At 47.8% G+C, this 90,406-nt stretch carries 68 protein-coding genes and 1 tRNA gene; 57 read left to right on the forward strand and 12 right to left on the reverse strand.

What is annotated here, in order from left to right; all coding sequences use genetic code 11:
- Positions 1-377: 377 nt before the first annotated feature.
- Positions 378-1,958: an ABC transporter substrate-binding protein gene (locus tag BLA28_RS12345; RefSeq protein WP_069158978.1), complete on the forward strand. Its 1,581-nt coding sequence runs from the start codon at positions 378-380 to the stop codon at positions 1,956-1,958.
- A gap of 83 nt (positions 1,959-2,041) precedes the next feature.
- Here the strand turns inward: BLA28_RS12345 and BLA28_RS12350 are convergent, their stop codons facing one another.
- Positions 2,042-3,619, reverse strand: coding sequence for a response regulator transcription factor (locus BLA28_RS12350; protein ID WP_069158979.1), 1,578 nt, complete (start codon positions 3,617-3,619; stop codon positions 2,042-2,044).
- Positions 3,620-3,634: 15 nt separating this feature from the next.
- On the reverse strand, positions 3,635-5,350 hold the full coding sequence (locus tag BLA28_RS12355) for a sensor histidine kinase (protein WP_069158980.1): 1,716 nt from the start codon (positions 5,348-5,350) through the stop codon (positions 3,635-3,637).
- A gap of 255 nt (positions 5,351-5,605) precedes the next feature.
- Here BLA28_RS12355 and BLA28_RS12360 point away from each other — a divergent pair, with 255 nt between their 5' ends.
- The 3 genes from BLA28_RS12360 to BLA28_RS12370 are packed head-to-tail and all read left to right on the forward strand — an operon-like array spanning position 5,606 to position 8,797.
- A complete protein-coding gene (locus tag BLA28_RS12360; RefSeq protein ID WP_330385377.1) occupies positions 5,606-6,571 on the forward strand; it encodes an ABC transporter permease in 966 nt (321 codons plus the stop codon).
- Positions 6,572-6,589: 18 nt separating this feature from the next.
- Positions 6,590-7,489, forward strand: a complete 900-nt coding sequence (locus BLA28_RS12365; RefSeq protein WP_069153826.1) for a carbohydrate ABC transporter permease — start codon at positions 6,590-6,592, stop codon at positions 7,487-7,489.
- A gap of 27 nt (positions 7,490-7,516) precedes the next feature.
- Positions 7,517-8,797 carry a prolyl oligopeptidase family serine peptidase gene (locus BLA28_RS12370; RefSeq protein ID WP_069158981.1) on the forward strand — a complete coding sequence of 427 codons (1,281 nt, stop codon included), beginning with the start codon at positions 7,517-7,519 and terminating at the stop codon, positions 8,795-8,797.
- Positions 8,798-8,991: 194 nt separating this feature from the next.
- Here the strand turns inward: BLA28_RS12370 and BLA28_RS12375 are convergent, their stop codons facing one another.
- Positions 8,992-9,450: a hypothetical protein gene (locus tag BLA28_RS12375; RefSeq protein WP_069158982.1), complete on the reverse strand. Its 459-nt coding sequence runs from the start codon at positions 9,448-9,450 to the stop codon at positions 8,992-8,994.
- 278 nt (positions 9,451-9,728) lie between these two features.
- On the opposite strand from BLA28_RS12375, the gene BLA28_RS33385 reads away from it, so the two are divergent.
- From BLA28_RS33385 to BLA28_RS12435, 13 genes are all read left to right on the forward strand, one after another.
- Positions 9,729-9,923 carry a hypothetical protein gene (locus tag BLA28_RS33385; protein WP_176726840.1) on the forward strand — a complete coding sequence of 65 codons (195 nt, stop codon included), beginning with the start codon at positions 9,729-9,731 and terminating at the stop codon, positions 9,921-9,923.
- Positions 9,924-10,092: 169 nt separating this feature from the next.
- Complete coding sequence (locus BLA28_RS12380) at positions 10,093-11,376, forward strand: alpha/beta hydrolase family protein (RefSeq protein ID WP_069158983.1); 1,284 nt, start codon at positions 10,093-10,095, stop codon at positions 11,374-11,376.
- A gap of 71 nt (positions 11,377-11,447) precedes the next feature.
- Entirely contained in the window at positions 11,448-11,906 is a 459-nt protein-coding gene (locus BLA28_RS12385) for a LytTR family DNA-binding domain-containing protein (protein WP_069158984.1), read from the forward strand.
- Complete coding sequence (locus BLA28_RS12390; protein WP_009250766.1) at positions 11,899-12,333, forward strand: hypothetical protein; 435 nt, start codon at positions 11,899-11,901, stop codon at positions 12,331-12,333. Before BLA28_RS12385 ends, BLA28_RS12390 begins: the two co-directional genes overlap by 8 nt.
- A 191-nt stretch (positions 12,334-12,524) precedes the next feature.
- Entirely contained in the window at positions 12,525-14,138 is a 1,614-nt protein-coding gene (locus BLA28_RS12395; protein ID WP_069158985.1) for a response regulator, read from the forward strand.
- Positions 14,139-14,140: 2 nt separating this feature from the next.
- Positions 14,141-15,943, forward strand: coding sequence for a cache domain-containing sensor histidine kinase (locus BLA28_RS12400; RefSeq protein ID WP_069158986.1), 1,803 nt, complete (start codon positions 14,141-14,143; stop codon positions 15,941-15,943).
- On the forward strand, positions 15,933-16,949 hold the full coding sequence (locus tag BLA28_RS12405) for a substrate-binding domain-containing protein (protein WP_081330190.1): 1,017 nt from the start codon (positions 15,933-15,935) through the stop codon (positions 16,947-16,949). Before BLA28_RS12400 ends, BLA28_RS12405 begins: the two co-directional genes overlap by 11 nt.
- A 267-nt stretch (positions 16,950-17,216) precedes the next feature.
- Positions 17,217-18,710, forward strand: a complete 1,494-nt coding sequence (locus BLA28_RS12410; RefSeq protein WP_069159151.1) for a sugar ABC transporter ATP-binding protein — start codon at positions 17,217-17,219, stop codon at positions 18,708-18,710.
- A 15-nt stretch (positions 18,711-18,725) separates the two neighbouring features.
- Positions 18,726-19,745 (forward strand): ABC transporter permease, encoded by a 1,020-nt coding sequence (locus tag BLA28_RS12415; RefSeq protein ID WP_069158987.1) that lies wholly within the window; start codon positions 18,726-18,728, stop codon positions 19,743-19,745.
- 114 nt (positions 19,746-19,859) lie between these two features.
- Positions 19,860-21,020: a substrate-binding domain-containing protein gene (locus tag BLA28_RS12420; RefSeq protein ID WP_069158988.1), complete on the forward strand. Its 1,161-nt coding sequence runs from the start codon at positions 19,860-19,862 to the stop codon at positions 21,018-21,020.
- Positions 21,021-21,264: 244 nt separating this feature from the next.
- Positions 21,265-22,557, forward strand: a complete 1,293-nt coding sequence (locus BLA28_RS12425) for an adenylosuccinate synthase (RefSeq protein ID WP_069153837.1) — start codon at positions 21,265-21,267, stop codon at positions 22,555-22,557.
- 94 nt (positions 22,558-22,651) lie between these two features.
- On the forward strand, positions 22,652-23,551 hold the full coding sequence (locus tag BLA28_RS12430; RefSeq protein ID WP_044967278.1) for a LysR family transcriptional regulator: 900 nt from the start codon (positions 22,652-22,654) through the stop codon (positions 23,549-23,551).
- A 2-nt stretch (positions 23,552-23,553) separates the two neighbouring features.
- On the forward strand, positions 23,554-24,159 hold the full coding sequence (locus BLA28_RS12435; protein ID WP_069158989.1) for an HAD family hydrolase: 606 nt from the start codon (positions 23,554-23,556) through the stop codon (positions 24,157-24,159).
- Positions 24,160-24,326: 167 nt separating this feature from the next.
- On the opposite strand, the gene BLA28_RS12440 is transcribed toward BLA28_RS12435, so the two are convergent.
- The 5 genes from BLA28_RS12440 to BLA28_RS12460 form a co-directional block, all read right to left on the reverse strand.
- A complete protein-coding gene (locus BLA28_RS12440; protein ID WP_069159152.1) occupies positions 24,327-24,560 on the reverse strand; it encodes a hypothetical protein in 234 nt (77 codons plus the stop codon).
- Between the two features lie 10 nt (positions 24,561-24,570).
- Positions 24,571-25,860, reverse strand: a complete 1,290-nt coding sequence (locus tag BLA28_RS12445; protein WP_044967280.1) for an MFS transporter — start codon at positions 25,858-25,860, stop codon at positions 24,571-24,573.
- Between the two features lie 372 nt (positions 25,861-26,232).
- On the reverse strand, positions 26,233-27,009 hold the full coding sequence (locus BLA28_RS12450; RefSeq protein WP_069158990.1) for an alpha/beta fold hydrolase: 777 nt from the start codon (positions 27,007-27,009) through the stop codon (positions 26,233-26,235).
- Positions 27,010-27,011: 2 nt separating this feature from the next.
- Entirely contained in the window at positions 27,012-27,614 is a 603-nt protein-coding gene (locus tag BLA28_RS12455; protein WP_069158991.1) for a TetR/AcrR family transcriptional regulator, read from the reverse strand.
- 200 nt (positions 27,615-27,814) lie between these two features.
- Positions 27,815-28,282, reverse strand: coding sequence for an NUDIX hydrolase (locus tag BLA28_RS12460; RefSeq protein ID WP_242880649.1), 468 nt, complete (start codon positions 28,280-28,282; stop codon positions 27,815-27,817).
- A 484-nt stretch (positions 28,283-28,766) separates the two neighbouring features.
- On the opposite strand from BLA28_RS12460, the gene BLA28_RS12470 reads away from it, so the two are divergent.
- The 7 genes from BLA28_RS12470 to BLA28_RS12500 all read left to right on the forward strand — a co-directional run bounded on the left by BLA28_RS12470 (position 28,767) and on the right by BLA28_RS12500 (position 40,244).
- Positions 28,767-29,273, forward strand: a complete 507-nt coding sequence (locus BLA28_RS12470; protein ID WP_071699247.1) for an SEC-C metal-binding domain-containing protein — start codon at positions 28,767-28,769, stop codon at positions 29,271-29,273.
- A gap of 12 nt (positions 29,274-29,285) precedes the next feature.
- On the forward strand, positions 29,286-29,750 hold the full coding sequence (locus BLA28_RS12475; protein WP_207647407.1) for a C-GCAxxG-C-C family protein: 465 nt from the start codon (positions 29,286-29,288) through the stop codon (positions 29,748-29,750).
- A 238-nt stretch (positions 29,751-29,988) separates the two neighbouring features.
- Positions 29,989-31,275: a S8 family serine peptidase gene (locus tag BLA28_RS12480; protein ID WP_069158994.1), complete on the forward strand. Its 1,287-nt coding sequence runs from the start codon at positions 29,989-29,991 to the stop codon at positions 31,273-31,275.
- A 326-nt stretch (positions 31,276-31,601) separates the two neighbouring features.
- Entirely contained in the window at positions 31,602-32,963 is a 1,362-nt protein-coding gene (locus BLA28_RS12485; protein WP_069158995.1) for a GH1 family beta-glucosidase, read from the forward strand.
- Positions 32,960-36,007: a glycosyl hydrolase family 2 protein gene (locus BLA28_RS12490; protein ID WP_069158996.1), complete on the forward strand. Its 3,048-nt coding sequence runs from the start codon at positions 32,960-32,962 to the stop codon at positions 36,005-36,007. The genes BLA28_RS12485 and BLA28_RS12490 overlap by 4 nt, the downstream gene beginning before the upstream one ends.
- A complete protein-coding gene (locus BLA28_RS12495; protein WP_081330191.1) occupies positions 36,000-37,697 on the forward strand; it encodes an alpha-L-rhamnosidase-related protein in 1,698 nt (565 codons plus the stop codon). The genes BLA28_RS12490 and BLA28_RS12495 overlap by 8 nt, the downstream gene beginning before the upstream one ends.
- Before the next feature lie 57 nt (positions 37,698-37,754).
- A complete protein-coding gene (locus BLA28_RS12500; RefSeq protein WP_069158997.1) occupies positions 37,755-40,244 on the forward strand; it encodes an alpha-L-rhamnosidase-related protein in 2,490 nt (829 codons plus the stop codon).
- 71 nt (positions 40,245-40,315) lie between these two features.
- On the opposite strand, the gene BLA28_RS12505 is transcribed toward BLA28_RS12500, so the two are convergent.
- Positions 40,316-42,517, reverse strand: a complete 2,202-nt coding sequence (locus tag BLA28_RS12505; protein ID WP_069158998.1) for a helix-turn-helix domain-containing protein — start codon at positions 42,515-42,517, stop codon at positions 40,316-40,318.
- A 341-nt stretch (positions 42,518-42,858) separates the two neighbouring features.
- On the opposite strand from BLA28_RS12505, the gene BLA28_RS12510 reads away from it, so the two are divergent.
- The 5 genes from BLA28_RS12510 (at position 42,859) to BLA28_RS12530 (ending at position 50,707) form a co-directional block, all read left to right on the forward strand.
- The gene (locus tag BLA28_RS12510) at positions 42,859-44,490 is read left to right on the forward strand and encodes a type 2 periplasmic-binding domain-containing protein (protein WP_044966616.1); all 1,632 of its coding nucleotides are present in this window, start codon (positions 42,859-42,861) and stop codon (positions 44,488-44,490) included.
- A 94-nt stretch (positions 44,491-44,584) separates the two neighbouring features.
- Positions 44,585-45,565 carry an ABC transporter permease gene (locus BLA28_RS12515; RefSeq protein WP_081330194.1) on the forward strand — a complete coding sequence of 327 codons (981 nt, stop codon included), beginning with the start codon at positions 44,585-44,587 and terminating at the stop codon, positions 45,563-45,565.
- Between the two features lie 12 nt (positions 45,566-45,577).
- A complete protein-coding gene (locus BLA28_RS12520) occupies positions 45,578-46,489 on the forward strand; it encodes a carbohydrate ABC transporter permease (RefSeq protein ID WP_069159000.1) in 912 nt (303 codons plus the stop codon).
- 351 nt (positions 46,490-46,840) lie between these two features.
- Entirely contained in the window at positions 46,841-49,234 is a 2,394-nt protein-coding gene (locus tag BLA28_RS12525; RefSeq protein WP_069159001.1) for a GH36-type glycosyl hydrolase domain-containing protein, read from the forward strand.
- Positions 49,235-49,291: 57 nt separating this feature from the next.
- Positions 49,292-50,707: a phosphoglucomutase/phosphomannomutase family protein gene (locus BLA28_RS12530; protein WP_069159002.1), complete on the forward strand. Its 1,416-nt coding sequence runs from the start codon at positions 49,292-49,294 to the stop codon at positions 50,705-50,707.
- A gap of 49 nt (positions 50,708-50,756) precedes the next feature.
- Here the strand turns inward: BLA28_RS12530 and BLA28_RS12535 are convergent, their stop codons facing one another.
- Both BLA28_RS12535 and BLA28_RS12540 read right to left on the reverse strand, forming a co-directional pair.
- A complete protein-coding gene (locus BLA28_RS12535) occupies positions 50,757-51,692 on the reverse strand; it encodes an Abi family protein (RefSeq protein WP_069159003.1) in 936 nt (311 codons plus the stop codon).
- Between the two features lie 287 nt (positions 51,693-51,979).
- Positions 51,980-52,885 (reverse strand): LysR family transcriptional regulator, encoded by a 906-nt coding sequence (locus BLA28_RS12540; protein WP_044966609.1) that lies wholly within the window; start codon positions 52,883-52,885, stop codon positions 51,980-51,982.
- A gap of 415 nt (positions 52,886-53,300) precedes the next feature.
- Between BLA28_RS12540 and nifJ the strand changes: the two genes are divergently transcribed.
- The 7 genes from nifJ (at position 53,301) to BLA28_RS12575 (ending at position 64,923) form a co-directional block, all read left to right on the forward strand.
- Positions 53,301-56,834: a pyruvate:ferredoxin (flavodoxin) oxidoreductase gene (gene nifJ, locus BLA28_RS12545; protein ID WP_069159004.1), complete on the forward strand. Its 3,534-nt coding sequence runs from the start codon at positions 53,301-53,303 to the stop codon at positions 56,832-56,834.
- A gap of 191 nt (positions 56,835-57,025) precedes the next feature.
- On the forward strand, positions 57,026-58,477 hold the full coding sequence (locus BLA28_RS12550; protein WP_044966624.1) for a 4Fe-4S dicluster domain-containing protein: 1,452 nt from the start codon (positions 57,026-57,028) through the stop codon (positions 58,475-58,477).
- A 194-nt stretch (positions 58,478-58,671) separates the two neighbouring features.
- Entirely contained in the window at positions 58,672-60,426 is a 1,755-nt protein-coding gene (locus tag BLA28_RS12555; RefSeq protein WP_069159005.1) for a sensor histidine kinase, read from the forward strand.
- A 127-nt stretch (positions 60,427-60,553) separates the two neighbouring features.
- Entirely contained in the window at positions 60,554-61,945 is a 1,392-nt protein-coding gene (locus BLA28_RS12560) for an ABC transporter substrate-binding protein (RefSeq protein WP_044966603.1), read from the forward strand.
- 182 nt (positions 61,946-62,127) lie between these two features.
- Entirely contained in the window at positions 62,128-63,021 is an 894-nt protein-coding gene (locus tag BLA28_RS12565) for a carbohydrate ABC transporter permease (RefSeq protein ID WP_009250721.1), read from the forward strand.
- 16 nt (positions 63,022-63,037) lie between these two features.
- Positions 63,038-63,895: a carbohydrate ABC transporter permease gene (locus tag BLA28_RS12570; RefSeq protein WP_009250720.1), complete on the forward strand. Its 858-nt coding sequence runs from the start codon at positions 63,038-63,040 to the stop codon at positions 63,893-63,895.
- A 179-nt stretch (positions 63,896-64,074) separates the two neighbouring features.
- Complete coding sequence (locus tag BLA28_RS12575; protein WP_069159156.1) at positions 64,075-64,923, forward strand: response regulator transcription factor; 849 nt, start codon at positions 64,075-64,077, stop codon at positions 64,921-64,923.
- A 135-nt stretch (positions 64,924-65,058) separates the two neighbouring features.
- Here the strand turns inward: BLA28_RS12575 and ftsH are convergent, their stop codons facing one another.
- Positions 65,059-66,897 carry an ATP-dependent zinc metalloprotease FtsH gene (ftsH, locus tag BLA28_RS12580; RefSeq protein WP_069159006.1) on the reverse strand — a complete coding sequence of 613 codons (1,839 nt, stop codon included), beginning with the start codon at positions 66,895-66,897 and terminating at the stop codon, positions 65,059-65,061.
- A gap of 516 nt (positions 66,898-67,413) precedes the next feature.
- Here ftsH and BLA28_RS12585 point away from each other — a divergent pair.
- The 21 genes from BLA28_RS12585 to BLA28_RS12690 all read left to right on the forward strand — a co-directional run bounded on the left by BLA28_RS12585 (position 67,414) and on the right by BLA28_RS12690 (position 90,024).
- A complete protein-coding gene (locus BLA28_RS12585; protein WP_069159007.1) occupies positions 67,414-67,953 on the forward strand; it encodes a helix-turn-helix domain-containing protein in 540 nt (179 codons plus the stop codon).
- A 51-nt stretch (positions 67,954-68,004) separates the two neighbouring features.
- On the forward strand, positions 68,005-68,913 hold the full coding sequence (locus BLA28_RS12590) for a hypothetical protein (RefSeq protein WP_069159008.1): 909 nt from the start codon (positions 68,005-68,007) through the stop codon (positions 68,911-68,913).
- A gap of 135 nt (positions 68,914-69,048) precedes the next feature.
- Positions 69,049-69,792 (forward strand): hypothetical protein, encoded by a 744-nt coding sequence (locus BLA28_RS12595; protein WP_069159009.1) that lies wholly within the window; start codon positions 69,049-69,051, stop codon positions 69,790-69,792.
- Between the two features lie 198 nt (positions 69,793-69,990).
- On the forward strand, positions 69,991-70,260 hold the full coding sequence (locus BLA28_RS12600; RefSeq protein WP_044966591.1) for a hypothetical protein: 270 nt from the start codon (positions 69,991-69,993) through the stop codon (positions 70,258-70,260).
- On the forward strand, positions 70,257-72,227 hold the full coding sequence (gene thrS / locus BLA28_RS12605) for a threonine--tRNA ligase (protein ID WP_016359871.1): 1,971 nt from the start codon (positions 70,257-70,259) through the stop codon (positions 72,225-72,227). Before BLA28_RS12600 ends, thrS begins: the two co-directional genes overlap by 4 nt.
- A gap of 39 nt (positions 72,228-72,266) precedes the next feature.
- Positions 72,267-73,838, forward strand: a complete 1,572-nt coding sequence (locus tag BLA28_RS12610) for a glycosyltransferase family 39 protein (protein ID WP_069159010.1) — start codon at positions 72,267-72,269, stop codon at positions 73,836-73,838.
- Between the two features lie 88 nt (positions 73,839-73,926).
- Positions 73,927-74,238 (forward strand): DUF1540 domain-containing protein, encoded by a 312-nt coding sequence (locus BLA28_RS12615; protein WP_009250709.1) that lies wholly within the window; start codon positions 73,927-73,929, stop codon positions 74,236-74,238.
- A gap of 274 nt (positions 74,239-74,512) precedes the next feature.
- The gene (locus BLA28_RS12620) at positions 74,513-75,850 is read left to right on the forward strand and encodes a substrate-binding domain-containing protein (RefSeq protein ID WP_069159011.1); all 1,338 of its coding nucleotides are present in this window, start codon (positions 74,513-74,515) and stop codon (positions 75,848-75,850) included.
- 102 nt (positions 75,851-75,952) lie between these two features.
- Positions 75,953-77,461, forward strand: coding sequence for a sugar ABC transporter ATP-binding protein (locus tag BLA28_RS12625; RefSeq protein ID WP_009250707.1), 1,509 nt, complete (start codon positions 75,953-75,955; stop codon positions 77,459-77,461).
- 16 nt (positions 77,462-77,477) lie between these two features.
- Positions 77,478-79,133, forward strand: a complete 1,656-nt coding sequence (locus BLA28_RS12630) for a galactose/methyl galactoside ABC transporter permease MglC (RefSeq protein ID WP_069159012.1) — start codon at positions 77,478-77,480, stop codon at positions 79,131-79,133.
- Entirely contained in the window at positions 79,117-79,533 is a 417-nt protein-coding gene (locus BLA28_RS12635) for a hypothetical protein (protein WP_143131498.1), read from the forward strand. The genes BLA28_RS12630 and BLA28_RS12635 overlap by 17 nt, the downstream gene beginning before the upstream one ends.
- Before the next feature lie 141 nt (positions 79,534-79,674).
- Entirely contained in the window at positions 79,675-81,285 is a 1,611-nt protein-coding gene (locus BLA28_RS12640; protein WP_069159014.1) for a response regulator, read from the forward strand.
- Entirely contained in the window at positions 81,275-83,119 is a 1,845-nt protein-coding gene (locus BLA28_RS12645; protein ID WP_069159157.1) for a cache domain-containing sensor histidine kinase, read from the forward strand. Before BLA28_RS12640 ends, BLA28_RS12645 begins: the two co-directional genes overlap by 11 nt.
- Positions 83,120-83,188: 69 nt before the next feature.
- Entirely contained in the window at positions 83,189-84,157 is a 969-nt protein-coding gene (locus BLA28_RS12650) for a sugar ABC transporter substrate-binding protein (protein WP_069159015.1), read from the forward strand.
- A gap of 27 nt (positions 84,158-84,184) precedes the next feature.
- Positions 84,185-85,222 (forward strand): galactose ABC transporter substrate-binding protein, encoded by a 1,038-nt coding sequence (locus tag BLA28_RS12655; protein ID WP_044971029.1) that lies wholly within the window; start codon positions 84,185-84,187, stop codon positions 85,220-85,222.
- A 437-nt stretch (positions 85,223-85,659) separates the two neighbouring features.
- Positions 85,660-86,166, forward strand: coding sequence for a translation initiation factor IF-3 (gene infC, locus BLA28_RS12660; RefSeq protein ID WP_044971031.1), 507 nt, complete (start codon positions 85,660-85,662; stop codon positions 86,164-86,166).
- 52 nt (positions 86,167-86,218) lie between these two features.
- Positions 86,219-86,416: a 50S ribosomal protein L35 gene (gene rpmI / locus BLA28_RS12665; RefSeq protein ID WP_009250699.1), complete on the forward strand. Its 198-nt coding sequence runs from the start codon at positions 86,219-86,221 to the stop codon at positions 86,414-86,416.
- A 23-nt stretch (positions 86,417-86,439) separates the two neighbouring features.
- Positions 86,440-86,796 carry a 50S ribosomal protein L20 gene (gene rplT / locus BLA28_RS12670; RefSeq protein WP_009250698.1) on the forward strand — a complete coding sequence of 119 codons (357 nt, stop codon included), beginning with the start codon at positions 86,440-86,442 and terminating at the stop codon, positions 86,794-86,796.
- 1,097 nt (positions 86,797-87,893) lie between these two features.
- Positions 87,894-88,199 carry a CD3324 family protein gene (locus BLA28_RS12680; protein WP_290127016.1) on the forward strand — a complete coding sequence of 102 codons (306 nt, stop codon included), beginning with the start codon at positions 87,894-87,896 and terminating at the stop codon, positions 88,197-88,199.
- A 203-nt stretch (positions 88,200-88,402) separates the two neighbouring features.
- A complete protein-coding gene (rsgA, locus tag BLA28_RS12685; protein ID WP_069159017.1) occupies positions 88,403-89,755 on the forward strand; it encodes a ribosome small subunit-dependent GTPase A in 1,353 nt (450 codons plus the stop codon).
- 197 nt (positions 89,756-89,952) lie between these two features.
- Positions 89,953-90,024: transfer RNA gene (locus tag BLA28_RS12690), tRNA-Asn, on the forward strand.
- The last annotated feature ends 382 nt before the right edge of the window (positions 90,025-90,406 follow it).

Genomic DNA, 90,406 nt, shown 5'->3' on the forward strand with positions numbered 1-90,406 from the left:
AGGGGAACGACTTTAGTCGTTTTTGCTTATCGCTCGGATAATCACGCAGCGGTACTAAGGCTGCAAAATACGCAGCCTAAGGACCGGCGAGCTTATAACGCCCCTTACAGGAATCCCTGCATGGCCTGGGCCAGGAGGAAGGACAAACGGCAAGCAGACGGGCAGCGGGCGCAGACGCAGGCGCGAAGGTTGTGTAAATGATACTTTAATTATAAAAATGATGCCGCCATGAAAACAGAACAAAACTGTTTCCTTTTGACAGTATTGTGTCAATTGACAGCAGAATCGTTCTTTTTTCAAAGGAATGCTTCCCATAAAATGAATGTAACATCAGAAGAACGATTTCACAGTGCAATTAAGAAAGAGAGGAAAATGATATGAAAAAGAAAGTGTTAGCATTCATGCTCGCAGCCATGATGACAGCCGGCCTTACTGCCTGCGGCGGCAATGGCGGCAGCAGTTTGGCCGGTACAGACAGTCCTTCTGCAGCATCCGGGCAATCTGAAGCGGCGGATTCAGGCAGTTCAGAAGCTGCGGATGCGGCGGCGGGGGATCTTTATTTTGAAGAACTGCAGCATTTGATTGTGGCCTTTCCTACATGGACAGGCGCGCCTGCGGATACGGAGATGGTCACGGAAAAAGTGAATGAGATTTTAAGAGAGAAATATAATATTGAGGTGGAATTCCAGATCAGTGATTCCGGCTCCTATAAGCAGAATATGACGCTTGCGCTTTCCAGCGGGGAACAGATTGATGTCCTGAGTACATTGTTTTCAAGCTATTCCAATATGGTAAACCAGGGTTATCTGATGGATCTGGAAGAGGATGAGCTGCTTCAGACCTATGGCCAGGGGATCATCGATGTACTCGGCCAGGAATATATTGATGCCTGCCGGGTCGGCGGAGTTCTCTATGGCCTCACCAATACCCGTGATTATGCGGCAGGCCGCGGCTGTATTGCGGTAGGTACCGAATATCTGGATGCGGTTGGCTATGAAGCCCCTGCAGATGCCGGCGAAATCATTAAAATTACGGAAGATGAGCTGAATGATATTTTTGCAAAGCTGCATGCCCAGTATCCTAATCTTGAGGTATACCGCCCTGCGGCAAATGACCTGGTTCAGCAGACCATGATCGATCAGATTGGCGGAAATAACTTTGGTGTCCTTCTGGGAACAAGTGATGAGCTTAAGATTATAAATCTGTTTGAGTCCGATGAATATATGAATTTCTGTAAGAGAGTATATAACTGGAATCAGCTTGGCTATATAAGCAAGGATGCCGCGGCGGATACCACAAATGTGGGCACTCTGGTAAAGGAAAATGTTCTGATGGCATATGGCACCGGTGGCAAACCGGGCAGCAAGGTTCAGGAATCCACCGGTGACGGGCGGGATATGACTATCTTCCAGACCAGGGAGGATTATATTTCTTCCTCTTCCATATCAAGCTATCCCTGGGTTATGCCCATAACTACGGCAAATCCCAAAGCCTCTATGATTCTGTTGAATGAACTGTATACCAATCCCCAGCTGGCGGACCTTATTATTTACGGAATTGAAGGGGTACATTATGAAATCACGGAAGATGGTTTCCTGGATGCCAACGCTGGCTCAAGCCCGGATACCTACTCTACATTGAACTGGCTGTATCCCAATCAGTTCGCCAGTACGGTCCTGGTAGGAAATACTGCGGATCTGTGGGAACGGACGGAAACCTTTAATAATGAAGCCATTAAATCCCCTGCCCTGGGCTTTGCCTTTGACAGCACGAAAATCGCAACAGAACTGACCTCGGTTACAAACGTATATGAAGAATATCAGAAAAGCCTGGAGTACGGCTTCGTGGATCCGGAGGTAGGAATTCCCGAAATGCTGGAAAAAATGAACAATGCGGGCCTTCAGAAGATCATTGATGAAAAACAGGCGCAGCTTGATGCCTGGGCTGCTGCCAGATAGGACGGAACAAAACCCAAAAAGAGGACTGATGAAGCAGAAAAAGCTTCACCGGTCCTCTTTTTTCGAATTATCATGCAGAACCCCTATCCCCGGAACTCCCTCGGCGTTACCCCTGTAAAACGCCTGAACTGCCTGGAAAAGTAAGATATATTCTGAAAACCGCATCTGGTGGCAATCTCGCTGACACTTTTATCTGTCCCCGCCAGCATCCGTTTGGCTTCTTCAATCCGTTCATAAATAATATAATTGGTCAGTGAAAAGCCAGTCTCACGTTTAAATAAATGAGAGAGATAATCCGGTGTAAGATATACCATGGCCGCCAGTGATTCCCTTGTCAAATCCTGCTCCAGATGTGAATGGATATAATTTTTTATCGTAGTGACAGCAGCATCCTGATTCGATGCATTTGTGATATATTCTTCATATTGTTCCAGCACTCCGCTGACCCATTCCCGCAGGTTCTGTACGGACGAGCAGGCCTTCTCAACGGAAAACTGAGAGATCTGTTTTTGAAACATTGGGAGAGCATCTGCGTTGGAAATCTCCATGCAGCTGAACAGCGTCTGCAGAAAGCTGTAATAAAAATTGGAGAGGGTATCCCGGGTTATGCTGTGGGAGTGCTGCAGCGAATTCAGGAACATATCCGTTTCAGACAGAAGATTCCCGATTTTACGGGACAGCAGCAGGTCGCTCCAGCGTTTTGTGGTAAAGTCCACATCGGATCCTGCGGTCTCCGCATTCGTGTATTGTGCAAGGTCAAATACATAATTTTCCCGGGATACATTTTTTATAGCCGCATCCTGCAGTCCTTTCAGGGTTTCCTGAAAATCTGAAATCCTGCAGCCCGAAGCGGCGATATAAAAGTTGAATGTATTGGGGAAGCGGGGGACAAAGTCTGTCAGCGCCTGCCCGCACCGGGACAGCAGCGCTTCTCTGCTGCGTCCCGCTTCGGGCAGCGGCAGGAAATAAAATTGTCTGCTTTGGCGCACAGCCACAGGGATTTCCTCTCTGTTATAAAAATATTCCCGTACGATATTTTTCAGGAGAAATTCATGCAGGTCTTTTTCCACGGGGAGTTTGTCCATGCCGTTACACTGGATTAAAAGAACAAGATAAGAAAGATCGGCCGCGGCAGGATTCAGATTCCGCAAATTCAGTTCGCTGATGATATCCTCTTTCCTGTTGGAAACAGCTCCTTCGGATAGATCCAGCCAGAACAGCTCCCACAGATAAAGCTCACTTTCCTTCCAGTAATTTGCCTGCTGTGTCTCCAGCTTTGCATTCGCCTGCTGACGATACTGGTTCACCGCTTTTGAAACCGCGCTGAGAAGATCCTCTTCCGCCACCGGCTTTAACAGATAATCAATGCTGGTCAGCCTCATTGCCTTTGAAATATATTCAAACTTGGCATAAGCGGTCAAAAAAATGCAGATGGTATCCAATCCCTGCTGACGGATATGATCCAAAAGCTCCAGTCCGCTTCCTCCCGGCATTTCGATGTCCAGTATCATGATGGCAACACTGTGACCTGCAAGATATTCCAATGCCTGAGTCATATTATAGGCACAGAATATTTCGTCAAAAAGCGGCCCTTTCTGCGCTATCTTTTTCTTGGTGCCTTCCGCGCTGTAATATTCATCATCCACAATCAGTAAATTCATTTTTCCTCCCCTTTTCTACAGGCCCTGCTTTGCCGTATCTTCATACGGCTGATATGGGAACTCAATATCTATCTGCGCTCCTTCACCGGGACGATTGCTGAATACAAACCGGGCGTCAGGAAAAATATGACGCATTCTGAAAATCACATTTGTTATTCCGATATGCGAGGTATCACCGGCCGATGGATAAGAGGGATCCGTTATCCTGGCAAGCATTTTCGGAGAAAATCCCTTTCCGTTATCCCAGATACAGATATGCAGCCGGATTTCGTCATTTGTTTCATACGAGGTGATATCTATATGCATTTCCAGGACTTTTCCCATCACCACTTCGTATTTGATCGTATTTTCAATGAAATTTAAAATGAGCAGCGGCACAATAACCGCCTGACGGAATGCATCAGGGCAGTTTGAATAAAGAGCCAGACAGCCCGGATAACGGATTCCTGACATCTCCACATAGTTTTTTACCAAATCCAGATCTTCATGCAGAGGTACGGTTTGACCGGAAGACAGGGTATAACGCAGATGCCTGCTGAGATCCATAAGCATGGAACGTGACAGATCCAGATGCTCCGGCTCCGAAAGCTGATAAGCCGTATTCAGGCAGTTGATCATGAAATGCGGTGTGATCTGCTGCTTTAAATACTGATTTTCAAGCTCCTGATACTGGAGCTTATCTTCGTAGACATCGATTTTCAGATTTTTTATTTCTGTAACCATTTCATTAAAGGTGGTTGACATCTGGCGGTATTCCTTGAGCTGCCCCGCCGTGGAAATATGGTTTTCCAGGTTGCCGCCCGATACATCCTCCAGGGCGTTCGTCAGATTTGTGACAGGCCGGATGATCTGTCTTTTTACAAAAAAGACAAGGGATAGGCAGATGCTGAGAAACAGTGCCGTCGTAATAAACGCATCACGGTTTAAGGAGGCGTTCAGAGCCTGAACTTCAGAGTAGGGTATCATTCTTGTCAGATAAAGTTCGCCGTTAGAAAGAGGCTGCTGTACAATCAGCATTTTCTGACCGTCAATATTTTTAATCCCGTAGGTATCGGTAAGAATTTCAAAATTCAATTCCACGGATTCCGTTCCCGGGCCGTACAAACGATTTTCAGGGGTGGTGAGATACAGGGCCACCTCATCGGAATCCGTGTTTGTGAGAGAACCCAGCAGGGAACTGACGCCGACCAGCGCACCGAGGCGGGCCCCTCCTATATTAATAAAACGGACAAGATAACAGGAGCCGTTTATCTCTGTGATTTCCCAGTCCCGGAAAATATCATCCCCGGAAATCACATTCCGAAGTGTGCTCTGCATAGCCACACTGATATTTGCGATCTGGTTGGAGAACAGAAAGGTATCGTTGGCAGGAAGATAAAACAGAAATCCATCTGCCGTATACACCGACAGCGCGCCATTGAAATTTTTATTCAGATGATAAAGAGAACTGTACCAGGAGGTGGAACCGAAGTCCTTGTAAATCAGGTTTGTATAATCCGCATTATCAATCGCAACGGTATAAAGATATGTTTCTATCCGGTCCAGCTCGGAATCGATCTGCTTTTGATACAGAACCACAGTGTCCTGTGTGTTATAGTACACATGGTTCAGCAGGAGGGAGGTGGCTTTATAATTATGGAAGACGATGAGCGCAAGAAAAAACAGAAGAACTACAAACAACAGAAAAAGCGTATAGGTGTTTACAGATAACTGCTGCAGTTTCTTTTTCATCGGAACCTCCCCTTGTGCAGCTCTGTTGCAACAGAGTACTTTATCAGTGTAGTCATTCCTATTTTAATTGTCAAGAAATGCGGATTACAATGTCCGGATAATACCAATACAAGTCAGGATTGTTGTTTTTTGTGCCGCTGCAGGCAGGCTATAATCAGGATACAGTGAGCGGCAATGTGTTTTGCTGCCGCCATATTGCAGCAAAATGACAGGATATTTGGCAGACTGCCTTATGGTAACGAAAGGAGCGTATCGATGACGATGTCTAAAGCGCAGAAAATGAAAGCGGTCAGGACAGACCGCAGAACCAAAATGACATGGCGGAGATTCCGCCGCTATATCCCCATTTACCTTATCATGCTTCCGGGGCTTGTTTATCTGTTCATTAATAACTATATGCCTCTGCCGGGACTGATTGTAGCGTTCAAACAGTATAATGCAAGAAAGGGTATCTATAAAAGTGACTGGATTGGATTCAAAAATTTTGAATACCTGTTCACGACAAACGACGCCTGGGTGATCACGAGAAATACGATCTGCTATAATCTGGCCTTCATCGTGATCAATACGATTCTTGCAATCTTTGTCGCAATCCTCTTAAGCGAAATGTGGGGCAGGGCAAAAAAAGCCTACCAGAGCCTGATTTTACTTCCTTACCTCGTTTCCTCCGTTATCGTGGGGTACCTGGTATTCGCGTTCCTTTCTGTGGAAAATGGCTTTGTGAACAACGCGATCCTGCCTTTGTTCGGGAAAGAAGGGATCAACTGGTATTCCGAACCCAAATACTGGCCGTTCATCCTTGTTTTTGTCAGCGCATGGAAAGCGATCGGTTATAACTGCATCATTTATCTTTCAACTCTGATGGGTTTTGATCGTTCCTATTATGAATCGGCCCAGATTGACGGGGCGACGAAAATGCAGCAGATCCGATACATAACACTCCCAATGCTTAAGCCTACCATAATCATGCTGACGCTGATGGCGATTGGACGTATTTTCTACTCTGACTTCGGGCTGTTCTATCAGGTTCCCATGAATCAGGGAGCGCTGTATTCCACAACACAGACCATTGATACATACGTCTACCGCGGGCTTCTGCAGCTTGGCAATATTTCCATGTCGGCCGCAGCCGGTGTATATCAGTCCATCGTCGGATTCATCCTGATTCTGGCTGCAAATTTGGTCGTGCGCAGGATTGATAATGAAAGCGCACTCTGGTAAAAAGGAAGGTAATGGATTATGAAAACAAGAGAAGATAAAATATTTAACGCGGTTGGTCATGCTGTCATGCTTGTACTGTCGGCAGCGGCAGTCATCCCTATTATTCTGATGGTCATATCATCCCTGACCTCCAATGGGGCGCTTCTGCGCGACGGGTACTCTTTTTTCCCGAAAGAATGGAGCGTCTATGCTTATAAATGGGTGTTCGCCTCCAATGGCGGTATGGTGCTGAAGGCATACGGAATTTCCTTCCTGATCACAACGGCAGGAACCGCCTGCAGCCTTCTTCTGACCATCGGCCTCGCCTATGGCCTTGCTAAAAAAAGCCTGCCGGGCAGGAAGATATTCACGTTCCTTGTTGTGTTCACTATGCTTTTTAACGGCGGCCTTGTACCGACCTACATTAACTATACCAACGTCTTCCATATTAAGGATACCATTTTTGCTCTGCTGGTTCCGTCCTTATTGATGAACGCATTTAATGTCCTGCTGATGAAAAGTTATTTTGTCAGCAGTGTGCCGGATGAAATTCTCGAAGCGGCTTATATTGATGGGGCGAGTGAATTCCAGACCATGAGAAAAATCGCAGTTCCCTTGTCAAAGCCGATCATCGCCACGATAGGAATGTTCGCCGGAATCGCCTACTGGAATGACTGGAACAACGGCTATATCTATCTGGTAAAAAGGACCGATCTCTACAGCATTCAGAACCTCTTAAACCGTCTGATGCAGAATATCAATGCTCTGACACAGAATGCGAGCCAGGTGGGGAATGTGAATCAGGGACTGTCGGAAATTCCTTCCGTATCCGTACGTATGGCAATGGCAACGCTGGGCATTCTGCCGATTGTGGTCATCTATCCGTTTATTCAGAAAAACTTTGTAAAGGGTATCACTTTGGGCGGTGTAAAAGGATAAAAATATAAAGGATGAAGGAGAAAAGAGATGGGAAGACAGTATAAAACAATAACCGAGGTATTTGATTTTGGCCCACATATCAGTAAAGTGATATTGCATGTGGGAAGAAGCCTGAAAGGCGCGAAGCTTACTGAAAATCAGTTCAGGGTTTCCGTTAAGCGCACCGCCATGTCGGGAGAAGATTTTGCCTGGCCTGTATTTATGGGGGAAAAGCCCTATGATTCCATGAAAGGAACCCGGAGAATCACAGATCTGTATGTATCGGACGCAGAAGGCTGCTGTGTTGAAGACGGAGAGTACATTACACTTTGTATGTACTGCGATCCCAGAGAGGGTCTTGGATCCATCATCCGTTTTGACGGAAATTTTAATGTAACCGTAAATACGGCTTATAAAATAGTCCAGCTCGCACCCATAGAAACCGGAGCGGATACACTGGAAGGCCTTGTATTCGACGAAAACGGCGGGAACCGCTTTATTTACGGAGAACTTCTGCAGACGGCAGTACATGAAGATCCCGAAGTCCCTCTGGCCTACTGCTATTACCGTCCCGAAGAAGCGGACGCTCATAAGGTTCCGCTGTTAATATGGCTGCACGGCGCTGGGGAAGGCGGGAAAGAGCCATTAATCGCGGCGACTGGAAATAAGGTCGTAAACCTGATTTCGCCCGAAATCCAGAAGCTGTTCGGCGGCGCTTATCTTCTGGCGCCCCAGGCGCCTACCATGTGGATGGATGATGGAAGCGGCGAATATACAAAGGATGGTTCCTCTATGTATGTGGAACCCCTGGAGCGTCTGATTGCAGACTTCGTCAAAGAACATGAGGATATCGATACAAAACGGATTTACCTGGGCGGAGATTCCAACGGTGGCTTCATGACCATGAAAATGTTGATCCGCAATCCCGGCAGATATGCGGCCGCCTTCCCGGTGTGCGAAGCTCTGGATGACAGCGCTATAACGGATAAGGACATAGCGAATATCGCACAAAAGCCTGTCTGGTTTACCCACTCAAAGGATGATCCGGTGGTTATTCCGGACAAGTGTGTGGTTCCTACCTATAAAAGGCTGATCGCTGCCGGAGGGAAAAATATCCATTTCACTTTCTGGGATCATATCACTGACCAGACCGGCCAGTATTTTAATGAGGACGGTACACCCTATACATATATAGGGCACTGGGCCTGGATTCCTATGCTGAATAATCAGTGTACGCTTGATTTCGATGGGCAGCCGGTAATTTGCGGCGGGAAACAGGCTGCTGTCATTGACTGGATTGCGCAGCAGAGACTGGAAGAACAGATGTAGATAATAAAACTGATATCGCTGACAGGACCTTTGCAGGTAGTTATAATTTCATTAGTAATTACGAAAATCCCAGAGTACATTTTAAAAGTAAGGTACTCTGGGATCTTATTTTTGGTTAATGACAGCCGGTAAATCAGAATGACAGCAATGAAAAAAAATTTGCTTTTAGTACTTAAGTATACGAATTTAAACTTTTATGCCGTATGTTTTTGCGCATCGTTTATGTGATTTTCCAAGAATCCATGTACACGTACGATTTCATCAAGAATCATATGGTCATCAGCGTGAAGGCATTGTAAATCAACCTTAATATCAGTCACATTCTGTTGAAGAACAGTAACATCCTGCCTCAATTCAGAAACATCCTGTTGAAGAACAGTAACATCCTGTCTCAATTCAGAAACATCCTGTTTAAGAACAGTAACATCCTGCTTCAATTCAGAAACATCCTGTTGAAGAACAGTAACATCCTGCCTCAATTCAGAAACATCCTGTTGAAGAACAGTAACATCCTGCCTCAATTCAGAAACATCCTGTTTAAGACCGGTCATGTCTTGCCTCAGTTCAGCAACATCCTGTTTAAGGCCATTGACATCCTGATCAATACCTGTTATTTTTTCTATAATTAAGTCAAGCTTTTCGTTTTGTGTCATAGGTTCAGTCCTTCCTTTTTATAATTGAATACAAATTTAATAGTAAGCCAGAAGTTTCGCTATTCACATTTAATTCACAAAGAAGTTAAAAAATCAAATCCATCACTAATAAGTATGGTATCATAATAAATGAAGAAAGTCTATCTCATTTTCATAAGATCTATATTCTGAATATTGTGTATTAGGAAAATAATCTTATTGCCTGCGAACAGGATTTTCATATCCTGTCTGAGCCGGAGGATCTGTTTCATCTGGCGCGGACAGAAGATATTGAAAAGTTGGATGTAACCATAGATGCAGAACGATTAATGCTGGTGGCTACGGATGGGCCTACCGGTTACATGCGTCCGGTAATCGACAGCATGGATGATGATATGTTTGCTCTTTACATGCGTTATCATTTCGCAGTCTGTGAACGCGGTGATCTGATAGGCACGAGTCATCATACCCTGGATATCCTGAAAAAAAGATAACAGACAATGCATTTCACCGCCCTTTTCTGCATTCTGCCCTGCTTCTTATTGAGAAAAAAATGCTCCCGTTCTATACTTGCAGCAGGTCAAAATCCTGCGGGCATTTATATAAGCTGAACCCAAATAATCTTGGAAAGTCTTCGCAGGAAATACCGGACAGGAGGCGTCTATGGTTATCTATTGGTTTATCGGTGCTTTTTTCCTTGCAGAAGCAATAAAAGAAGGGATTTTTGTATACAGTAAAAGGAGACTTCCGGGTTTTCAGCTGCTCTTCGGCCTCGGAGAACTGCTGCTGTTTCTCCTGTTTTCCATAATAGGAGTATGGGGCTGGAGGAATTCCTGTATTTTTCCGGCGGCATTTCTTTTGTGGAACCTGGCAGGGGCATGGTATGCCTTAGTCAGGAAAAGGAGGAAGAAGGCAGGGATCGGAAGAGCGGTGCTCCGCCTGCTGGTATTGGCGTTCTGTCTGCTTCCGGTGGTTTTATTCCCGCCCATGAAGCCGGTTCCTGCGTCCGGAAGCTATGCCTGTGAGACGGCAAGCTATGTCTGGACGGATGAAACCAGAGAGGAGAGCTTCCAGAATGACGGATCTTTCAGGCAGGTAGCGGTACAGTTCTGGTATCCGGCAACGGAGAAGGAGGAGAAGTTTCCGCTGGTAGTGTTTTCACATGGGGCCTTTGGCTATCGGATGAGCAATTACTCCACCTATATGGAGCTGGCAAGTAACGGCTATGTGGTATGCAGTGTGGAGCATCCCTATCATGCCATATTTTCAGAACTGGAAGACGGACAGATAATAATGGCGGATAAAAATTTTATAAACGATGTATTCCGGGTAAACGAAGAAGGAATGCCAGAAGAGGAAGTCTTTGCACTCAACAGGCCCTGGATAAACCTTCGGACGGAAGATATGAATTTTGTGCTGGACCGGATAGAAGAGGAATGCGGGCGGGAAACGGCGGATTTGCCTTTCCGGTTGGCAGACACACAGCGGACAGGGCTGATGGGGCATTCCCTCGGCGGTGCGGCAGCGGTTACCGTAGGGCGGGAAACGCCCGGTATAAAGGCGGTTATTGATCTGGACGGAACCATGCTGGGAGAAGAACTGGATTATACAGACGGAAAATATCTGATGAATACCGAGCCTTATCCGGTTCCCCTGCTTTGCATTGATACCACAGGACACTATGAGGAAGGCCTGAAGTATGGAGATCAATATGTGAATCATGTGATACTTGCTGAAGCGGAGGAGGCAAAAGAAATCCATTTTGATGATGCGGAGCATATGAATTTTACGGATCTGCCGCTCTTTTCCCCGCCTCTTGCCGGGCTTCTGGGAACAGGAAAGCGTGATGCAAGGGAATGCATCATGACGATGAACCGGGTGGTTTTGGAATATTTTGATTATTACCTGAAGGAAAAGGGGGAGCTTTCCCTTCAGGAGGTTTACTGATTATTGATATATAAAAAAGAACGGAACTGCTTAAACAGTGCGGTGCGCCGGGAAGGGGCTGACAGGGATATATGCGGGTAACGGTGGAAACGATTGACCGGCAGCAGGAAGAACAGGTGCTGATACGCTGCCATGAGGTAACGGATACGGTTCGGGAGATCCGGCATTTTATTCTGTCCAGGCAGGAAAGCCTGGAGGGGTATGAAGCCGGAAAACAGTTTCAGATCCCTCTTCCGGAGATTTATTATGCCGAGGCTGTGGATAACCGTCTTTTTATTTATACGAAAGAGAAGGTTTATGAAGTGAAAATGAAGCTGTATGCTTTCGAGGAAGCATATGGAAGCAAGCAGTTTTTCCGATGCTCCCGGACGACGGTTGTCAATCTGATGCGGATAGATTATCTGAGGCCGGCCCTGAATGGCCGTCTTTGCGCCAGGCTGCAGAACGGAGAGGATATTATCATATCCAGAAAATATGTAAACAGCCTGCGTGAGATATTAAAACGCAGAGAAGGGAGCGGGAATGAGTAAAAGAGAGTTTATCGAACACCTGGTAATCAGTTTTTTTGTTGTGGTCACCTGTGTGAACCTGGTTATGGCATTCCTGGGAATGCGATATGAGCCGGAAATCAGATTCGGCTACCAGGCTTTTCTGCTTCCTGTTATCTATGGTGGTCTGGGAATTCTGCCATCGGCGGTGACCTACAGCAGGAAGGAGCTTTCCGTCAGACAGATGCTTGTCCGGAAGCTGCTGCAGCTGCTTCTGCTGGAAGGAATTATGGTCAGCATCGTATTTTTCATCGGAAAAACGGATTGGGAGGTACTGCTGCCTTTTATGTTTCTGATAGTGATTATCAGTCTGGCGGCGGAGGGAGTCTTGTGGTTTGTTGCCGACAAAAAGGCGAAGGACATGAACGAGGAGTTAAAGCATTTTCAAAACAGAAAGACGGAAAGCTGAGGGGAGGCCCCCTGCTTTCCGTTTTTCTCATACTGGAACCTTGAATAGCAGCATTGTGGTACCGGGATCCGATTGTGTAAGGAAAGAACCTTTACACAGAGCCTTTTTTTCGGTATGATAAAGAAAATTGGGGGCTGCAGTCCGGGAGGGGCGGACAATGGCGGCGGCTGAATCGGACAAGGGGTATAAAAATGATAAAAGCAATTGTGGTAGATGATGAAATCCTGACGAGGGAGGGAATCAGCGCCAACGTTCCCTGGGAAAAGCTGGGATACGAACTGGCGGCGGCATGTGCGGACGGACGGGAAGCGCAGGCCTATGTGAAGGAGCATGAGGTGGATGTGGTGCTGACGGATATCTGCATGCCCTATATGGACGGCCTGCAGTTAAGTGAATTTTTGTACCGCGAATATCCTCAGATTAAAATCATTATTTTCAGCGGCTATGATGAATTTGAGTATGCGAAGCAGGCCCTGAAATATCAGGTTACCGAATATCTTTTAAAGCCGGTGACGGCCTTTGAGCTTTCGGAGGTCCTTCTGCAGGTAGGGGAAAAAATCAGCGAACAGAAGAAAAAGGACGAGCGGATCGGAAAAATGAGCACGACCTATCACCGGAACCATCTGCTTGTCCGTTCCAATGCATTGATGAGCCTGGTTATGGGGGATAAAACGAGAGAGGAAAACGACCGTGAGCTGGAGGATGTGGGAATTACCCTTTGGGGCAGCGCCTTTCGGGTAACGGTGGTGGAAATAGATGATTACCGTGATGCCAACAGCCTGGATGACAAGCAGAAGCAGGAGCGTTCACTCATGGCTTTTGTCGTTTATAATGTAGCCCAGGAAATCGTGGAAAAACAGCATGCGGGTGAGGTATTCCAGGGAAAGGATTATCGTACGGTGCTGCTTCTTGAAACGAACCGGCCGGCGGAGCTGGGGCAGCGGCTTCATGAAATTGCAGGAGAAATCAACAGACGTCTCCTGGAAATCATGAATATGAAAACCACAATAGGGATCGGCGGCTGTGTAAAGGAACGGGGAGAGCTGTTCCGGTCTTATGAAGAGGCGATGACAGCCCTGCAGTACCGCTATACCTATGGAGAAGAATCCGTGCTGATCCTGGAGGAAATCAGTGGTACGCCGGAACGCTCCGAGGCGGAGGCCATCATGGAAAGAATCCTTGACTGTGTAAAACGCGGCGACAGGGATGGGATCAAGCAGTGTGTTGACAAGATGAAAGAGGATATCCGCAGGGCGGCATGGAACCGGGAAAGAGTCAATCTTCAGCTTCAGCAGCAGCTGGACGAAACGGTGGAGCTGCTTCGAACCTTTCAGCTGGAGGAACAGGATATCCTGTGGGAAAAGGAGAGGACTCTTGAAAAAATCATAGGAGCCGCGGGCCTGGAGCAGGCGCTTGGAGTTATGGAAGAGTATTTCCTGAAGGTGTCCGGAATGCTGGATACGGGAAGGAATGACGGCGGGAAAAAATACGCCCTCCTTGCCATGGAATACATAGAAAAGCATTACGGAGAAAATGATCTGGGCCTGAGTACGGTATGCTCTTATCTGAATATCAGCACAAGCCGTTTCAGCACCATTTTTAAAAATATCACTGGAGAGACCTTTATGGAGGTGCTCACCGGTATCCGGATGCAGAAGGCAAGGGAGCTTTTGGAAAACACTTCTTTGAAAAACTATGAAATCGCTGAAAAGGTAGGATTTTCCGATCCTCATTATTTCAGCGCAGCTTTTAAAAAAGCCATAGGGAAATCACCTACGGAATATGCAAGGGAAAAGAGGAAGTAAGAATGAAGGAAGAAAAGGAAAAGCCGGGAAGGCAGGGGATTCTGCCCTTTTCCAGTATCCGCACCACCATGCTGGCGGTGTTTTCCACTTTGATCGTGGCAACGCTCACTTTTTTCTATATCATTTCCCTGAATTATACGGAACGGACGATTCTGAACAATTCCATAGACTATACCACCCGGCTCATCGGACAGGTTAACAGGGATATTGATTCTTATATTGATTATATGGAAAATATATCCTCCCTGGTGGCCCACAGCAGTGATGTGCAGACCTATCTGATGGAAGGAAGGAATTCCGGGGATCCCAATCTGTACCGCCGGATCGTTACCCAGTTTTCCACCGTGCTGGAGACCAGAACGGATATTTCCAATATTGCCGTGCTTTCAGGGGACGGAAAAAGCATAATTAATGACGGAAACGACGTGCTGAATGAAAATATCCCACTCTACAGTGTGGACTGGTACCGTGAAGCAGAAGAGGAGGGCAGCACCTGCCTTACCTCATCCCATGTGCAGAATGTCATCAGGGATAATTACAAATGGGTGATCACCATGAGCAGGGGGCTGGAAAACCCCGATACAGGGGAAATCATGGGAGTTTTTTTCATTGATCTGAATTATAAGGCGCTGAAGGATCTGTGTGAAAGAAACAATATCGGCTCGGATTATATTTATATCATCGATCCCACCGGAAAAATCATTTACCATCCCAAACAGAAGCTCATCTACAGCTCCCTGAAAACAGAACTGGTCGATGAAGTGCTGGAATGTGAAGACAGCTTTTTCCTCACAGACGATGAGAAAAACAGAAGGCTGTACACGATTTCCGTATCGGATAAAACCGGCTGGAGCGTGGTCGGAGTTACCGATATGGCGGAGCTGATGCGGGGGCGCTCGGAGGCCCAGAGGCTGTACATTGTCATAACAGCGGCCTTTCTTGTGGTGACAATCCTGCTGTGTGTGATTTTCTCTTCGGCAATCACACGTCCGCTGGAACGGCTGAAGGATTCCATGAAAGAAGCGGAAAAAGGAAAGTTTGAAGGAATCCGGGTAAAGGAAGAAGGAAATAACGAAATTGCGAGCCTGGGAAAAACCTTTAATATCATGATTGTCCGTATCCGGCAGCTTATGGAGCAGAATACTTACGAGCAGGAACAGAAACGCCTGAGTGAGCTGAAGGCCCTGCAGTCCCAGATCAATCCGCATTTTCTGTACAATACCCTGGATTCCATTATCTGGATGGCGGAGGGCGGGAAAACAAAAGAGGTGGTGCTCATGACCTCTTCCCTGGCCAGGTTGCTTCGGCAGAGCATCAGCAACGAGGATGAGCTGGTGTCCATAAAAAGGGAGGTTGACTATGCCAGGAGCTACCTGACCATACAGAAGATGCGGTATCAGGATAAAATGGAATTTGAAATCCATGTGGAAGAAGAAATCCTGGAGCAGCAGATCATCAAGCTGGTGCTTCAGCCTGTGGTGGAAAATGCCATATACCATGGAATCAAATATAAGGACGGAAAGGGGCTCATCAAGATCACCGGCGTGCACCGCAGCGGCTGCATTAACCTCACCGTATATGATAACGGTAAAGGGATGGAACCGGAGGTTCTGGAGCATATTTTCGATCCTAAAACCGGGCACAAATCCAAATCCGGAATAGGCATCAGCAATGTGCAGATGCGTCTGCAGCTGTATTACGGAAAGGAATACGGGATTTCTTATAAAAGCATTCCCGGCGAGGGTACGGCTGCCACGATAAGGATCCCGTTTGCCGGAGGGGAGGCGGAAACTATTGAAAAATAACACAGGCCATGTCCTGAAAAATATGATAATGTCCAATAAAAAGAGAATCCTTTCTGCCGCCCTGCTCCTTATTGCCGCCGCGTTCCTGCTTTCCTACGCTTTCGGAAGAGAGGACAGGGAAAAGAAACAGCTGTCCATTATTTTTATATCCAAGACAATCGACGACAGTGATTTCTGGACACAGCTAATCGACGGCGCCCGTATGGCGGCAGAGGAATACGAAGTGAAGTTCTCCGTCTGCGCGCCGGAGACGGAGGATGACTATGTACGGCAGAATGAACTGATAGAACAGGCCATTCTTGAGAAGCCGGATGCTATTGTCCTCACACCCTCCAGCTTTACCGAAACCACCCCTATGGCGGAAAAAATCGTGGAAAACGGAATCCGCCTCTTCCTTCTGGATTCCGAAATTGACACAAAGGTAGCGGAATGTATGATATCCACCGACAACATAAAGGCCGGAAGGCTGCAGGGAGAATTCGTCAAGGAAATCCTCAGGCCGGACTCCCGTATCGCGGTGGTAGCCCATGTAAAGAATTCCTCCACTGCCATGGAACGGGAGCAGGGGCTGCGGGAAGGACTGGGCAGTGACACGGAAAAAATAGCGGACGTGGTTTTCTGCGATTCCAACTATGATAAAGCCTATCAGCTGATGCTGCAGATCCTTGTGGAACACCCCGATGTGGACGTTGTGGTAGGCCTCAACGAATACTCCGCCGTAGGCGCTGCCCGCGCTATTGTGGACAAAGGGCTGGCAGGAAAAATCAGCTTTGTAGGCTTTGACAGCTCCCTGGAAGAAATAAAAATGCTGGAAGGCGGTATTTTCCGTGGGATGGTAATCCAGAACCCTTTCAAGATGGGATACCTCGGCGTAGAAACTGCCGTAAAAGCCCTGAACGGAGAAAAGGTTCCCGATCAGATCGATTCCGGTTCCGTCCTTATCACGAGAGAAAATATGTATCTGGATGAAAACCAGGAAATGCTTTTTCCTTTTAAAGGAGAGTAACCGATAACCCACCCTTCGTCCGTCTCTTTTCCTTTCCTCCGAAGGTTATGTCGTGCTTCGTCAACACGACAAGAATCAACAAAGAAAAACTATATTTTTGTGGTATTTGCAGAACAAAAAGGGTAAAAATTTACAAAACAGTAAATTTTTACCCTTTTTTTATAAAAAATCACATGTAGTTTTATTTAAGGTGTCACTATAATGAAAACATCAGCAAGAGAGAAAAAGGCAGTTTAATCTGAAAGAGAAGGGATGGAAGGTGAAAAAGTGGGGGAAGTAATTCTGACGATGAAGGATATCGATAAATCCTTTCCCGGAGTCCATGCTCTGAAAAAGGTAAACCTGGAAGTACGCCGGGGCGAGATTCATGCGCTGATGGGTGAGAACGGAGCCGGTAAATCCACGCTTATGAAGATTCTGACCGGCATTTATTTCAAAGACAGCGGCCAGATTATATATGAAGGAAAAGAAGTGGCGTTTACCAATCCCAGGGAGGCTCAGGACGCGGGAATCGCGATTGTGCATCAGGAACTGAACATGATGCAGCAGCTGACTGTGGCGCAGAACATATTCATCGGACGGGAGTATATGAAAGGCAAAATCATAGACGACGGAAGGATGAATGAGGAAGCAGGGAAGCTGTTTGAAAAGCTGAACATTGAAATCGACCCCTCCCAGGTTATGGGGGATTTGACTGTAGGCAAACAGCAGATGTGCGAAATTGCCAAGGCCATTTCCAGGGACGTTAAGGTATTGGTGTTTGATGAGCCGACAGCGGCGCTGACGGATTCGGAAATCAGTGAGCTGTTTAAAATCATAAGGGATCTGCGGGCCAGGAACATCGGTATTATCTATATTTCCCACCGCATGGATGAAATTAAAATCATCACCGACAGGGTAACTGTCATGCGTGACGGCGAGTATGTGGGAACCTTAGTCAGCAAAGACTGTACCAAGGATGACATCATCAACATGATGGTAGGCCGTACGATTTATGAGGATCCGAAAACCGAAAGCAGTGTGCCGGCGGATGCACCGGTGGTGCTGAAGGTAGAGCATCTGCAGGCGGGAAAGATGGTGCAGGATATCAGCTTTGAACTGAGAAAGGGTGAAATCCTCGGCTTTTCCGGTCTGATGGGCGCAGGGCGGACGGAAACGGCAAGGGCCATTTTCGGAGCAGACAGAAAAGAAAGCGGAGATATATACGTGAACGGCAGAAAGGTGGAAATACACAGCCCGCAGGATGCGGTCAAAGCCGGAATCGGGTATCTTTCCGAGGACAGGAAGCGTTACGGCGTGGTACTGGATAAAACAATTGCGGAGAACACCACTATGGCGTCTCTTGAAAAATTTGTAAAAGGAATCTTCATCAACAGAAAGAGTGAAGAGGCAACGGCCCAGGATTATGTGGAGCGTCTGAATACCAAAACACCTACGGTGAATACGCCGACACTCAGCTTGTCCGGAGGAAACCAACAGAAGGTGGTCATTGCCAAATGGCTGGTGCGTGACTGCGATATTCTTATTTTTGATGAGCCCACCAGAGGAATTGACGTAGGGGCTAAGAGTGAAATTTATCATTTGATGAACGAACTGGCCGCTTCCGGAAAATCCATTATCATGATATCCTCCGAACTGCCGGAAATCCTGCGTATGAGCGACAGGATCATGGTTATGTGCGAGGGGAAAAAGACAGCGGAGATTCCGATTGAAGAAGCGTCGCAGGAAGTGATTATGCAGGCTGCTACGGTCGGTATGTAAAGGGGGAGGAAACAAATGGCTAAAATAACAAATACGGAGGGGGCCGTAAAGAAAAACCCTCTTGCAAAATTTGCAAAGTCCGTGGGAACCCAGAGGCTGATAGCCCTGCTGGCCCTGATTATTATTTATCTGGTGTTTGGGTTTATCAATCCGGCATTCCGTTCCTATGCCACACTGGTAAACATTTTTGACGCATCCTACTACATAGGACTGATGGCTATCGGCGTTACCTTTGCCATCACTTCCGATGGTATTGACCTTTCCATCGGCACCGTACTCACCTGTTCCGCATTGATTTCCGGACAGCTGATTACCAAATACCATCTGCCGGTGGCCCTCGGCCTTCTGGTATGTATCCTCATCGGCAGCCTGTTCGGCCTGGTGAACGGCCTGATGGTATCTTACATGCACCTGCCGCCCTTTATCGCAACATTGGGTTCCATGATGCTTTCCAAGGGCCTGGGTTCCATTTTTACCAAGGCGCAGAGCGTTACCTGGCCGCAGTCCAGCCAGGCGGAAGGCTGGTTCCGCAACATTTTCAAAATCAATCAGAACGGAGTGCTGATACCTACCGGATTTATCCTTTTAATCATCGTGGCTGTTATCGCTTCCATCGTGCTGAATAAGACACGGCCCGGACGTTATATCGTGGCTCTGGGCAGCAACAGTGAAGCGACAAGGCTTTCCGGCGTCAACATTGCCAAATGGCGTACTCTGGCCTATATTATCAGCGGCACGCTGGCCGGTCTGGCCGGTCTGGCCTATGCATCCATCTACTCCACCATCCTGCCCGGGGGCGGGGGCGGTTTCGAACTGGATGCCATCGCAGGCGTAGTAATCGGCGGAACCTCCATGAGCGGCGGCTACGGAACGATTTCCGGTACCCTGATTGGTGTGTTTATCATGTCCGTACTCAAAACCGGCCTTCCTTTTGTAGGGCTGCAGAGCAACTGGCAGCAGGCGGTTACCGGTGTCGTACTGGTATTCGCGGTATTTATGGATGTCATGAACAGGCAGAAAAAGAAAAAAGCCTGACAGTTCCTGTTTATAATGCCTTTTATTCCAAATAAAAAGAAGAATGAAGGCTTGTAATTACAAAACCGGCGGAAAAGCTGCCGGGGGTATAACAAATTTTAAGGAGGGTTTTACATGAAAAAGAAATTACTCAGTATCGTATTAGGTGCAGCCATGGTGGCGAGTATGCTCGCCGGCTGCGGAAACAGTGCCGGTACATCGGCTCCGGCAGAATCAGCGGCTCCGGCACCGGCAGAGTCCAAGGAGGAAGCTCCTGCCGCATCTGCGGATGCAGCAGAAACAACCGCGGACACAGCGGAGGCTTCCGCAGAAATAACAGGAAAGATTTATCTGGTATCCAAGGGCTTCCAGCATCAGTTCTGGCAGGCAGTTCTCCAGGGCGCTAACGAAGCCGCTGAAAAATACGGTGTGGAAATTGATTTCCAGGGACCGGATACCGAATCTGATATCGCACAGCAGGTACAGATGCTGAACAATGCTTTCAATAACAATCCGCCTGCAATCGGCCTGGCAGCCCTGGATACCGAAGCCTGTCTGGATACCATTAAGGAAATCCAGAAAGCCGGCATTCCGATTATCGGTTTTGACTCCGGTGTACCCGGCGCTCCTGAAGGAGCTATTGCAGCCAATGCGGCAACCGACAACTATGCGGCAGGCGAGCTTGCAGCAGACGAAACCTACAAACTGATTAAAGATAAAGTAGCTTCCGCAACCGGTACTGTCAGAATCGGCGTTATGAACCAGGAAGCCAACTCCGAATCCATCGTACAGCGTGGCTCAGGCTTCGTTGACAAGATGAAAACCCTTCTGGAAGCTGACGGCAAGACCGTTTCCGTAGAAGGACATGACAAATGGGCGAACAAGGTTGACGGCGCAGACGTTATTATCGACGTTGCAGTTCCCGCTTCCGTAAGTGCCGACCTGTCCTCCGTAGATGCACAGAATCTGCTGAACAAACCGGATACCATCTGCATTTATGGTTCCAACCAGTTCTCAGGAGAAGGCCTCATCAACGGCGATGCCAATATCGGCAAGCTGGGCAAAGACATAATCGGTGTAGCATTTGACTCCGGCGTTCTTATCAAAACCGCTGTAAGAGACGGCAAGCTGGCTGGCGCTGTTACCCAGGATCCTCTTCAGATTGGCTACAAGACCGTTGAACTGTGTGTGAAAGCCATCAAAGGCGAGCCCGTAAGTGATGTTGACACAGGCTGCCAGTGGTATACCGCAGAAAACATGGACGATCCCAAGATTGCTCCCAACCTTTATGATTAATGAATTAACATAAGCTTAACTTATTCCGAACATAATAAATATTGATTTTACTTATGGTATATAATAATATATAATCATTAAGTAAAAGACGTAGAAAGCGGGTTTTTTACAATGGGTTTGTAAAAGCCCGCTTTTTATTGACAAAAACAGAAAACAGGCCCAAAGGCGGTTTTCCTGTGTGTGCGCCCGGCGGACGATATTATCCATCGCCTGCGGGAGCGGAATAGTTAGGAGGAATAAAGAAATGGTAAAAGCAGTTGTAGGAGCTAACTGGGGTGACGAAGGAAAAGGCAAGATCACGGATATGCTGGCCAAAGAGGCAGATATCATCATCCGTTTCCAGGGTGGTGCAAATGCGGGGCATACGATTGTGAACGATTATGGAAAATTCGCCCTTCACACACTTCCTTCCGGTGTTTTTTACGGACATACCACAAGCATTATCGGCAACGGCGTCGCATTGAATATTCCGGTGCTTATCAAGGAAATCAGTTCCATTACGGAAAAAAATGTGCCTATGCCTAAAATACTGGTATCAGACAGGGCACAGGTAGTAATGCCTTACCATATTCTGTTTGATCAATATGAAGAGGAGCGCCTGGGAGGCAAATCCTTCGGCTCCACCAAATCGGGCATCGCACCTTTTTATTCTGATAAATATGCAAAGATCGGCTTTCAGGTTTGCGAGCTGTTTGACGAGGACGGGCTGAAAACCAAGCTGGCCAGTGTATGCGAGACAAAAAATGTGCTTCTGGAGCATTTATACCATAAGCCGAAGCTGGATGTGGAAGAGCTGTATGCTACGATGATGGAGTATCGGGAAATGATAGCCCCTTACGTATGCGATACCTCCGCATATCTGGATCAGGCGATCAAGGATGGAAAAAATATCCTGCTGGAAGGCCAGCTGGGAACCCTGAAGGATCCGGATCACGGGATTTACCCCATGGTTACTTCTTCCTCCACACTGGCTGCATACGGCGCTATCGGAGCGGGAATCCCTCCTTATGAAATTAAGCAGGTTATTACAGTCTGCAAGGCATATTCCTCCGCTGTCGGCGCGGGAGCTTTTGTATCGGAAATCTTCGGCGAAGAAGCGGATGAATTAAGACGCCGCGGAGGCGATGGCGGCGAATACGGAGCGACCACAGGACGTCCCCGCCGTATGGGCTGGTTTGACTGTGTGGCCTCCAGATATGGCTGCCGTCTCCAGGGAACCACGGATGTGGCCTTTACCGTGCTGGACGTGCTGGGCTATCTCGATGAGATCCCGGTATGCGTGGGCTACGATGTGGACGGGGAGGTTTCCACGGATTTCCCTGTGACGTGGAAGCTGGAAAAGGCAAAACCGGTTCTGGAAACCCTGCCCGGCTGGAAATGTGATATCCGGGGAATCAAAAACTATGAGGAACTGCCGGAAAACTGCCGGAATTATATAGAATTTGTGGAGAAGCACATCGGCTATCCCATTACCATGGTGAGCAACGGCCCGGGAAGAGATGATATTATTTACAGAAAGAGTACGCTTGAAAAATAATCGGCAGTGTTCAGCCATAAAGATTGAAAGCATCGGGAAACGACAGTCATGAAGCAGTCCTGCCGGCGGCAGGATCAGCCGGAAGGGAGCAGCGGTGGTTCAGAATCTGGAATATTATAAGGTTTTTTATCATGTGGCCCGCTGCGGTTCCCTTACGCTGGCGGCCCAGGAACTTTCCATCAGCCAGCCCGCCGTGAGCCAGTCCGTCAAGCTTCTGGAAACATCGGTGGGGGTCAAGCTTTTTGTACGCAGCGCCAAGGGAGTGAAGCTGACCAAAGAGGGAGAACTGCTCTATTCCTATGTGGCCGGGGGCTATGAGCAGATTGAAATGGGGGAAAAGAAGCTGAAACAGATGATGGATCTGGAGCTGGGAGAAATCCGCATCGGAGCTTCCGATATGACCCTTCGCTTTTATCTCCTCCCTTATCTGGAACGTTTTCATGAGCTCTGCCCGGGCATAAAGGTTATGGTGACCAATGCGCCGACGCCGGAAACCTTGGTATTCCTGAAAAGCGGGAAAATCGATTTCGGCGTGGTGAGCACCCCCTTTTCAGGCGAGGGCGTACACAGCGAGACCGTCCGGGAAATAGAAGATATTTTTGTGGCAGGAAGACAGTTTTTCCAGTATAAAAATAAAACACTGGATTTACATGACCTGGAAAACCTGCCTCTCATCACCCTGGAGAAGAATACCAGCACAAGAAGCTGCATGGATTCTTTTCTGGCCGAAAACGGCGTGCGCATCAATCCGGAATTCGAACTGGCGACCAGCGATATGATCGTACAGTTTGCCCTGCGCAGCCTGGGCATCGGAAATGTAGTGAGGGATTTTGCCGCGGAATATCTGGAAAGCGGCAGACTTTTTGAACTGCGTTTTAACAAAATGATTCCAAGGCGCCATTTCTGCGTGGTGACGGGAAAAGGGAACCTGCTGTCCGCAGCGGCCCGCAGGCTGCTGGAATTAATACAGACGGAAGAGTACAGAAAGGAATAGGAATGATACGGACTATTATTTTTGATATCGGAAATGTCCTCACCGTTTTCGGATGGAAGAATTTCCTTCACAGCTTCGGCTTCCCTCCGGAAATCGAGAAACGCGTGGGGAAGGCAACGGTGGATAACCCATTCTGGCATGAATTTGACAAAGGATTCTTAAGTGATGAAGAAATGCTGGAGGGCTTTATACGCAATGACCCTTCCGTGGAAAAGGAGCTCAGGGAAATCTATGTGAGCCTCCATGGCATAGTGACAAAGGCGGATTATGCGATTCCCTGGATAAAGGCTCTGAAAAAAGCCGGCTATCAGGTTCTGGTGCTGTCCAATTTCTCCGATAAGGTGAGGCGTGAAAACGGCGATGCCCTTGATTTCCTGGAATATGTGGACGGAGGGATCCTTTCCTATAAGGACGGGGTGATAAAGCCGGATCCCGCTATTTACAGCCTTTTGCTGGAACGGTATGGACTGAAGCCGGAAGAATGTGTGTTTCTTGATGATATGCAGCCCAATCTGGACGCGGCAGCCCGGTTCGGCATACATACGATACTTTTCCGGAGCTATGAAGAGGCGCAGGAAGAACTGAAAAAGCTGGGTGTGGAAGTATGAGGCACAGCCTGCAGAAAGCAATTCATAAATACGCTTATGCCGCGGCAGGGATACCGGGGCGTTAAGGCTGCTGAAGGAGATTCTTTCAGGAATATAGGAAAAAGCAATAAAATACAGGAGTAACAAAAACGGAAGCGGAGAAGGGATATTGCCGCTTCCGTTTTTTGTTACTCTTCCGAATCCTGTTCCTTAAACCTGTCCTTCATCTTTCCATACAGCCACATATAAATCCATAAAAGAATAGGAAGCCCCACAGTCGCCACCAGACAGGCCTGGAACAGCCGGTCTGCGCCGGGAAAATTCAGGCAAGCCACAACCAGGGTAACGACATAAAGCAATACCAGCAGCCCTACACATATCAGGGCCGCTATTTGTTTTGGTGTTTTTTTCTTTTTATCCATTTTTATCTCCTCAGTCATCCACATCAAAAGCTTCCAGCTTGCTCTTTTTAGGAATTGGCTTGCTGTCTCCATGCTTTACGAACAGCATGGTAAAGAAGGCTGCGGTTACAAAAAGGGCAGCATAAGGGAATAACGTATGATATCCTACATGTTCCAGCAGAAAACCGGAAAGAATAGGAGTAACGATCTGCGCGGCCATGGAAAAAGTATAATAAAAACCGGTAAATTTGCCGATGTCACTTCCCTTGCTCATTTCCACCACCATAGGATAGGAATTGACATTTATGGCAGCCCACGCCACGCCGACCAGCGCGAACAGCCCATTGATCCACACATGATATTCCTTTACGGTCGCACCCAGTGCAAACATGGACGCCAGCAATACAACGCCCCCCAAAATCGTTTTTTTACGGCCGATACGGGATGCAATAGCTCCCACAGGAATATAAGAACAAATAGCCGCAATCGTAGCCACCAGCAGACAGTTGGCAAAACCGCCGCCCTGAATCCCCCAGTAAATCTGGGCATATTTGGAAAATGCCGTAGTAACCGCATTATAACCCATAAACCAGAAGGAAACGGAAATCAATATAAGTATCAGACTCCTCTTGACCTCAGGAGCCATCGGTGCGCTGACCGTACCTTCCTCCTGAACCGTACCTTCTTCAATGTCCAAAGCAAGATCAATTTTTTCCCTCTCCTCCCGCAAAGGATTTTCCTTGACTTTCCAAAGCAGGATCAGTACAGAGGCGGCCATAACCAATGCCACAACAAGGAAAATAGGGAAATAATCGGGCTTTCCTGTTTTAGGAATCAGCGTAGATATCAAAATCAGAGAGATAACCCCGCCGACGGCCCCCATCAGATTAATGATGGCATTTGCTTTGGAACGAAGCGGTTTTGGCGTAACATCCGGCATAAGCGAAACCGCCGGCGAACGATAACTCCCCATAGCAACCAACGTAACACACAGCGCGGTCACAAACAGCCCAAGAGAAACAATATTATCAGCAAAAGGCAGAAACAGCATTGCAATAACCGCCGCCGCCGTCCCGCACAAAATAAAAGGCGTACGCCTTCCAAGACGGGTATGTACCTTATCGGAAAGACTTCCGAAAAATGGAAGCATAAACAGCGCCAGCACATTATCCATAGCCATAATACCGCCCGAAACAGTATCGCTGATGTGGAAAGTGTTCTTGAGAATCAGCGGAATAATGCTGTCATACAGCTGCCAGAAAGCGCTGATAGACAGAAAAGCCAGACCTACCAGAATAGTCCGTTTTGTGTTGAGCTTCATAAGAATTACCTCACTTTGCAAGTTTGTCTAGTTCTTATCTAATGATATATCATTGACGCTGAAAGGGCAATGATATAATTGCGCCTGCAATTGTAAAATCAATGAAAAATATTACAAATCACATAAACGCAGTACCATCGTAATCAGTGACTGAAAAACGCCGCCGTATCCATTCCCAAAAAGCAAAATCCCGCCTGCAGCACTGCTGCTGCAGACGGGATCCTGAACTAGGGGAGGAATCCTCCCCGTAATGGGAGGATAAGTAATTATTTATCTTGCGTAATCACAAACCGGAAAATAAACCATCCGATTCATGAATCATCAAAGGAGGGGGTTCCGATGATAATAACAGTATGCCCCGCTGAAAGAAGACTATACAGATTTCAATAAAAATTTTTCTATTTCTTTTTCCACCTGTTCCGGATTATCCAGATTAGTACCATGATGTGCATTTTCAATTATCACTAAACTTGAATTTCGGATATGCTCATGAATGTATTGCTGCTGCCGCCGTGTCATGCTGTCATGGTCACCAATAAGAATTAAAGCAGGGCAAGTGATCTTTGACAGTCCGTCCCTGCTCTCCATACTTGTTACAGCCTTCCAAACACGATTAAAAGCATCATGATTGAGACTGCCTACAACCCTGCGGATATACGGTTTGGCTTCGGGGTTAAAATTTCCCATACCCGCAGATATACTCCATGCAATCCAACTCATAGGCATAAGACGTAAGGAAAAGCGGTTAATCGGAAGAACAATTCGTTCATAATTATTAAACCGGTTGGTACATATCGCTCCTATCAGTATAATACTCTCAACTCGCTCCGCCGCAAAAATTGCTGTCTGAATGGCAACGTGCCCTCCCATGGAAAGACCGCAAATGACTGCTTTTGGAATACTCAGAAAATCCATCATCGCAACTACATCCCGCCAAAATATATCGGGTGACACTTTTCCCGGAGGGAGGGATGATTTTCCATGACCACGGGCATCTAAAGCGATTACCCTATAATCTTTAGAAAAATATCTTATCTGTTCATCCCACTGGTGCATATCCCATGCGGCACCATGCAGAAAAATCAATGGATTGCCACAACCTGTTTCTTCAAAATAGAGCTTTGCGCCTGAGTTTTCAAAGTATGGCATAATCAGCCTCCATTCTCCGGGTTATAAATTCCGGTTCTTAACAATTCGATATACTTATCAAATTCAGAATAAATTTTTTCATCAAAGACTAACCCATGACTATTGACTTCACGCACAAAACCCTCTGCAAGCCACGTGACAGCAGCAATAGCAGTGTTGGGAGAAACCCCTTCTTTCAGCTTTGACCAGTCAATATTAACAGCAACCCCCGCATAGCTTTTTTGTAAAAGCTCTTTGTTTTTATCTTTTATCTCAAAGGCTACATCCGGGTGTTGTTCATAATATGCAGAATATAAGAAATTCCATAAATCAGGAAATTGATTGATAAATGCTATCCTTAAACGCGAAATCTGCTTCAACCTGTCAAAAAAGTCCGTATTGCTTGTATCAACCTCCTTTCCCACACTCTCGCTTAAAGCCGCAGTATAAGTATCATAAATATAAAGATAGACCTGCTTTTTGTTTTGATAATAATGATAGAATAACCCTTTTGATATACCCGCTTCTGCTACAATTTCATCAACTGTAGTTTTTTTATACCCATACTTTGCAAATAAAGCAGCGGCGGCATTTACTATCAAAGTATGCTTTTCCGTATCCTGCATAATATCCCTCCCTTATTGACTAAAATCGTCGGTTTCCTGCATTATAACAAAACCGACGATTTTAGTCAATCCATTTGCTGGAAAAGCTAAGGACGCTGCACCGAATAAAACAAAAAGCATTGAAAGTTTTTACCCCTTCCCTTAATCATGCGCCGCGTTTTTGCTTGCTGGCCTCATCCCAAACCCTTATAAATCGCCATTTAACTTTGTATATATCCTAACTTTTTCAAGAAATCAGCATAGCGAATTTTTTGAACTGGTATCATATGGACAGAATTGACAAAAGCAATATATTCATTTTCTGTCAGCCATCTATATGCTGCTGTTTCACCTTCTTGAAGTGACACTGTTGTTTTGCCACAATCCGTAATACAAAGAAATTGATAGTAAATTGTATCATGGGAAATATACCGGCCTATTTCCTCTAATGAAATCGCTGTAATACCCGTTTCTTCAAACAATTCCCGTTTCGCACAAGTAATCTTGTCCTCACCTTTTAACGCAGAACCACCAGCGGTTGCCTCATAATATCCACCGAAATTTGGTTTGCGGAAATCTCTTTGCATGAGCAAATAATCGCCGTCCGTATGGCGAACTAAGATTTCACATACCATATGATATAAACCATTGGGTATTGGTTCTCCGCGAACTAAATCTTTATTTGCCAACGAGCCATCTTCCCAACCTCTCAAAACTAAAATTTACCATTATTTTATTTTACACATTTTACCATCAAGATGTATATTTTTCTTCTCTCCAATAAGCCTGTATAGCCGCCAAGATAGCGAAAGCAACAAGTTTTTTCTCTCACATAGTATTGTATTCCCTTATACCCACCTGTATCTTTTTTACCTCCCGACTCCGACACCCTTCCCCGCAGAAGAATCTCCTTGTGTCCCTCTCCCTGCCTGGGGCGTCCCGGATTTTCTCCGGCAGGGAGAGGGACACAAGGAGATTCTTCTGCCCACCCACCACCACCCACAGTATGCAATGACCCGCTGGACTTTACCGCCATTTTGTTATATACTATTTCTATTCTGAGCGTCAGCAAAGAAAGATGCGGCTAATCCTGCAGCAGCAATGCTTAAGAAAGCAATGCTGAATAAAAGAACCGGTCCTGACCGGTGAAAATACATGGACGAGGTGATAAAAATGGCATTATTGGAACAATGGAGAGCAATGGCTTACTCTGAAACAGCCAACAAAGCAGATCTGCAGAGACTCTGGGCGGTATATTTTGAAAAGGAAAAAGAGATCTACGCCCAGCTTTTAAAGAATCCTGACGAGGTGGTTACAGGTACCGTAAAGGAACTGGCTGAAAAATATGATGTGGATATCATGACCATGACCGGTTTCCTGGATGGAATCGACGACAGCCTTGTGGAATCCAATCCCATTGAAGAAATGGAAGAGGATACCCAGGTTAGCCTTGGATTTGATAAAGCCCTTCTGTATAAAAATATGGTAGCGGCAGGTGCTGACTGGCTGTATGAGCTGGAAGAGTGGAACGATATCTTTGACGAAGATACGAGGAAGGATCTTTATAAGGAACAGAAATCTTCCACAACTATCGTGAAGGATAAAAAAGTATATCCCAATGATCCCTGTCCCTGCGGCAGCGGAAAGAAATACAAGAAATGCTGCGGTAAAGGCAAATAAGGCGGAATGAAGATGAAAAGCAGGATACAGGATGCAGTTAATATGTTTGAATCGGGCTTTAACTGTGCCCAGTCTGTTTTTGTTACCTATGCAGATATCTTCGGAATGGACAGGCAGACGGCATTGAAGCTTGCCGGGCCAATGGGTGCCGGTGTGGGACGGATGCGTGAAGTATGCGGTACTGTATCGGCTATGGCCATGCTTTCCGGCCTGAAAATGGGCAATACGGATCCTGCCGATGAGGAAGCGAAGACCCGTTCCTATGAAATGGTGCGGAAAATGAGCGATGCCTTCCGTGAGAGAAGAGGCAGCATAATCTGCCGTGAGCTTCTGGGAATGTCTGCCGGAATGCAGCGGGAAGAAAGTGCGAAGCCTTCTGCAAGAACGGCGGAATATTATGCATCCAGGCCCTGCAGCCATCTGGTTGCGGAAGCGGCCGGGATTGTGGAAGAAATGCTTCTTGAAATGGAAGAATAAGGTTATATGAAGAAGAACTCCTGTGCGAAAAGGTACAGGAGTTTTTTATTTTTGGAAAAATCAGAGGGTAAAATCAGCAGCAGGAAGAGCTTGACAATTCTATTTTACTGTAATAGAATGAATGAAAGACATTCTACTGCAGTAGAACAAAAAACAACAGGGAAGCTCCTTCCAGCCTTCCTGATTTGTATACGGCTTCAGCCGTATACGTGCGCAAAAAGCACAGATAGGAGCAAAAATGAAACGATACCTGATGATTATTATGCTGGTTATTATGGTGACATTCTGTATTTCCTGCGGAAAAGAGCCGGGAAATACCGCATCGGATAAGGAAGAGTTTACGGACAGCCTGACGGAAACAGGAAGCGGCCTTGCCCGCCAGGTGGGGCCTTCGGAGGAGATTCGGATATACCGGGGAGAGGAATATATTTCTCTGAAGGAAGATATGGCGGATATCCGCTGGTATGACTGCAGAAATATGGACAAAAAGGAGAAGGCGCTTCTGGAGGGTTGTGTTCCCAATATTACCTTTAACGAAGAGACGGTTTTCCCGGAAGAAATGTCGGATACCTTTCCTGCCAAAGAATATCTGGAAGCAGGGAAAAAGCCCGGACTGGGTGTGGAAGCCCTGCATGAACAGGGGATCACGGGAAAGGGCGTATCTATCGCGGTGATCGATCAGGTCCTTTATACCGGACATCCGGAATATGCGTCCAAGCTGGCTCTTTATGAAGAAATGCATGTCACACCGAATCAGACGGGTTCCATGCATGCTGCCGCGCTTGCTTCTCTGTCTGTGGGAGACAGCTGCGGTGTGGCTCCGGATGCGAAGCTGTACTTCTGGGGATTGGATAATGTGTTAAGCTGGAAAGAGGACGGGGAAAATAATCTTGCATGGGAGGAATATGCCCGCGTGATTGACCGGATTATTGAGGTGAACAAGACATTGCCTGAAAACGATAAAATACGGGTGATTGCCATAGCCAGAGGCTATGATTTTACCGGAGATGAGGAAGAGGATAAACGGCTGCAGGTGATGCTTGACGCTGTGGAGAGGGCCAAAAAGGAAGGGATATTTGTGCTTACCACTTCCACGGAACAGAATTACGATTTCTTTTCCGATTATCAGACAGAAGCGCCCTTTGCGGGGCTGGGGAAAATAGATCCCGCTGCTGATCCGGATTCTGTTGATAATTACACGCTGGGTGCCTGGCAGTGGTCCAGCCCGGATATGTTTGCCAATTCCCTTCTGGTTCCCATGGACGGACGTACCACAGCGGATATGTCAGGAGATACATATGTTTATTATGCCGATGGAGGCTGGAGCTGGACTGTGCCTTATGTGGCAGGAGTTTATGCACTTTGCTGCCAGGTCAGGCCGGATATGACCCCGGAGGAGTTTTACCATGCGGCTATGGAGACATCCACGGAAATTACCCGCATGCAGCCGGGAGGCAGTCAAAGCTGCACCTTTCATGTTATCAATCCTCAGGCCCTTATTTCCTGTTTGCAGGAAGAACGCTGACAGAATTTTTGCGATACGCCCCGTTGGAATATCTGACGGGGCTTTTTTGTGCGTAAAAAAGAGAAGTAAGAGGAAGCGCTCGCTCAGGTATACCGGAAAAGAGCGGAACGGAGCGCTTTCCGTCCATATCTGCGTACATCATTCTTAATAAATATAAAAATATTGTGCGCATGGAAACATTATTTCAAAGGGAAGATAAAATCTTGTGAGTTGTTTTCCTTTCCAGGTATTGATACTATTAGAGATAATACGGAAGTATTGCGCCGATACCGCGGCTGGAGGGCGGCGAAGACAGAGAATTTTTGATAAAGGAGGAAAGGATTCCTATGGAAAAGATAAGGTTTCCTAAAGATTTTATATTTGGCACGGCCACCAGTGCCGCCCAGTTGGAGGGTGCGGCCGGGGAGGATGGCAGGGGGCTGTCGATCTGGGATGCCTTTTCCCGGATACCAGGCAGTATAGCGGATGGTTCCACCCCGGAAAACGCCTGTGACATGTATCACAGGTATGAGGAGGATCTGGATTTGGCGAAGCGGATGAATCTGGACAGCTTCCGTTTTTCCTTTTCCTGGTCAAGAATCCTGCCGGAGGGGAAAGGTAAGGTCAGCCAGAAGGGAATTGATTTCTATAAAAGACTCATAGACGGGATGCGGAAAAGGGATTTGATTCCCAACGCCACCATTTACCACTGGGATCTGCCCTATGAGCTGGAACGGCTGGGCGGGTGGCTTAACAGGGATGTGGTGGACTGGTATGGAGAATATGCATCAATATTGTACCGGGAATTCGGGGATACGGTTCCGCTCTGGGCAACCGTCAATGAACCGATTGCAACCTATGTGGGGTATGCACTGGGCGGTTTTGCGCCGGGCTTTAAGCTGGAAAAATACGGAAGGCAGGCAAACCACCATATTCTTCTTGCCCATGGGGAGGGGATCAGACGTTTCCGGCAGGAAAATCTGAAGGACAGCAAGGCCGGCATAGTCGTGGATGTATGGCAGCATTATCCCCTGCGCCCGGAAAATGAAAAAGACTGTGAAATAGCCCGTCTTGAAAATGAAAAGACATTCCGCTCCTACTTAAACCCCATATTCAAGGGCTGCTACCGCCAGGAACTGCTGCGGTATATGGAAGAAAAGGACTGCATGCCTGTCATAAAAGACGGAGATATGGAACGGATACACCAGCCTCTGGACTTTTTCGGGCTGAACTGCTACAACCGAGTGCTGGACTGTGCGGAACCGGAGTCGGTGCCGGATCGGAAGAAAAATGGCGGGAATTTCATGGAAAATGGAATGGAGTTTTACCCGAAAGCCGTTTATGAAGCCGTGAAAATGCTGAAAAAGGATTATCAGCTTACAATTCCTATATACATAACGGAAAACGGCACCTGCAACTGCAATGAAAGGGTGCAGGAAGACGGACGCATCCGGGATGAGCAGCGGATCGAATATATCCGGGGTAACCTGTACTGGATTGCGAAAGCCATCGAGGAGGGTGCGGATATCAGGGGATATTATGTCTGGTCGCTGCTGGATAACTGGGAGTGGTGCGCCGGCTTTGAAAGCCGGTTCGGGCTGGTGCATGTGGATTTTGACACTCAGAAGAGAACGGTAAAGGACAGCGGCAGATGGTATGCCGGGGTTGCCGGTTCCGGAGAACTGGACTGGAAAGAGGGAGGATTATGATGAGAATTGAGGACAGAGAGCAGCTTTTTGAAAACCCTGCGGGCGAATACAGGGGAAGGCCGTTCTGGGCATGGAACGGAAAACTGACGGAGGAGGAGCTGCTGCGTCAGATCGATATTTTCGGGCAGATGGGTTTCAGCGGGTTTTTCATGCATTCCAGAACCGGGCTGGAGACGGAATATCTGGGGGAGGAATGGTTCCGCCTGATAAACCGCTGTGCAGATTATGCGGCGGAGAAAGGAATGGAGGCCTGGCTGTATGATGAGGATCGGTGGCCCTCGGGATCGGCGGGAGGTATGGTGACAAAAACGGAAGAATACCGGGCTTCTTTCCTGGAAATGAGAGAGTATACCGCACAGGAGTGGGCGGAATATCCGGGGACGGAGAAGGATGTCGCTTCCTTTGCCATAGTATTTGAAGAGGGGGATATGCGGAAGGTACGCCCTTTGAAGCTAAAAGAGCTTCCGGAAAAAGGAGAGACTGCGGTTGTTTTTGGAATCATCCGGGCGGAGTGCAGCGATAATTATAACGAATTCACCTATGTGGATACGATGAGCAGACCCGCCGTGGAGCAATATATTCGGCTGACCCATGAACGCTACGCCCGGGAATGCGGGACACGGCTGGGAGAAAGCATTCCCGGCATTTTTACGGATGAGCCCCACAGAGGCCCCCTTTTCTCCGTGTTTTCCGGCGGAAAAGAAACGGCGGTGCCTTATACCCCCACCCTGTTTGCTGAATTTAAGAAGCGTTTCGGATATGACTTAAAGGAAAGACTCCCGGAGCTCTTTTTCCGGTATGCAGGGGAGGAACTGTCGGCAGCGTCCAGAGATTACATCGAATTATGCCAGGAACTGTTTCTTGAAAATTTTGCGCAGCCAATCCAGAACTGGTGCCATGAGAATAAGCTGCTGTTTACCGGCCATGTCCTCCATGAAGACAGCCTGACGGCCCAGACCGTGATGCAGGGCTCCCTGATGCGCTTCTATGAATATATGGATTATCCGGGAGTGGATGTTCTGACCGAGAAAAACGATAACTGGTGGATTGTAAAGCAGATAGCTTCTGTGGCGAGGCAGCTGGATAAAAAATGGGTGCTTTCCGAGCTGTACGGGTGCACCGGCTGGCAGATGGATCTGGAGGATTATAAGCAGGTCGGCGACTGGCAGGCGCTGTTCGGCATCAACCTTCGCTGCCCCCATCTTTCCTGGTATACGATGAAAGGGGAGGCTAAACGGGATTATCCCGCCAGCATCTTTTTCCAGAGCGCATGGTATCCGGAATACCGGAACCTGGAAGATTATTTTTCCAGGATCAATGTGCTTATGGCCGATGCGGATCCGGTCTGCGGCGTCCTGGTGATCAATCCCATAGAGAGTGTATGGGCGCGTTCCCGCAGCGGGGCTTTCCGCGGCCTGGAATCTGTCCGGGAGGGCATCAACCGGCTGGAAGAAAGATATCGGGATACCTTCCGGATCCTGACGGACAATCATATTGATTTTGATTATGGCGAAGAAGATATTCTCGCCCGGCATGGGAGCGTGCGGGACGGCTTGCTCTGTGTGGGAAAATGTGCCTATCACACGGTGCTTGTGGCAGGAATGGAGACGATGCGCACCACCACCTGGGAACTGCTTGAGGAATACCGGAAACAGGGCGGCAGGCTTGTTTTCGCCGGAGAGGCCCCCGGTTATGTGGATGTGCAGCCCACCGAAAAGGTGCGGGAACTGGCCCGGCGTGCACTGCAGATCCCTTTTGAAAAAGAAAAAATCGTGAGCAGCTGTTCTGCACAGCAGATAAAACTGACAGGAAAAAATGCTTCCGGGGTTGCCGTACAGATGAGGAAAACCGGACAGGAAACATTAATCTTTCTGCTGAATATGGATCGGGATCATGCCGCGGGTAAAGTAACGCTGTCTCTGGAAGAAGACGGTTATCCGGAGCTTTGGGATGCAATGAGCGGAAAAATATCTGCCTGTGTCTTCAGGAAGAAGGACGGCAGAATGGAAATCCCCCTTACCTTCGCCGCAGGGGAAGAGAAGCTCCTTGTAATCACCGCTCAATGCCGGCCGTGCCCCAAACCGGAAAAACACAGCTGGGAGAAAATATCCTGCCTTCCGGAGGAATATGAGTATCAGCTGTCGGAAGAAAACATATGTGTGCTGGATATGGTGCGGGTGACGCTGGAGGATGGAAGAGGGCTGCCCTGCCGTGAGGTGCTGAAGGCAGACAGGGAGCTGCGTGATATCCTGGGAATCCCCTGGCGCGGCGGAGAGATGCTGCAGCCCTGGTATGAGGAGAAGAAAAACGGGATACCTGCGGAGCCGTTGTCTGTGATTGCCATGGAATACCGCTTCGAAGCGGAAGCGGTTCCCCGGGAATGCTCTCTCGTCCTGGAGGATTTGGAGCATGTGACGGGCATTTCATTGGGAGAGACGGAGATTCCTTTGAAGGCGGAGGGTAAGTGGCTGGACACCTGTTTTGACAGAATCAGCCTGCCGTCCGGCTGTATCCGTGAGGGCGTCAATAGCCTGAGAATTACGTATGCTTATTATAAAACCTGCGGAATAGAGGCGGTTTACCTTCTGGGGAATTTTGGCGTGAGGCTGGACGGCGGAAAGAAAAAGGCCGTGCTGACCGAACTTCCCAAAAGACTGAAAGCAGGGGATATCACGGCTCAGGGACTTCCTTTTTATTCCGGCCGAATCCGTTATTTCCTGCCGGATTTGGAGAAAGGGCTTTATAAAATCCGGGTCGCAGGAACGAATGCAGCCTGTGTCAGAGTGATCGGCAGGGAAGATGCTTTGATTATGCAGGCGCCCTATGAAGCCGTGAGCGAAGACACGCAGGCCATCGAGCTGGTCTTCGGCAGAAGAAATACCTTCGGGCCGCTCCATCAATGGCCGGCAGTGGATGCCGCTTACGGCCCCGGAAATTTTGTAACAGAAGGCAGGGCCTTCAGGGATTCCTATGTGCTGATTAAGCAGGGACTTCTGAAGGAGCCGGTTATCCGAAAGGAAAGAAAGGAAGCCGCAGATGAATGACAGAACCATTTTCAGGGTTATGGATAAGGAAACAACGGATACGATTCATCCCGATGAAAGGAAAAGCGCATATCTGCTTCCACGCAGGATTGTGTGGAAGCAGGGGAGGATAAGCAATGAAGAGGTGCTCCTGAAGGAAAGGGAATCCCAGATATCTCTGGCGGCATGGGACGACTGTGTAATGGACAGCACGGACGGGCAGGCCTCCCTTCTGCTGGATTTCGGCTATGAGATCCACGGCGGTATCCGCATTCTTGCCTGGAAGGACAGTACGGACAGGGGGGCGAGGGTCCGGATCCGGTTCGGGGAATCCGTAATGGAGGCCATGAGCGAACCCGGAGGGGAAGGCAATGCCACCAACGATCATGCGAGAAGGGACATCCGTACGGAAATCGGGATGATGAGCATGAACCGGATTGGGGAAACGGGCTTCCGTTTCGTGCGAATTGATTTGGAGGAGGAGAATGCCAGCCTTTCCCTCAAGTCAATAGCTGCGGTGCTGGTATATAAGGATGCTCCCTATCTGGGCAGTTTTTCCTGCAGCGATCCGCTTCTGAACCGTATCTGGGACGTGGGAGCCTACACGGTGCATCTGAATATGCAGGAATATATCTGGGATGGAATTAAAAGAGACAGGCTGGTGTGGGTGGGAGATATGCATCCGGAAACACTGACAATCCGAACCGTTTTCGGAGCAGACGCGTCTGTTGCCAGGAGTCTGGAATTTATCAGAAAAGAGACGCCTCTTCCCGGCTGGATGAACGGAATGGCAAGCTATACCATGTGGTATGCCATTATTGTACATGACTGGTTCATGTATACGGGTGATCTGGAATGGCTACGGAGCCAGGAGGAATACCTGGAAGGCATCAGCAGGCAGCTTTCGGAATGCATCGATGAAAAGGGAAAGGATACGGTGACGGAAGGCCGTTTCCTGGACTGGCCGTCCAGTGACAGGCCTGATGTGGTGGACGCCGGTGTACAGGCCATTCACCTGCTTGCGGCGGACAGCCTGCGGAAGCTGTTTATGGCGCTGGGAAAGCAGGGGTCTGCGGAGGAATGTGCGCGGGATATGGAAAGGCTGGCCTGTTTCCCGGCTGATGCGGATGGATCCAAGCAGGCTGCGGCGCTGCTTGTACTCGCAGGGCTTCGGGATGCGGAAGAAATGAACGGAAGTGTTCTTGCAGAAGGAGGCGCGGAAGGGATGTCCACCTTTATGGGTTATTATATCCTGACTGCCCGTGCGATGGCGGGGGATTATGAAGGGTGCCTTGCATGTATCCGCGACTACTGGGGCGGAATGCTGGAACTGGGAGCTACCACCTTCTGGGAGGATTTCGATGTGAAATGGATGGAAGGGGCGGCGCCTATCGACCGGTTCCCGAAGGAAGGGGAAACCGATGTGCACGGAACTTATGGGGATTACTGCTACAAGGGATACCGTCACAGCCTGTGCCATGGCTGGGCGTCCGGCGTCACCCCCTGGCTGACCGAAAATGTCCTGGGCGTCAGGATAATGGAGCCGGGCTGTACCAAGCTTGAAATAAAGCCCCACCTGGGAAATTTATCATGGGCGAAGGGAACCTTCCCCACTCCTTTTGGCGTTGTCCATATTTCCCATAAGAAAAAGAAGGACGGCAGCATAGAGTCCAAAATAAAAGCGCCGGCAGGAGTGACCGTCATTTCCTGAACCAGGATAGGAAACGGCTTGTGATACGTGCGCCCCGGGCGCACAGAGGGAGAGGGAATGGAAAAGAAAATATTTCAGAAGGCAAGGCCGGTCTTTGTGCCGGGAATGGAAGCTAAGCCGGATACTTTGGCGGCATTCCGGTGTGATTTTACGGTGCAGCCTGGCAAGACCTATAAGCTGGCAATTGCCGCACATACTTTTTACAGAGCATATATAAACGGCGTATTCCTGGGGGCGGGCCCGGCACCTGCGCCCTTTGGCATGCTGAAAGCGGACCGATACCGGCTGGAAGGGCTCAAAGAGGGGCTTAACCGGCTGGCTGTGGAGGTGATTGGTTATGTACCCTCGGAAAATAATTATGCGACACATGAGACCTCCTGTCTGATCGCCGAACTCACAGAGGAGAACAAGGTGATCTGCGCAACAGGGGACGCCGGCTTTACCTGCGGCCTCCTGACACAGAAGGACTGTGAAGCGGAGACCCTGTCCTTTGGGCGGAGAGTCCCTCTTGAGGCCTATCATCTGGATGAGGCATATACCGCGTGGAGGACAGGAGCAATTCCCGGGGCAGCCGCCTGCCGGGAGACAGGAGAAGAGAGGATAATCAGGGAAAGAGGCACGGCCATGCCGGATTTCAGCATTCGGGAAGGCTTTCGGATGCTTGGAATTTACAGTCTCCGGGAACGCCCGGAAGAATGGAAAGCACAGAGCTGGTGGGAATCGGATGCCTATATTGCCCGCTGCGGAGGAGAGGGGATGAAGCGGCCCGCGTACGAAGATTCCCTTCTGGAAGATACGGTTTATGAGGGAAGGCTGGAGGAAGAAAAAGGCACGGACGGCAGATGCATCTATAAGCTTTCCGGACACGAAGCTCCCGCGGCTCTGGAATTTGTTATGGAAGAGGCGGAAACGGGATTTATCGGCATTGCCTTTTCATCGGAAGGGCCGGTCACGGTGGATATTCTCTGGAATGATTATCTGGACGGCCGCGGACTGCTTCCGGTAAAAGCGGATAACGTTAACCGCGTGATACGTCTGTATTCGGAGGGCGGAAGCTTTGCCTTTGAAGCGATGGAGCCGCATTTCCTGAAATACATCAAGGTTATATTCCGGGGAGGAAAACGTGTTTCCCTGGATCGGCTTTATGTGCGCACCTATCATTTCCCGGATTCCCCGGCATCCGGTTTTGTCTGTTCCGACAAAGAAATGAACCGCATTTATGAAGGGGCAAGAAGGACTCTGCTGACGAATTCCCTGGCGTTTTTCCTGGATTCCCCGGAGCGGGAGCGGGGAGGCTGGGCCGGTGACAGCTACTGGACGGGCAGGGCGGCAGCCATGCTGCTTTCCGATACGACCCTGGAACGCAGTATGCTAACGGATTTTCTCGCGGCGGATTACTCCGTGATGCAGGAAGGTTCGTTCCCGGCCTGCTGCAGCGGCGGAGCCAGGAAGGATCCGTGCATGATGTATTCCTGGAACCTGTTTCTGCTGCTGGAGCTGACGGATTACTACAGGAGGACCTGCGATGAGGAAATGAAGGAGGCCTACAGAGAACGTGTAAGCCTGTTCCTGGAGGCTTCCCAGGCTTATAAAAACAGCCTCGGGGTACTGGAAAACATCCCCGGCTCCATGTTCATCGACTGGTCCCAGTCCAACGATGCGTCCCATACGGCCCCCATCTGTACGGCGGCGAACGGTCTCTATGCATTTACCCTGCAGCGCCTGGGAGAAATGTATCACAGGGCGGATTATATAGAGGAAGCGGAATGCGTCCGCACTGTGTTCCGTAAGTTTTATGATAAGGTGAAGGGCAGCAGGAACGATTTGTTCACCATGTATCCCCTTTTGCCGGATTCCATGACGGTCACGGAGGATGGATTAACGGGAAACGGCGCATACAGCGAAGCCGCGCAGTATTATTATTTCTGGACGGGGCTTCTGTCCGTAAAGGACGCGCCTGCCCTGTGGAAAATACTGAAGGAGGAATATGGCCCCTGCCCTGAAAAGTACAGAGGAACCGCACATCTGAGAGTAGGAAACTGCGGTGTGTTCTTCGGATATATGATGAGGTTCGAACTGTTGGCCCGCCATGGGGAAACGGCTTTGCTGGAAAAAGAAATGAAGCACCTGTGCGGCTATATGCTGTCACAGGATCCGGGAACCTTCTGGGAGACGCTCAGCGGAACGGACAGCAGAAACCACGGCTTCGGCGCCTATTACGGCGCGATTCTTATGCGGGTATTTCTGGGAATAGAGATTCCGAACAGGGAAAACAAAAGAGTGTGCTTCGCACCTCATCCGGGCAGCCTGCAATGGGCAAAAGGAACCATGGATACCGCGGACGGACGCATCAGCGCGTTATGGAGCCTGGGCGATGAGGGAATCCGTATGGAAATGAGCGCGCCGGAGGGCTATCAGATTGAGGCCGTCATCCCGGAGGAATACGGCTTCGCCCGCTGTATGACGGTCAATGGAGTACAGACGGACATTTCCGGCCCGATCCTGACAGGTAATAAGCTTTCTTTGGAGCTTCGCAGGAAGGAATGACACCAACGTTGTACATGTCCCAGGCTTCCGGCCGCTGCTTTACAATATGCACGAAGCCGGTACCGGCAGAATCAGCCCTTCCCGTTACGGAACTGGGAAGGAGTAATTCCGATTTCCTGCTTGAATTTGCGGCGGAAGCTGGACACATTAATATATCCTACACTTATACTGATCTGATCAATGGGCATGCTTGTATTAAGAAGCATGTCCTTTGCTTTGGCCAGACGCAGTTCCCAGAGATAATCAGAAAAATTCTTATCGAATTTCTTTTTGAAAAGATAACTCATGTAGGCGATACTCACCTCGAATTTATCCGCGAGTACGGAAATGGAAAAATCGGGCGAGGTATAGCATTCCTGCAGAATCTCCATTATCTGGGAAGCATGCACGGCAGAATTGGCATACTCCGCCTCAAAGGTGGCAAGGAGTTCATCCACATTCCGGGAAATTTCTCCTCCCTTTTCCTGATAAGGACAGCTGCGGCATAAATACAGCGTTTCAAAATAGAGATCGCTGTAATTTTTAAATTTAATATTCATCCGGTTCATGGCATTGATGATGATAGTCAGGATATCGATCAAGACACACCGGATAAAGAAGTCGGGAAAAAGAGTTCCGTTTTCAGAGGCGCTGTCGATCTGGGAAAAGAGCTCTTTTTTCAGTTCATGGGCCTGTTTGAAATCTGGCGTTTTCAGGCATAGGGCAAGGGCATCCAGATTTTTATAAGGATAAGCCAGATTGGAAGGGGAGGGTATCAGGGGAGCGATTTCCGTATAGGAGACCACTGCGGCATCCTGCCGGTACTTATCGGCCAGCAGGGCATTTTCATAAAGGTAGGGGATTTCCAGAGGGGAGGAGGCTCCGTTGCTCACGGCCGCCGTACATCCTGTTTCCCGGCAGTAGTCCGACAGGAGAAGGCGGATGACCTCGTCCTTGTTGTCTTCGATACCCGGATAATTTATCATGAATATCCCATGTGCTTTGCCGGCTTCCAGCAGGGCGCAGGAATTTTTATCGGGCAGGGCGTTCTCCAGATATTCCACAACCTCATTGGCATTGAAATTTTTTCTGGGAAGGCTGATTTTAATTACAAAAATCATGTTGTCCGGTTCGTCGCTGAAAAACTGATCAATATCCATGATTCCGTTCATTTTGGAATTGCTGCTGTCGGAAACGATGGAATCCAGAATGGATTTCTGCATGGACAGCCTGTATTTATCCAGTTTTTTCTGCAGCTCCTTCTTTTCGGACAGCGCCGTGGTGAAGGCGGCGTCTATCTGATCCACATAGCTGCGGCCCGGAAGGGGCTTGTCCACCAGCTTGGTGAGCAGCCTGTGAAGGGGCCAGTAGGTGATCCGCATGGAACAAAGGATCAGGATGATCCCGCAGGCGGCCAGCAGGACCAGTATCATATAAGTATTGCGGAAGGCCAGGCTGACCTGATCCAGTATGGCTTTGTTGGAGGACAGCGCCAGCAGGGACAGATCGCTGGGAAGGCCTTTGTATACAAACATGCTGTCGTCGGAGTCAATGGGATAGCAGCCGGGTTCTTTTACCAGGCCGTCCAGATAGGGCCGGATGGTATCCGTATGAATGCCGGAAACTATCCGGTTATCCGAGGTGACAAGGCAAACGGAGGTGATGCCGTTAAAACTGCCTGTTTCCAGGGTTGTCTGAAGATCCTTGGCACTGATGACATAGAAAATAGAGTAGGATTCCACATTGCTGTTGTAAGGCAGATAGAGAAGCAGGCTGGAGGTTTCGTCAGACAGAAAAATGAGCTGGCTTTTATTGGAGTCCGTATACTGCATCATGGGAAAAGGAAGGTAATGGGTGCCGGTATATACATAATAGATACCGTCCTCCTTATAAACATGCTTGCCGGAGGATAGAATACTGTCCGTTTTATTGTCCACATAGACAATGGTATCTATAAAACTGTTGCTTACCGTATATTCATTCATGCGCTGGGCGGCCTGATAGTTATACCAGTTTTCATTTTTATAACGGGAAAGAACAAGATTGATATCATTGGAAAGAAGGGAATGCACCTGATTGACATCCGACAGATCGTCATCGAGCTGGAGCATGACATTTGTCAGACGTTTATCGGTCTGATCCTTCAAATCCTTAAAGTAAATATGATTCAGCTGCAGGCGGACGGCGAGGAAGAAGCCAAGGAAAAGAATGCTCAGAATGATGAAATAGGATAAAAAATATTTAATGAGCGTAGTATTTTTGCTGCTTGAAAAAAGACGGGCCGTGTATTTCATAGGGTCTCCTTTGTATATCAGAAAATATATGATTATCATACAATAAATGGAAATTAGGCGCAATATCGGTGAACACTTATCCTGCCCGGGCGGACGGAACAGTTTTTAAATAATTTTTTTGTTATTTGTATGTTTACAGCGGAAATGCCGGAAATAAGCGGGGTTCAGGCGGCAAAAGAGGAATACAGAATTTATTTGCAAATGGCAGAATCATGTATCTTGATGATATAGATTTGTAGTACCTATAATAGAGCCAGGCTCACAAAGCAATGGAGAGGCGCCTCCGAGTGACAGATGAGTGGGCATACAAAGGTTTTGACAAAAAACAGGAGGTATTACTTATGAACATGAAAAAGCTTACGGCATTATTCTGTGCTTTTGCAATGACGTTTTCGCTGACGGCATGCGGAGGAGCAAAGGAGACATCGGATGCGGCAGCGGTACCGGAAAGCAGCAAGGCGGCTGAGGGAACTGCGGACGGAGGGGCAGACACAGGGGAAAGCCAGGCATCCGGTGATGCCATAACCTTCCCTTTGGCAGAGACAAAGGAATACAGTGTATTTGCCATTTTGAATCAGGAATACGATTTGCAGGATAATATTTCCATGCAGACCGTAACGGAAGCAGCCAACCTGAAATTTAATTTCCAATCTGTTATGGGAGCGGATTTGAAAGAAAAAAGAAACCTGGTTCTTGCTTCCGGGGAATATCCCGATATGTTTTTCAAGGCAGGCTTTGAGGCGAATGATTTGGAGAAATACGGAAAACAGGGACTGTTCCTTCCGTTAGAGGATATGATCAAACAGTATGCGCCCAATCTCAGCGCAAGGCTGGATGAAATGGACGGCTGGGATTATCTCACATCTTCAGACGGACACATTTATTCCCTGCCGGGCATCGAGAGACAGAATGGCGCGATGACAACCTATTGGATCAATAAAAGATGGATGGATAATCTGGGCCTGCAGGAGCCGAAGAGCCTGGATGAGCTGTATGAGGTGCTGAAGGCATTCAAGGAAGAGGACGCGAACGGAAACGGGGATCCGAACGATGAGATACCTCTGACCGCAACCGATGTGGTGAAACCGGATCTGCTGCTTGCCTACTTTGGCATCCCTTATGATTATGGAACCAAAACCGCTGTGATTGACGGGGAACTGACCTATATCCCCACTTCCGAAACCTTTAAGAAATATGTGGAATATGTGGCAAAGCTTTACCAGGAAGGGCTGCTTGACAAGAATGCATTTACCCAGAAGCATGAGCAGCAGGGAGCCATCGGCCAGTCCGGCGATGTGCTGGGAAGCTTCTTTGATGCAGGCGCATTCCTTACGGTCGGAAGAGATAACGATGACGATTACATCGCCCTCACACCCTTTGAAGACGGGCTCTATCCCCTCGGTACCGGTATTGTTCCCGGAACCATGGTTTTGACGGACACCTGTAAGGATCCTGAGGTCCTGATCGCATGGGCGGATCAGTTCTATACGGAGGAAGGCGGTATCCTGACATGGCTCGGTATAGAAGGAAAAACCTGGCAGATGGATGAGGACGGAAACTGGGAATGGATTGTGGGCCAGGGATACGGCGACGATATTGCGACTGTACGTTCCAGCTCTACCATTCAGGGAGCGGCATACCATCCTTCCATCCAGCCTGATTTCTGGTTTGACAAGATGTCTGAAAAGGTTGATCCGGATGAAGTATACCTGAACGGAGAAAGAGCCAAGGTCGCTGCAAAAGGTGCTGTTCCGCTGCCGATGATGCGCTACAGTGACGGCGATGCCAAGACCATATCAACCATTAAGCCCGACATTGACGCATACATAGACCAGTACGTGGCACAGGTTGCTACCGGAGAACTCAATCTGGAGGACAGCTGGGATGAATATGTGGCAACCGTAGGAAACATGGGCGGAGGCCAGCTGGAAGAAATCTATAAAAATACCTATAAGGAAGCTATAGGAAAGTAAAAAGAATTACAGAGAAACGCATAAGGCCGCTGCGGAATGCTGTAGCGGCCTTATCCTTGTCAGGAATAAAATTAAATTCAAAGGGGGAAAACCAATGGCTGCAGGGACCAAGGGAAAAATGGCCAAACAGAAGAAGGCAGGATTTGCAGGAAGACAGACAGAGAGCTTGCCGGCCCGTCTGCTGAAGGACATGAGAAAAAACTGGATTCTCTATGTGATGATTCTGCCGGTGGTCGTTTATTATATTATATTTGCATATGCGCCGATTTACGGCATCCAGCTGGCATTTAAGGATTATATAGTCAAAAAGGGAATCTGGGGAAGCCCGTGGATTGGAATGGAAAATTTCACCCGTTTTTTCAGCAGCTATAATTTCGGACTGCTGCTCAAAAACACAATAGGAATCAGTGTTTACAGTATTCTGGTGGGCTTTCCCATTCCGATTGTTTTCGCGCTGATGCTCAATTATCTGAAGAACAAATATCTGAAAAAAACGGTGCAGATGGTTTCTTATGCGCCTTATTTTATCTCGACCGTAGTTATGTGCGGTATGATCACTATTTTTCTGAATCCGGATACGGGGATTTTCAATACGATCAGAGGCTTTTTCGGAATGGAAAGCGTTGATTTCCTGGGAAAACCGGAGCTGTTTAAATCGATCTATGTATGGACCGGCGTATGGCAGGGGATGGGATGGAGCTCCATTATCTATATATCGGCCCTGTCCGGAGTGGATTACCAGCTGCATGAAGCGGCTATTGTGGACGGAGCCAACAAGCTGCAGCGGATCCTTCATGTAGATCTTCCCTCCATCAAGCCGACCATTGTCATGCTTCTGATCCTTCAGATGGGCTCCCTGATGAGCGTGGGCTTTGAAAAAGTCTTCCTGCTTCAGAATACACTGAATAAACAGGCCGCCTCTGTTATTTCCACCTATGTATATGAAGTCGGCCTGATTAACAGCGATTATGGCTACTCCACGGCAATAGGCCTTTTCAATTCGGTTATCAATATGATACTGATTGTTGCGGCAAACCAGATCTGTAAGAAATTTACAGAAGAAAGTCTGTTTTAGGAGGGGAAAAAAGTGAATAAAGGAAAAACAGAAAAAATAAAGAAATCCTATTCGGACAGGGTTTTTGATATTGTCAATATCATTATTATGCTGGCCCTTCTGGTGATTTTTCTCTGGCCGCTGTGGTTTGTGGTCATAGCCTCCTTCAGTAATCCCAACGAGGTATGGAACGGGAATGTCATCCTGCTTCCCAAAGGCTTTACCCTGTCGGCATATGAGGCCGTTTCACAATATAAGATGATCTGGACCGGTTATAAGAATACGATCATTTACACGGTGGTTGGTACCTTTATCAATCTCATTATGACCATATGTGCGGCTTATCCGCTGTCAAGAAAGGAATTTGTCCCGCGCAACTTCCTGATGTTTATATTCATGCTCACCATGTATTTCAGCGGAGGCCTGATTCCCACCTATCTGGTGGTGAGCAAAATGCATCTTCTGAATACCCCCTGGGCAATGATGATACCGGGAGCTGTTTCCATTTATAATGTCATTATAACGAGGACCTATTTTGTGAACAGCATTCCCTCCAGCCTGCAGGAGGCGGCAGAACTGGACGGAGCCAATACCTTCCAGTTCCTGATGAAAATCGTCCTTCCTCTGTCCAAGCCGATCATAGCGGTCATCGCCCTGTATTATGCCGTAGGCCACTGGAATGATTTCTTTACGGCACTGATTTATCTGAATGACAAGGAACTGATGCCGCTTCAGTCCTTCCTGAGGGATTTGCTGATGTCCAATAAAATGAGCCTGAACAACATGCAGGGACTGGATGCCGCACAGGCGGAGGCGAAGATGCAGCTGTCACAGACCCTGAAATACAGTGCGATTATTGTGTCCACGGTTCCGGTTCTGTGCATATATCCGTTTATCCAGAAATATTTTGTAAAAGGGGTTATGATCGGATCTGTTAAAGGCTGATGGAATCCGTAAGCTCCGCCTGAATATACGGAAGGTAATCTTATATTATAATAGAAGGCTCCCGGCCGACAGGATGATTTCCTGTCCGGATGGGAGCCTGATTTATGTCCTTTTCCGGCTGTAAACGGCATTCCTGTCAATTGTTCATTTATATGAGGTGCCATACAGACCCTCTGGAAAACCCTAAAATAATGCACATAAAAATACAAAAACCAGGCTGGACGAGAACAATTATATACAAAATATCACATATCTGACTATAGCCGGATTGACCGTGAGCCATTATAATAAATTTAATAAGACATTCACTGCGCAATAATACGCGGCATACGCCGCATATGGAGGATTGCTATGCAATATGGACATTTTGATAATGAAAAAAGAGAATATGTGATAGACAGGGTGGATTTGCCCGCCTCTTGGACTAATTACCTGGGGCTGAAGGACATGTGTGCCGTGGTGAACCATACGGCAGGCGGGTATATGTTCTACAAGACGCCGGAGTACCACCGCATCACCCGTTTCCGGGGAAACAGCATTCCCATGGACCGGCCGGGGCATTATGTATACATAAGGGACAATTCCGACGGGGATTACTGGAGCATATCCTGGCAGCCCGTGGGAAAGAGCCTGGAGGAAGCGGCATACCGCTGCCGCCACGGCATGTCTTACACCGTATATGAAAGCGAATATAAAGGCATCAGCGCCAGCCAGAAGCTTTCCATACCGCTTCAGGATCCGGTGGAGCTGTGGGATGTGAAAATTAAAAACGACAGCGACAGGAAGCGGGATTTAAGCGTCTTTTCCTATTGTGAATTTTCCTTCCACCATATCATGACAGACAACCAGAATTTCCAGATGAGCATGTATTGTGCCGGTTCTTCCTATGAGGACGGTATCATTGAGCATGATCTTTTCTACGAAGAGTTTGGTTTCCAGTATTTTACCGGCAATTTTGAGCCTGACGGATTTGACTGCCTGCGGGATAAATTCATAGGGCCTTACCGCACAGAGGATAATCCGCTGTCCGTGGAAAAGGGCCAATGCGGCGGTTCCTTTGAGCTTGGCAACAACCACTGCGGCAGCCTGCAGAAAAATATCACACTGGAGCCGGGAGAAGAGATCCGTCTCGTGTTCATGCTCGGTGAAGGCAGCAGGGAAGCGGGCCGGAGAATGAGGGAAAAATATAATTCTCCGGAGGCTGTGGATCTTTCCTACGAGGAACTCAGGGAATACTGGAACAGCAAATTCAGCAAGCTTCAGATTCATACTCCCAATGAGGGGATGAACACTTTGATTAATACATGGACTCTGTACCAGGCGGAAATCAACGTCATGTTTTCCCGTTTTGCCTCTTTCATAGAAGTGGGGGGCAGGACAGGGCTTGGCTACAGAGATACGGCACAGGATGCCATGACCATACCTCACTCCAATCCCGGAAAATGCAGGCAGAGACTGGAGGAATTATGCAGAGGTCTGGTATCAGAAGGTTATGGACTGCACCTTTTCCAGCCGGAGTGGTTTGTTCCTGACAACGAGGTCAAGCCCTTCAAATCCCCTACAGTCATCCCAACGCCGAATAAGGATGACTATGTGCATGGTCTCGCTGACGCCTGCTCGGACGATGCGCTCTGGCTGGTGTCCTCCCTGGTGGAATACATCAAGGAGACCGGAGAATTTGATTTCGCGGATATGCAGCTTACCTACGCCGACGGCGGGGAAGGCACTGTCTATGAGCATATGAAAAAAATACTGGATTTCAGCGCCAGACAGGTGGGCAGCACCGGGATCTGCAAGGGACTTCGCGCTGACTGGAACGACTGCCTGAATCTGGGCGGCGGCGAAAGCGCCCTCGTTTCCTTCCTGCATTACTGGGCGCTGAGCCGTTTCATCGAACTGGCGGCTTTCCTGGGCAGGGAAGAGGATGTAAAGACCTATACGGAGATGGCGGAGCACGTAAAAGAGGTCTGCGACAGGGAACTGTGGGATGAGGAATGGTTTATCCGCGGCATTACCAAAAACGGCCGGAAAATAGGAACCAGCCGGGATGAGGAAGGCAAGGTACATCTGGAATCCAATGCATGGGCTGTTCTTTCCGGCGCGGCCAGCCCGGAAAAGGGAAGGCTGGCTATGGACAGCGTGGATAAATATCTGTATACCCCTTATGGAATCCAGCTGAATGCGCCCTCCTATACGGTGCCGGATGATGACATCGGATTTGTGACCAGGGTTTATCCGGGACTGAAGGAAAACGGTTCTATTTTCTCCCATCCCAATCCCTGGGCCTGGGCGGCGGAATGCATGCTGGGACGGGGAGACCGGGCGATGAAGTTTTATGATGCCCTCTGCCCGTATTACCAGAACGATAAGATAGAAATCAGGGAGGCGGAGCCTTATTCCTACTGTCAGTTCATTATGGGAAGAGATCACAGCGCCTTCGGACGCGCAAGACATCCGTTTATGACCGGAACCGGCGGCTGGGCCTATTTCTCGGCAACAAGATACATGCTGGGAATGAAGCCGGAATTCGACCATTTTGAAATCGACCCCTGTGTCCCCGGAGACTGGAAAGAATTCCGGATGACCCGTGAGTGGCGCGGAGCCCGGATGGAAATAAGCGTGGAAAACCCGGACGGCGTCATGAAGGGTGTCAGGGAAATCCGGCTGGATGGGGAAAAGGTTGACCGCATACCGGTACTGCCGGAAGGAAGCACCCATCAGGTACAGGTGATCATGGGCCGCTGACAGGCGCCGCAAAACAGGCATGTATACAAATGTGTTCAGGAAAAGGGAGGAAAACCGATGATTAAGTTTGGAACAGGCGGATGGAGAGCAGTGATTGGAGATGATTTCACCAAGGCGAATATACAGCTTCTGGCGAAAGCGCTCTGCAGGAAGATGAAAGACGAAAACGCCGCGGATAAAGGAATTGTAATAGGCTATGACAGGCGTTTCCTGGCAAAGGAAGCCATGCAGTGGGCGGGCCAGGTGTTCGCAGCCGAAGGAGTGACCGCATATCTTGTGAATAAATCAGCGCCCACGCCGCTTGTCATGTTTTATGTGATGAAGCATGAAATGCCCTATGGAATGATGATTACCGCCAGCCATAACCCGGCTATTTATAACGGCATCAAGGTGTTCACTGCAGGCGGCAGGGATGCCAGCGCGCAGCAGACGGATGAAATCGAAGAATATATCGGCCGTATTGAAAATGAAGAAGTGGGGGCGATGGAATACGACAGGGCGCTGGAAACCGGACTGATTCAGGAAATCTATCCGCTGAATGAATACCTGGACAATATCATCGACAATATCGATATGCAGGCTATCCGCAGCAGCAGGCTGAAGATCGCCTTGGATCCCATGTACGGCGTGAGTGAAACCTCTATCAAGACCATCCTTCTCACCGCCAGATGTGAGGTGGACACCATCCATGAGCGCCACGATACCCTGTTCGGCGGGAAGCTTCCTGCGCCTACGGCGGCAACCCTGCGTCCTCTGCAGAATTTCGTTCTGGACGGCAAATGCGACATCGGAATCGCTACGGACGGGGACGCGGACCGGCTGGGAGTCATCGATGATAAGGGCAAATTCCTTCATCCCAACGATATCATGGTCCTGCTGTACTATTACCTTGTGAAATATAAAGGCTGGCACGGCCCTGTTGTCCGCAATATCTGCACCACGCATATGCTGGATAAGGTGGCAGAAAAATTCGGGGAAAAATGTTATGAGGTTCCGGTAGGCTTCAAACATATTTCCGCCAAGATGACGGAAACGGATGCCGTTATCGGCGGCGAATCCTCCGGAGGCCTTACCGTAAGAGGCCATATCCATGGAAAGGACGGCGTATATGCCGCCTGCCTGCTGGTGGAAATGATAGCCGTGACGGGAAAAAAACTGTCCCAGATCTATGCAGATATCGAAGCGGAATGCGGCAGGATCTATATGGAAGAGCGGGATTATAAGTTCAATCAGGAGAAAAAGGATGCCGTGCACAAAATCCTTCTGGAAGACAGACTCCTTCCTGAGCTTCCCTATGAAATTGACCACGTATCCTATCTGGACGGCAGCAAGGTCTACTTTAAGAACGGCGGCTGGGTAGTGGGACGTTTTTCAGGAACGGAGCCGTTGATCCGTATTTTCTGTGAGATGCCGGAGGAAGAGCAGGCGAAGGATGTCTGCAGGACTTATGAAGAATTCCTTGATTTGAAATAGAAAGCGAACGAAAAAACAGGCATTCCCGGTAATGCGGAAGCCTGTATAACTACATTTGATAGTGTGTTATGGATTCCCAGTTGGCCGGAAAGCCCATCATAGCCAGCAGGGAATCCCTTCCGATCCTGCTGCTTTGTTTATGGTAATGTGCAATACTCTTTATCAGGGAACGCTTGAATTCAATAAAACTCTGTCTGGGCAGCAGATAGCGGAAGGCAATCGTTAATCCGAACAAGTCACGTTTACCAAGCAGGTATTGGTTTCCCTTTTTGTCAATATTTAACTTGGCATGCAGGACGGTATCGGGAAAATCAATCCGGGTACGAAAGGAAAAAAGCCGTTCATTATGCGCGCATACATTGCGGAACAGCGTAAGGATTTTCATATACCGTTCCAGTCCCCGTTCATTTACTTTGGGAAATTCTTTACTGATGTCACTTTGAAGATGGAAAGGAAGTAATGTATATAATTTTGAAATCTGTCCATACGTGAGGGTGTTGACTAATACCCACATAGGTACATTATGATATACTTTACGCTGGTGGAGCAGATAAGCATGTTCGGTATTACGGTTGGCCTGATACTCCAATATGGAAATCAGCCGGTTTACCGCATCCATATTTTTGGGGCTGTTATTATAATTGGAGGGATTAAGGTAAGCGGCCTGCGTCTCTCCATGTAAATTACAAAAACTATATGAGATAAGCTGCCGCAGCTTTCTTTCTATCTGACAGAGATATTTAAACACAAGTTCCCGTAATGCCAGGTCAAACTGGTAGAGGGCATAGATATCTTCAAAGGCAGTGTTATCTTCATAGACACGGGTCATAGGATTGATAAACGGAGTCTTGTACCCGCCAATCAGGGAGAAGTAGCCTATATCCCTTAAAATTTCTTTCGCTTTTTCACAGTCTGTGATGCAGAGTTTTTTCCCATTTATCAATTTGTCGAGTTGTTGGTCATATGTAAGAAATGGTTTTGCCATATTTCAAACCGCCTATGTATATTTATGGGGGATACAGGAAGTGCGTCATTGGCTCCCTGCCCTATAAGGTATAAAAAAGGAGGGCCCTCAGGTCCTCCCCCGGTTTCAGTCCTCGCAAGTATCTGAAACCTGATCACTAAAAACATTTTAGCATAGGCAGTAAGAAAAGTCAACGCTTTTACAGATGCTTCTGCATTTGTTTTCAGTGATAGTATATACAATAAGGAAGAAAATAATGCATGCAAGGCGTTTCAAGTCTGGCGTTCCGATGATTGCGCAGGAGTATTTTATTTCGGTACAGCTTCCTTCAGCATTTCCAGAAAAAGTGATTCAGCCCTGCTGGGACGGTAATCCTCCGGATAAATCAGCAGGTCGGTCATTTTTTTTGGAGAGCCCTGGTATTTTTTCTGTACCAGATGATATCCGGATAAAACGGAATCCGGTACCGGGGAGACAAACATAAAGGTACCGGGAACACCTGTGAGAATATCAAACTGGCTGCCCCGTTCATGGATGTGTATACTGTTCTCGTTATGCTCCGTATCGGGCGCCTCATGGAGGTAGGTGGAGAGGGCGGTGTCGTCACATACCACCTCTATCGCCTGGGAGAGCAGATCCGGAGTCAGCACGGAGGCCTTTGCCAGGGGGTGCCGGTCTGACATGATGACTGTCAGTTCGAATTTGCAGATGGTTTCATAAGAAAGCTCCCGCAGCCTCAGCAGGGGGAGAAGAGTCTTCTCATAGCGGTCGGGATAGCGGATGACGGCCAGTGATGCCGTCCGGTCGGATACCTGGCAGATCGCATCCAGCGTTCCCGTTTCATTATAATTGACGGACAGCTGGCGGCCTTTGGCATATTTTTTGAGGAATGCGGTAAAGGCGCAGGTGATATAGCTGGCCCGGGGGACACAGATATGCAGGCTGATATTGTCTTTTTCTTCCCGGCTGCAGTAATTTTCCAGGGCCTGATACTGCTTTACCGCTTTTTTGGCCAGCACAAGGAATTCCCTTCCTTTCTCCGTGGGGATTACGCCGCGGGAGCTGCGCGTGAAAACCGTAAACCCGATTTCCTCTTCCAGCTCCCGGATGTCACGGCTTAAATTGGGCTGGCTGATGAACAGCTGCTTTGCCGCTCCGGTAATGGAACGGCTCCGCTCCACTTCTATAATATAACGCAGGACATTGAGATTCATTTAGGCAGGTCTCCTTTCATTCGTATCCGTGTACTTTATAAAGTACAAAGGGGTTCATGGGCGGCTGCATTTCCGCCATGCCCGCTAAAATCCATATTTGTGATCTTGTATTTCATTTTATACATTGTATACAAAATGTATCCGGTTTCGTACAATCACCGGAAACCTGCTATAAGCATAGCTTTTCCTGAGAAAAAAAGCAATATAATATGTAAAAAAATATATAGTTGCCATATAAAAAATGTATACCCATGCTTGTCTCATAAGATGTATAATATTGAGTATCATTAAGATAAATTTTTAACAGCCCTCAAGGGATTCCTTAAGGGCAAGTGTGTATGCAAGCGGATTAAACGTATGTATATACACTGTAAAAATTGACTATCTATAACAGAGATAAGAAAGGAAGGTTTTTATGGCAAGGAAAATGAAAACCATGGATGGTAACCATGCAGCAGCTCATGCGTCATATGCATTTACAGATGTTGCGGCTATCTATCCTATCACCCCTTCTTCACCCATGGCGGAAGCTACGGATGAGTGGGCAACAGCAGACAGAAAGAATATGTTCGGCCAGATCGTGCACATCACAGAGATGCAGTCTGAAGCAGGTGCGGCAGGTGCCGTTCACGGATCTTTGGCAGCAGGCGCTCTGACAACTACCTACACGGCATCCCAGGGTCTGCTTCTTATGATTCCTAACCTTTACAAAATTGCCGGCGAGCAGCTCCCCGGTGTTTTCAATGTTTCAGCGAGAGCAATCGCATCTCATGCACTGAGCATTTTCGGTGATCATTCCGACGTATATGCATGCCGCCAGACCGGCTGTGCAATGCTTTGCGAAAGCAGCGTACAGGAAGTTATGGACCTGACTGCAGTAGCACATCTTGCAGCTATTAAGGGAAGCATTCCTTTCATTAACTTCTTCGACGGCTTCCGTACATCTCATGAAATCCAGAAGATTGAAACCTGGGATTACGAAGACCTGAAGGATATGGTAGATATGGATGCCGTTGACGCATTCCGTAAGAAAGCGCTGAATCCTAACCATCCCTGTCAGAGAGGTTCCGCTCAGAACCCTGATATCTTCTTCCAGGCAAGAGAAGCAAGCAATCCTTATTATGATGCTCTTCCCGGAATTGTTCAGACATATATGGACAAGGTTAATGAAAAAATCGGAACAGATTATAAGCTGTTCAACTACTATGGCGCAGAAGATGCTGAGCACGTAATCGTTGCTATGGGTTCTGTAAATGATACCATTGAAGAAACCATCGATTACATGATCAAGACAACAGGCGCTAAGGTTGGTGTTGTTAAGGTTCGTCTGTACAGACCTTTCTGTGCGGATGCGCTGATCGATGCTATTCCTGAAACCGTTAAGCAGATTACCGTACTTGACAGAACCAAAGAGCCCGGCGCACAGGGTGAACCCCTTTACCTTGATGTTGTGGCAGCTCTGAAGGATTCCAAGTTTGATGCGGTTCCGGTATTCACAGGACGTTACGGCCTGGGCTCCAAAGATACCACTCCCGCACAGATCGTTGCTGTATATGCTAATTCCGAGAAGAAGAAATTCACTATCGGTATCGAAGATGATGTTACCAACCTGTCCCTGAAGCTGGGCGCTGAGCTGGTTACAACTCCCGAAGGAACCACCAACTGTAAGTTCTGGGGTCTGGGCGCAGACGGTACTGTAGGCGCTAACAAGAACTCCATTAAGATCATTGGTGATAACACCGATATGTATGCACAGGCATACTTTGATTATGACTCCAAGAAGTCCGGCGGCGTTACCATGTCCCATTTACGTTTCGGACATTCCAAGATTAAATCCACTTACCTGATCCGTCAGGCTAACTTCGTTGCATGCCACAATCCTGCTTATGTACGTAAGTACAATATGGTTCAGGAACTGGTTGACGGCGGTACTTTCCTGCTGAACTGCGCATGGAATGCAGAAGAACTGGACAAGCACCTTCCCGGACAGATGAAGAAATTCATCGCTGACCACAATATCAACTTCTACACCATCGACGGTGTTAAGATTGGTATCGAAACCGGCATGGGCCCCACACGTATCAACACCATCCTTCAGTCCGCATTCTTCGAACTGACCGGAATCATTCCTGCTGAGAAGGCAAATGAACTGATGAAGGCAGCTGCAAAGGCTACTTACGGACGTAAGGGCGAAGACGTTGTTATGAAGAACTGGGCTGCTATCGATGCAGGCGCCAAGGGCGTTGTTAAGGTAGAAGTACCTGAAAGCTGGAAGAACTGCGAAGATGAAGGCCTTGATTACGCAGTGGTAAGTGGAGACAGAAAAGATGTAGTTGACTTCGTTAACAATATCCAGACCAAGGTAAGCGCTCAGGAAGGCAATACGCTGCCTGTATCCGCATTCAAGGATTATGCAGACGGCTCCACTCCTTCCGGATCTTCCGCTTATGAGAAGAGAGGTATTGCTGTTAATGTTCCCACATGGGATCCTTCCAAGTGTATCCAGTGTAACTTCTGTTCCTATGTATGTCCTCATGCTGTAATCCGTCCTGCTGTTATGACAGAAGACGAAGCTGCCAAGGCTCCTGAAGGAATGAAGATGCTTGATATGACCGGAATGCCCGGAAAGAAATTCGCTGTTACCGTTTCCGTACTTGACTGTACCGGATGTGGATCCTGTGCGAATGTTTGTCCCGGCATGAGAGGTGAAAAGGCTCTGACCATGAATCCTCTTGAAACACAGCTTTCCGAGGAGAAGATGTTCAATTATGGACAGTCCGTATCCGAGAAGCCTGAAGTTCTTGAGAAATTCAAAGAGACTTCCGTTAAGGGATCTCAGTTCAAGCAGCCTCTGCTTGAGTTCTCCGGAGCTTGTGCAGGATGTGGTGAGACACCTTATGCTAAATTGATTACCCAGCTGTTCGGTGACAGAATGTACATTGCAAATGCAACAGGCTGTTCCTCCATCTGGGGCAACTCTTCACCGAGTACACCTTATACCGTAAACAAAGCAGGCAGAGGACCCGCTTGGGATAACTCCCTGTTTGAAGACAATGCTGAGTTCGGTATGGGTATGCTTCTCGCTCAGAACGCTATCAGAGGCGGACTGAAAGAAAAGGTTGAAGATGTACTTGCCAATACCGCAGACGAAGCTGTTAAGGCTGCATGCCAGGAATACCTGGATACCTATAACAGCGGCGTTACCAACGGACCTGCAACTGATAAACTGGTAGCAGCTCTGGAAGGACAGGATTGCGGAACATGCCAGGATATCGTTAAGAATAAAGATTTCCTGTCCAAGAAGTCCCAGTGGGTATTCGGTGGTGACGGATGGGCATATGATATCGGATTCGGCGGCGTTGACCATATCCTTGCCAGCGGAAAAGATATCAATGTTATGGTATTCAATACCGAAGTATATTCCAATACAGGCGGACAGGCTTCCAAGGCTACACCTACCGGCGCTGTTGCACAGTTCGCAGCAGGCGGTAAAGAAGTGAAGCAGAAAGACCTTGCCGGTATCGCAATGAGCTATGGTTATGTATATGTGGCACAGATTTCCATGGGTGCTGATTACAACCAGACCGTTAAGGCTATCGCAGAAGCAGAAGCTTATCCGGGACCTTCCCTGATCATTGCTTACGCTCCTTGTATCAACCATGGTATCAAGAAGGGGATGAGCAAAGCTCAGACCGAAGAAAAACTGGCTGTAGAGACCGGTTACTGGAATATGTTCCGTTTCAACCCTGCTGCAGAGAAGAAATTCGTTCTTGACAGCAAGGCACCTACCAAGGATTTCCAGGAATTCATCGGCGGTGAAGTAAGATACACCTCCCTGGCTCTGAAGGATGCCGATAAGGCTTCAAGACTTCAGGATCAGGCAGCTGAGAATGCAAAAGAGAGATATGAATATCTGCAGAAGCTGCAGGTTCTGTACGGTGATAACTAATAACTGACCATGTAAGGGAAGTTTGCCGGACAGTATGTCATTACATGGCTGCTGTCCGGCAGCGGTACAAAAGCCGCGGACAAGATTAAAAACATAAGCTGGCTTGGGATTGTCTCAAATCCAGCTTTGTTTTTAGACACACCAGTTAATTTTTTAACAATCAGAAAGAGGATAAACAAAAGAATATGGGTATTGTATCTGATGACGCTACCATCTTAAAAATTAAGCACGAGGTACTCACTGAAGTGGCTAAGCTGGCGTTTGCCGGTGAATTAGACGAGAAAAAAGATAACCTTCCTTATGAAATGATTCCCGGGCCCGAAGCGCGTTTCCGCTGCTGTATTTACAAGGAAAGGGAAATTATCAGACAGAGAGTCAGACTCGCAGAAGGAAAATGTCCTGGTACAAGAGAAAGCAGCAACATTGTGCAGGTTATCAACTCAGCCTGTGAGGAATGTCCTATTTCATCAGGCTACGTTGTAACCGACCTGTGCAGGGGATGCCTGGCAAAATCCTGTAAGCAGTCATGTAATTTCGGCGCCATAACTATCGGAGATAACCGTTCTTTCATCGATCAGGATAAGTGCAAGAGCTGCGGAAAATGTTCCCAGGCCTGTTCCTATTCGGCAATCGTAAAAATACAGAGACCCTGTATGAAGAGCTGCCCTGTAAGCGCGATCACCATGGATGAGCATGGAGTATGCCAGATCGACGAGTCCAAATGTATCCAGTGCGGACAGTGTATCCATAATTGTCCTTTTGGAGCCATCGCATCCAAAACGAGTATTGTGGATGTCATTAATGAAATCCGTGCCGGGAAAAAGGTTGTGACCATGCTGGCGCCGGCCGGTGAAGGACAGTTTGGCGAAAACATTACCATGGCGAGCTGGAAGACTGCTATGAAGAAGCTCGGCTTTGCCGATTTCGTGGAAGTAGGCCTGGGCGGCGATATGACTGCAGCTTTTGAAGCGGAAGAATGGGCGGAAAACTTCAAGGAAGGCAAGAAAATGACCACCTCCTGCTGTCCCGCTTTTGTTAACTATATAAAGAAACATTTCCCTGAATTGGTAGATAATATCTCCACCACAGTTTCCCCTATGTGCGCGGTATCCAGAATGCTGAAAGCTAAGGATCCTGAAGTTATTACCGTATTTATCGGGCCGTGCATCGGCAAAAAATCGGAAGCACAGGATAAGAGCATTAAAGGGAATGCGGACTATGTCCTGACCTTCGGGGAAATCCGTGCTATGATGCGTGCCAAAGGCGTAGAACTGGAGCCGGAAGAGAATACCAGTCAGGAAGCCAGCGTATTCGGAAAACGCTTCGGCAATGGCGGCGGCGTGACCGAAGCCGTTGTGGAATGCCTGAAGGAAACCGGTGAAAGCACCGATATTAAGGTGGCAAAGTGCAGCGGTATTGCAGACTGCAAGAAAGCGCTCATGCTTCTCAAGCTGGGCAAGCTGCCGGAAGATTTCATTGAGGGTATGATTTGTGAAGGCGGCTGTGTAGGCGGCCCCAGCCGGCATAAAGCAGCTTTGGCTGCCAAGAAAGACAGGGATAAACTGATTTCCCAGGCAGACGGAAGAGGCGTACATGAAAACCTGAAAAATTATAACATGGATTCTTTTTCCATGCACCGCTAGGTACATTGCACCGCTAGGTACATTGACGGTCATATAATCCCGGTTATGGGACATGAATGATTTTTGCGGAAGGAGCTGGTAGTTTACTGGCTCCTTTCTTTATATTATAATGAATGTACATTTACTATAAAGAGCCAGTAGGATCCGCCGAAGGCGGTTCTGTTTATGGCCCGGGGAATGAGGGGGATTTATAATTGAAAAAAGTACAGCCTGTGCAGAACACATTTTTTCCGGAGAGAAAACGGAAGCCGCCGCAGTTAAAGTGGAGTATGACCATTTTAATGCTGCTATGCTGGCTTTTGCCTCTGGCAATTCTCACCATGGCTATTTTAACCTATGTGTCCAACCGTTTTTCAGGTCAGATGAGGGAAAATATAGAAAAATCCATGGATACGGCTGTGGAAATATGTGAAATGAGGGTGGAGGCCGCGGTCCGGGTTTCGAGAAATGCTTCGTATATTCCTCAGATCAAGGAAAGCTGGAGACAGTACCAGAGTGACGGAAATCGTCTGGGACTGTATGAAAAGGTCACTACCTTCCTGGAACAGATGTACCGTTATGACAGCAGCTTTTTGAGTACAATCCTGTATTTTACAGAAGAACCGGATCGAATCTATTACAGCTACAGCAGCAATAATTACAGCAGCATTAAGGAATTCAGGAGCCAGGCAAGAGACAGTGTGGATCAGAAAGCAAAGGAAATAGATACCGGGATAGGCTGGGTGAATGAACAGGGACATTTATATATGGTGCGTAATATTATGACCCCGGTATACACGCCCTATGCGGTAATTGTCATGGATATCGACAAGGACAGCGTCTTTCAGAGCGTGGAGGGAGTTCCCTGGTATCTGGATTATGATGTCAGCATAGATGATGAGTGGGTGTTCGGCACCGGTTGGGCGGAGGATTTTATCAGCCGGCAGGATACGGAAAGAAACAGTGTATACCATGAAGAAGATGAAGTGGCCTATGTGACCTGTGAACGGAAAATGGACAATCATGTTATCCGTTATGTGGTGAAGATGGACTACGACGCCATCCATTATGAGAAGGAGGCCATCCGGTATATCACCATCCTGATGATGGCGTTCACCCTTCCTCTTATATTCATTGTATTTTATTTCCTGTACAGGAAGGTTACCACGCCTGTACAGCGGCTGATTGACGTGGCTTCGGAAATCGAAAAGGGGCATTTCGGGGTAAAAATTGAAAAGAAAGAAACAAGCAGAGAATTTTTGTATCTGGACAATGCGTTCAACAGCATGTCGGATAAGCTGAAGAATCAGTTTGAACAGATTTATCTGGAGGAGCTGGCCCTGCGGGATGCGAATATCATGGCGCTCCAGTCCCAGATAAACCCGCATTTCCTCAATAATACCCTGGAAATCATCAACTGGGAGGCGAGGATGGAGGGCAATGATCGGGTGAGCAGCATGATCGAGGCGCTTTCCACCATGCTGGAGGCCACGATGGACAGGAAGAAGCAGCAGATGATACCTCTGTCTGAGGAAATCAGCTATGTGGAAGCCTATTGTTATATAATCAGACAGCGGTTCGGAGAGAAATTCCAGTTTGAAAAACAGATTGACCCTGAGCTTCTTCAGACGGAGGTTCCAAGGCTGATTATACAGCCGATCATGGAAAATGCGGTGGAACATGGCCTGTCAGGGCGTGCGGGAAAGATTGTACTCCGTATTTATGCGGAGGAAGACAAGCTGAAAATAGCCATAATCAATGACGGGCTCATGTCAATAGAGGATAAAAGGAAAGTGGATAACCTCCTGGGCAGTGGGGAGGACGGCGGCGAGCAGCATTCCGTAAGCCTGGGCATCCGCAATGTGAACAAGAGACTTAAGATTATCTATGGCCTGGACTGCGGCTTGACAATAAAAAACGACAAAGAAGAATGTACGGTGAGCACAATAACAGTCAAATTGCATAAATGATTTCCTGGGGAACAGAACAATAAAAGACAAATAATCACAATAGGAATCATTAACCTTTACGCTGGATTGTTATATGATAAGTACAGATGAAAAACAAGTCATCCAAAACGAAAGGGAGGTTTCTTAGATGAAAAGAAAATTATTAGCTTGTGTATTGGCATGTACGATGGCAGCTTCACTGGCAGGCTGCGGAAGCAGCGCGAGCCAGACAGCAAATGACTCCAAACCTGCGGAGTCCGTAGCGGCGGAACAGAGCCAGGCATCGGAGGAAAGCACACCGGCGGAGGAATCTGCGGCAGAAACCGGAGAGCTTGATGTCAAGAGCGGCACAACGCTGAATGTGACAACTACCTTCGCAGGCGAAGAAAGCAACGTACAGAATTATCAGGATTCTGTGAAGAGATGGGAAGAAAAATACGGATGTACCGTAGCGGATTCCTCAGGAACAGCGGATGAAACCTTTAAGTCCCGTGTTATCTCCGACTTTGAGGCAGGCGCAGAACCGGATGTACTCTTTTACTTTAACGGAAATGACTCCAATCCCTTCGTAGAAGCGGGAAAGGTAGTTACCATAGACGAAATCCGTTCCGTATATCCTGATTATGCATCCAACATGAAAGACGAAATGATTCCCGCATGTCCTGCAGACGGCAAACAGTATGCAGTTCCCTTCTATGGATACTGGGAAGGCATGTATGTAAATAAATCCGTATGTGAGCAGGCTGGCGTAGAGGTTCCCGGAGCAAATACCACATGGGATGAATTCCTGGAAATCTGCCAGACAATCAAGGATGCCGGATTTACACCTATTGCAGCATCCCTGGCAAAAGAGCCCCATTACTGGTTTGAGTTTTCCATTTACAACCATGATACCCCGGCTACACATGCATCTGTCCCCGCTTCCCTGGATGACGCGGCAGGAAAGGCATGGGCTGCAGGACTGGGCGATATCAAGGATCTGTTTGAAAAAGGCTATTTCTCTGAAAATACAAATACCGCAGAAGCTTCTGAAGTATTCCAGAGCTTTATCGACGGAAAAGCAGCATTTTATGTAGATGGTTCCTGGAAAATGGGCGGTATTGCGGAAGCAACGGATGACATTGATAACTTTACCGTAACCTTTGTTCCCGGCGCAAATGACCGTAAAGCAAGCGATATCATCAGCGGACTTTCTTCAGGCTGGTATATTACCAAAAAAGCATGGGACGATCCGGAAAAACGTGCGGCAGCCGTATCCTTTATCACTGACATGATTACTGATGAAAACGTATCCCTGTTCGCACAGACTGCAGCAACAGCCCTGAAAAACGGCGTTCAGCTGGATGAAGCTTCTCTGAATTCCCTGCAGAAAGACAGTCTTGTAATGATTAAAACAGCTACCGGTGTTACCGATGCGGCACAGGATCTTTGCACACAGGAACAGAGAGCACCTATCTTTGACCATATGCCTGAAATCGTGACCGGCAGTGTCAGCATTGAAGATGCGATTTCCCAGGTACTTGAGAATATGAACGAATAATCGGATGATATCCGGTGTTTGCGGAACTGTCATAAACATACGCAGACTATTAACAGCACAAGGGCCGAAGGCTTTTCCTCCGGCCCTTTCATGAAGAAAATAATGATGGAATGACGTAATAATAAAGCTGTAAAAAGATTTATATCGTCAGCGCCCGGCGAAACGGGCAGAGAGGTGTTGGTATGAACAGTCAACCAAATATCTATAAAAATAAAAAACCTGTCTTTTTCTTCCTTCTCCCGGCTTTCCTTTTTCTGGCGCTGTACCTGTTTTACCCGTTTGTCAGAAACATCTTAAACAGCTTCCAGATTATCAAGGATTTGGGAGCGCCTGCAAAAGGATGGAATGACCCGATATATAAGAATTATGCAAAGCTGTTTACGGATAAGAACATGGGAATCGCCATGAAAAACACGCTTATCATGATTGTGGTAACGCTTTTGGGCCAGGTGGGAATCGCCCTGATTCTTTCCCTCATGGTGGATAATATTAAGAGGGGGGCCAAATTTTTCCGTATCGTTTACTTTTTTCCCATCGTAGTATCCGCTACCGCACTTGGTCTTTTGTTTAACCTGATTTTCCTGTATGACAAAGGTATGCTTAATCAGTTCCTGGGATTCTTCGGGGCGGATAAGCTGACGGACTGGAAGGATTCAGCCCACGCAATGGTGACAATGCTGGTTCCGGTAATGTGGCAGTATGTAGGCTTTTACTTTATCATCCTGCTGACGGGACTTAACAATATTTCAGATGAATTATATGAATCGGCGGCTATTGACGGCGCCACAACCTGGCAGAAGGTGAAATACATATCCCTGCCCCTGCTCCACAACGTTATCTGCACCTGCAGCGTCCTTGCTGTTACGGGCGCGCTGAAGGTATTCGATTTGCCCTGGATAATGCTGCCGAACGGCATGCCTATGGGAGAAACATGGCTGACCGGTACCTACATGTACTATTGGGCCTTCCAGGGAAAGGATATTGACTACAGTTGTACGGTGGCTATCGTTATCGTAATACTGGGAATCCTGCTTTCCAAGGTCGTGAACATGATTTTCAAAGAAAAAGATTATTAGGAAGGGGTATACAAAGATGAAAAAGAAGAAATTTTCCTTAGGAATGCCGCTTGTGTATCTGCTTCTTATAGTATGGGCATTAACCACAATTTACCCTCTCATCTGGGTAGTGATGAATTCCTTTAAGGATAAGAAACAGATTGTTTCCAATTCCTTTGCCCTGCCGTTTGGCGGCCTGTTCACATTGGATAATTATGAAAAGGCCATCAATAAATTCAGTATTTTTACGGCTTACCGGAACAGCCTTATTATTTCCTGCACAGTTGCGGCTGTGGTTATCCTGTTCGCAGGTCTGGCATCCTATGCTCTGGTCCGGTATAAATTCAGAGGCAGCAACCTGATGAACAGCCTTGTCATTGCGGCAATGATGTTTCCCGTATTCGCAACCATAATCCCCGTATTCCGGATGGAATCCAGCTGGGGGATTGTAAATACCAATAATCTCTGGCTCGCACTGCTGTCCTGTGCGCTGCCGCAGATAGCCGGTAATCTGGCTTTTGCCATCGTGGTGCTTTCCGGGTATATCAAGGGACTGCCTGTGGAGCTGGAGGAAGCGGCATATATGGAAGGCTGCAATGCATACCAGATTTTCTTCAAGGTGATTATGCCGCTGACGAAGCCCTCCTTTGCCACCGTTGGTATTTTCAGTTTCCTGTGGAGCTATAACGACCTGTTTACCCAGACCTTCTTCCTGCGTTTCCCCAATCACTGGGCGATAACCAGGCTGCTGAGTGAAATTTCAGGAAAGCAGGGTACGGATTACGGTCTGATGGCTGCGGCGGTTTCCCTTATTGTAGTACCGTTGATTGTAGTTTATGTCTGCCTGCAGAAATACATTATCAAGGGTATGACGGCAGGAGCGATTAAAGGATAAAAAACAAAACAGGGAAGATGCGGAAAGTGTTTCTTAACAGAACGCTTTCCGTTTTTGTGCGTTTATGATATAATGATAAAACGTTTTGGATAACAGGAGAAATAAATGCACTCGGCGGGGCATGTGTTCTTGTCAGGGCATATGTCCCGCCAAAGGGCATGAACATACAGGGGGATATTATGTATAAGGTTGCGATTGTGGATGATGAACCGGTAATTGTCAGGGGACTTACCAAGATGATTCCATGGGAAAGCTATAACTGCCGGGTAGTGGGAACTGCCGGGGACGGACAGGAGGGCATGAAGCTGATTCGGGAGCAGAAGCCGGATATCCTGATATCGGATATCTGTATGCCGGGCATAGACGGCCTGACAATGATCGCCGGTATGAAATCGGAATTCGGCCATATGCAGATCACCATACTCACCGGTTTCAGGGATTTTGACTATGCCCAGCAGGCCATCCGCCTTGGGGTGACCCGTTTCCTTTTAAAGCCTTCTAAGATGGATGAACTGGAGGAAGCGGTCCGGGTTATGATCGAGAACCTGGAAAAGCAGGGAATCACAGGAAAAGAAGACGGGACGGATGAGAGCGTTGGTGAGAATACCTCGAAAGCGGAAGGAAACCGGGAGGGAGAAGAAGGAAAAGAGAAAGCGGAGCCTTCGGAAGGGAAAGAAGGCGAGGAGACAGACAGCCCGGCCAGCTGCTTTATCGTAAAGAACGCCCTGGCATACATAGAGGAAAATTACAGGGAGAAGCTGAAGCTTTCGGATGTGGCGGATCAGATTTACGTGAGCCAGTGGCATCTGAGCAAGCTGCTGAACAAGCATACCGGCCAGAATTTTTCTGAAATCCTCAATACTATCCGGATTGAAAAGGCAAAGGAACTGCTGAAGGATCCTTCCCTGCGTATCGGCGATATCGCGGAGGAAGTCGGGTTTCTGGATGTGGCCCATTTTTCCAGGGTATTTAAAAAGCAGGCAGGGATATCCGCCAATGAATACCGGAATACAAAGCTGGGAAGCTGAAATAAGGCAGGGCTTTTATACATTATAATAAAAAGAAGAGGAACAGCGGCATTTGGTATGCGCCGTTCCTCTTCCTTTTATGGAATATGCGGATGGCTCACAGGGCGTGGCATCCGTTGTTTATGGCTTTGCCGATCATGAATTGGCAGAAGGAATCCGTTCAGGAGCATTGAGGATTTCCATAAATTCATCCCCGGTAATGGTTTCCCTTTCATACAGGAATTTTGCCAGCTCATGCAGCTTCCCGATGTTGGTGTTCAGGATATCGCAGGCCTTGGCATGTTCTTTTTTTACCATTCCCACTACAAGACGGTCGATTTGCGCGGCAGTCTGTTCGGAACAGGCAAGGGAGGTGTCGCCGCCCAGATACTGGTTGGTAACGGTCTCCAGGGCTACCATGTCAAAGTCCTCAGACATTCCGTAGCGGGTGATGCAGGCTCTGGCAAGCTTGGTGGCCTGCTCGATATCGTTGCTTGCCCCGGTGGTGATGCTGTGGAATATAATCTCCTCTGCAGCACGGCCGCCGCAGAAGGTGGCTATCTTGTTCTCCAGTTCTTCCTTGCTGAGCAGGTATTGATCACCCTGATCCACCTGCATGGTATAACCTAAGGCTCCGGAAGTACGGGGGATAATGGTTATTTTAGTAACAGGCGCCGAATTGGTCTGCTTTGCAGCAACCAGCGCATGGCCGATTTCGTGGTAGGAAACAATCATTTTTTCCTTGTCGCTGAGCAGGCGGTCCTTCTTCTGGTAACCTGCGATAACAACCTCCACGCTTTCCTCCAAATCCGTCTGGGTCACAAATTTACGTCCGGAGCGGACGGCATTTAAGGCGGCCTCGTTTACCATGTTGGCAAGCTCTGCTCCGGATGCGCCTGCAGCCATCCTGGCAATTGCCTTGAAATCCACATTATCACCCAGCTTCACTTTCTGGGCATGAACCTTCAGGATGGATATACGGCCGTTCAAATCAGGCAGCTCCACCGGGACACGCCGGTCGAAACGGCCCGGACGCAGCAATGCGGGATCCAGGGATTCCGGACGGTTGGTGGCGGCCAGGATCAGAACACCGTTGTTGCTGGAAAAGCCATCCATTTCCGTGAGCAGCTGATTCAGAGTCTGTTCCCGCTCGTCATTGCCTGAAAATCCGCCGCCGTCACGTTTCTTGCCGATGGTATCGATTTCATCGATAAATACGATACAGGGAGCCTTTTCGTTGGCCTGCTTGAAAAGATCCCTTACCTTGGCGGCTCCGGCGCCTACGAACATTTCCACGAACTCCGAACCGGAAATGGAAAAGAAGGGAACATTGGCTTCTCCGGCCACAGCCTTGGCAAGCAGGGTCTTACCTGTTCCGGGAGGTCCTACCAATAAAGCGCCTTTAGGCATGGACGCGCCGATTTCCTGGTATTTTTTAGGGTCATGGAGATAGTCAACCAGCTCGGAGAGCACTTCCTTGGCTTCATCCTCACCGGCGACATCATCGAATTTAATGCCGGTTTCCGACTGGACATAAACCTTGGCGTTGCTTTTGCCGAAGGTCATGGAATCCATGCCTCCGCCGCCTTTCATCATCTTGCGCATTGCAAACTGGCCGATGGCAACCATGACGATAATGGGCAGGATCCAGGTCAGAAGGAAAGTGACCAGGAAGGGCTGCTGTTTTACAATTTCTGTGCCGAAGGTTGCCCCGGATGCATAAAGACGGTCCACCAGGGCAGGATCCTCCATGGGGCCGGTCTTATAGAAACCGGTAGGTGAATTTTTATCTGAAAAAATGATCTGGTTGCTTTCAATCTGAACCTGCGCAATCTGCTGTTTCTCCATCATTTCCATGAAGGTATTATATCCGACTTCTTCCACCTGGGCCGACATCAGCCTGGGGAAAAGAAAAGCGTTCAGGACCAGAAGGACGAGCATGGCGATACAATAATAATAAAGTAATGGTTTTTTAGGTGGTTTCACTTCTTGCATAGTATTTCCGCTCCTTTTCGGCTGGTATGATCCGTATAAAACAATTATATATACTAATTTTGAGGGAAGTCAACAAGAGTCATCATTATTTCATATTATTTATCTTTTTTTCATAACCATGGAATTATGTTCCGGTTTCCCGGGGATATCTGATAAGTAAACAGGTGTGTCCGCAGGCAGGGGCTGCCCCGTACAATAAAATAAATTGTGCCGGGGCAGCGGGACATAAGTATTGTATCATGTCGTTTTTATACAATACCGGATGAGACTTCGGCTTTATAATTAGAAATGGAACAGTAAGGTATGTCTTCCTTGTTTGGTATCACATCATACAATAAAAAATGCCGGGGTGATAATATATACTATAAGATTTGGCTGCCCCTGTCTGGGCCTCCGCTTAGTACCGGGGTTTGGGGTTCGCAACTTCAAGCTGCATAAAAGCAAACAGGGGGTGGTAGATAAATCAGCAATGAGAATCTATACTGTAACCATAAAATATGAAAGGAGCAGTATTTTATGAGTTTTGCAGAAAATTTGAAGAAAATAAGAAAAGAAAAAGGATTTTCACAGGAAGAGTTAGCGGAAACAATGAATGTTAGCAGACAAGCTGTTTCTAAATGGGAGCAGGGGGGCGGGTATCCTGAGGTTGAAAAGCTATTGCTTCTTTCAAGTAAGCTAAATATTTCTTTAGACAGTCTTATGTCTGAGGAAATTGCCCAAAATAACAATTCGGAAAATCAAAAAGTTACAGGAACAATCATTATATCATCTCCAAATGAGAATGTGATAGCAACGTGCTACAAGGTTATGTCCTCAGGGAAAATGAAGAGGGGAAAGAAGTCTCCGCAATACGCTTTGTTTTGTGTCAGCAATGGAAGCTCATCGTTCTGGGGAGAGCCGACCATTTTTTTGGGATGGTATGCCAGCCATGATTTACTTTCAAAAGAGGTCAGTGAAATACAAAAGGCTATTATGCAGGGAATTCCTTCGTATGAATTAAAATACAACGCAAAAGTCGAAAGAAAATGGTTTAGAATGACAATGATAGATGAGTGATACAAATATAAATTTACAGTACCTGCATCGTCAGACGGAAAGGAATATTTTATGAATTATAATAAAGCCAGAAGCTTTGTTTACAAGAATGCGAGGCCATTGGACCTTGCCCGATGGAAATATCTGTTCGAAGGGGGCAGCAAAGAAGATGTGTTGACTGCATTGGCGGCATATCAAAATGAAGATGGCGGCTTTGGCCATGCCCTGGAGCCTGATTGCTGGAATCCGGATTCTTCACCGATCCAGACATGGGTCGCCACGGAAATCATCAAAGAGGTTGGATTGGAGGAAAAGGATCATCCTATTATTCAGGGAATCCTTCAATATTTAGCTTCCGAAAAGGATTTTGACGGCCATACCTGGGCTAATACCATTGCTTCCAATAATAACGTTCCTCATGCCCCATGGTGGGATTATGATCCTGCTGCTGAAGCATCTTACAATCCAACCGCAAGTCTGATTACGTTTATTTTGAAATTTGCGGATCGGGAAAGCGGGCTCTTTACCTTAGCCCGTACCCTTGTAAAGGAGGCTTACAGCTATTTTAAGGCGCATTTCCCGATGGAGTCTGTGGGAAATGTTTCCTGCTTTGTAAAGCTTTATGAGTATTTGAAGGAAAACTCTGCAGATACGCTGATAGATTTAACGGAATTCAGAGCCCTGCTTCAGCAGCAAATACGGCATGTCATTACTTATGATACCTCCATATGGGCCACCGAATATGTATGTAAGCCGTCAACTTTAATCGGATCGAAGGCAAGCGATTTCTATGCGGAGAATCAGGAAATATGTGCGTATGAGTGTGAATTTATAGAAAATACCCAGAAACCGGATGGAACCTGGGCGATTACCTGGTCGTGGGAGGATTATGATTATCCGGAGGAGTGGAGTATCAGTAAGAACTGGTGGAAATCTGACTGGATTATTAAATATATTCGTTATTTAAAAACAATTCGTTAGCCTTAACTGAATAAATGAAAGAATAAAAGGTCAAATCAAAGCGGTTTGACTTTTTATTTGATTGGAATTAGACTGATTATAGAAGTTTTTGTTGGTATAATTGATATACACGGAAAGAATAGATGGAGATGGGGAATGAAACAAATTAAGTTGATTGTACTGGTATTTGTTTTAATGGTTTCACTTACCTGCTGTAACAATGAAAAAGCAGGGAATGAAAAGAATGGGGAAACGAGTGTGAATGAAGCATCAGAAGAGAGGGAACCGGCTGAGGTCATTACGTTTCCTGCATATGAAGAGGCAAATCCGGAAAAGCTGCCTTTTATTGATAAGGTAAATAATACTTCGGCTTTTCATGTGAAGGTGAATTTGCCTGAAAACTGGGTGGTGGAAAACAGAAAGCCTGATGTTGAAAATTTGGTTCCCGGTGATTTTTATTCTATGCTTTCTATTTATGAAAAGGACACCTTAATCGGATATATAGGTTTTAATATATTTGATCCTTATGAAGATCCGATTCCTGAGGAACAATATTATCAGACGGTTTATCCGGGACTGCGGCTGTCATCAGTTTTTCACTGGGATCCCTATGAGGCAGTAAAAACTACAGATACGGCGGAAACAGGGATTGCGGATATATGGTATCTGGAACCGGGAGAAATCGATAAGCATCCGGGGGCGATGGCGGATGTGCCGCAGCAGGAAACGATAGGTATTTTATCCTATGATAAGGAATTGAAGGTATTTATCGGCATGGCATTCATGCCCGGGACTGTGAGCCGTGAGCAGGCGGAGGCTGTTGCGCAAAGCATCAGTCTGTCGGCGGAGACAGGAACGACGGCGGATACAGGAACAAAAAGTACTTTACATCCTGCATGAAGTAGACTAAAATACAGCTATGTAACGTATTTTTGCGTTGGAATTGGAAACCAAAAGGACAATCAGGGTGGAAACGCGAGTATTCGTCCCTTATATCCCAGCCGGACTGGATAAGATATGGGGGGCGTTTTTTTTAGCCGAAGCCTGAAATGGGGTATAGCGGAAGCAGAATCCTCCTGATTAAGAAAGGAGTGTTATATGCGCGGAGTTAACGATTTGGATTGGGAAGAAATCAAAAATATAACAGCAGAAGGCGGCCGGAAGGTTAAGGAAAAAATGACTGCGGAGAGCAAACTCAGCAATATGAACCTGGGGCTTTTGCTGGGCGTTACCTTTTTGCTTGGAATTGTCATCGGATTTATATGGGCGCCGATCAAGAGAGGTCTGTATATTGCGGGTGCGGATATAAATCTGGGAGAAAAAGATAAAGAAAAGATACAGGACGAGGGAGAAAACAAAGAGAAATGAAAATCACATTAAAAGATGGATCCTTTAAGGAGTATGAGGAAGGCAGAAGTATTATTGAGATTGCAGGGGATATCAGCGAAGGGCTTGCACGGGCGGCCTGCGCCGGACTGGTTAACGGGAAGGTGGAGGATCTGCGTACGGTGCTGACGGAGGACTGCGAGCTTTCCATCCTGACGGCGAGAGACAAGGAAGGACTTACCGTTGTGCGCCATACGGCATCCCATGTGCTGGCACAGGCCATGAAGCATGTCTTTCCGGAAGCGAAGCTGGCGATAGGGCCCAGCATTGAAAACGGCTTCTATTATGATTTTGAGCACGAGCCTTTTTCCAGGGAGGATCTGGATAAGCTGGAAGCCGAAATGAAGAAAATCATCAAAAAAGGGGAAAAGCTGGAGCGTTTCACTCTTCCCAGGCAGGAAGCCATCGCTTTTATGGAAGAAAAAGGAGAGCCTTATAAGGTGGAGCTGATCCGGGATCTTCCGGAGGATGCGGAAATTTCTTTTTACAGCCAGGGTGATTTCACGGATTTATGTGCGGGACCTCATTTGATGAGCACGAAAGGAATCAAGGCTTTCAAGCTCACCTCTTCCTCAGGCGCTTACTGGAGAGGGGATTCCAACCGGGCCATGCTGCAGAGGATTTACGGAACTGCTTTTAATACGAAGGAAGAGCTGGCTGAGTATCTGGAATACCTGGATAATATCAAAAACCGTGATCATAATAAGCTGGGACGGGATATGGAGCTGTTTGCTACTGTTGATGTTATCGGACAGGGGCTTCCGCTGCTGATGCCCAAAGGGGCTAAAATTATTCAGACGCTGCAGCGCTGGATTGAGGATGAAGAAGAAAAAAGAGGCTATATGAGGACAAAAACTCCTCTGATGGCTAAAAAAGATCTGTATATTATTTCCGATCACTGGAATCATTATAAGGAAGGCATGTTCGTCCTTGGGGATGAGGAAAAGGATGATGAGATTTTCGCCCTTCGTCCTATGACATGTCCGTTCCAGTATTATGTGTATAAGCAGAGCCAGAAATCCTACCGGGATCTGCCCTGCCGTTATGGAGAGACATCCACTTTGTTCAGAAACGAGGACTCCGGGGAAATGCACGGACTCACCAGAGTGCGCCAGTTTACCATTTCCGAAGGCCATCTGATCGTAAGGCCGGATCAGATTGAAGAGGAATTCCGCGGCTGTGTGGATCTGGCAAAATATTGTCTGACGACTCTCGGGCTGGAGGAGGATGTGACCTACCGTCTTTCCAAATGGGATCCTAACAATAAAGAGAAATATCTTGGGGATGAGGAAACCTGGAATTACGTGCAGGACATGATGCGTGATATCCTGAACCATATCGGCATTGAATTTACCGAAGAAGACGGCGAGGCGGCTTTCTATGGCCCTAAGCTGGATATCCAGGCTAAAAACGTATACGGCAAGGAAGATACGATGATCACGATCCAGCTGGATATGTTCCTGGCTGAACGGTTTGATATGACCTATATTGATGCGGACGGGGAGAAAAAGCGCCCTTATATCATCCACAGGACATCCATCGGATGCTATGAAAGAACACTGGCCTGGCTGATTGAAAAGCATGAAGGCAAGTTCCCCACCTGGTTGTGTCCGGAACAGGTGCGTGTGCTTCCTATTTCTGAGAAATACGAGGAATATGCCCAGAAGGTGAATGCAGCGCTGAAGGATAACGGTATCCTGAGCACGGTGGACAGCCGTTCTGAAAAGATCGGATACAAAATCCGTCAGGCGAGACTGGATAAGCTTCCTTACATGCTGGTTGTGGGGCAGAAGGAAGAAGAGGACGGTACGGTATCGGTAAGGAGCCGCTTTGCAGGGGACGAGGGTGTGAAGGCCCTGGATGAGTTCATCGACTGCATATGCAAAGAAATCAGAACGAAGGAAATCCGTAAGGTTACGGTTACGGAGGATGGCCAGCAGGCGAAATAGTGCCGGTCCATCGGACGCCTGTATCACGGAGACGGACAGATGAAGAATAAAGAAAAAACAACATGGCTGCAGACGGCGGGGATCCTGCTGTTTGCAGCTGCCTGCACAATGGCATTATACAGCCTGTATCTGTGTTTTGGCAGCGATATATGGTATGACGAGCTTTTTACGGAAGGCTTTATCAGCCAGCCGGTGGGGCGCATGATTTCCCTTGCGGTGAAGGATGTGCATCCGCCGCTTTATTATCTTCTGGTAAAAATAGCGGTGGATTTCTGCCGCTTTTTTGTGCCTTCCGCGAATGCGGTGATTATAAGCAAGGTCGTGTCGGTGCTGCCTTATCTGGGGCTGCTGGGATATTCCCTTGTCTTCTTACGCAGACGGTATGGCTGGCTGTGCGCCGGGCTATTTTCCTTCTGTATCTTTGCCATGCCGCAGATGGCCAACTATACTACAGAAGTGAGAATGTACGGTTTCGCGTTGTTTTTTATCACGGCAGCTTTCTTTCATGCGGGGGCAATCCTGGAAAACGGCGGGAAAAGGAACTGGATCGCATTGACGGTCTTTGGAATCTGCGCCGCCTATACCCATTATTTCGCCGCAGTATCTGCTGCGGTGCTGTATGTGGGTCTTGCGGTGCTGTTGTATGTAAGGAAAAAAGATACCAGGACGAAAAGCCTGCTGACCTGGCTTTTGTGCGTGGGTATTTCTGTCCTTGCTTATCTGCCGTGGATTCCTGACGCGGTGGGGCAGGTGTCCCAGGTACGGGAGAATTATTGGATTCTGCCCCTTACCTTAAGCTGCTTCGGAGGCTGCGTGAAGTTTGTATTGAAGCCTTCCACCGGCTACCAGTGGCCGGATTACGTGCTGGCTGTACTCCTTTTTGTCCTGCTGGCGGGATTGCTGGCAGCGGCTTTTTTCAAAAGAAAAGAGGATGAAAAAAAGGCAGGCGAGGATGTGTATGCCTTTTTTGGCCTGTGTATCCTCGCAGGAACAGCCCTTTTCGGCATTGCGGTATCTTTTCTCATGCGTCCGGTGTTCATTTACCGGTATATGCTGCCTTCCATGGGCTGCTTCTGGTTCGGCTTCGTTTCTTTGCTGAGCAGGCAGAAGAAAAAAAGGGTGCTGGTTCCGGCGCTGGTTCTGCTCTGTCTGGTCGGGGCCGCGGACTATTCTGCTTTTGCAAAAGGAGAATTTTTAAAAAAGGAACAGATGGACAGGACATTGGAGGAGCTTTCCAGGATAGGGGAAGAGGATGCGGTGATCTTTAATTTTGACCAGGTCCAGGCGGTTGCGGGCTACTATATGGATCAGGAAAGCTGGCTGTATGGGAACGAGCCGGAGTCTTTGATAAAAGAAATGTTTCCGGATATCCATGGCATACAGGATATGGAAGGGATCCGGCAGAAGCTTCAGGAAGGCCAGCGGGTGTGGTTTATAGGCAGCGGGCTGATCCGGGAGGATATTCTGAAAGAATGGGCCAAAGAGGGTATCCTTTCGGTGGAAACGGCGGACAGCTGCCTGCTGGAGCGTTATTGGTTTAATATTTACCGTCTGGAGCTGGGCGGGATGACAGGAACGGCGGAGCGGACAATAAGCCGGGTGAAGGATTAACATGAATATTTTCCTGAAAATCAGACAGAATAATTCTGGAACCATCTAACAGGGTTTAGTTTGAATTGATTTCAGGAGGCAAGCAGAAATGGCAGAATTAAAATGCGGAGTAAACAATTGTACCTACAATAATGACAGATGTTGCTGCAAAGGTGATATCATGGTTGGCGGCAAAAGCGCACAGCAGGAGGATGATACCTGCTGCGACAGCTTTAAGCAGAGAAGCGGGGACAGCACATCCAATTCCATGAATCCCTGCAGGACTATCAGCATTGACTGTGAAGCGGTAAAATGTGTATTCAACACAAATTACAAATGCTATGCGGAGCATGTTGATATAAAGGGATGCGGAGCATGTGACTGCAGAGAAACAGCATGTGCAACCTTTAAAGAAAAATAAGAATATAATGTGAAGCCGGTACCGGCTTCAGAAAACGGTGGAAAAGTCTGTAATGCTGCAGATTTTTCCGCCGTTTTTTTGTTGCGCTGAACTTGATTGATAAATATGCCGATAAAAATAGTATAAAAATGTTGTATTTGCAGCATGTGTTATTGAAAAAATAGAATTTTCAATGAAAATCAAAAAATATTCTATATAATATTGGCGAAATATTGTATAAACTATCGATATTGACAAACAACAAGGAAACGTGTCAAACAGAAGGGAGAAAAATATGAAGAGAAAATTAGGTTGTATGGCAATGGCAGCAGTGCTGAGTCTTTCCCTGGCCGCATGCGGCTCCGGTGAGAAGCCTGCAGTGACAGAGTCACCGGCTGCGGGTACAGAGACGACGGCGGCAGGTACGGAGACATCCGCTCCCGCGGAAGCGGCACCGGCTGATGGAGGAACTGTTGCAAACAAGGATAAACCGCTGGTATGGTTTAACCGTCAGCCTTCAAGCAGCGCCACCGGACAGCTTGATATGACGGCTTTGAATTATAACAAGGATACATATTATGTAGGCTTTGATGCCAACCAGGGAGCGGAACTCCAGGGGACCATGGTAAAAGATTATATCGAGCAGAACATAGACGCCATTGACCGTAATGGCGACGGCATCATCGGCTATGTGTTGGCTATCGGTGATATCGGCCATAACGATTCCATCGCACGTACAAGAGGTGTCCGCAAGGCTCTCGGCACAGGAATTGAGAAGGACGGAAATATCAACAGTGAGCCGGTAGGAACCAATACGGACGGCACGGCAGCGGCGGTACAGGACGGAACCCTTGAGGTAAACGGAAAGCAGTATATCGTCCGTGAGCTTGCTTCCCAGGAAATGAAGAACTCCGCGGGCGCTACATGGGATGCGGCCACAGCAGGAAATGCCATAGGAACATGGTCCTCCTCCTTCGGTGATCAGATTGATATTGTTGTTTCCAATAACGATGGTATGGGAATGTCAATGTTCAATGCATGGTCCAAGGATAATGAAGTTCCCACCTTTGGCTATGATGCAAACAGTGATGCGGTAGCAGCCATCGCAGAAGGCTATGGCGGAACCATCAGCCAGCATGCGGACGTACAGGCATATCTGACACTTCGTGTTCTGCGCAACGCTCTTGACGGAGTTGATATCAACACAGGTATCGCCACTGCGGATGCGGCAGGAAATGTCCTGAGTGAAGACGTGTATGTATACAGAGAAGAAGAACGTTCCTATTATGCACTGAATGTTGCCGTTACTTCTGACAACTACAAGGATTTTATGGATTCCACAATGGTTTATGCGCCGGTATCCAATCAGCTGGATGAGAGCACAAGCCCTGCAAAGAAGGTATGGCTGGATATCTACAATTCATCCGATAACTTCCTGGGCTCTACCTATCAGCCGCTCCTTCAGAAGTATGATAAGCTCCTCAACCTTGATGTTGACTACATCGGCGGCGACGGACAGACAGAGTCCAATATTACCAACCGTCTGGGCAACCCCAGCCAGTATGATGCATTTGCAATCAACATGGTTAAGACGGACAACGCAGCGTCTTATACATCCCTGCTCGATCAGTAATTTTTGTTGATACGAAAGCCGGGCAGGTTATTAGGGAGAAGAAATTCTCCCTAATAACCTCTTTTGGGAAGCAGGCGTTTTAATAACAGAGGAGTAAAAATTATGGCAGATAAGAAAGATGATATCGTCTTATCAATACGCGGCATGAGCAAATCCTTTGGCCGGAACAGGGTTCTGGACCGTATCAGCATGGATGTAAAGAGCGGAACCGTCATGGGCCTTATGGGTGAAAACGGAGCCGGTAAGTCAACCATGATGAAGTGCCTTTTCGGTACATATCAGAAGGATGAGGGTACGATTTTCCTGAATGGTAAGGAGGTGAGCTTTTCCGGCCCCAAGGATGCGCTTGAAAACGGAATTGCCATGGTCCACCAGGAGCTGAATCAGTGCCTGGAACGGAATGTGGTGGATAATCTGTTCCTCGGGCGGTATCCTGTGAATTCCATGGGAATCGTCGATGAAGGCAGAATGAAAAAGGAAGCCTCTGATCTTTTCAGAAAGCTGGGCATGACGGTCAACCTGACCCAGCCCATGAGGAATATGTCTGTGTCACAGAGGCAGATGTGCGAAATAGCCAAGGCTATTTCCTATAATTCCAGAGTGATCGTTCTTGATGAACCCACATCCTCTCTGACGGTACAGGAGGTTGATAAGCTCTTTGAGATGATGAGGATGTTGAAAAAACAGGGAATCGCCCTGATTTATATCTCTCATAAGATGGATGAGATATTTGAAATCTGTGATGAGATATCGGTGCTCCGGGACGGAAACCTGGTCATGACAAAGAGCACCAGTGATGCGAACATGAATGAGCTGATTGCTGCCATGGTAGGCCGTTCCCTTGATAATCGGTTCCCTCCGGTGGACAACGTTCCCAAGGGTGTGATTTTATCCATCCAGAATCTGTCTACGAAATTTGAGCCTCATCTGCAGGATGTCTCCTTTGATGTAAGGGAAGGGGAGATCTTCGGGCTGTACGGCCTGGTGGGAGCGGGGAGGACGGAGCTTCTGGAAACAATCTTCGGCGTCCGCACCAGAGCGGCAGGACGGGTATACTTCAACAACCGCCTTATGAATTTTAACAGTGCAAGGGAGGCCATGGAGCATGGCTTCGCCATGATTACCGAAGAACGTAAGGCCAACGGGCTTTTCCTGAAGGGCGATCTTACCTTTAATACCACGATTGCCAATCTGGAACAGTATAAGACCGGTGTGGCGCTTTCTGACGCAAAGATGATAAAGGCCACCGGAAATGAAATCAAAATCATGCATACCAAATGTATGGGACCGGATGATATGATTTCAAGCCTTTCCGGCGGCAATCAGCAGAAGGTTATTTTTGGAAAATGGCTGGAGCGCGGACCCCGGGTATTCATGATGGATGAACCTACAAGAGGAATTGATGTGGGTGCAAAATACGAAATATATGAACTGATCATCAATATGGCGAAGCAGGGAAAGACGATTATCGTTGTTTCTTCTGAAATGCCGGAAATTCTGGGAATTACCAACCGTATTGGTGTTATGTCAAACGGCCGTCTGTCCGGGATTGTCAATACAAAAGAGACAAACCAGGAGGAGCTGTTGAGACTCAGTGCTAAATACCTATAATGGGGGAGATTGTGATATGGATAATGAAATTAGTAAAACCCTTACGGCGGAACAGGAAATGCAGCTGCGTAAGCCAATTGAGGATTATGTGGGTGAGATTCAGGAAAAGATTGACAGTCTCAGAGAGGATGGCTCAAATAAGGTAATTTCTCTTCAAAGCGAAATAGACGGAGTGAAGAGGGACCATGGCCTTTCGAAGGAAGAGAAGGCGTCGAGGACTGCACAGCTTAAGGCTTCCATGGATAAAGCGAAAGCGGTGGAAGCGAAGAATAAGGAAGAGGTTTCCAAGCTGATTTCGAAGGCGGAGTCTTATCTGAACGAGCATTTTGACAAGGACTACTACCAGGCGGTGAAACAGAGCTGTGCACAGGAAAAAATGCTTGTAAAGAGAAAACATGCGGATAATATGGCTCTGCTGGAGCAGGAGCATAAGAAAACGCTTGCGAAGCTTACCGATCGCAAGGAAATAAAGAACGAAAAGTATGTGTATAAGAACCGCCGTTTTGATGCGAAAATGGAGCTGGATAAGGAACTGGCGCAGATAAAGGACAGAAGACATGCGGCTCTTGTCTGGAAATATCATCTGATCGATATGCTGCGTATATCTAAATTTACGTTTATGCAGAAACGGGCGCAGAAATGGGAAAATTATAAATACACCTTTAACCGCAGGACATTTCTGCTGCAGAATGGTCTGTATATAGCGATTATCCTGATTTTTATCGGGCTGTGTATAGCAACTCCCATTGTAAAGCATGTTCCGCTGCTGACTTATAACAATATTTTAAATATACTGCAGCAGGCATCTCCGAGAATGTTTCTTGCCCTCGGTGTTGCAGGCCTGATTCTCCTTACCGGCACGGACCTTTCCATCGGGCGTATGGTCGGTATGGGCATGACGACGGCAACCATCATCATGCATCAGGGTATCAATACGGGTGCTGTTTTCGGACATGTATTTGACTTTACGGGCATGCCTGTCGGCTTGAGAGTGATTTTTGCCCTGGTAATGTGTATTCTCCTGTGCACATTCTTTACAGCCATCGGCGGATTCTTTACAGCCAAATTTAAAATGCATCCCTTTATCTCCACGATGTCCAATATGCTGGTGATTTTCGGCCTCGTTACCTATGCTACCAAAGGGGTGTCCTTCGGCGCCATAGAGCCGTCGATCCCCAAAATGATTATCCCCAGGCTCAATGGCTTCCCTACAATTATTCTCTGGGCGGTAGCGGCCATCGTCATTGTATGGTTTATCTGGAATAAAACCACCTTTGGTAAAAATCTGTACGCGGTGGGAGGGAATCCGGAGGCGGCATCCGTTTCAGGTATCTCCGTATTCGCCGTAACCATGGGGGCATTCATCCTGGCAGGTATTCTTTACGGCTTCGGCTCATGGCTTGAGTGTGCAAGAATGGTAGGCTCCGGTTCCGCAGCCTATGGGCAGGGCTGGGAAATGGATGCAATCGCGGCCTGCGTGGTCGGCGGTGTATCCTTTACCGGCGGTATCGGAAAGATTTCGGGCGTGGTAGTCGGTGTATTGATTTTCACCGTGCTCATATATTCCCTTACTATCCTTGGCATTGATACAAACCTTCAGTTCGTATTTGAAGGCATTATCATCATTACTGCAGTAACCCTTGACTGTCTGAAGTATGTTCAGAAAAAATAGTGGTTTATGCCGCAAAAAAGAGTCAGAAGGCCTTCTGGCTCTTTTCGTGGTGGTGGGGTTCCCGGCGCCCTGTGCGTCTGCCATCGTTTCCGTCCGGCGGCCCTCCCCCGTTCCCTCCTGCGGGTGGCGGCTCTGCAAGGTTCCTGTGCGGGTGCGCTTTCGCTCGGATAAACACGCAGCGGTACTAAGGCTGCAGAGGACGCAGCCTAAGGACCGGCGTGTTTATACGACCCTTACAGGAATCCTTGCAGAGCCGCCGCCCGCAGGAGGGAACGGGGGAGGGCCGCCGGACGGAAACGATGGCAGACGCACAGGGCTCCGGGAACAGGTAGGCTGTGTAGGGCGGGAGAGCAGGGCGTGGGAAGCGGATCGGGAAGAGCAGGGGGGAGAGATGAGTTAGGGAGGGGATGGCGGCTTGCTGATGTAGGGGTATGATATATGGGGCATGCGATATATGGGGTGTACATTTACATAGCTTTGGGCATTTGTTATAATTAGGATATTGGAAAGCGGAGCCCGGATTGATGAATGGAGAATAGGTATGGATACATATACGGTGCTTCTGGTGGATGATGAGGAAGAGGTGCTTCAGGCCATCAGGAGGAAAATTAATTGGGAAGGGCTGGGCTTCTCTGTGATCGGATTTGCCAATAATGGCGTTAAGGCGCTGGAAATGGTGGAGGAATTTCAGCCGGATGTGGTTTTGACGGATATTAAGATGCCTTATATGGACGGTATGGAGCTGGCGAAGAATATAAAGGCGGAATTTACCACGACCAAGATTTTGTTCCTTACGGGTTTTGATGAGTTTGAATATGCGAAGGAGGCCGTTCATCTGGAGGTGGAGGAATATATTCTGAAGCCGGTTAATTCAACGGAGCTCATTAATGTATTCACGCAGCTGAAAATAAAGCTGGATCAGGAAATCAGTGAAAAACGGAATGTGGCGGTGCTGCAGAAATATTATATGGAGTCTCTGCCGTTTCTGCAGGCTAATTTTTATTCTACCCTGATCGAAGGAAGGCTGCGGGAGGAGGAGATTTCCAGGTATCTTTCCGATTATCAGGTTTCTTTTGAAGGGCCGTTTTACTGCTGTCTTGTGGTTCACACTTCATCCAGCCGGGTGCCGGAGAATATGAATCCTCTGCTTCTGGCAGCGTCTGTCCAGAGGCAGGCAAGGGAGCATCTGGGAGAGAAGTGGCAGGCGAAATGCTTTTCCTATCTTGAGAACACGGTTTTGATCGCACAGCTGAAGAGTGAAAATGAGGTTCCGGAGCTGACGGATGAATGTGACAGGTTCTGCAGGTATGCCCAGCGTATCATCGGCGCTGTTGTCACCGTGGGAATCGGACAGGTCTGCGGGCGGCTTACCGGTCTGGCGCAGTCCTACAGCAGCGCGAGGGAGGCTGTTTCTTACCGTGTTATCTATGGCGTTTCCAGGGCCATTAACATGAAGGAGATTGCGCCGAAGGAAATGAGCAAATCCGACGGGACTCTCGATGCGGAGCTGCTTAACCTCTTCGGCATGATCCGGCTGAATTCCGACGAGGATATTATCAAAGCGGCCAGACGGTATCTGAACCATATATCCTATCCGGCCAAATCCCTGCAGCAGTATCATATTGATCTTATGGATCTGATAAGCGCGCTGTACCGGTTCGCTGTCAATAATGATATTGAGGTTCCGGAATTTACGGGGAATATCAGAAATCTGTATATACGGATTCTGGATCTGGAGCCGGAGGCGCTGGAAAAATGGCTCATTGATATCTGCCTTTTGCTCCGGGAAACCTTGATCAGCGCAAGAAGCAAATCAACGCAGTCCTTTGTATTCCGGGCAAAAGAATATGTGGCAAGCCATTATTCGGACGAAGAAATTTCTCTGGATAATATCTGTGAGATGCTGGGTGTTTCCAATTCTTACTTTTCTACCGTTTTTAAAAAGGAGACAGGGAATTCTTTTATCGGCTATCTGACGGAATACCGTATGGAACGGGCATCGCGGATGCTGATTGAAACAAATGAAAAAAGCTATATAATAGCGAAGAACGTTGGTTATACCGATCCCAATTATTTCAGCTATGTATTTAAGAGGCGGTTCGGTGTATCCCCTTCCAAATACAGAATGGAGCACGGCTCATGTGAAAAATAAATATTTCCGTAAATTTAAAATTTTCAGGCCCAGAGGGATACAGTCTACGATCATGCTGGTGTTTTCCGTCATATCCATTTCGATCATGCTGATCCTGGGCATTGTGATGTACAGCAGGTTTTCCGCCCTGTCCCGGGAAAATACAATACACAGTACGGAAAAGCTGATGGAGCAGGCCGGGGAAAATCTGGAGGATTATCTGGTAAGCATGCGGCAGATTTCGGATGCGGTTTATTATAATGTCATAAAAGAGAATGATTTCTCTTATCAGAGTGATGCCATTCAGAAAGGAATGGATCTTCTGTATGAAGCCAATAAAAGCAATCTGCGCAGCATTGCCATATATAACGGGAGCGGGAGCCTGATTGCGGCGGAGCCGGTTGCGCGCCAGAAGGAGGATCCGGATGTCACCAGGCAGGACTGGTATATACAGGCTATGGGCAAAATGGAGAATATGCATTTTTCCACGCCTCATATCCAGAATCTGTTCGATGACGGTACCTTACGTTATTACTGGGTGATTTCACTGAGCAGGTTTGCGGAATTTTCCGATCACGGGGAGCCGCAGACAGGGGTTCTGCTTGTGGATATGGATTATTTCAGCATTTCCCGTATGATGAAACAGATCAATGCATTAAATAACGGGCAGTATTACTATCTGTGTGACAGCAACGGGCAGATTATCTATCATCCGCGCCAGATACAGATAAGCGACGGGATCGCAAGTGAAAACAGTGCGGTCGCCGCAAAGTACAGAGACGGTGTCTGTGACGAAACCTTTGAAGGGGAGCACAGGACGGTGATTGTAAATACCATAAGCTATACCGGCTGGAAGCTTGTGGGGGTGATTCCTGATTCCACATTCACTCATGGAATGATTAATGTCCGGTATTTTATTGTTATGCTCATGCTGCTGATGGTAATTACGCTGGTCATTATTTACCGTGTGGTTTCGGTAAGGATATCCAGCCCTATCTGCAGGCTGAATGATTCGGTTATGGGATATGAGGCGGGGGGAAAGCCGAAGATTTATATCGGCGGTTCCTCGGAAATCAGGTATCTGGGACATTCGATTCAAAGCTCTTATGAAAAGATTGAAGTTCTTATGAAGGAGATTGTCCAGGAGCAGAATGAAAGAAGAAGAAGTGAACTGGATGCGCTGCAGAGCCAGATCAATCCCCACTTTTTATACAATACGCTGGATTCCATTACGTGGATGGTGGAAGGCGGACGCAATGACGAGGCCGTATTTATGATTTCCCAGCTGGCAAAGCTTTTCCGGATCAGCCTGTCCCAGGGACGAACGGTGATCAGTGTGAAGGATGAACTGCAGCATGCGGAAAGCTATATGAACATACAGAAGGTACGGTATAAAAATTCATTTTCCGTTGTATTTGACGTAGAGCCTGATATCTGTTCCTATTGTACGGTAAAGCTGGTTTTGCAGCCAATCCTTGAAAACGCTATCAATTATGGGGTCAGCGGTATGGATGACTGCGGGGAAATAAAGGTGACAGGGAGACTCAGGGAAGGCAGTATTGTTCTGTCAGTAGAAGATAACGGAATCGGGATGTCGGAGGAAGAGGTGCGCTTCCTGCTTACGGACAGCAGCAGAGTACGTAAGCATGGTTCCGGGGTTGGCCTTGTGAATGTAAACAACCGGGTTCAGATTCTTTTCGGAAAGGAATTTGGGCTCCGGGTGGAAAGTGAGCCGGACGAGGGGACCACTGTCTCCGTCTTTCTTCCGGCAGTGCCGTATACGGAGGAAAACAGGAAGATTCTGGAGATGGGACATATATTCAACCGGGAAGAAATGAATAACAAAGATACGTAGAGTAATTGCGGCTGTGAGGGGACAGGGCAGTTACGAGTAAGTTTAAAATACGTTCTGGGGCAGGTGGAGATGAAGAACAACAAAAAAATGTTTTTTCTTACGGAAACCCTTTTGGCAGTCATGGTGATTGCCGTGGCTTTTATTATGGTGCGGGAGAGGAACGGAAAGGAACAGGATAAGATTTCCGTGATAATCCAGGATTCGGAGGACACCCAATGGGCGGCCTTTCAATACGGGCTGAAAATGGCGGCGGAGGATATGGATGTCAGGATGTTTATTGTCAGTACCGGCAGCACGTTAACTGTGGAAGAGGAAAAGAGCCTGATAGAAAGGGAAATTGATAACGGGGCGGATGCGATCATCGTGCAGCCTGTTCCGGGCTCGGAAGAAATGCTGTGGAAAATGGGAAACCGGGTTCCCGTGATGCTGATAGGGAATGCGGCATCTGAAGAAGGTGAGGAATCCCTGCTTCCGGTGGTGGGACCGGATAATTATGCCCTGGGAGCTGCTTTGGCGGAGGAGCTCCTGAAGGATTATAACGGAAATCTGAGCGGAAAGACTCTGGGCATATTTTCCAAAACAGGGGATTCACGCGCGGCCATCGAACGGAGAAGGGGATTTACGGATGCCATGGAACATACGGATGCCAGCATCAGCTGGTCTGCGGCGGCGCCCTTTTCGGAAGAGGGGGAAGCTCTTTTGGACAGCCAGCCTGCTGTGGATTTAGTGATTGCCCTGGATGACAACAGCCTTACCATGGCGGGTGAATATGCCGCTGCGAATAATCTGCATGGTGCGCTGGTGTATGGGATCGGGAATTCCACGGAAGCAGTTTATTACCTTGATACGGGCATCGTGGGCTGCCTGGTGGTGCCCGATGAGTTTAATGTAGGCTACCAGAGTCTGAAAGAGGCGGCGGAGAGTCTCACACATTATCTGCACAAAATGCAGGATCGGATGGTTTCCTATAACGTTATCCGAAGAGATAACCTGTTTTCCAGGGAAAATCAGGAGATTATTTTTACAATGAGCCAGTAGAATGGCAGGGTAAAACGAGGGGGTATCATGAAGGCAAAAAAATATACGGCAGGAATGCTCGTCCTGTCAGGAGCGCTTCTTCTTGCCGCCTGCGGTAAGCAGCCGGCCGCGCCTGATAAGGTCTATGTGGGAGTGGCAAGTTACGATGGCGGCGACGTGTTTATCGGGGAATTGATTGACTGTCTCAAAGAACAGCTGAATGGATTTTCGGGGGACGGAATGGAGACAACGGTGACGGTCCGGGATGCGGCAGGCTCCCAGCGCACCCAGAACGATCAGGTGAAGGCACTGATAGATGAGGGGAGTAATGTATTGTGCATCAATCTGGTGGATCGGGCCGACCCCTCGGAGATCATTGATCTGGCAAGGGAAAATGATGTGCCTGTCATATTTTTTAACAGGGAACCTGTTGCAGAGGATATGATGCAGTGGGAAAAGCTTTATTATGTGGGTGCGGATGCGAAGCAGTCGGGGGTGATGCAGGGTGAGCTGGCGGCGGAGCTGATACATTCGGACAGTCGGGTGGACCGCAACAGGGACGGGAAGATTCAGTATGTGGTGCTGGAAGGAGAGCCGGGGCATCAGGATTCCATTATCCGGACGGAAAATGCGGTGGATACGCTGAAAAATAATGGAATTGAGCTTGAAAAACTGAGCTACGGAATAGCCAACTGGAACCGTGCACAGGCCCAGAACCGGATGATGCAGATGATCGGCCAGCATTCCAATGAGATTGAGCTTGTCCTGGCGAACAATGACGATATGGCTTTGGGAGCCATTGACGCTTATGCGAAGCTGAATATTACGGAATCCGCCCTGCCTGTGTTTTTTGGGATAGACGGTACGGATGCGGGGCTGAAAGCCGTCCTGGAATCTAAATTGTCCGGAACCGTGTATAATGATAAGGAAGGGCAGGCTGCGGCAATGGCAAAGCTGGCGGTTTCGCTTGTTTCAGGGGAAGGCCTGGAGGAAATCGAGTTTGAGAACGGAAAATATATTTATCTTCCCTATTATAAAGTCACAATGGATAATGCGGAGGCTTTCCTGAATAATTCCGGCAATTGAGCAGCCTGCTTGCAGTCAGGTGAATCTACAGTGTAATTACTTATTTGACATGTAGTTTTAAACATGAAATTCAGAAAATTCAGAACATGAAATTCAGAACATGAAATTCGGAAAATGTGTTGACATGACCGGGTGGATATGATAGAGTATTCAAGTACGTGAGTACATTACATGCAAGCAGAGTATCCACTCTCACCCTATAGCAATCGGGCTCATAGGTGTTCATAGGTTCAGTAAACCGGCAGGAAACTGCATGGATTTAGGGAATTTAGGTGGATAGTCTGACTATCCACTTTTTTTGGATGTCAGGATGTACCGCATGGCGCGGCATCCGCAGATCAGGCGGCAGGGAAGTCCGGCCGCAGGCAGTTTATTTATCTTTTAATTGAGGACGCACGGAAAGTGCGGATCCGTTTGTTTCTTAGGAGGGCAAAACAATTAGCGAATTATTAATTAACGAACAGATCAGAGACAGGGAGATACGTTTGATAGGAGAGGATGGCTCTCAGCTTGGCGTCATGTCTTCTAAGGATGCTATGAAGATAGCGGAAGAAGCAGGCCTTGATTTGGTTAAGATCGCGCCTACGGCAAAGCCGCCCGTATGTAGAATAGTGGATTACGGGAAATACAGATATGAGCTTGCACGTAAGGAAAAGGAAGCAAAGAAAAAACAGAGGACAATCGAGATTAAAGAAATCCGTATGTCTCCCAATATCGATACGAATGATATGAACACCAAGGTTACCGCGGCGAAGAAGTTTATCACCAAAGGAAACAAGGTAAAGGTTACCCTGCGTTTCCGCGGACGTGAGATGGCTCATATGTCCAAGAGTAAACATATTCTGGATGATTTTGCCCAGATGCTGGCAGATGTGGCAGTAGTGGAAAAGGCTCCCAAGGTGGAAGGACGTACTATGACCATGTTTTTAACTGAAAAGCGTTAATACGTACAGTTAAAATAGATTTTCAGGATAATGAGTATAGGAGGATTTTGTTATGCCCAAAATGAAGACAAGCAGATCAGCTGCAAAACGTTTTAAAGTTACCGGAACCGGTAAGTTAAAAAGATCCAAAGCTTACAAGAGCCATATCTTAACGAAGAAATCCACAAAGAGAAAAAGAAATCTCAGAAAGCCGGCTATTACGGATGCAACCAATGTTAAGAATATGAAGAAGATATTACCGTATTTATAAGTCGTAAGGAGGAAAATTAAGAGATGGCAAGAATTAAAGGCGGCATGAATGCCAGAAGAAAACATAACAAGGTATTAAAACTTGCGAAAGGTTACAGAGGAGCTAGATCCAAACAGTACAGAGTAGCAAAGCAGTCTGTTATGAGAGCTCTTACCTCTTCTTACGCAGGACGTAAAGAGAGAAAGCGTCAGTTCAGACAGCTGTGGATCGCACGTATCAATGCAGCGGCAAGAATGAATGGTTTATCTTACAGCAAATTTATGTATGGCCTGAAGCTGGCTGGTATCGATATGAACAGAAAGATGCTGGCAGAAATGGCTGTTAATGATGCAGAAGGATTCACAACTCTTGCAGAAGTGGCTAAATCCAAAATTGCATAAGACAGAAAACGTATTTTTGCAGATTTGTTATTAAGGCTCCGGGTAAACCGGAGTCTTTTTGCTTGTAGGATAGGCTGCTGTGTGCTATAATAACAAAAGCGGACAGGCATTCACGAAATGCCGCAGGCCAGTACTAATTGAATGGATATGGAGGATGTCGATAGATGGAAATATTGCTTTTGATGGGCGGTATGTTATTGATTATTATTGTTGCAGTAGTTGTTGCGGCGGTTTCTTCCGTTGTTTCGGCCGTTGCGGCAAGTGAAGCGGATGACGAAGACTGATTTTGAAACTGTGACAGGGCGGCCAATACTGGCCGCCCTGTTTTTCTTGGACGATGACGGTCAGAAGAGCCTGGCCGCCGCTGCTTGTTCAGGAGTCCTTTCCGATTGTAAAGGAATTTTTGTAAATTGTAATAAAGGTCAAAAGAAATTTTCCGCAGACAATTGCAATAATGGCTCCTATGAGAATCCCCGCTGTCATAGTAACACCTCTTTCTTTATTACGTCTTTTTCTTATACCTGAATTATAGCACTTATTATAAAAAAAGGATGGTTTTTGAGGTTAAGATAGTGCTAAAAAGCTTTTGATGCTTTTGGTTTCCTTCGTGCAGGAATTGTCATCAGAGATAAAGGCGCCGGGAAGGAAAAAGCGGGAAAAAAGCCGGCAGGGGTGGAAAAAGGGTTGATGGGCGGAAAATCATCTGTTATAATGAATTCATGTTTTAAAAGGAGGTGTGTGGATGTCGTCTGTTCGATAAAATGGGAGACAATAAAATCAGAGACTCTCAGGTCATGAGGGCTTTTTGTTGTACTTATTTTGCGGATGGATGAATTCAGGATGCTGTTTGGGAAAACGGCGGGCTTCTTTTTGATTATCGCTTATAGTAGGCAGAAACTCCGAATGGCAGGGGTTTCTGCTTCTTTTTTGTCCGGTAAAATTAAGAAAACGGAATATTTTAAGTCAAAAACAGAAAAAGGAGAAAATTTTCATGAAGAAATCAAGTCTTTCCGGTGTGTTTTGTTATGCGTAGCAAAGGCTGTCGTGTAACATTTTCAGAAGAATAAAAATGATACTTGTATAGCCTTTGCTCATTCCTGACAAAACAAAAAGGAGAGAGCATGATGAGCTATAAAAAAGCGGCAGATGTACTGCCGGAAGAATTAATAGATTTGATACAGAATTATGTGGACGGAGAATATCTTTATATTCCGCGGAAGGAAATGAACCGGAAGGCCTGGGGGGAAAACACCGACAGAAAAAAGGAGACCCAGGTGAGAAACAGGGAAATATATCGCAGATACAGGGAAGGAGTGCCGGTTTCCCATCTGTCTGAGGATTATTATCTTTCTCCGAAGAGTATTCAGAAGATCATTGCCCGGTGTCGGGAGGGTTCCGCATGACGGAAGATAAGGGGACAGCTCTGTGGGCTGTCCCCTGTCTGATGGACTATGGTTTTTTCAAGGCGGCTATAAATTTGCCGGATATTCTCTGTGAGAGCCGCCTTTTCTTTTCAGAAATATCAAATCGGTTGCGGAGGAGTTAAGCCGGTACCTATAATAGCCTCATAATAGTAACAGTTTGACGGCAGAGAGGATGTATTTTCATGAAAAGAAAAAAGAATAAAGCGGAATGGGGGAACCTTGAGGGACAAAAAGAGCGGCAGCAGGGGCTTGTTGCCCGGATCGGGAATAAACAGGCTCTGGTGCTGCTGGAAGGAAAGGAAATTGTGTGTATGCTGCCCGGCGGTGAAAACAGCCTGGAAACGGCAGTGGGTGACCGGGTGATTGTAGAACAGGTATCGGCACAGCAGTATCGTCTGATTGAAATCCTGCCCCGCAGTACGGAATTATACCGCGGAAACCGAAGGCAGGGGAAAAGAAGGGAAGGAAAACAGCAGCAGGAAGGCAGAGATGATATCAGGATTGCAGTCAATGCAGATTGCCTTGTTGCCGTAGTGAGTGCGGATTATCTTCTTTATCAGGCCGGATATCTGGAAATGGCGGCTGCGGCGGCGAGACGGGCCGGTATGGAGGCAGGCTTTTTTATCAGCAAATGGGATCTGGTGAAGGAGAGCGCGCAGGGGCTTTTATATGAGAAACTGGATATTTACAGGAAGACGGGGAATTTTGTATATGTGGGATCCGCACGGGAACCACAGGAGGAGCTGATTAATGCTGTAAAGGGAAAAAGCGTGGTGATAGCCGGTGACAGAGGCTGCGGAAAGACAACGCTGATCCGGGGAATACTGCAGGCGTCAGATGGTATAGAAGGGATGGAAGGCCCTGCGGGCGGAACGAATACCGCGCATCTGTATGCGGGGACAGACGGGACATTGCTGACGGATACGCCGGGCTTCCGGGACTGGGCGCTGTCTCATATGACAGAAGAAGAGCTCGGGGCTGTTTTTCCGGAAATCACAGAATTGGCGGAAGAATGCAGGTTTGCGGATTGTTCCCATACACATGAGGATGGCTGCAGGGTATTGGAAGCGCTGCGGGAAAAACGTATAAGGCGGGAACGGTTTGATGTTTATCAGATGATGAAGGAAGAGACGGATGGGATGCCGGCTAAAATGAGGCGGACACGGATTGATTACAGACATAATCCATGTATGGAAAGCTTTGTCTGTCAGGTGTGCGGCAATCCGGCAGCGCCGGACGGAGCGGGGAGTATGCACAGAAACCATTGTCCCAAATGTCTTTGCAGTGTTCATGTGGATAATGAGCCGGGAGACAGGGCGTCCCTGTGTAAGGGAATAATGGATCCGGTGAGCGTATGGGTGCGTAAAAACGGGGAATGGGCTATTATACACAGGTGCCGGTTATGCGGCACTCTGAGCTCCAACAGAATAGCGGCTGATGATAATCCGGCCATGCTCATGTCTATTGCGGTGAAGCCGCTGGCGATGCCGCCTTTTCCTCTGGACAGGCTGGAAGAAGGATTGAAAGGGAAATAAACGGATTAATGTCAAGGCCGTGCCGTACACGTGATGTACGGCATCGGAGCCGCTGAAGCGGCATCTTCAGGGCATTCGCAGGGGAAACAGTATAATTAACTTGGCAAACTGACAGAAAAAGTGAATATCTGCTATTGACAAGGGGAATACTGGAAACTATAATCATATTTAGTGGCAGAAAACCACCAATAATATATTCCTCGATAGCTCAATGGTAGAGCACTCGGCTGTTAACCGAGTTGTTGTAGGTTCGAGCCCTACTCGGGGAGTTTTAAGTACCGCATTACGTAAATTCGGATATCAGCGCATAGGAATTTACGCAAGGCGGTATTTGGGATTAAGCGGTTTGATAGTATACTATCAGGCCGCTTTATCGGTTAATGACTCAAACTCCGCATATGTCCCTGTCCCCTCCGGCAAGTGCTTTTGGGACTGCCGTCCGGCCCGGCATCCCTTCCTTCCCTCCGCCGGCTATGCAGGGATCCTTACAGGAGACGCTTTCGCTCGGATAAACACGCAGCGGTACTAAGGCCGCAAAGGACGCGGCCTAAGGACCGGCGAGTTTATACGCCCCTTACAGGAAACCCTGCATAGCCGGCGGAGGGAAGGAAGGGATGCCGGGCCGGACGGCAGTCCCAAAAGTACTTGCCG

The sequence above is a fragment of the Eisenbergiella tayi genome, assembly GCF_001881565.1.
Classification (GTDB): Bacteria; Bacillota; Clostridia; order Lachnospirales; family Lachnospiraceae; genus Eisenbergiella; species Eisenbergiella tayi.

Coding starts and splice junctions, on each gene's coding strand:
- BLA28_RS12500 (WP_069158997.1), top strand. CDS start 37,755: ATGGAAAAGAAAATATTTCAGAAGGCAAGGCCGGTCTTTGTGCCGGGA.
- thrS (WP_016359871.1), top strand. CDS start 70,257: ATGAAAATCACATTAAAAGATGGATCCTTTAAGGAGTATGAGGAAGGC.
- BLA28_RS12420 (WP_069158988.1), top strand. CDS start 19,860: ATGAAAAAGAAATTACTCAGTATCGTATTAGGTGCAGCCATGGTGGCG.
- BLA28_RS12650 (WP_069159015.1), top strand. CDS start 83,189: ATGAAGAACAACAAAAAAATGTTTTTTCTTACGGAAACCCTTTTGGCA.
- BLA28_RS12385 (WP_069158984.1), top strand. CDS start 11,448: ATGCGGGTAACGGTGGAAACGATTGACCGGCAGCAGGAAGAACAGGTG.
- BLA28_RS12365 (WP_069153826.1), top strand. CDS start 6,590: ATGAAAACAAGAGAAGATAAAATATTTAACGCGGTTGGTCATGCTGTC.
- rpmI (WP_009250699.1), top strand. CDS start 86,219: ATGCCCAAAATGAAGACAAGCAGATCAGCTGCAAAACGTTTTAAAGTT.
- BLA28_RS12570 (WP_009250720.1), top strand. CDS start 63,038: ATGAAAAAGAAGAAATTTTCCTTAGGAATGCCGCTTGTGTATCTGCTT.
- BLA28_RS12400 (WP_069158986.1), top strand. CDS start 14,141: ATGAAGGAAGAAAAGGAAAAGCCGGGAAGGCAGGGGATTCTGCCCTTT.
- BLA28_RS12485 (WP_069158995.1), top strand. CDS start 31,602: ATGGAAAAGATAAGGTTTCCTAAAGATTTTATATTTGGCACGGCCACC.
- BLA28_RS12350 (WP_069158979.1), bottom strand. CDS start 3,619: ATGAATTTACTGATTGTGGATGATGAATATTACAGCGCGGAAGGCACC.
- BLA28_RS12590 (WP_069159008.1), top strand. CDS start 68,005: ATGAATTATAATAAAGCCAGAAGCTTTGTTTACAAGAATGCGAGGCCA.
- BLA28_RS12505 (WP_069158998.1), bottom strand. CDS start 42,517: ATGAAATACACGGCCCGTCTTTTTTCAAGCAGCAAAAATACTACGCTC.
- BLA28_RS12510 (WP_044966616.1), top strand. CDS start 42,859: ATGAACATGAAAAAGCTTACGGCATTATTCTGTGCTTTTGCAATGACG.
- BLA28_RS12390 (WP_009250766.1), top strand. CDS start 11,899: ATGAGTAAAAGAGAGTTTATCGAACACCTGGTAATCAGTTTTTTTGTT.
- BLA28_RS12445 (WP_044967280.1), bottom strand. CDS start 25,860: ATGAAGCTCAACACAAAACGGACTATTCTGGTAGGTCTGGCTTTTCTG.
- BLA28_RS12435 (WP_069158989.1), top strand. CDS start 23,554: ATGATACGGACTATTATTTTTGATATCGGAAATGTCCTCACCGTTTTC.
- BLA28_RS12480 (WP_069158994.1), top strand. CDS start 29,989: ATGAAACGATACCTGATGATTATTATGCTGGTTATTATGGTGACATTC.
- BLA28_RS12345 (WP_069158978.1), top strand. CDS start 378: ATGAAAAAGAAAGTGTTAGCATTCATGCTCGCAGCCATGATGACAGCC.
- BLA28_RS12415 (WP_069158987.1), top strand. CDS start 18,726: ATGGCTAAAATAACAAATACGGAGGGGGCCGTAAAGAAAAACCCTCTT.
- BLA28_RS12375 (WP_069158982.1), bottom strand. CDS start 9,450: ATGACACAAAACGAAAAGCTTGACTTAATTATAGAAAAAATAACAGGT.
- rplT (WP_009250698.1), top strand. CDS start 86,440: ATGGCAAGAATTAAAGGCGGCATGAATGCCAGAAGAAAACATAACAAG.
- BLA28_RS12440 (WP_069159152.1), bottom strand. CDS start 24,560: ATGGATAAAAAGAAAAAAACACCAAAACAAATAGCGGCCCTGATATGT.
- BLA28_RS12370 (WP_069158981.1), top strand. CDS start 7,517: ATGGGAAGACAGTATAAAACAATAACCGAGGTATTTGATTTTGGCCCA.
- BLA28_RS12515 (WP_081330194.1), top strand. CDS start 44,585: ATGGCTGCAGGGACCAAGGGAAAAATGGCCAAACAGAAGAAGGCAGGA.
- BLA28_RS12540 (WP_044966609.1), bottom strand. CDS start 52,885: ATGAATCTCAATGTCCTGCGTTATATTATAGAAGTGGAGCGGAGCCGT.
- BLA28_RS12455 (WP_069158991.1), bottom strand. CDS start 27,614: ATGCAGGATACGGAAAAGCATACTTTGATAGTAAATGCCGCCGCTGCT.
- nifJ (WP_069159004.1), top strand. CDS start 53,301: ATGGCAAGGAAAATGAAAACCATGGATGGTAACCATGCAGCAGCTCAT.
- BLA28_RS12495 (WP_081330191.1), top strand. CDS start 36,000: ATGAATGACAGAACCATTTTCAGGGTTATGGATAAGGAAACAACGGAT.
- BLA28_RS12615 (WP_009250709.1), top strand. CDS start 73,927: ATGGCAGAATTAAAATGCGGAGTAAACAATTGTACCTACAATAATGAC.
- BLA28_RS12425 (WP_069153837.1), top strand. CDS start 21,265: ATGGTAAAAGCAGTTGTAGGAGCTAACTGGGGTGACGAAGGAAAAGGC.
- BLA28_RS12475 (WP_207647407.1), top strand. CDS start 29,286: ATGAAAAGCAGGATACAGGATGCAGTTAATATGTTTGAATCGGGCTTT.
- BLA28_RS12625 (WP_009250707.1), top strand. CDS start 75,953: ATGGCAGATAAGAAAGATGATATCGTCTTATCAATACGCGGCATGAGC.
- BLA28_RS12600 (WP_044966591.1), top strand. CDS start 69,991: ATGCGCGGAGTTAACGATTTGGATTGGGAAGAAATCAAAAATATAACA.
- BLA28_RS12655 (WP_044971029.1), top strand. CDS start 84,185: ATGAAGGCAAAAAAATATACGGCAGGAATGCTCGTCCTGTCAGGAGCG.
- BLA28_RS12585 (WP_069159007.1), top strand. CDS start 67,414: ATGAGTTTTGCAGAAAATTTGAAGAAAATAAGAAAAGAAAAAGGATTT.
- BLA28_RS12395 (WP_069158985.1), top strand. CDS start 12,525: ATGATAAAAGCAATTGTGGTAGATGATGAAATCCTGACGAGGGAGGGA.
- BLA28_RS12380 (WP_069158983.1), top strand. CDS start 10,093: ATGGTTATCTATTGGTTTATCGGTGCTTTTTTCCTTGCAGAAGCAATA.
- BLA28_RS12635 (WP_143131498.1), top strand. CDS start 79,117: ATGTTCAGAAAAAATAGTGGTTTATGCCGCAAAAAAGAGTCAGAAGGC.
- BLA28_RS12530 (WP_069159002.1), top strand. CDS start 49,292: ATGATTAAGTTTGGAACAGGCGGATGGAGAGCAGTGATTGGAGATGAT.
- BLA28_RS12595 (WP_069159009.1), top strand. CDS start 69,049: ATGAAACAAATTAAGTTGATTGTACTGGTATTTGTTTTAATGGTTTCA.
- BLA28_RS12640 (WP_069159014.1), top strand. CDS start 79,675: ATGGATACATATACGGTGCTTCTGGTGGATGATGAGGAAGAGGTGCTT.
- BLA28_RS12630 (WP_069159012.1), top strand. CDS start 77,478: ATGGATAATGAAATTAGTAAAACCCTTACGGCGGAACAGGAAATGCAG.
- BLA28_RS12470 (WP_071699247.1), top strand. CDS start 28,767: ATGGCATTATTGGAACAATGGAGAGCAATGGCTTACTCTGAAACAGCC.
- BLA28_RS12450 (WP_069158990.1), bottom strand. CDS start 27,009: ATGCCATACTTTGAAAACTCAGGCGCAAAGCTCTATTTTGAAGAAACA.
- BLA28_RS12360 (WP_330385377.1), top strand. CDS start 5,606: ATGACGATGTCTAAAGCGCAGAAAATGAAAGCGGTCAGGACAGACCGC.
- BLA28_RS12490 (WP_069158996.1), top strand. CDS start 32,960: ATGATGAGAATTGAGGACAGAGAGCAGCTTTTTGAAAACCCTGCGGGC.
- BLA28_RS12525 (WP_069159001.1), top strand. CDS start 46,841: ATGCAATATGGACATTTTGATAATGAAAAAAGAGAATATGTGATAGAC.
- BLA28_RS12560 (WP_044966603.1), top strand. CDS start 60,554: ATGAAAAGAAAATTATTAGCTTGTGTATTGGCATGTACGATGGCAGCT.
- BLA28_RS12535 (WP_069159003.1), bottom strand. CDS start 51,692: ATGGCAAAACCATTTCTTACATATGACCAACAACTCGACAAATTGATA.
- BLA28_RS12355 (WP_069158980.1), bottom strand. CDS start 5,350: ATGAAAAAGAAACTGCAGCAGTTATCTGTAAACACCTATACGCTTTTT.
- BLA28_RS12565 (WP_009250721.1), top strand. CDS start 62,128: ATGAACAGTCAACCAAATATCTATAAAAATAAAAAACCTGTCTTTTTC.
- BLA28_RS12610 (WP_069159010.1), top strand. CDS start 72,267: ATGAAGAATAAAGAAAAAACAACATGGCTGCAGACGGCGGGGATCCTG.
- rsgA (WP_069159017.1), top strand. CDS start 88,403: ATGAAAAGAAAAAAGAATAAAGCGGAATGGGGGAACCTTGAGGGACAA.
- BLA28_RS12620 (WP_069159011.1), top strand. CDS start 74,513: ATGAAGAGAAAATTAGGTTGTATGGCAATGGCAGCAGTGCTGAGTCTT.
- BLA28_RS12575 (WP_069159156.1), top strand. CDS start 64,075: ATGTATAAGGTTGCGATTGTGGATGATGAACCGGTAATTGTCAGGGGA.
- ftsH (WP_069159006.1), bottom strand. CDS start 66,897: ATGCAAGAAGTGAAACCACCTAAAAAACCATTACTTTATTATTATTGT.